The organism is Amycolatopsis sp. NPDC051045 (genome assembly GCF_040682955.1).
Taxonomy (GTDB): domain Bacteria; phylum Actinomycetota; class Actinomycetes; order Mycobacteriales; family Pseudonocardiaceae; genus Amycolatopsis.
Window position 1 is genome coordinate 1 of the sequence record NZ_JBFBCC010000024.1, and the last position, 113386, is coordinate 113386.

Genomic DNA, 113386 nt, shown 5'->3' on the forward strand with positions numbered 1-113386 from the left:
CTGGACCCGGACCTGCAGGCGGCGCTCGACGAGCTGCCCCCGGAGTTCCGCGCCGCCGTGGTGCTGTGCGACGTCGAAGGGCTGTCGTACGAGGACCGGGGCCGCGGCACGGCCCATGTCCGGCCCGTTTCCGACCGAGGGGTTCGCCATGCCTGACGACGTCCGCCCGCAGCTGACCGGGATCGAGCTCCACGACCTCGAGCCCGAGCTGTGCCTGCTCATCACGCCGAACGGCGGCCAGTTCTCGATCACCGCCCCGGTGCGGGAGTTCCGGGCGTGGCTCGGCCGGTGCGACGGCACCCGCACCCGTGAGGAGCTGCTGGCCGGGATGAACCCCGACTACGCGGAGGTGCTCGACGTCCTCGAGGCGGACGGCTGCCTGCGCGCGGGCCGGGACGAGGAGGCCGGCGCCCGGCGCCTCGCCGCGACCAGCGTGCTGCTCACCGGGGCGCCCGAGCTGACCGGCCCGCTCGCGGACCTCCTCGCGCCGTCCGGCTACGCGCGGATCGCCCCGCTCGCCGGCCTCGACCAGCCCTTCCCGGCGGATCCGGCGGACACCGTCGTCGTCGCCGCGTTCGCCCATCCGGCCTATGCCGAACTCACCGCGCTGGATGCGTTCTGCGCCGACCGCGGGGTGCGCTTCCTCCCCTTCCGCTGTGAACGCGGCCAGGGGATCGCCGGGCCCGCGGTCACCCCCGGCACCGGCCCCGACTTCGCCGACGTGCTGGCCCGCCGCCGATCCGCCGCGCTCGACCCGCGCGTGCTCGACGCCTTCGCCGCGGCCGGCGCCCCGCCCGGCCCGCGGTTCCGGCCCGGGGAAACCCGCTGGCTGCTCACCGCGCTCGCCGTCCAGCTCGAGCGCTGGGCCGGCGGCGCGCCCGCCGAGACCACGACCGGCGAACTCGAGCTCGATCCCGTCCGGCTGACCGTGCTCCCCCGGCCCGTGCTGCCCGTGCCCGACCGGCCCCGGCCGGTGGTGGCGCACGGGCCACGGCCCGACCTGCTCGTCGACGACCGCACCGGAATCGTGACCGCGGTCCACGAACTGCCCGCCGCCCCGGGCATGCCCGCCCGGCTGCGGGTGTGCGCGGTCGACGTCGCCGACATGCGGCGGGTGGCCGACTGGCCCAACGACCGCCAGGCGTTCGGCACGTCGTGGCACGACTTCGAGCTCGCCCGCGACTCCGCGATCGGCGAGGCCGTGGAACGCTACTGCGGCAGCTGGCTCCCGCCGGAGCGCCGGATCCGCCACGCCAGCTACGACCGGCTGCGCCGCGACGGCGTCCCGGCGCTCGACCCGCGCCGCCTGAACCTCTACTCGCCACGCCAGTACCGGACCGCGGGCTTCCCGTTCGCGCCGCTGACCACCGACGTCGAATGCGCGTGGGTGGAAGGCTTTTCGCACACGACGAAGGAGCCGATCTGGGTGCCGGCCTGCCTCGTCTCGGCCGACGCCGAACCCGGCGGCGCCCGGTTCACCGACCCGCTGATCGCCGGGCTCGCCGGCGGCACCAGCGTGGAGCACGCCGTCACCTCCGGCCTCGAAGAGGTGCTGGAGCGCGACACGACCATGCTCTGGTGGGCCAACACGCCCCGGCTCCGCCGGCTGGCGGTCCCCGCCGAGATCCAGGCACTGGTCGCCGACACGGCCGACACCTACGACATCACGCTCATCCCCCTGGACAACGAGTTCGCCGTCCCGATCGTCGCCGCCGCGGTCTTCGACCGCACCCGGCGCTGGCTGTCGATCGGGTTCGCGACCCGGCCCGACGCGTTCGAAGCGGCCAAGAAGGCGCTGGCGGAAGGGTTCACGCTCCAGCACACCTGCCTCGCCCTCGACGACGAGCGCGAGCTGGGCGCGATGCAGGCCGACCTGCCGCACCTGGGCAACCTCAAGCCGTACCGCGCCGACCGGCGCTACCTCGATTCCTACCGCGAGGACTTCGCCGACGTCGTGGACCTGGTGTGCCAGCAGCAGATCTACCTCGACCCACGGGCCGCGGCGCGGGTGGCGCCCTGGGTGCGCGACCTGCCGGTGCGGGCCTGGGAGGGGCTGCCGGCGCTGGGCGAGCGGCGGCTCAAGGCCTACCAGGAGCGCGTCGAAGCCCGCGGGTTCGAGGTGCTCAGCGTCGACCTCACCACCCGGGACGTCGAAGCCGCCGGGTTCCACGCCGCGCACACCCTCGTGCCGGGGCTGGTGTCGAACTTCCCGGCGGGGTTCCCGTACTGGGGCGACGGCCGGATCCGCCGCGCCGCGGTCGACCTCGGCTGGCGGGCCGAGCCCCTGCCCGAAGAGCGGCTGAACGTCTTCCCGCTCCCCCACGCCTGAGGAGCCCGGAATGGCCGTCACCGAACTGCTCGGGCTACCCCGGACCCGGGGCCGCCTGCCACTGGTCGCCGCGCAGGGTGTCGACGCGCTCGGCACGGGCCTCTTCCTGCCGTTCGCCGTCGTGTACTTCCACGCGGCCAAGGGAATCCCGCTGACCGCGGTCGGCGCCGCGCTCTCCGCCGCGGCCCTGCTCGCACTGCCGGCCGGGCCGTTCGCCGGCCCGCTGGTGGACCGCTTCGGCCCGCGGCGGATCGTGCTCGCCGCGAACCTGCTGCGGGTGGCGACCTTCACCGGGTACGTCTTCGCCGGGTCGTTGTGGCAGCTGGTGGTGCTGGCCGCACTGACGTTCTGGGGCGAAGGGCTGTTCTGGCCGGCGTCCGGGGCGCTGGTCGCGCAGGTGGCCGACGACGGGCAGCGCGCCCGCTGGTACGCGATGGAGCGGACGCTGCGCAACGTCGGCATCGGCCTCGGCGGGCTGGCGGGCAGCGCGCTCGTCATCGCCGGCGGCTACACCACGATCGTGGTGCTGAACGCGGCCAGCTTCCTCCTCGCGGCGATCCTCGTCGCGGCCTGGCGGGGTGGGCGAGCCGGCCCGCCGCGGGCCGCCCGCGAGCCCGCGCGTCGCCGGGGGTACCGGGCCGTGCTCGCCGACCGCGCGTTCCGGCGGGTGCTCGTGACGGTGTTCGTCTTCGCCCTGTGCGACCTCGCCTTGACGGTCCTGCTGAGCGCGTACGTGCTCGACACGCTGCGGTTGCCCGCGTGGCAGCCCGGGGTGCTGTTCGCCCTCAACACGGTCCTCGTGGTGCTCGCACAGACCGTCGTGGCCCGGCGCGTGGAGCGCTTCGCCAAGGCCCGGACGTTGCAGGTCGCGGCGGGGGTGTGGGCGGCGGCCTTCCTGCTGTTCGCGGCGGGGCCGCTCGCCGCGCCGCTGCCGGTCTTCGCCGTGCTGACCGTCGCCACCGCCGTGTTCACCGCGGCCGAGCTGCTGCAGGCCCCGACCAGCAGCGCGCTCACCGTCGCACTGGCGCCGCCCCACCTGCGCGGCCGGTACCTCGGGCTGGAGGAACTGCTGTGGGGCGCAGCCCGGGTCCTGGCGCCGGTGACGTTCACCGCACTGCTGGCCGCCAGCCCGCAGCTGCCCTGGCTGGTGCTGGCCGGGTCCTGCATGCTGGCGGTGGTCGTGCTCGCGGGGCTGAAGGCGGTTCCGGAGCCGGCCGCGACCCGGGAGACCGCGGATGCCTGACTGGGCCGAGCTCGGCGACCTCTACCTCGACGTCTACCGCGAACCACCGTACGGCGAAGGCGAAGCCGAGGCGGCCGAGTTCCGCGAGACGGTGTCGCGGCACGCCCTCCTCCCGGGGTTCGCGGTGACCACCGTCCACAGTGGAGAAGGCTTGGCCGGCTTCGCCTACGGCGTCGGCCGCGAGGCGGGCTGGTGGCACCCACGAGCCGCCGCGGCCGCACCGCCGTGGCTGGCCCGCAACCCGGTGTTCTACGTGTACGAACTCGCGGTCCGGCCAGGGCTGCGCGGGCGCGGCCACGGACGTGACCTGCTCGACCGGCTGCTCGACGCGCGGCCCGAGCCGTTCGCCGTGCTGGCCGCATCGACGGCCGCCCCGGCGCACGCCATGTACCGCCGGTGGGGCTGGCAACCGGTCGGCTCCCTCACGCCGGGCCGCTCCGAGTTGCTGGCGCTACTCCTTCACCGGGACAGGATCGTCGCCGCGTCGAGTTCGCCCCAGCCGTAGCGGGGGTTCCGGACCGGGCCCGTCGCCGCGTCCCGGCGGGCCGTCGTGCCGAGCTCGGTCAGCCGGTCCGGCTCCGGTGCCACGGTTCCGCGCCCGCCGTCCGGTGCGCAGCTCATCCCTTGAGCCGGCGGGTCCCGCGTGCCGCGTAACGCGGATTCACCCTGGTGCGCGAGCCATTTTCCGGGCAACGGGAAATCACCGGGCGGACGCCGATCCCGAAATCGGGAAACGGCACCGTTTCGGGTTTCGCCGAGGCGTAACGCGGCACCGGGTGCGTGCGACTCACGAGGGTCCGGACCGGGGAGGAAGCATGGCGAAACGTCTGGTGATCTGCTGCGACGGGACCTGGAACACCCTCCGCCAGCCGGCTCCGACCAACGTGGGCCAGCTCAAGAAGCTCGTCGCGCCGGCCGATCCGGCCGGCACGCGACAGCGGGTGTACTACCGCGAAGGCGTCGGCACCGGAAAGCTGTGGGACCACCTCACCGGCGGCGCTTTCGGCATGGGACTTTCGGCGAAGGTGAAGCACGCCTACCGCTTCGTCGCCGAAAACTACGAACCCGGCGACGAACTGTTCTTCTTCGGCTTCAGCCGCGGTGCCTACACCGCGCGCAGCACCGTCGGCTTCATCCGCAACTGCGGCGTCCTGCGCCCCGGCGAGCTCGGCCGGCTCGAGGAGGCCTACCGGCTCTACCGCGATCGCGACCGGGCCGGCTCCGGCCCGGACAGCCCGCGGGCCCGCGAGTTCCGCGCGAAGTACGCCCGCGAGGATCGGACGCCCATCCGGTTCGTCGGTGTCTGGGACACCGTCGGCGCACTCGGCATCCCCCTCAGCGGCGGCCGGCTGATCCACCTGCTGAACAAGCGCTGGCAGTTCCACGACATGGAGCTGACGTCGATCGTCCGGGCGGCGTTCCAGGCACTGGCGGTGGACGAGCACCGCAAGTCGTTCAGCCCGGCCGTGTGGGCACCGTCGAAGGCGGCGAACGGCCAGATCCGCGAACAGGTCTGGTTCGCCGGCGCCCATTCCGACGTCGGCGGCGGATACCCGCAGCCGGCCCTGTCGGACCTCGCCCTCCGGTGGATGGCCGACCGCGCCGAGCAGTGCGGCCTCGCCTTCAAGGAGAACGCCTTCGGGTACTTGGCGGCGCGCAACGAACTCGGCGACTTGCACAGTTCGCTCAACGCGTTCTTCCGGTGGTTCGGCTCGGCGAACCGCGTCATCGGCCGGTCGGATCCGGCGACGGAGTTCGCGGGGTCGTGCGCGCTGCACCGCAGTGAGCAGATGCAGCCGCCGTACCGGCCCGGGAACCTGCTGACGTACCTGGCGGATCCGGCGCACCGGATCATGAAGGTCTGACTGTCCGAACCGGACTGTCCCGGCACGCGAACGGGCCCCTGTCCGGGGACAGGGGCCCGTGCACGATCAGGGTGTCAGTGGTTCACCTTGAACCACGGCTGCGACCAGCCGAGGTAGGTCTGGCCCCACTTGTTCTTGATCTGCGCGATCGTCGTCTCGGTGTAGCTGCCGTAGCCGTTGATGTCGTTCGACAGGAACTTGCCGTCGCCGATCGAGATCATCGTGTGCCCGGCGCCGCTGCTCTTGAAGAAGGCGAGGCCACCGGCCGGGACCTGGTAGTCACCCGCGTGCTTGAACGAGGCCGGGATCTGGGTCCAGTGGATGTAGGCCGTCTCCGAGCCGGAGGCGGTCCAGCCGTAGTTCTGGGCGTTGATCCGGTCGCACCAGCCCTCGTAGGAGTCGAGGTCGTTGGTGTGGATGCGGGTCTTGGCGTAGGCCACCGCCTGCGCGCAGGTCTTCGGGTCGCCGGTGCCCGCGGTCGAGCAGGTCAGCGTCGAGCCGGCGCAGTCCGGCGCGACCCGGCCGTCGGAGCCGGTGTAGACGTAGGCGTCGCTGACGTAGCCGTCGCCCACCTTGTCCCAGATGTCCGAGGTGCCGTACTTGCCGTCGACGGTCGACCCGTTGGTCTGACAGGTGATGGTCACTGCGGTGCCGTCGACGATGCTGCCGACCGAGCCCGCCGTGGCGCTCGGGCTGGACCGCACGGTCAGCGCCGCACCGGAGTCGGTGTGCACAGTGCCCGTGGCCGCGAAGGCCGGGCTCGCCCCGACGACCGCAATCGCCGCGGCGATACCGGCCACCCCCGCCATCCGCTTCAGGATCCCCATGTTCATTCTTCCGTCCTCCAGTTGTCCGGTGTGCGGACAGAATGGAGGCCGCCGGTACAAGCCTCGTACAAACCGCGGGCGAATTCCCGAAGATGCGGCAAAGCGGACGAAACCGCGGTCAGGCCAGGTATTCGGCCGCGGCGCGCAGGCTGACGTACGAGCCGCTGAACGTGTCGATCCGCGGGCCGTCGCCGCCGCCGGGGCCGGGCACGCCGGTCTCCACGCGGATGAAGTCCAGCGCAGCCAGGGCGGCGAGCAGCGCACGCACCCGCGGGTGCCGGTGGGCTTCCCGGGTGACCACGACGACGCTGCGGAACCCTCGTGCCGCTTCGAGCACCGCGTCGGCGTCGTCGGGGGTCGCGGTCAGCGCCCGGGTGCCCGGCACGAGCTCGGCCAGGTGCGCGCCCAGGCCCCACGGCATCGGCCCGGCCGCGATGGTCGGCTCGGTCTGGACGTCGACCACCAGCGGCGGGCCGTCCAGCCGGGGCGCACCGGACACCCGCAGCGCCTTGCGGGCCGCCTCGAGACCGAGCCGCCGGTCGACCGGGCCCACCTTCGCCGGCGCGGGGTCGGTGCCCAGCGCCGCCGTCCGCCCGGCCGCCTCGGCCAGCCGCTCCGGGGGCAGCTCCCCCGCCTCGACCGCCGCCACGATCGCCGCGACGCACGCGTCCAGGTGCTCGGCCTCGAACGCCGCGCCGCCGAGGCACAACGCGTCCGCCCCCGCGGTCAGGGCCCGCACGGCCGACCGGCCGAGGCCGTCGTGCCGTCCGTACGCGCCGGACACCGCGCCCATCTCCAGGGCGTCGGTGATCACCGCGCCGGTGAAGCCGAGCTCGCCGCGCAGGACGTCGGTGAGCGCCGTCCGGTTCAGCGTGGCGGGCTCGTCGCCCCACGCCCGGACGACCAGGTGGCCCGACATCACCGAGCGCACCCCGGCCCGGATCGCCGCGGCGAACGGGACCAGCTCGATTTCGCGCAGTTCGTCCGGTGTGCGCGGCAGCACCGGCAGGGCCACGTGCGAGTCCTCGGTCGCCGCGCCGTGGCCGGGGAAGTGCTTCGCGCAGGCCGCGACGCCGTACTTCTGCAGGCCGGTCACGTACGCCGCGACGTGCGGCGACGCCTTCGCCGGGTCGGACCCGAACGCCCGGACGCCGATGATCGGGTCTTCGGCCGCGAGGGTCAGGTCCGCGCAGGGCGCGAGGTTCAGCGTGACGCCACAGGCGGCCAGCCGTTCGCCGAGCGCGGCGGCCACGGCGGTGGTCAGCTCCGGGTCGTCCGCCGCGCCGAGGGCCAGTGGCCCCGGCACGAACGACCCGGTGCCGACGTCGAGGCGGGTGACGTCGCCGCCCTCCTCGTCGATCCCGACGACAACACCACTGTCGCCGTCCCGCTCGCTTCGCAGCTGCGCGGTCAACGCGGCGACCTGCTCGTCGTCGACGACGTTGCGGCCGAACAGGACCACCCCGCCGAGGCCGCCGGCGATCCGGCGGCGCAGCCAGTCCGGGGCGGTCGTCCCGGCGAACCCGGGCAGGAGGACGGCTTCGGCGAGCTTTGCGGTGTCCGAGGACAACGGCTACCCCTTCACGGCGCCGGCGGTCGCGCCGGACACGAGCTTGCGTTGGACGAGCAGGAAGAAGACCAGCGCCGGGATGGCGTAGATGACCGACGCGGCCATCACCCCGCCCCAGTCCGTGGCGAACGCGGTGCGGAACGACGCCAGCCACACCGGCAGCGTCTCTTTCGGCTTGTCCTGGATGAACACCAGCGCGAACAGGTACTCGTTCCACGCCGTGATGAAGCTGAACACCGACGTCGTGACCAGGCCCGGGCCGAGCAGCGGCAGCGTCACCCGGCGGAACGCGCCGGTCTGGCTGCAGCCGTCGATCATCGCGGCCTCTTCCAGCTCGTACGGGATCCCGTTGACGAACCCGTAGAGCATCCAGACCGTGAACGGCAGCGTGGTCGCGAAGTAGATCAGCAGCAGCGACGGCAGCGTGTTCAGCAGCCCGGCGTCCCGCATCAGCAGGAACAGCGGGATGAACAGGGCCGACACCGGCGCCAGCTGCGCCACCATGACCAGCACCAGGAAGCCCTTGCGGCCGGTGAAGCGCAGCCGCGCCAGCGGGATGGCCGCCAGGGTGCCGGCGACCAGCGCGCACAGCACCGACCCGACCGTGACGATCAGGCTGTTCATCAGGTAGGTCGGGAAGTTGTCCTTGCTCAGCGCCGTGGCGAAGTTGCCGAACGAGAACGACGTCGGGATCAGGTCGTACTTCGGCGAGAGGATCTCGCCGGGTGTCCGCAGCGACGTGACGAACATCCAGTACGTCGGGAAGACGATCGCCAGCGCGACGAGCACGCCGACCACCGAGAGCACGATCCGCTGCGACAGCGGTTTCCTCACGACAGATCACCTTCCCGGGTCCGGGTCAGCAGCTGGATGTACCGGCCCGTGATGAGCGCGAGCACGATGAGCATCAGGGTCGCGATGGCGCCCGCCGCGCCGAAGTGGTTGCCGGCGATGCCCTTGAGGTAGAGCACGACGGCCAGGGTGGTGCTCTCGCCGTCGGGGCCGCCTTCGCGGATCGCCCAGATCTGGGCGAAGGCGTTGAAGTCCCACAGCACCGACAGGAACGTCACCATCGTGGTGATCGGCCGGATGGCGGGCCAGGTGACCGCGCGGAACGTCTGCCACGCGCCGGCGCCGTCGATGCCGGCGGCTTCGTACTGCTCGCGCGGCACGCCGATGATGCCCGCGTACAGGGAGAACGTCACGAACGGGACGGCCTGCCACACGATGAGCAGCCCGATCACGGTGAGCGTGCTGGCGCCGCTGGAGAACCAGGAGAAGCCGATGAAGCCGGGGAACCCGAGCCGGTCCAGTGTCTTGTTGAGGATGCCGTACTGCTCGTCGAAGATCCACTGGAAGACCGTGGTCGTGGCGATCACCGGGGTGGCCCAGGCCAGCACCAGCGTCACCTGCACGATGATCCGCACGACCGGGTCGAGGTGGCGCATGAGCACCGCCAGCAGCAGGCCGCCGAGGATGGTGGCGGCCACGATGGCGGCCGTGAAGACCAGCGTCCGGAAGGTGATCGTCCAGAACTCCGGGTCGGACAGCGTGTTCGTGTAGTTGTCGAACCCGATCCAGACGGTCTTGCCGGAGACGAGCTGGCCGATGTCGAGCTTGCGGAAGCTGATCGCGAGCACCTGGACCAGCGGCCAGGCGAGCAGTATCAAGATGGCCGCTAACGCGGGAAGCAGCAGCAGGTACGGGAGCACCCGGTCGCCGAACCGGCCCCGCCTGCGCTTCTTGGCCCGCGTGTCGCGCGGCGATGCCGGCGGGGTCGCCCCCGCCGGCATCGTCACATTGGCGGTCGCTGTCATCCGCCGATGAGCTTGTTCAGCGCTGCGTTGGCGTCGGCGGTCGCCTGGTCGAGCGTCTTCTTGCCGGTCAGGTACGCGGTCAGCATGTCCTTGACCGGGTTCTGGCCGGACTCCACGTCACCCCACTTCGGGCTGGCCGGCACGGCCTTGCCGTTGGCGGAGGCCTTCGCCATGACGCTGCCCAGCGGGTCCTTGTCCAGGCCGGTGAGGTCGGTCGACGTGCCGGGCACGACGCCGGCGGCGGCGAGCTGGCTCTGGTACTTCGCGCTGGAGAGCAGCTTGATGTACTCCTTGGCCGCGGCCACGTTCTTGCTGTTCGCCGGGATGGCCAGGTTCGAGCCGCCCAGGAAGACCGGGGCGCTCTGGCCGGCGGTCTTGCTCGGGATCGCGAAGGCACCGGTCTTGCCGGTCAGGCTCGCGTCGGTCTTCGCCGCCGTCGCCAGCTCCCAGGGGAGGCCGATCATCATGGCCACCTTGCCGGCGCCGTAGACGGTCGCCTGCTGCGGCTTGGCCTCGTCGGCGTCCTTCGGCGCCTTGGTGCCGGAGGTGTCGACGAGCTTCTTGTAGAAGTCCAGGCCGGCCTTGGCCTCGGGGGTGTCCAGGCTCGCCTTGTAGTTCTTGCCGTCGGCCTTGGCGATGTCGCCGCCGTTGTCCCAGATGAACGACAGCAGCGCGTACCAGTTCTGGCCCGGCATGTACAGCGCCTGGAAGTCGGGGTCCGAGCCGAACTTCGCCTTCAGCTTGCCGATGGCGTCGATCCACTCGTCGTTCGACGCCGGCGGCTTGGCGATGCCGGCCTGTTCGAACATGTCCTTGCGGTAGATGACCTCACGGTTGGCCGCGTAGAACGGGACGCCGAAGGTCTTGCCGTCGTAGCTGCCGGAGTCCGCGAGACCCTTCAGCCACTGTGCGCCGTTGAAGCTGTCCTTGTCGGCGGACAGGTCGGTCAGGACGCCGTCCTGCGAGGCGAACGCCGCGGTCTGGGTGTTGCCGACCTCGATCACGTCCGGCGGCGCGCCGCTGGCCAGCGCGGTGGTCAGCTTCTGCTGGATGCCGTCCCACTGCTGGATTTCGTACTTGACCTTGACCCCGGGGTGCGCGGCCTCGAACTCCTTGTTCAGCGCGTCGGTCAGGGTGGTCGGCGCGGACCCGGTCATCAGCCAGACCGTGACGTTCCCGCTCAGCGGTGCATTGCCGCTCGACGAGGCCGCGGTGTCCGAGCCGCTGGAGCCCGCGCAACCTGCTGTCGCGAGCGTGAATGCGGCGGCGCCCGCCGCCAGCTTGAGCCAGCGTTTCACTCGATGCCGTCCTTTCCATGCCCGGCCACCGTGACCAGGCGCCCCAAATGGTGTAGACCAATGTTGGGGTTAGAGTGGTACGTACCACAGGCCCTGTCAAGGCGGTTGCCGGAACGTTGTAAACGCATGCGGCGAGTAGCCGGCCGGTTACCCGCGACCGGAACGACGTGCCAGAAGTCGTCCGAATAGGAAGGTGCCTCGGACGTTTTTCACCGCCGGGGCACCGGAATCCCCCGCGCCCGCGGTGCCCGGCCACGACGAAAACCACCCCGGGAAAGACTTCCCGGGGCGGTAGAGGCGATCAGGCCGGCGTTTCACCGGTGGGACCGCGTGTCGCCGGGCGCGGTGGGCGGCCATCCGCACCGGCGCGTTGGCCACGCCGATCCGCTGCACCACCTCGAAGAACACCCGCGCCCCGGCCAGCGCGGTGTAGAGGTGCAGGAACTCGCCTTCCTCGTCCCGGTCGTAGAGCCCCGAGCGCTCCCGCAGCGCGGCCAGCCGCGAGAGCGGCAGGTCCAGCCGGGCTTCCAGGTCGTCGTAGTAGTTACCGGGGATTTCCGGCAGCGGTGCGCCCGCCGCCCGCATCGCCGCGGCCGCGGCCAGTGCGGTGCCGGACAGGCAGACGGTGGCGATGGCGGTGCGCGGTTCAGGCGGCCCGGGCGGCCTCCTCTTCCCGTGCGTCGAAGTGGCGCAACATCCGCGCCGGGTCCGGGTCGGCGCCGGTGAACAGCCGGAACGATTCGGCGGCCTGCAGTACGACCATGCCGCCGCCGTGCAGCACCCGGCAGCCGCGGGCGCGGGCGGCGGCCAGCAGCGCGGTCTCCAGGGGCCGGTAGACGATGTCGGCGACCCACAGCTGCGGACGCAGCAGCTCGGGCGGGAGGGGTGCGCCGGGGTGGGCGGCCATCCCGGTCGGCGTGGCGTGCACCAGGCCGTCGGCGCGTTCCACCGCCGCCAGGTCACCGGTCTCCGCACGGCCGTCGCCGAACCTCCGCCGCAGCGCGTCGACGAGCCTCGCGCTGCGGTGGCGGTCGACGTCGTGGACGGTGAGGCGCCCGGTGCCCAGCGACAGCAGCGCGTGCGCGACCGCCGCGCCCGCTCCCCCGGCGCCGAGCAGGACGACGTCGTCCATCCGGACGTCCGGCAGGCCGCGGGCGAACCCGGTCGCGTCGGTGTTGTGGCCGATGGCGCGACCCTGCTCGAAGACGACGGTGTTGACCGCGCCGAGCGCGGCGGCCTCGGGCGAGAGCTCGTCGAGGTGGGGCAGCACCGCCTGCTTGGCCGGGTGGGTGATGTTCAGGCCGTCGAACCCCGCGAGGCGCGCCGCCGTGAGGACGTCGGCGACCGGCCTCCGCCCCGGCGAAAGGACTCGGCCAGGGTGGGCCCGTCCACCTGCAGCGGAGGGAACCCGCGAGTTCGCGGGCAAGGGCTACATCGCCGTGCTCGAGAAGGCGTACTCCGGGGTCAACGGGGTCTGGCCGGCCCTGTACGGCGAGATGTTCAGCGCCCGGGTCCGCCTGTCCGGCACGGCGATCGGCACCCAGATCGGCTTCGCGGTGGCCAACTTCGCTCCCAGCGTCGTGGCGGCCATCGGCTCGGGCAAGCAGGATTGGCTGGGCGTCGCGATCTTCACCGCGGCGGTGTGCGTGGTGGCGGCGATCGCCGCGTCGACAGCCCGGGAGACCCACCGGGTGCCGACCGCGCAGCTGGGCGGCAAGCCACCCCTGGCACCGTCCACTGTGGTCGCGTCCACTGTGGTCGCGTCCACTGTGGTGGTTAGAACGGAACTCCGACCGAGGCGGCAAGGGCCCGCACGGCGGTCCACAGCCCGGCGCCGGCGGTCGCGAGACCGCCGGCGTCCCGGAGCAGGTCCCGGGCCCGGCGCACCTTCGCGCCCGCGCCGGTTCCGCCGTGCACGACGTCCCGGTCGACCTCGTCGAGGGCGTCGTGCACGGCGTCCTTCGTGGCCGGCGGTAGCCGGGCCGCGTCGAGTTCGCCGCGGACCGCCCGCACCAGCGAAGCGACCTGCCGTGCGTCGAACCCTCGGTGGATCTCCTGGTGTCCACCGTGGACGGTGTTGATGTCGCCGTGGACGGCGTTGTTGACCGTCCCCGCGCGAACGTCGCCGTGGAAGTGGATGCCGTCCATCTAACGCCTCTCGTTCCGGCGGCGCCGTTCGTGCGCCGCCTTGGCCATCACCAGCCCGATCGACGACACCACGCCGCCCAGCACGAACAACGCGAAACCGACCGCGACCAGCGGCACGCCGCCGAAGACCTCCGGGCCGAACGGCGACGGCGACGCGGTGAACGAACCCCTCGACATCACCTCCGAATCCGCCTTCATGGCCCGGAAGATCACGGACCCGAACAGCCCGAACCCGACCAGGCTCATGAGCATCCCGAGGAACATGATCGGCCGGCCGAGCCCCTTCCCGGTCGCCATGAGGGAGAGCGCCTCACCTTCCGGCGTGGTGAGCTCGTAGTTGTGGTGCTGACGGTTGTCGTAGCTGTGGTTGACGTCGCGCCCGGCGTTGTTGATCGTCCCGGCCGAAACATCGCCGAACGAGACGCCGCCGGACGAAGAACGCTGCCAGTTCCGGGTCTGCTGCGTGCCGCCCTCACCGTCGGAGTAGACGGCGGCGACCGGGCCGAACTCGAGCCGGTCGCCGTTGCGCAGCGGGTGGTCCTGCCCGGACGCCAGCCGCCGCCCGTTGACCCAGGTCCCGTTGCGCGATCCGGCGTCGGCCACCCAGGTGCCGCGCGCGTCCTGGCGGACCCAGGCGTGCCGCAGCGACACCTGGTCGGAGGGCAGCCGCAGGTCCGCGTCCGGCCCGCGCCCCACCAGCCACGAGCCCCAGCGCACCGCCAGGCGCGCGCCGGACCCGCCGAGCGTCTCGATCCTCGCCCCGGCCATCGGTACCCTCCCGCCGCACGGCTCTGTGCTCCTTCAAGGAAGAGCCGTGCGGCGGCCGGAGGATATAGAGCGAACGGGTGAACCCGTTCAGACCTTCGGGGCCGAGGTGTCCGCAGCCTTCACCCGCTCCAGCAGCAGCTGGGCGACATCACGCACGTCCACGTTCTCCGCCTTCTGCTCGCTCTGGCGCTGGACCAGGCCGTCGGTCAGCATCACGCGGCAGAACGGGCAGCCCGTCACGATCGTTTCCGCGTCGGTGGCGATCGCCTCGTCGACGCGTTCCAGGTTGATGCGCTTGCCGATCTGCTCCTCCATCCACATGCGGGCGCCGCCGGCGCCGCAGCACAGGGCCCGGTCCGCGTGCCGGGGCATCTCCGCCAGCGAAGCGCCCGTCGCGCCGACCAGCTCGCGCGGCGGTGTGTAGACCTTGTTGTGGCGCCCCAGGTAGCAGGGGTCGTGGTAGGTGACACGGGGGCCGTCCTCGACCGGCTTCACCGGCGTCAGCTGGCCGCCCCGGACCAGCCGGTTGAGCAGCTGCGTGTGGTGGACGACCTCGTAGTGCCCGTCCAGCTGCGGGTATTCGCGGCCGAGGGTGTTCAGGCAGTGCGGGCAGGTCGTGACGATCTTGCGCAGCCGCGGCTCGCGGCCCTCGAACACGGCGTTGAGCGTCTCGGCGGTCTGCTGCGCCATCATCTGGAACAGGAACTCGTTGCCCGCGCGGCGCGCCGGGTCGCCGGTGCACGACTCTTCCTTGCCGAGCACCACGTACTTCACCCCGGCGATGTGCAGCAGCTCGGCCGTGGCGCGGACGGTCTTGCGGGCCTGGTCGTCGAACGCGCCGGCGCAGCCGACCCAGTAGACGTACTCGACGTCTTCCGCGAGCTCGCCGTCGAACACCGGGACGTCGAAGTCCAGGTCCTTCGCCCAGGCGAGCCGCTCGGAGTTGTTCTGGCCCCAGGGATTGCCCTTGGTCTCCAGGTTCTTGAACAGCCCGCCCAGCTCGGTCGGGAACGCGGACTCGATCATCACCTGGTAGCGGCGCATGTCGACGATGTGGTCGACGTGCTCGATGTCCACCGGGCACTGCTCGACGCACGCGCCGCAGGTGGTGCACGACCAGAGGACGTCCGGGTCGATGACCGCGCCGTCGTCCTCCGGCCCGACGAGCGGGCGCGCGCCCTCGTGCTCGGTGCCCGCGAGGATGTAGGGCGCCTCCTCGAACAGGTTGTCCCGCAGGTTCATGATGACGAGCTTCGGTGACAACGGCTTCCCGGTGTTCCACGCCGGGCACTGCGACTGGCAGCGGCCGCACTCGGTGCACGTGGTGAAGTCCAGCATGCCCTTCCACGTGAAGTCGCCGATCTTGCCGCGGCCGAACGTGTCGTCCTCGCCCGGGTCCTCGAAGTCGATCGGCTTGCCGGCCGACTCCATCGGCAGCAGCGGGCCGAGTGCGTCCGGGAGCCGCTTCGCCGAGACGTTGATCGGCGCCACGAAGATGTGCAGGTGCTTGGAGTACAGCACGATCGACAGGAACACCAGCATGACGCCGATGTGCAGCAGCAGGCCGACGGTCTCGAGCACCTCGGTCGTCGAGTGCCCGAGCGGCTCCAGCAGGTTCCCCACGCCGAGCGAGACGTACGCGCCCGAGTCGTACGGGAAGTTGCCGGACGCCGAAGACGCGCCGCGGAAGAAGAACATCGTCCAGACGACGTTGAAGATCATGGCCAGGATCAGCCACGCGCCACCGGTGTGCGAGCCGTAGAACCGCGACGCGCGCTGCTTGCGCTCGGGCGCCTGCCGGATCCGGATCACCGCGAAGACGCCGAGCGAGACGGCCACGGCGACGGCGATGAAGTCCTGCAGGAAGCCCAGCACCGCCCAGTGGCCGATCCACGGGATCGCGAACTTCTCGTCGAACAGCGCGCCGTACGCCTCCAGGTACACCGAAGCGAGGATCACGAAGCCCCAGAACGTGAAGAAGTGCGCCAGGCCGGGCACCGACCACTTGAGGAGCTTGCGCTGGCCGAACACCTCGCGCACCTGCGCGAAGACCCGGGCGCCCAGGTCGTCGGACCGCTTGGTGTCGGGCTGGCCCGCCTTGATCAGCCGGTACAGGAAGGCCACGCGCTTGCCGGCGACGGCGAGGCCGACGACGGTCATGAGCAGGCCGAGGATGAGACGAACGAGCACGAGTCCTCCGCGTCGTGATGGAAGGACCGGCTCAGTGCGAGCCGGTGTAGTACCGGCACGCCTTGCACGCGTACCGCATCTTCGCGATCCGCCAGCGTTTCCGGTACAGATCGGGATCGGGCGACCGCCGGACGCCGAGGCGCTGGTAGCGCCCGGGCCGCCGGCCGGTTTCGTACTGCTCGGTCGCGCGGCCGAGGTGGGCGCGCCGCAGCACGCACCCCCGCGTCCGGCTGCGGCCGAGCGCGCTGCGGCAGAACCGGTGCAGCAGCACCAGTTCGCCGGTCACTTCGTCGACGACGCCGTAACCGGGGTGGTCGCCCGGCCCGGCCAGCCGCACCGGCAGCGCGCAGTACGCGCACTTGAGCGTGCAGGTGAGGCAGCCGGAGAGGTGCCGCAGCCGCAGTTCGCGCCGGTCTTCGGAGCCGGCTCCCCGGACGCGCGACGCCATGAGGCCTCCCGAAGCGACTGTGATCGGCACCACTGTCTGCTACTGGAGGGTAATGAGGAGATCACTTCCCGCGACAGGACCGAACGGTGCAGTTTCACTGCTCCGTTCGACGCAAATCCCGAAGCCGGAGCTCAGCAGTACGGCAAGCCGCCCGGCAGCTCGGGGAACGCCGGACCCGACAGCAGGTCCGCACCCCGGTCCTGCCACCACACGGCCTGCTCCGCGCTCGCCACCCCCGCGACCGACACGGAAGCCCCGGCCGCGTGCGCCGCGTCGATCAGCGCCGACAGGGTCCCCGTCACCAGCGGGTGCTCCCGCCTGGCCACCAGGTTCGCCGCGATCCGGACCGCGTGCACCGGGAACTCCGCAAGCCGCGTGACGTCGCCGAAGCCGTGGATCTCCGCCCGGACGCCGATCTCCGCCAGCACCTTCAAGTTGTCCGCCGCGTCGCCGATCTCCCCCGTCGACGCCGTCGCCGTCAACGCGGGAGCCGGGAAGCCGGGGCGCAGCCGGTCCGGCGCCAGGCCGGTGTCGCCGAGGACACCGCGGATTTCGCCGACCAGCTCCGGGTCCGCCGCCTGCTGCGCCGTCAGCTCGACGACCAGGGGCACGCCGATCCCCGACGCCGCCAGCCGTTCGGCCGCCGTGCGCAGGAGCCACGTGCCCAGCGGCAGCGCCAGCCCGGTCTCCGCGGCCAGCCGCACGCACGTCTCGTGCGACAGCACGCCCTCGGCCGGATGCGCCCAGCGCAGCCGCGCCTCGACGCCCTCGAGCGCACCGCCGGTCGCGGAAACCAGCGCGCGGAAGCCGACTTCGACCTCGCCGTTCTCCCACGCGCCCGCCATCGACGCGGCCAGGCCGAAGTCGTGCCGGTCGCGCCGGTCCAGCTCGCGGTCGAACAGGCCCCACTGGTGGCCCGTCCGCTGGGCACGGCGCAGGGTCAGGTCCGACGCGCGCAGCAGCTCCGCGGGCGTGATGTCGCGCGGCGGCCGGTGGACGACGCCGATGCCGGCCGACACCGCGACCCCGCGCTGCCCGTCGACGTACTCCGGCTCGGCGAGCTCGCGGGTGATCCGGCGCACGAGCGTCACCACGCCCGGGGTGTCCGCCGTGTTCTGCACCAGCACACCGAATTCGTCGCCGCCGAGGCGGGCCACGAGCGCTTTCTCCGCTTCGAAGACCGTCTTCAGCTTCGCCGCGACTCCGCGCAGCACCCGGTCGCCGAGCTCCTGGCCGAGCCCGCCGTTGATCTGCGAGAAGCCGTCGAGGTCGAGGTGGAAGAGCGTGACACCGCGGGCCGGGTCCGCGTCGCGCAGCAGGGTTTCCAGCCGGGTGCCGAAGAACTGCCGGTTCGGCAGCCCGGTGAGCACGTCGTGCAGGGCCTGGTGACTCAGCCGCCGCTGCAGCAGCGAGACCTCGGTGTCGTCGTCGACGATCGTGAGCAGCTGCCGGGGTGTGCCGGCCGCGTCGCGGATCACCGACGCGGCGAACGTCGCCCACATCGGCTCGCCGTCCTTGCCGACCAGGCGGCGGCCGGCGCGCAACCGGTGCAGCCGGCCGGCCACCAGCTCGTGGTAGCTCTCCCGCAGCTGCTCGACGTCCTCGGGGTGGACCAGGTCGAACAGGGTCATCGCGGCGATCTCCGCCGGCGTGCGGTTGAGTGTCTTGGCGAGTGCGGCGTTGGCCCGCAGCACCCGGCCGTCCAGCTCGGTGAGCGCGACGCCGCTGGCCGAGCCGGCGAACACCTCCTCGAACTGCGCGCGCGTGATGATTTGCTTCTGCCGCGTCTCCTGCTCGACGTTCAGCAGCGCGCGGCTCAGCCCCTCCTGCCGCTTCTCGATGTCCTCGCGCAGCATCTCGCCGTAGCCGGAGCTGAGGGCACCGAGCACCAGCACGACCCGCTCGGCGAGCCCGTCGACCCCGCGCAGCTCCGGCTCGCGCAGCAGCCCCTTGGCCAGCACCTCCAGGCTGCGGCGCAGGCTTTCCCCGCCGACGCACCGCAGCTCGACGAGCCGGCCGCCCGCCGCCGCGGCCGCGCCGAGGTCCGGCGGATCGCTGACGACCGCGTCGAACAGCCGCCCGGCCAGGGCCGCCAGTTCGCGCTCGATCTCGTCGGGGGTGTGCGGCAGGTAGGCGGTGGTGCTGATGAGGTAACTCCACTTGCGCGCGAGCGTGCCGAGCCGTCGCGCCGCGCGCTCGGCGGACGGCTTCTTCCGCGGACCGTCGCCGCGGGCTTGGGGAGCAGTCACCTCAGGCTGTCCAAGGGTTCGGTGTACCCACCGGTTCGGGGTAACCGATGCATCTTGGCCCGGAATTGTGGCGCGCGCACGGGTTCAGTTTCGTCCGATCGAGTGATGACACTGCGGCTTGAGCGGCCGTCTCACACCGCACTCCCTTTCGGCTACCGGCGAGCTGAAGACCCCGGAAACACTACACCTGGTAGCCACACCGGCACCGTCAGGTCCGGCGGGGCACCACCGTCATCGGCAGTCGCCGGCTGCGCGATGACGGCACCCCGAGGGGCCGCCGACGTGTCGGCGGCCCCTCGGTCAACTCCTGGCCCTACGCCGGCGTGGGTCGCAAACCCCAGGTCACCGCAGCGAGAACGTCGCCAGGTTCACCGGGCCGTCGAACGTCAGGTACACGTCGTGCCGTCCGGCCGCCTTCGCCAGTGCCGCGGTCACCGTCGCGTACGCGTACCGGTCGCCGGTGGAGGTCACCGGAACCGTGCCCAGCACCCGCCCCGAGGGCGAGTCGAGGCGGACCGTGATCCGCGTCGTCCCGGCCTCCGCCTTGGCGACCGAGGCGGTGAACTTCTGCGGGCCGCCCAGTGCGACGTCCTTGAACGCCAGCCAGCTGCCGGCGGTGGCCGCGACGGAGGTGCCCGCGGTCTTCGCCGTGTCCGTCAGGGTCGTCTTCTGGTAGGCGTCGAAGTTCTCCGCCGGCGTCGAGCGGGTGAGGTCGCGGGCGGGGATCCGCTCCCCCGCGACGTACACCGGCTGCGAGCCGGCCACGTCCGTGGCGTTGCGGCCGACCGCGAAGTCGTAGACCCCGCTCTCCACCACGGACTTCCCGCGCGTGACGTCCCAGAAGGCCAGGTCCGCCACGGGGACCTCGAACCGCACCGTGCGGGTTTCCTTCGGGGCCAGGGTCACCTTCGAGAAGTCACGCAGCTGCTTCACCGGCTGCTGGACACGGGACTGCCGCGCGCTCGAGTAGAGCTGGACGACGTCGCTGCCGCTGCGGGCCCCGGTGTTCGTCACGTCGACGCTCACCTGGACCTTCCCACCGGACTGGGACGTGCGCACGCGGTCGTAGCGGAAGCTGGTGTAGCTCAGCCCGTAGCCGAACGGGAACAGCGGCTTCCCGCGGTAGTACTGGTAGGTCAGCCCGGTCTTGGCGATGTCGTAGTCCAGGATGCTCGGCAGCCCGGCGTCGGAGGCGTACCAGGTCTGGGTCAGCCGCCCGCCCGGGTCCTTGTCGCCGAAGAGCACGTCGGCGACCGCGTGCCCGGTTTCCTGCCCGGCGTGGCTGGTCCACAGGATGCCGGGCACGGACAAGGTGTCCCAGCCGGTCGTCGGGTAGCTGTTCTCGACCACGACGACGGTGTGCGGGTTCGCCTTCTGCACCGCCTCGATCAGCGCGCGCTGCGCCGGGGCGAGCTCGGTGCTCGTGCGGTCGTTGGCCTCGCGGCCGTTGATGAACGGCATGCTGCCGACCACGACGACGGCGGTGTCCGCGTCCTTGGCGGCGGCGACGGCGCTGCCGACACCGCTGGTCAGCACGTCACGGCCGAACTTGGTCGCGTGCGCGGCGTCCGGGGCGGAGATCGTCAGCACCCCGTCGGCGCCGACGACGGCGAACTTGTTCGGGCCGAACCACGGCTCGTTCACTTCGTTGCCCGCGTACTCGAGCACGTAGCTGCCGTCGGGCTGGGCGTCGAGCTTCAGCTGCTGCTGCACGAACCAGCCGGCCGGCTGGTCGACGTCGTTCACCAGCGCCCCGCCGGAGTAGCTGAGGAACTTGCCGTTCGCGGCCGCGCGCAGCGTGTTCTTGCCCGCGCCCCAGTCGTAGACGTCGAAGGACTCGGCGGTGCCCGCGACGGTCCCGCCCGCGGTGACCTTGCCGGTGGTCGCCGGCGCCGTCAGGTAGCGGCCGGTGGACAGGTCCTTCAGCGCGATCCGGTCGACGCCTTCCGACGACGCGACCGTGCCCGCCGAGCCGAGCCGCTCCTTGATGCCCTGCACCGGGGTGACCTTGTACTGCATCGCGCCGGCGTACCAGTCTTCGTACAGCGTGTCGGAGAGCGGGCCGACGACCGCGATCTTCTTGTTCTTCGCGGCGTCCAGCGGCAGCGCGTTGCCGTTGTTGCGCAGCAGCACCATCTGCTCGTCGGCGGTCTTGCGCGCCAGTGCCTGGTGCTCCGGTGAGTTGATGACGGCGGGGGTGATCTTCGCGTACGGGTTGCGGCCCGCCGGGTCGAACTCGCCGAGCCGGAACCGCAGCGACAGCAGGTGCCGGTCGGCGTTCTCGACGTCGGCCATCGTCAGCAGGCCCTTGCTCAGCGCCTCCTTGACCGCGGTGGTCGTGATCGAGCCGTCGGTGTCGTTGTCGGTGAAGCTGTCCAGCCCCGCCTTGATCGCCGCCGCGTCCCCCTCGGCCTTGGTGGCGTAGTACTTCTCCGAGTTGACCAGGTTGGACGGCGCGCCGGCGTCGCTGACGACGGCGATGTCCTTCGGCGCCCACTTCCGCAGCGCGCCGTCGAGGTCCGGGCTCACGTGGTTGGGCCGGCCGTTGACCAGGTTGTACGACGGCATGACGGCGTTGGCCGCGCCGGCCTGCAGCGGGATCTTGAACGCCTGTTCGTCGTAGTCGTGCAGGATCTTCGGCGGCACCGAGGAGTTGCTGGTGTCGCGGTTGACCTCGTTGTTGTAGGCGAGGAAGTGCTTCAGCGTCGGGGCGGCCTGCAGGTACCGCGGGTCGTCGCCCTGCATGCCGCGGCCGTAGGCGGTCGCGAGTTCGCCGGTGAGGTGCGGATCCTCGGAGTAGCCCTCTTCGTTGCGGCCCCACCGCGGGTCGCGCAGCAGGTTCACCACCGGCGCCCACAGGTTGAGGCCCCACAGCGTCGGGTTCCGCGCGTTGAAGCCGCGGGCCTCCTGCCCGACGGCCGCGCCGACCTGCTTCACCAGCGCCGGGTCCCAGGTGGTGGCCAGGCCGATGGCCTGCGGGAACACCGTGCCGTCGGCCTTGACGACGGCGCCTTTGTTGTCGTAGTCGGTCGACCACGCGACGCCGTGCAGGGCTTCGGTGCCGGTCTTGAACACGCCGATGCCCAGCCGCGGGATGGCGGGCTGGTACTGGTGCAGCAGCGAGATCTTCTCGTCGGCGGTCAACCGGGAGAGCAGGTCGTCGATCCGCGCGGCCAGCGGCAGCGACGGATCGCGGAACGGCGGTGGGGGCTCGGCCAGCGCCGGCGCCGGGGCCAGCAGCAGGGTCGCCGCCACCATCGGAACGAGGGCACGGCGGAACAGGGACTTGCGCACGGACAGCCTCCGGAATCGTCGAATCGTTTCGACGGCGCGGCGCGGGACATTCGCGTCGAAGGTGGGGATGGGTGACGACTATTACAGCCGCGTCAGCACGAGGTCAAGAGTTCCTGTGAACGCCCCCAGAGGTCCGGGGACAGCCGCCCGGAACCCGGTCTGAGCTGGGAGAAGATCCGCAACCAGCAATATTCGACACATTCGATCCGAGTGGCCGTTGTCGAATGGGAATCGAATGCGGGCGAACGCCGAATGATGCTTGTGTTTCCGGCAGGTGTCGCTTACGTTCGTGCCATCGTCGATGCGCTTCGACACTGACCGACCCCACCGCCCCCGCTCCCCGTCCCCAGGAGGCCGCCCGTGGTCACGATCAACGACGTCGCCCACGCCGCCGGCGTGGCCCCCAGCACGGTGTCGTACGTGATCAGCGGCAAACGCTCGATCTCGCCGAAGACCCGGCGGCTGGTCGAGGACAGCATCCGCAAGCTCGGCTACCACCCGCACGCCGGGGCGCGGGCGCTGGCCAGCAGCAAGACCAACGTGCTCGCGCTGGTCGTGCCGCTGCGCACCGACCTCAACGTCGCCGTCGTCATGGAGTTCGTCGCCTCGGCGGTGACCGCGGCCCGCGCTTACGACCACGATCTGCTGCTGCTCACCAAGGACGAAGGACCCGCCGCGCTGCAGCGGGTGGCGTCGTCGGCGATCGCCGACGCACTGATGGTGATGGACGTCGAAACCGCCGACCCGCGGGTGCCGATGCTCTTGGCCCTCGACCTGCCGGTGGTGCTCATCGGCGTGCCCGACCACCCGGCCGGGCTGAGCTGCGTCGACCTCGACTTCACCGCGGCCGGCTCGGCGTGCGTCGCGCACCTGGCCGAGCTCGGCCACCGCTCGATCGCGCTGATCGGCCCGTCCCCGGCCGTCTACCGGCGCGGCACGAGCTACGCGACCCGGTTCCTGCGCGGCTTCGACGAAGCCACGAAGAGCCGGGACGTGCGGGCGGAGTCCCGGCCGTGCGCGCACTCCTACGAAGCGGTGAGCGCCTGCCTGGACGACCTGCTCGCCGCCGACCCCGACCTGACCGGCCTGGTCGTGCACAACGAAGCCGTGCTGCCCGGGCTGCTGTCGGACCTGCGCCACCGCGGCCTGCGGGTGCCCGAGGACATCTCGGTCATCGCCGTGTGCCCGGACAGCATGGCCGAACAGCACGTGGTCGCGCTGACCAACGTGGCCATCCCGGCCGAGGAGGTCGGCACCCAGGCCGTCGACATGACCATGCGCCGGCTCGCCGGCCACACCACCCCGGAGGTCCGGCTGCTCGGGCCCCGCCTCACCCGGCGCGACAGCACCGCCTCGCCGCGCGCCTAAACCGGTTCTGCTCCGCCGCCGAAGGAGAATCACCATGTCCGTAGTTCGTCGCGCCCTGATCATGGCCACGAGTGCCGCGCTGCTGGCCGCCTGCAGCCCCAGCCCGGCGCCGTCCGCGCCGGGCGGCTCCGCCGCGCCGGCCGCCACGTCGATCACCGAACTCGACTACTACTCCGACGAGCAAGGTTCCGCCGCCTGGCAGAAGATCCTCGACACCTGCGCCACGCAGACCGGGATCAAGATCGACCGCCAGAAGGTGCCGACCAGCCAGATGCTGCCGAAGGTCCTGCAGGGTGCCAGCTCGAAGACCCTGCCGAACCTGCTCTTCACCGACAACCCGACCTTGCAGCAGGTCGCCGCCACCGGCGCGCTGACCCCGCTGTCCGACTACGGCGTCACCACCGACGGCTTCTACCCGAGCATCGTCAAGGCCGGGACCTACCAGGACAAGGTGTACGGCGTCGCCCCCGGCGTCAACGGCCTGGCCCTGATCTACAACAAGGACCTCCTGCAGGCCGCCGGGGTCGAGCCGCCGAAGACGTGGGACGAGCTGAAGGCCGCCGCGGCGAAGCTGACCAAGGACGGCAAGTACGGCCTCGCCTTCTCCGCCGTCCCGTCCGAAGAGGGCACCTGGCAGTTCCTGCCGTTCTTCTGGAGCAACGGCGCCGAACTGTCCCAGTTGGACTCCCCGCAGTCCGCGCAGGCCCTGCAGTACGTCACCGACCTGGTGACGTCGGGTTCGGCGTCGAAGTCGGTGGTGACCTGGAACCAGAACGACGTCGCCGACCAGTTCGTCGGCGGCAACGCCGCGATGATGATCAACGGTTCGTGGAACATCGCCCGGCTCGACGAGCAGAAGGCACTGCACTACGGCGTCGTGCCGATCCCGGTGCCGCAGGCCGGCGGCAAGCCGGTGGTCGCCCTCGGCGGCGAGGTCGGCGCCGTGCCGGTCACCAGCGGGCCCGCCCAGCAGGCCGCCGGCAAGGTGCTCTCCTGCATCCTGTCCGAGCCGACCATGCTCGAGTGGAGCAAGGCGCACGCGTACATCCCGTCCAAGACCGACACGGCGCAGAAGTTCGGCTCCCAGCAGCCGGCGATGCAGGCGTTCGTCGACGAGGTCGGCACGGCCCGCTCCCGCACCGCCGAGCTCGGCGAGAAGTACCCGAAGGTCTCGCAGGCGCTGGCCGACGCGCTCCAGGCGGCGCTGACCGGGAAGACGCCGGTCGACCAGGCGCTCAAGGCCGCGCAGCAGGCGAGCGGCTCGTGACGCTCGCCGCCCCGGCCGTCGCCGCGCCACCCCGCTCGAGCCGCCGCACCCGCCGGGACAACCGGTTCGCGGCGTGGGCGTTCCTGCTGCCCGCCGTGGCCTACGTCGTCGTGTTCTTCGGCTATCCCCTGGCCGCGAACCTGGTGATGAGCACGCAGAACTACACGGTGAAGTCGTTCTACACCGGCGAGGCGCCGTTCGTCGGCATCGCGAACTACTCCGCCGTGCTGAGCAGCCCGCTGTTCTCGACGGCGGCGCTCAACACGGTGCTGTTCACCGCCGGGTCGATCGTCTTCCAGTTCGGCATCGGCCTGGCGCTCGCGGTGTTCTTCAACGGCCGCTTCCTCGGCAGCGCGCTGCTGCGGTCGCTGCTCCTGCTGCCGTGGCTGCTGCCGCTGGTGGTCAGCGGCGCGGTCTGGCGGTGGATGTTCGACCAGGACCACGGCGTGCTCAACGCGGGCCTGCGCGCGGTGGGCCTCGACGCGGTGCCGTGGTTGAGCAGCACCGGCTGGGCGCTGCCGGCGGTGATCATCACCAACATCTGGATCGGCATCCCGTTCAACCTGGTCATCCTGCACGGTGGGCTGCGCGCGATCCCGGCGTCGCTCTACGAAGCCGCGGAACTCGACGGCGCGGGCGCGTGGCAGCGATTCCGGCACGTGACCTGGCCTCTGCTTCGGCCGGTCACCGGGATCGTGCTGATGCTCGGGCTGGTCTACACGATCAAGGTGTTCGACGTGATCATGGTCGTCACCGGCGGCGGGCCGGCCAACGCGACGCAGACGCTCACCACGTGGTCCTACCGGCTGTCCTTCCAGGACTTCGCGTTCGGGCAGGGCGCCGCGGTCGGCAACGTCCTCATCGTGGTGGCGACGGTGTTCGGGCTGCTGTACCTCCGCTCGGCGAAGGCGACCCTGGCGGAGGCGGCGGCATGAGGACGTCGAACTGGCCGCGGACCGCCCTCGGCGTGCTGATCGTCGCGGTGCTGCTGTTCCCGCTGTACTGGATGGTCAACGCGTCGCTGCAGCCGAGCGGCGCGCTGCTGAGCCCGGACCCGGCGTTCTTCCCCGTCGGCGGCACCCTGGACGGGTACCGGAAGGCCGTCGCGACGCAGGGCCCGAACCTGCTTTCCAGCGTCGTCGTCGCGCTCGGCACGGTGCTCGTGTCGCTGCTGGTCGCGGCGCCCGCGTCCTACGCGCTGGCCCAGCTCAAGGTGCGCGGCGGCCCGGCGCTGGTGTTCGTGCTGCTCATCGTGCAGATGATCCCCGGCATCGTGATGGCCAACGCGCTCTACACCGTGTTCAGCAACCTCGGCCTGATCGACAACTACCTCGGGCTGGTGCTCGCCGACTCCACCGCGACCATCCCGTTCGCCATCCTCCTGTTGCGGGCGTTCATGATCTCCGTGCCGAAGGAGCTCACCGAAGCGTCCCGGGTGGACGGTGCCGGGTACTGGCGCACGTTCTTCTCGATCATCCTGCCGGTCAGCCGCAACGCGCTGGTCACCGCCGGGTTGTTCTCGTTCCTGTTCGCCTGGGCGGACTTCCTGTTCGCCGTGACCCTCACCACCGGGCAGTCGTTCGAGCCCATCACCGTGGGCATCTACCGGTTCGTCGGCAACCAGTCCGCCGACTGGAACGGGATCATGGCCACCGCCGTCCTCGCCGCGATCCCCGCGGCCGTCCTGCTCGTCGTCGCCCAGCGCTACGTCGTCGCCGGGCTGACCAGCGGCGCCGTCAAAGACTGAATTCTGGCAAGGAGACACCGCGTGATCACGACCGAAGACGGCCGCTCGCTCGAAGTCAGCGTGCGGCACGAGGTGCTGCGCATCGAGCCGTGGGGCGCCGACAGCCTGCGCGTGCGCGCCGGCCGGCACCGCATCCTCGACGACGTCCCGGGCGCGCTGCTGCCCGCGAAGCCGTCCGCCGCCACCGCGGAGGCCGACGGGCGCCACGGCCGGGTGGTCAACGGCGCGCTCACCGCGATCGTCGAGATCGCCGACACCGACACCGGGATCGACGCGCAGCTGCGGTTCGTCCGCACGGACACCGGCGAGGAGCTGCTTTCCGAGCAGCGCGCGCACTTCTGGTGGCCCGGCGCACGGCTGTTCATGCCGTCGCGCAACGGCTACGGCCGCCTCGAACAGCGCTTCGCCGCCTACGACGACGAGCGGATCTACGGGCTCGGGCAGCACACGCACGGCCGGCTCGACCAGAAGGGCCTCGTGCTCGACCTGGTGCAGCGCAACGCCGAGGTGTCGGTGCCGTTCCTGCTGTCCAGCCGCGGCTACGGGTTCCTGTGGAACAGCCCCGCGGTCGGGCGGGTCGAGCTGGCCGCCAACGGCACCCGCTGGGTCGCCGACGACGCGCGCCAGCTCGACTACTGGATCACCACCGGCGACGGCCCGCGCCAGATCCTCGGCCACTACGCCGACGCGACCGGGCACGCGCCGATGCTGCCGGACTGGGCGGCCGGGTTCTGGCAGTCGAAGCTGCGCTACCGCACGCAGGAGGAGCTGCTTTCCGTCGCGCGGGAGTACCACGAACGCGGGTTGCCGCTGTCGGTGATCGTGGCGGACTTCTTCCATTGGACGCACCTCGGCGACTGGAAGTTCGACCCGGCCGAGTGGCCCGACCCGGCCGGGCTGGTGCGTGAGCTTTCCGGCATGGGCGTCAAGCTCATGGTCTCGGTGTGGCCGTCGGTGAACCCGCTGTCGGAGAACTACCGGGAGCTGCACGAGAAGGGGCTGCTGGTCGCCGCCGAGAACGGCGTCCCGGCGCACGCGCCCTGGAAGGACAAGGGCTTCGGCGTCGAGATGCCGGTGGCGTTCTACGACGCGACCAACCCGGAGGCCAGGAAGTTCGTCTGGAGCAAGGTCAAGGAGAACTACTACGACCTGGGCGTGCGCGCGTGGTGGCTGGACGGCGACGAGCCGGAGATCCAGCCCGGTCACCCGCACAACCTCGGCTTCCACGCCGGTCCGGGCGCGGAGGTGTTCAACCTCTACCCGCAGGCGAACGCGCAGACGTTCCACGACGGCATCCGCGGCGAGGGCGACGACGAAGTGGTGCTGCTCAGCCGGTCGGCGTGGGCGGGCAGCCAGCGGTTCGGGGCCGCGCTCTGGTCGGGTGACGTCGGCGCGACGTGGGCGTCGCTGCGGGCGCAGGTGCGGGCCGGGCTGAACGTCGCGATCGCCGGGATCCCCTGGTGGACCACGGACATCGGCGGCTTCCACGGTGGCGATCCGGACTCGCCCGAGTACCGGGAGCTGATGGTCCGCTGGTTCTCCTACGGCGTGTTCTGCCCGCTGTTCCGCCTGCACGGTTTCCGCGACCCGCGGCCGTCGTTCGGGCCGGAGATGACCGGCGGCCCCAACGAGGTCTGGTCGTTCGGCGAGCCCGCGTACGAGGCGATCACGGCGTCGCTGCGGCTGCGGGAACGGCTGCGGCCGTATCTCATGGAGCAGATGCGGGTGGCGCACGAACAGGGCGTCCCGCCGATGCGGCCGCTGTTCGTCGACTTCCCCGCGGACCCCGGGGCCTGGGACGTCGACGACCAGTTCCTGCTCGGCCCGGACTTGCTGGTGGCGCCGGTGCTCGAACCCGGGGTCACCACGCGGCGGGTGTACCTGCCCGCGGGAGCGACGTGGACGGACGCGGTGACCGGCGCACGGCACGAGGGCGGCGATTGGGTCGAGGCGCCGGCCCCGGCGGAGCGGATCCCGGTGTTCCTCCGCGACGACGCCGAGCTGCCGATCAGGCCGGAGTAGTGACCTCCGCCCACCAGCCCGGCCGACGGCGCCGGGGCTCTCCCGGTGCCCAGGCCGGCGGCCAGGTGCGGAGCACGCGCACGTCCGTCCGGGCGCGCGCCCCGGTGAAGTCGAAGACCGCGGCCGTCGCCGCCGTGAAGTCGGCGTGGCCGCTGAAGCGGGCCCGGGTGAACAGCGCGTCGGCGGCGAACCGGGTGCCGCGGAACGATGTCCGGCCCGCGAAGCCCGCCGCGTCGAACGAGACGTCGTCGCCGAACCCGGTCGCGGCGAAGTCGGTGTGAGCCGAGAACCGGGCGGCGTCGAACCACACCTGGCCGTGCGCGGTGCTCCGGTCGAAGGCCGCGGTACCGGTGAAAACGGCGTCCTCGAAGTCGGCACCCGTCTCGAACGACGCGCCGCCGAAGAAGGCGTGGCGCGCGAAGCGGGCCCCCTCGAAGGACACCGACCCGGTGAAGACCGCCTCGTCGAACCGGGCGTCGCCGCCGAACCGCACCTCGCGGAAGACCGCGTCGCGGACTTCGCAGCCCCGCAGGTCCACGCAGAAGAGCGTCAGGTTCTCCACGTGGAGGTCGATCCCCGGCCAGAACGTCGACGACGTGGGGTTCAGGTGCGGAAGCAGGAACTCCCACACCTGCGCCTGCCACGCCGGCCAGTCGGACCAATAGTGGCTGAGGTGGGCGACGATCTCGTCGGCGCAGTCCTGGCGCAGTTCCGGGTCGGCGTCCGCTGCCTCGGCGAACCGGCCGAGCGCGGCCAGCCGCTCGGCGCGCTCGTCGGCCAGCAGCTGTGCGGCGACCTCCGGGGGCACCCGCTCCGGCGGTGCCGAGGGGGTGAGCACCTGCACGGGCCGGTCACGGCGGAGGAGCAACCACGCCGTGACCGACCCGGAGACGGCGCCGATCAGCGCCAGGACCGGGAAGGGCGTGACGGTGGACATACCGCGAGTGTCCCGTGCCGGCGGGTGTTCGCGACAGCGGTTTAAGGGGACCGGTGAGCCGGGAACCGGCGCTCACGCCGGTCCCCCCTCCCGGGATCAGGCGGACTTGATCGCGGAGATCTCGAACTCCAGCGTGACCTTGTCGCTCACCAGCACGCCGCCGGTCTCCAGCGCGGCGTTCCAGGTGATGCCGTAGTCCTTGCGGCTGATCGTGGTGGAGCCCTCGAAGCCGATCCGGTCGTTGCCGAACGGGTCCTTCGCGGCGCCCTCGAACTCGAACGGGACGGTCACCGAACGGGTGACGCCCTTGATCGTCAGGTCGCCGGTGACGTCGAAGCCGGTGTCACCCGTCTGCTTGATCTCGGTCGAGGTGAAGGTGATCTGGGGGTACTCGTCCATCGACAGGAAGTCGTTGCCCTTCAGGTGCCCGTCGCGGTCGGCGTTGCGGGTGTCGATGCTGTGGGCCTGGATGGTCACCTGGACGCTGGACTTCTCCGGCACGTCGCCGTCGATGGTCGCGGCGCCGGTGAACTCGTTGAAGCTGCCGCGCACCTTGGTCACCATGGCGTGGCGGGCGACGAACCCGATCCGCGAGTGGGCGGCGTCGAGGGTGTACTCGCCGGTCAGCTGGGGGTAGGTGGTCGCGCTGGTCATCGCTGTTCTTCTCTCCTCGTGGTGGCGCCCCCTGGTGATTGAGGGTTCAACAAGACTGTACCGCATTTTGCTGGTTGCGCAAGCAAGCTTTCGGTAGACTGCCGGTATGGGTGATTTGGCCGGGCTCGACGCCGACGAAGCCGCGTTCTGGCGGCCGCTGATCCGCATTGCCACCGTGCTGCCTCGCGCACTGGAAGACCAGTTCCTGCCCGAGACCGGCCTCACGATCACCGACTACGGGGTGCTCGTCGCGCTGTCCGAGGCGCCGGAGCACCTGCTGCGCATCTCGGCGCTGGCGGCGACGACCGCGTTGTCGCTCAGCCGGATCAGCCGGGTGGTCGACGACCTCACCCGCCGCGGCCTGGTCGAGAAGCGCCGGTGCGCCGCGGACGGGCGCGCGTCCAACGCCGTGCTGACCGAGGCGGGATTGGCCAGACTGGAGGCGGCCTACCCGAGCCACCTGGCCCGCGTCCGGGCTTCGGTGTTCGACCACCTGAGCGCCGAAGAGATCCGGACGGCCGGGCCGGTGCTGGCCCGGCTGGCCGCGGCGCTGGACGCCGCTCCCCCGACCGACGACTGCTGAGGACGCCGATGAGCGACAAGGGCGAGTACGAGCGCGACCTGAACTACCTCCCGGACCGCATCACCGCCGACGGCCGCGACGGCTGGCCGGTCGAGCCCGGCCGCTACCGGCTGATCGTCGCGCGGGCGTGCCCGTGGGCGAACCGCGCGGTGATCGTGCGCCGGCTGCTCGGCCTCGAGCCGGTGCTGTCGATGGGCATCGCCGGCCCGGTGCACGACGAGCGGAGCTGGAGCTTCGACCTCGACCCGGACGGACGCGACCCGGTGCTCGGCATCGAGCGGCTGCAGGAGGCGTTCTTCAAGCGCGACCCGGAGTACCCGCGCGGCATCACGGTGCCGGCGTTCGTCGACGTCCCGAGCGGCCAGGTCGTCACCAACGACTTCGCGCAGATGACGCTCGACATGTCGACCGAGTGGACGGCGTGGCATCGCGACGGCGCACCCGAGCTGTACCCGGAGAAGCTCCGGGACGAAATCGACGACGTGGCGCAGAAGGTGTTCACCGACGTCAACAACGCGGTGTACCAGTGCGGGTTCGCGCGCTCCCAGGAGGCGTACGAGCACGCCTACCACAAGCTGTTCACCCGGCTGGACTGGTTGTCGGAGCGGCTCGAGGATCAGCGTTACCTGGTCGGCGATACGATCACCGAAGCCGACATCCGCCTGTTCACCACGCTGGTGCGGTTCGACGCGGTGTACCACGGCCACTTCAAGTGCAACCGCGCAAAGCTGGCCGAGCTGCCGGTGCTGTGGGCCTACACCCGCGACCTGTTCCAGACGCCCGGCTTCGGCGACACGATCGACTTCGCCCAGATCAAGGAGCACTACTACGTGGTGCACAAGGACGTGAACCCGAGCGGCATCGTGCCGCTGGGCCCGGAGGTCTCGGGCTGGCTGACCCCGCACCACCGCGAGCAACTGGGCGGCCGCCCGTTCGGCGACGGAACACCGCCGGGCCCGCCGCCCGCCGGTGAGAGGGTGCCCGAGCTGCTCTGACGGGCGACGGCTGCTGGGCAGGCATCCGTGGGAGTGGGCCCGTAGCCGGGTGGCTGCGGGCCTTTCCCCTCCTCAAGCCGCGAACGGCAGCGGCTCGTGGAGGTGCGTCTGAGTTTCGTTCGGCTCATTCCGCCGGATACCGATCAGACAATGAACCAAGCCTCACAACCCGCGCGAACCGACCCGACGAGCCCGGTCGATATCCGGCCCCCGGTAAAGCCGCTCGGGAATCCGGGCCAACGTCGAAGGATGCACCTGCTCCCCCAACCCGTAAAGCTTCTGAAAGCTCATGATGAGCGGCCGCCAGGCATCCGGGTCGATGTGATCGTCGCTCCCGGCCGCGCGGATGTCCTCGTGCACGAAAACCCGCTGCACCCGCACCTCGATGGCGAGCACACCCCCATCGTCGCCGACCGGGTGCACCGCCTCGACGACCGCCTCCATGGCTACGGGACACTCGGCGACGCGCGGCGGTGCCACCGTCTCCGACGGCACCGGTGTGAGCCCCGCCCGGCTGAACTTGTCCGCGACGTGGACGTAGCCGCGCTGCTGCTTGCCGGCCGGTACCGGATCCGAGCCCGTCGTCAACGCCAGCCGGTCGACCGCCGGGGCGAGGGTGCCCGAAGGCAGGTTGAGGACGCATTCGCGGGTGCGCAGCACATTCCGGGCCGTCTTCGAACGGGCCCCGAGCCCCAGCATCGCCCGCCAGCCGAGCCAGAACGCCGACGACATCGGGGCCAGGTTGGGGGAACCGTCTTCGTTGGTGCTGGAAATGAGGACCACCGGGGTCCCGAAGTAGAGGATGCCGGGCTCGATGGCCGTGTGCGCAACAGTTTTCACGCCACCGATCCTGCCGTCCACACGGGACTCGCGCTGGCGGGAATCGGCCATCGCGACCCCGGTTCCGGCACGGCGAACGGGCGGCACTTCGCGCGAAGTGCCGCCCGTTCGGTCAGGTTCGCGAAGCCGCCTGCGTCAACGCGCGCCGGGTCAGCACCCTCGCCAGGTGGCGCCGGTACTCCGCCGTCGCGTGGGGTTCGTCCGGGGGGTTCGTCCCCTCCGCCGCCAGGGCCGCCGCGTCCTCGATCGATGCCCCCGCCGCCAAGGCCTGCTCCGTGGCCGTCGCCCGGAGCGGGACGCCGCCCATGTTCACCAGGCCGACGCGGCCGCCGGTGACCGTCACCCCGACCATCGCCCAGTCGATCGCGCGGCGGGTGAACTTCTCGAAACCCCAGCCCTGACCGGTCTGAGCCGGCAGGCGGATCTCCGTCAGCAGTTCGGACGGCTCCAGCGGCGTCGTGAACGGGCCGAGGAAGAACTCCGCCGCCGGGATGCGGCGCTCCCCCGCGGGGCCACGGGCCACCAGGACCGCGTCCGACGCCAGGACCGCCGCCGGCAGGTCCGCTGCCGCGTCCGCGTGCACCAGGGATCCGCCGATCGTGCCGCGGTGGCGGACCTGGCGGTCGCCGACCTCGCCGGACACGTGGGCCAGCAGCGGCGCGTGCTCCAGCAGGACCGGGTCGCGGGTCAGGTCGCTGTAGCGGGACAGCGCCCCGATCACGACGTCGGCCCCCTCGAGCCGGACGTACCGCAGCTCGTCGAGCGGGCCGATGTCCACCAGGTACTCCGGCGCGGCCAGCCGCAGCTTCATCAGCGGCAGCAGGGAATGCCCGCCCGCCAGCACCTTCGCCTCCTCACCGTGCGAAGCGAGCAACGCCAGCGCGTCATCCACAGTGGACGCGCGCAGATACTCGAACGAAGCGGGGATCACCGGTCCACCTCCTGTCCCGAAGCGTCGATCACGGCGCTGACGATGTTGTGGTAACCCGTGCAGCGGCACAGGTTGCCCTCGAGCCCGGCGCGGACCTCGTCGCGGGTCGGCTCGGGGTTGTCGGCCAGCAGCGACACCGACGCCATGATCATCCCCGGCGTGCAGAACCCGCACTGCAGGCCGTGTTGCTCGCGGAACGCCCGCTGCACCGGGTGGAGCGCACCGTCGGCACCGGACAGTCCTTCGACGGTGGTGACGGCGTGGCCGTCGGCCTGCGCGGCCAGCACCGTGCAGGACTTGACCGACTCGCCGTCGAGCAGCACCGTGCAGGCGCCGCAGGACGTCGTGTCGCAGCCGATGTTCGTGGCGGTGAGCCCGGCGGTGTCGCGCAGGAAGTGCACCAGCAGCGTCCGGTCCGGCACCTCCTCGGTCACCGGCCGCCCGTTGACCTCGATCGAAACCTTCACCGCGCGCTTCCCTTCCCAGCTGTGACATTCGGGGCTTCGCCCCGAGCCGGGGGCTCCGCCACCCGGACCCCCCGAAATGCGGCTTCTTCAAGTGCGGCCCAGACCCGGATCGGAGTCGTGGGCATGTCCAGGTGCTGGACGCCGCGCGCGGCCAGCGCGTCGATCACGGCGTTGTGCACCGCCGGGGTCGAACCGATCGTGGCCGCCTCGCCGATCCCCTTGACCCCCAGCAGGTTGCGGTCGGTCGGGGTGACCATGTCGACCAGCTCGAAGTCCGGCAGCTCGGCCGCGGTGACGAACGAGTAGTCCGCCAGCGTCGCGGTCGTCGGGTTGCCGTCGTCGTCGTAGGTCACGACCTCCATCAGGGCCTGCGCCGCGCCCTGCCCGAGCCCGCCGTGGCGCTGCCCGCGGAAGGTGAGCGGGTTGACGATCGGGCCGGCGTCGTCGACGGCGACGATGCGGCGCAGCTCGACCTTGCCGGTTTCGGTGTCGACCTCGACCACCGCGAGGTGCGCGCCGAACGGGAAGGTCGGTTTGCCCGCCCCGAACCAGACGTCGGCGGAAAGCTTGCCCTCGGCCGCCCGCCCGGCGACCTGCGCCCAGCTGAGCACGGAGCTCGCCGGAGCGCCGCGGACCTGCCAGACCCCGCGTTCGACGTCCAGTTCGAGGTCGTCCGGCGCGGCTTCCAGCAGGTCCGCGGCCAGCTCGCGGGCCCGGGCGATCACCTCGTCGGCCGCCTGCCGGATCGCCGAGCCGCCCAGCTGCAGCGACCGGGAGCCGAACGTGCCGACCGCCTTCGGCACCTCGTCGGTGTCGCCGTGGCGGACGGTGATCTGGTCCAGCGGCACGCCGAGCCGGTCGGACAGGAGCATGGCCAGGGACGTGCCGAGCCCTTGGCCGTGCGGCGAACTGCCGGTCCACGCGACGACCGAGCCGTCCGGGTGGATGTCGACGCGGCCGCTTTCGCCGGCGCCGTCGCCGCCGGTGATCTCGACGTAAGCGGCGATGCCCAGGCCCAGTTCGACCGGGTCGCCCGCGGCCCGCCGTCGCTGCTGCTCGGCCCGCAGTTCCGCGTACCCGGCGGCGTCCAGGGCCTTGTCCAGCGCCGCCGCGTACTCGCCCGTGTCGTAGGACGCGCCGGTCGGCGACTGGTAGGGGAACTCTTCGGGCCGGATGAAGTTGACCCGGCGGACCTCGGCCGGGTCCATCCCGATCTCGGCGGCGAAGCGGTCCATCGCCCGTTCGACCGCGGCGGTCGCCTCCGGGCGGCCGGCGCCGCGGTACGCCCCGATCGGCGTGGTGGTGGTGACGACCGCGCGGCTGCGCGTCTCGACCCTGGGGAACCGGTAGACGCCGACGGCCATCAGCTCGGTCAGCGTCGGCAGCAGCAACATCCGCGGATACGCGCCCGAGTCCTGGATGACGTCGAGGCGGTACGCGAGGACGGTGCCGTCACGCTTCCCGCCGATGGTCACCGTGTTCTGCTGCGCGCGGCCGTGCGTCATGGCCGTGAGGTTCTCGCTGCGCGACTCGACCCAGCGCACTGCCCGCCCGAGCTGCTTGGCGGCCCAGCCGAGCACGGTCGCCTCGGGGTCCGCGCCGATCTTCGCGCCGAACCCGCCGCCGACGTCCGGCGCGATCACCCGCACCGATTCCTCGCCGACGCCGAGGCTCGCGGCCAGCTGCCCCCGGGCCATCTGGGCGTTCTGCGTGGACAGCCAGGCCGTCAGCCTGCCGTCTTCGCCCCACACGCAGGCAGCGCCGCGCACTTCGAGCGGTGCGGGTGCGACGCGCTGGTTGAGGATGGTCTGGGTGACGACGACTTCGCAGCCGTCGAAGATCGCGTCGTCGAACTCCGCCGCACCCTTGACCTGCACGATGTTGCTGCCGTGCTCGGGGAACAACAGCGTCTCGCCCGCCAGGGCGGCGTCGACGGTCGCGACGGCTTCCAGCGGCTCGTAGTCGATGTCGACCAGCTCGGCCGCGTCGGCCAGCTGGTAGCGCTCTTCGGTGACGACGAGCGCTACGGGTTCGCCGACGTAGCGCACCACCTCGCCGGCCAGCCACGGTTCCGGCACCGGTCCCGCCGGGTGCGGCGGGAGCCCGAGGTCGGCGGCGGTGAACACGCCGAGCACCCCCGGTGCCTCCTTCGCCGCGCTCACGTCGATGCCGCCGATCCGCGCGTGCGCGATCGGACTTCGCACGAAAACCGCGTGCGCGGCCCCGGAAAGCGCTTCCGCCCGCAGATCGTCCACGTAGGTGCCGCCCGCGGTGATCAGATTGCGATCCTCCTGGCGGACCACCCTGGTCCCGACAATGCTCATCTGGTCTCCTGCTCGCCGATACCCCGCCGATCATGCCCGCAGGCCGAGGACGACCGCCAGACCCAGTCCGCCGATGCCGATCCCGATCCGCAACGGCGTCGCCGGCAGCCGTCGCACGAGGGCGGACCCCAGCCACGAGCCGGCGAGCGATCCGAGGCAGACGGCGAGCGCGGCCGGCCACACGACCTTGCCGGTCACCGAGAACACGATCGCGGCGAGGAAGTTCGCCGAGCCGGTGACCAGGTTCTTCGCCGCGTTCGTCCGCGCGAGCGGCTGGCTCCAGGCGGTGACCAGCAGCGCGAGCATGAGCACGCCCGCGGCGGCGCCGAAGTAGCCGCCGTAGACGCCGATCAAGAAGGCGAGGATTCCGGTGGCCGGCCTGAGGCCGTGGTGCTCCGCCCCTTCGGCCAGCCGGCGCAGGCGGGGGCCCGCCAGCAGCACCAGCGACGCGCCGCCGATCAGCCACGGCACGAGGACGGTGAACGCGCCGGACGGCGTCACCAGCAGCACGAGCCCGCCGCACGCGCCGCCGACGGTGGTGATGGCGCAGAGCGGGACGAGCCGGCCCCGCTGCCCGGCCAGCTCGGGCCGCGCCCCGGCGGCGGCGCCCACGGTGGTGCCCAGCATCGCGACGGTGTTGGTGATGTTGGCGGTCACCGGCGGCAGCCCGGCGGCGAGCAGTGCGGGGTAGGACACCAGCGACGCGAGTCCCGCGGTCGCCCCGGTCAGGCCGGCGCCGACGCCGGCCAGCACGAGCAGGAGCAGCACCCACGGGTCGATGATCACGTTGTCATCTCACCACGGCCGGGATGCGGTGTGGTCGCGGCTGTCGATCCGGCCGTGGCCCAGCCGGAGGTCCGGCCGGAACCTGTCCGTCATCGGCAGTCCCTCGCCGACGCGGAACCTGCATGGGCCGAGTGAGGCACTGCGACCGCCGAGGTATAGACCGTTATACGCATCACCGGGCGCCTGTGCGAAACCGGACGGGATCCGGCGCCGGGCTTGCCCGGCGCGGTGGCGGGGTCCCAGAATCCGCGCTGACAAGGTTGTCAGCGAACGGAGGCGGACCCATGGGCGAGCTGGACCGGCGGCGGGCGCTCCGCCTCCTGGGCGCGGGCGGAACGGCGGCGGCACTGGCCTCGGGCCTGTTCCCGGGCCTCGCCGGGGCGGCGGGCGAGCAGTCCACCGGCGCCCGGCGGGCCGCCCGATCCGGTCGCCGCGACCTACCTGCGCGTGCTGCTGCGGCACACGCGCTGGGCCGAGCAGCAGTTCGATCCGGTCGCCGGCACCTACCCGGCTCGCGACTTCACCTTCGCGGTGGTGCTCGGCAACGCCGTGCTGCTCACCCGCGACGGCTACGACGCCACGATCGCCGGCGTCGAGCGGCCGACCCTCGGCGCGCACACCCTCGCCACGATCCGGCGCTTCGCCGCGTCGAACCGGCTCGCCGGCGGGACCGAGTGGGGCCGCAAGCTGTTCTTCGACACCACCTTCCAGTCGTACTTCCTGCTCGCGGCCCGTCTCCTGTGGACAGAGCTCGACGACGCCACCCGGCGCAACGTCGAGCGCATCACCACCGGACAGGCCGCCTGCACCACCGCGCTGGGCACCGGCGACGACCCGGACTCGGGTGGCTGGACGCCCCACGGCCTGCGCGGCGGGTACCTCGGCGACACCAAGCTCGAAGAGATGGGCGTCTACGCCCAGTCGCTGGCCCCCGCGCTCGCCTGGGCGCCGGCCGACGCGCAGGCCCAGGACTGGCGGGCGGCCTTCGGCGCGTGGAGCCGCAACGAGGCCGGGCTGCCGGCCCGATGGTCGCCGACCGCGAGCACCTCTACGGCCGGGACGTCATCCCGCTGGCCTTCCGCGCCCAGGTCCTCGGCGACCGCCACGCCGCCCACGCCGAAGCGCGGCTGGCCGCCCGGCTCGAGCCCTACCAGGCCTACGCGCCCGCCGACCGGATCACGAAGTTCTCCGGCGAACCGAAGTACGAACCGGAGGCCCGCGCCGAACTCGCCATCAGCTACCTGCTGCACGAGTGGCGCGCCGCGCACGGCGGCCCGGTGGTCCCCGTGAGCGAGCGCGAGTTCGACGCCCACGCGGCCGGGGTCGCCGACTTCGGCGCCGGGCCGGGTCTGCTGGCCCACCGCTCCCCCGCGGCCTGGGCCGGGACGGTCAGCAAGCCCGGTTTCGTGAAGTTCGCCTGGCAGCCGCACCACGACGACTGGCTGTTCGTGCTCGGCGGCGCCCACCCCATGCTGCTGTCGGCCACGAACCTCGTCGTGCAGGAACGGCACGCCACGACCTTCACGAAGGTCCGCGACGGCTTCGACGGCACGGTCGGCGTCCTGCGCTTCGACAGCGGGTATGCCGCGCTCGCCACCCTCCCGACCGGCGCCGCCGTCTACGCCAGCACCGGCGTCGCCGCGGGTGAAGGCGTGCTGAACGTCCACAACCTCACCATGCCCGGCGTGCCCGGCCTCGACGGCGACCGCACCTACACGACCGCCGAAGGGACCGTGACGAGCAAAGCGCCGGCGATCGGCCCGCGGACCGACGAACTCACTTCGGCCGGGTCTCCGCGCGGCACGTCCGCATGCTGGGCGTCGAGCCGGACCCGCAGTACGGCTACTCGCTCTGGGCGCTCGAGGTCCACGACGGCGACGGACCGGGCCTCGCGCTCGCCGGGACCGCGTCGGCTTCTTCGGCGACGCCGGGCAAAGAGGCGACGTACGCCACCGACGGCAGCGCGGCGACGCGCTGGGCGGTGTCCACATCGGACCGGTCACGCACGGATAACCGGCTTGCCGTCGACCTGGGCGCGCCCCGGTCCTTCGACCGCGTCCGGCTGAGCTGGGAAGCGGCCGCCGGGCGGAAGTACCGGATCGAGACGTCGCCGGACGGCACGGCCTGGACGCCGGTGGCGGACCACCCGGTGGCCGCGCTGCGCAGCACCGGTGGCCGGCTGGACGTCGACGGCCGGGCCGGGATCGTCGTCGCCGGCCCCCACCCGCTCACGGTCACCGGAGACCGCATCACCCTCTCGGACGGCCCGGCCGCGCCGCTGCTCGCCGAGCTGTACCCCGGACCGGTCGGCGCCCGGCCGTCCGGGCGCGTCGCCACCACCTCGCCCGCGGTGCACGCCAGCGTCACCGACGGCTTCCTCGTGCTGGTCAACCTTTCCGCGGCCCCGGCCGCGGGCACGGCGGAACTGCCGCAGGAGCGCCGGGCGGTGCGGCTCTACCGCGGCGAACAGGAGGTCACCGCGACCGGAACCACCTTCACGCTGGACCTGGCGGCCGCCGAAGGCCGGATCGAGCCGCCGCGATTCACCCTCCGCGGGCCGGTACCCGGGGTGAAGGCGGCGGTCGACGACGATCCCGCGACGGCGTGGCGGCCGGGCCCGGGCGGCAGGATGGTCGTCGACCTCGGGACGGTGGCGACGGTTTCCGCGGTGGAGCTGACCTGGACACCCGGGCGCGTGCCCGCGGCGGTCGTCGAAACGAGCGTCGACGGCATCACCTACGGGGTGGGATCCACCGGCCGGGCCAGGTACGTGGCCGTCCGCACGCAGTGGCGGACCGGCCACGCGGGCCTCACGCGGGTGTCCGTGCGGACTTGATCGATCTCGGACCGGCCGCAGCGGCCCCGCGGGCGAGTACCTTGGCACCACAAGGCTTGCCACCCCCCGATCGGGAGGACGGATGCGCGTCACGATCGCCGAGGTCGCCCGCCGTGCGCGGGTGAGCAAGACGACCGTGTCGCGGGTGCTCAACAACAAGGCCGACGTGGACGCGGCGACCGCGATCCGGGTGCGCGAGGTGATCGCCGCGACCGGGTACATCCCCAGCGCCGGCGCGGTGGGGCTGGCCCGCGGGGTGACCCGCACGGTCGGGATGCTGGTGCCGGGGCTGACCTGGCCGTGGATGGGCGAGGTGCTGCAGGGCGTCGCCGACGTCGTGGAGTCGAAGGGCTACGGCCTGCTGCTGTCCACCGCCAACCGCGGCGCCGATTCACTCGGCGAGTTCTCGCGCCAGGTGTCGGCGAAAGCGTTCGACGGCCTCCTGCTGGTGGAACCGCCGGACGCGGTGCGGCACCTGCGCGTGCTGCACGACTCGGGCCTGCCGGTGGTGGTGATCGACGACCGCGGCCGCCGTCCCGCGTTCCCGTCGGTGGGCACGGACAACCGGCAGGGCGGCGCGGCCGCGGCCCGGCACCTCCTGGACACCGGCCGCACCCGGCTCGCCACCGTCACCGGACCCCGCGACTTCGGCTGCACCGCCGACCGCCTCCACGGCTTCGCCGACGTCGTCCGTGACGCGGGCCTGGCCCTCGACCCACGGCTGATCATCGAAGGCGACTTCACGAGCGAAAGCGGCGAGGCGGCGATCCTCCAGCTCCTCGAAACGGGTCCGGAGTTCGACGCGGTTTTCGCGCACAACGACCTCACGGCGGCGGGTGTGCTGGCCGGGCTGCGCAAGGCCGGTCGCGCGGTACCGGGGGACGTCGCCGTGGTCGGCTTCGACGACATCCCCCTCGCCGCGCACACCCAGCCGCCGCTCACCACGATCCGCCAGCCGTTGCGGCGGATGGGTGAGACGGCGGCCGGGCTGCTGCTGGACCGGCTGGCCGGGATCCCGTCCCCGGCCACCCCGCTGATCGTCCCGACGTCGCTGGTGGTCCGCGAGTCGACTCAGGAGCCGGTCAGCGCTCCCGCGAGCGGGACGTTGCGCGAGGAATCACCGACGTAGCCGCGGTACTGGCCCACGTTCGTCGTCCACGACCGCCGTCACTGGTAGACCCGCACGTAGTCGACGACCATGTCCTGCGGGAGGACAGTCCCCGCTCCCGGCGGGCCGGGGAAGTCGCCACCGATGGCGTTGTTGAGGATCAGGAAGAACGGGTGGTCGTAGACCCACGGTCCGCGCGTGCTTTCCACGGTGGCGCGGTTGATCGTCTCGAACGCGTTGCCGTCGACGTAAAAGGTCATGTGCGACGCGTCCCAGTCCAGGCCGAACTTGTGGAACCCGGCGGAGACGTCCTGCCCGAGGTCGAGGGGTGCGCCGATGCCGCCCGCGCCGTTGTAGGCCGGGGCGTGGATGGTCGAGTAGGCCAGGTTCGGCGACTTCCCGACGTGCTCCATGATGTCGATCTCACCGCAGTGGGGCCACGGTGTGCCGCTGAAGAAGTTCGCGCCCAGCAACCAGAACGCGGGCCACAGCCCCTGCGTGCCGGACACCTTGATGTTGGCTTCGACGTGGCCGTAGGTGAAGCTGAACTTGCCCGCGGTGTTGATCCGGCCCGAGGTGTACTGGCAGGTCGTGCTGCCGCTGATCGGGTCCGGCGGGCAGGCGCTGCCCGGGGTGGCCTCGCGGCGGAGCTGGATGACGAGGTTGCCACGGCCGTCCTGCTTGGTGTTGTTGTTGTTCGTGTAGTACTCGAGCTCGTTGTTGACGCCCGGACCGGTTTCGGCGGTCCACTTGCTCGCGTCCGGGTTCGTCCCCGCGGCGCCGTTGAACTCGTCGCTCCACACGAGCGTGCCCGGGAAGTGCGGGGCCGGTGGGGCGGGCGGCGGCTGCGTCGGGTTGCCGCCGGTGCCGTAGACGTCGAAGCCCCACAGCGAGTAGCCGTAGCCGTTGGACCGCGCGGTGCCGTACATCCGGACATAGCGGCCACTGCCGTTGACGGTCAGCGTCTCCTTGAAGCCCTTGCCCGTGGTGGTCGAGTAGAGCGAGGTCCAGTTCGCGCCGTCGTTCGACACCTGGAGCTGGTAGGCGACCGCGTAGGCCGGGTCCCACTGCAGGACGACCTGGTGCACGGCCGCGACGGCGCCGAGGTCGACCTGGAGCCAGCCGGGGTCCACCCAGCCGGTGGTCGCGCTGGTCGCCCAGCGGGTGGCCGGATCGTGGTCGAACGCCTTCGCCGGGAGACAGCCGGGGCAGTTGCCGTCGTCCTGGTACGACGAGGCCGTGCCGGACTTGCCGTAGGACAGCAGGACGTCGCCGGGCTGGGTCGTGCCCCCGCCGTAGACCTGGAACTCCCACAGCGAGTAGCCGTACTGCGTGGCCCGCTGGGTGCCGGTCAGCCGGACGTACCGGCCGCTGCCGGTCACGTTCAGCGTCTGCGTGCCGCCGGTCGCGGTGGTGGTCGAGTACAGCGACGTCCAGGTGGCGCCGTCGGCGGACGCCTGGATCGTGAAGGCCTTGGCGTAGGCGGCTTCCCAGTTCAGCACGACCTGGGACAGCTGCTGGGTGGAGCCGAGGTCGACCTGGAGGTACTGCGGATCGCTGAAGCCGCTGGACCAGCGGGTGCCGGCGTCGCCGTCGACCGCGGCGGAAGCCGGGAAGGCGGCGGACTCGGCCGAGGACGCCGTCACCGGACGGCCTTGGGAGAGCAGGACGGGTGCGGCCTGGGCGACCGGCGCGGTGAGCAGGGCGGCCAGGGTCAGGGCGAGGACGGCGAGCGCGCTCCAGCGCGCCCGGGTCCCCGGCATGCGGCGTTGCATGGGCACCTCCACGGCGAACCGGCGCCGGACGGCTTGCCCGGCGCGGATCGGCTCACGTGGTCCACGGCGCGGGTGTGGGCCCGTCCGTCGGCACGCTCTTACTTCAATACATAAATAAAGAGCCGTAAAATGTCAACGCCGCTGCGCCGGACGGTCGCGGACCACGCGGCGGACTGGTCCGGGAGAACGAATCCGGGCCAGATCCTTGACTCCGCCGAGGCGCGCGCTGTTAACTGCGAGCCGCCGGTCGGAACCGGTTCCGTGACCGCCACCCGGGATCGTTCCGCCGCGACACGCACCTCTTTCGGGCTGACCGGTTCGCGCCGTCGCACCCGCCTCGGCACCGCTCCTCCGGCTCACGGCGCCGAGCGCGGTGAGGCGGCCGCGAACCCGCCGCACCACCCGACACCGGCGCGAGCTGTGGGGCTCGCCCGGTCCGCCGCCGCCCGGCGCCGCCGCGCGGCCTCCTCCTCGACGTCCCTTCCGAATCAGCAGGCAGGCAGATGAGATCAACGACGTTCTCCCCGGTACACCGCCTCCTCGTCCTCGCGACCTCCCTCGTCACCGCACTGACCACCGCCGTGGTGGTCGGCTCCGCGCCGGCCCAAGCCGCCGCGTGCGGCTCGGCGAACCTCGCGCAGGGCCGCACCGCGACCGCGTCGTCCACCGAAAACGGCGGGACCCCCGCGTCCGCCGCGGTCGACGGCAACTCCGGGACGCGCTGGGCCAGCGCGTTCAGCGACCCGCAGTGGCTGCAGGTCGACCTGGGCTCCGCACAGCAGCTCTGCGACGTGGTCCTCAACTGGGAAGCCGCCTACGCCCGCGCGTTCACCGTGCAGCTGTCGAGCGACGCGAACAGCTGGAGCACGGCGTACTCGACCACCGCCGGCGCCGGCGGGACGCAGACCGTGCCCCTCACCGGCACCGCGCGCTACCTCCGGCTCACCGGCACCCAGCGGGCCACGCAGTACGGCTACTCCCTCTGGGAGGTCACCGTGCACGGCACCGGCGACGGGACGACCATCCCGCCGACCGACCCGCGCAACCCGGACCTCGGCCCGAACGTGTCGGTGTTCGACCCGTCGACCCCGGCCGCGACGATCCAGAACCGGCTGACGCAGCTGGCGAACCAGCAGCACACCAACCAGTTCGGCAACGAGCGCTACGCCGTGCTGTTCAAGCCGGGCACGTACAACGCCGACGTCAACCTCGGCTTCTACGAGCAGGTCGCGGGGCTCGGCCTCTCCCCCGACGACGTCACCCTCAACGGCCACGTCCGCGTCGAGGCGGACTGGCTGCAGCAGGGCGACAACCCGAACAACAAGGGCAACGCGACGCAGAACTTCTGGCGTTCCGCGGAGAACCTTTCGGTGACGCTGCCGGCCGGTCAGGTCGAACGCTGGGCCGTCGCGCAGGCCGCGCCCTACCGCCGGATGCACCTCAAGGGCAGCCAGATCCAGCTGTGGAACGGCGGCGACGGCTGGGCCAGCGGTGGCCTGATCGCCGACAGCAAGATCGACGGCGTCGCCGTTTCCGGTTCGCAGCAGCAGTTCCTCACCCGCAACAGCGAGCTCGGCGGCTGGCAGGGCGGCGTGTGGAACATGGTGTTCGTCGGGTCGACCGGCACCCCGCCGGCGTCGTTCCCGAACCCGCCCGAGACGGTCGTCGGCCAGACGCCCGTCATCCGCGAAAAGCCGTTCCTCTACGTCGACGGCTCGGGCAGCTACAACGTGTTCGTCCCGGCGTTGCGGCAGAACTCCGCCGGCACCAGCTGGGGCCACGGCGCCCCGGCCGGGCAGTCGATCTCGCTCAGCGAGTTCTACGTGGCGAAGCCGTCCGACTCGGCCGCGACGCTCAACGCCGCCCTGGCCGCGGGCAAGCACCTCCTGGTCACCCCGGGTGTCTACCACCTCGACCAGGCGCTGAACGTCACGCGCCCGGACACCGTGGTGCTCGGCCTCGGGCTGGCGACGCTGATGCCCACCAACGGCACCGCGGCGATCACGACGTCCGATGTGGACGGCGTGAAGATCGCCGGGCTGCTGATCGACGCCGGCGCGGTGAACTCGCCGGTGCTCGTGCAGGTCGGCCCGCCGGGCTCGGGCGCGAACCACGGGGCCGACCCGACGTCGCTGCACGACGTGTTCTTCCGGATCGGCGGCGCGGCCGTCGGGAAGGCCACGCAGACGCTGGTGGTGAACTCGAACAACGTCATCGGCGACCACATGTGGCTGTGGCGGGGCGACCACTCGAACGGCGTCGGCTGGAACGTCAACACGGCGGCGAACGGCTTGGTCGTCAACGGCGCGGGAGTGACGATGTACGGCCTGTTCGTCGAGCACTACCAGCAGTACGAGGTGCTGTGGAACGGCAACGGCGGGCGGACGTACTTCTTCCAGAACGAGATGCCGTACGACCCGCCGGACCAGGCGTCCTGGTCCAGCGGCGGTGGCCGGCAGGGCTGGGCGGCGTACAAGGTGGCGGACTCGGTGACCAGCCACGAGGGCTGGGGATTGGGCAGCTACTGCTTCTTCAACACCAATCCGTCCATTGTGGCCGGTCATTCCTTCGAGGTGCCGAACAACGGCGGCGTCCGGTTCCACAACCTGGTGTCGGTGTCGCTCGGCGGCGTGGGCACGATCGCCCACGTCGTCAACGACACGGGTGACCCGGCGAACACGGCCCACCAGGTGAGCCCGCTGGTCAGCTACCCGTAGCCCGCGCCCACGCCCGGCCGATCTCCGCCGGGTCCTGCAGCACCGCGGCGACGTACGCGTCCGGGCGAACCAGCCAGGCTTCGCCCGGGCGCGCACCCAGCGCCCCGCCCACCGGGATCTCCACCGACCGCATCCCGGCGGGGTCCACTCCCGGGGTCGTCAGCAGCACGAACCCCCGCCGGGCCAGGTCGCGCAGCCGGCCACCGGGGACAGTCACGTCCGGCAGCAGGATCCCGGGGCCCGGCGGGGGCAGTGTCCCGCGCGGCGGACGGCCGCCGAACGGGCGCCGCGGGTCCGGCGTGGTCAGCGGCGACCCGGGGTACCAGAACGGCTCGGCCAGCCGTCCCGAGTCGACGTCCGGGTACGCGGCCGGGTCGTGGGCGGCCCGGGCCAGCACCTCGGTCCGGTGCCGCCGCTGCTGCTCGTCCCGCGGCACCAGGAAGTCCATCGTCGCCGTGGTCACCTCGGCGTTCTCGACGGCCGCCGCGTGCCGCTCGGCGTGGTAGCTGTCCAGGAGCCCGTCGCCGGCTTCGCCGCGCAGCACGCACGCGACCTTCCACGCGGCGTTCTCCGCGTCGGCGACTCCCGAGTTCAGCCCGCGCGCCCCGAACGGCGCGACCAGGTGCGCGCAGTCGCCGGCCAGCAGCACGCGGCCGGCGCGCATGCGGCGGACGAGCCGGGTGTGGAAGCGGTAGACCGACCGCCACACCACCTCGTACGGCCGGTCGCCGATGATCGCCCGGATCCGGCGGTCCAGGGCACCACCGGTTTCCTCGGCGGTGAGGTCGTAGGCGTCGGGCACCTGCCAGTCGATCCGGAAGTGCGAGCCGGGGCACGGGTGGATCAGCACCTGGCGGCCGGGGTTCCAGGGCGGGTCGAAGTGGAACCGCCGTTCGGCCGCCCAGCCGGCGAGGTCGGCGCGGATGTCGCAGATGAGGAACAGATCGGCGAACGAGACACCGGCCAGCTGCTCCCCCACCGCCCGCCGCACCGCGTCGCCACGCGCGCCGGTGCAGGCGATCGCGTAGTCGGCCTCGATCCGGCGCGGCCCGCCGCCGGTCTCGCAGTGGACCTCGACGCAGCCCGGCTGGGTCAGGCCGGTGACGCGGTGGCCGCGCCGGACGTCGATCAGCGGCTCACGCGCGATCAGCTCGTCCAGGACCTCCTCGACCCGGGCCTGGGACAGGTTGACGAACGGCGGGAGCGCGGACCCCGCGTCCGGCAGCCGGTAGGAGAACAGCTCCCGGTCGCGGTGGAACGTCCGGGCGGTCGTCCAGGTCAGGCCCTCCTCGGCCAAGCACCCCGCACCGAGCGACGCCCAGATGTCCAGGGTGTCCCGTTGGTGGCAGATGGCCTTGGACCCCACGGGATCGCGCCGCTCGTGCTCGTCGACGAGCACCACCGGCACGCCCCAGCGGGCGAGCAGCAGCGCGGCCGTCCGGCCGACCGGGCCGCTGCCGAGGACCGCCACTTTCATCGATCTAGCCTTGGAGCCGGTCCCAGACTTCGCGGTCGCGTTCGGCCGTCCACACCACCGGCCGCTCGATGCCGGACAGCTCGTCCCACAGCCGGGAGACGTCGAAGGGCAGGCAGTGCTCGAAGATCGGCCAGTGCCCGTACCGGTCCGCCAGTGCCGCGTGCGTGCGCTCGAACGCGTCCTTGAGCGTGCCGCCGGCGTCGTGGACCGCGCCGACCTCGCGCAGCATCGTGTCCAGGAAGTGCCGGGTCTGCGCGATCGCGGCTTCGACTGCTTCGCGGCCGCGGCTCACTCCGCCGCGGCCGCCGATCAGCACCTCGGCCCCGAACGCGGCGACCTGGTCCAAAGTGGACGAAGCCCAGTCGCGGTGGAACGCGTCGCCGGTGTACAGCGCGGCTTCGGCTTCCACGAGGTCACCGGCGTAGAGGATCTTCTCGCGGGGCAGCCAGGCGACGATGTCGCCCTCGGTGTGGCCGCGCCCGCAGTACTGCAGCACGAGGTCGCCGCGGTCGCCGCCGAGGTCGAGGGTGAGCCGGTCGGAGAAGGTGAGCGTCGGCCAGGTCAGCCCGGGCACCGACTCCGCGCCCTTCGCCAGCCGCGGCATCCGGCCGAATTCGCTCGCCCAGTCCTCCTTGCCGCGCTCGGCGACCAGGGCGCGGGTGTTCTCGTGCGCGACGATCACGTCGGCGTCGAACGCGGACGCGCCGAGCACCCGCACGGCGTGGTAGTGGCTCAGCACCAGATACCGCACGGGCTTGTCGGTGTGCTCCCCCAGTTTCGCGAGCCACTCTCCGGCCGCGACGGGCGTGGCCAGCGCTTCGAAGCAGACGAGGAAGTCTTCGCCTTCGATCGCGCCGATGTTCGGGTCGCCCTCGGCGGTCAAGGCGTACACGCCGTGCGCGAGCACCTCGAGGGTCTGCGCTTTCTCCGCCAGGTCGGCCGAAGAGGCGAAGGCTTTCTTCGTCACGGCGAGCGCTCCTTGATCGTCAAAGGCTTGACTACCTGGGGGTCAGGCTAGCCCGCCGGCCCTCCGCGGGGAACCCATCGTCGCCTAACCTGGGCCGCATGACCGACCGACCGGCCGACCTCGACTACCTCTCGTTCGTCGACTACGCGATCGGGAAGACCCAGGCCGAGCTGCCCGCGACCGACCCGGTGGCGATGCGCCTCGGCCTGACGCTGCACCGGCTGGCCGGCGCCCTGGTCTACGACTGGGAGTCGACGGTCCACCGGCCGCGCGGCTGGAGCTGGAGCGGCTTCCGGGTGCTGTTCGTCCTGTGGCTGGCCGGCCCGCTGGAGTCCCGCCACGTGGCCCGGCTCGCCGGGATGAGCCGCGCGGCGGTGTCGGCGCTGGTGAAGACCCTGGAGCGGGACGGCCTGGTGACGCGCGCCGCGGTCGCCCACGACCGCCGCGCGGTCGAGCTGGCGCTGACGGAAGCGGGCCACGCGGCGGTCACCGACGCCTACCAGGCGCACAACGCGCGCGAACAGGCCTGGTCGGCGTCCCTGTCGCCTGCGGAACGGACGGTCCTGATCGGACTGCTGGAGAAGTTGACCACGAGCCCCGCGGCCGCCGCGGCTCAGCGCCTGACCTGAGTCGCCCGGCCCCGGGAGTCAGCTGGCGATGCCGGGCAGGGTGAGCGTGTGCCCGGTCTGCTCGGCCTTCGCCCGCAGGTACCGGACGTTGTTCTCGGTCGCGAACACCCCCGTCGGGACCTGGTCGCGCACCGCGATCCCGGCCGCCCGCAGCTGCCCCGCCTTGTCCGGGTTGTTCGACAGCAGGTCGACCCGGTCCACCCCGAGCGCGCCCAGCATCTGCGCGGCGACCGTGTAGTCGCGGGCGTCCTCGGGCAGGCCGAGCGCGGCGTTGGCGGCGTAGGTGTCGAGGCCGCCGTCCTGCAGGGCGTAGGCGTCGAGCTTGTTGTACAGCCCGATCCCCCGCCCCTCCTGGCGCAGGTACAGCAGGTAGCCGCCGGTCTCGGAGATCCGCGAGACGGCCTCGGCGAGCTGCGGGCCGCAGTCGCACCGCGCCGACCCGAAGACGTCACCGGTGAGGCACTCCGAGTGCGGCCGCACCAGCGGCACCTCACCGGGCGTACCCAAGACGAACGCCAGGTGCTCCCCGTCATCGGCCAAGCCGCGGAAGGTGACGGCTTCGGCGTCGACCGCGACGCCGCCGTCGAGCCGCAGCGGGATCCGCACCCGCGTCCGCACCTCAGCCGTCATGCCGTCGCCCCTGGAATCACCCACAAGATCGACCCTACACGAGGTTCAAATTCAAACAGACCGGTCTTCGTGGCCCTTCAGCCACGAAGACCGGCACTGCTCAGGCTTCGACCTGAGGGGGTTGCCCGTCCGATTCCAAGGTCCGCGCCAGTGCGAGGACCGTCGAGAGGATCTGGCTCACGTTCTTCGTCAGCTTCTTGAGCCCGAGCTGCGCCAGAACAGCCCGGAACAGCGCTTCTTCGTCGTCCCAGCCCTCCCGATCGGCCAGTTCCCGCATGACTGTGGCCAGCTCGCGCGGAGGAACGTCACTCAGGTCACGGGGCCCCAGCTCGCGCACCCGGACCAGCGGCTGGTCCGGCAGCCGGTAGGTGCGGGGCCGGACGCCCGACCGCCCGAGCGGATCGTCGGCGAGAAGCACACCTCGGCGGACCGCGAGACTCACGGCGGAGTTCAGCAGCCGAGCCAGCTGGGGGCCTACCCTGAGTCCGCCGGAGGACTGCACGTAAAGGCGGTGGATCCGGTCACCCGACACGGGTCCTTCGGCGGCCACGATCGCCTGGATACCCTCGATCAGCTCATCGCGCGTGGCGTCGGACGCCGGCGTCAGCCGGCCGGAGAAGACCCCGTAGGCCTCCAGGGTCACCTGCGCACCGCCGGCCGACGGCTGTTCGACGCCGGTGACCTGCGGTCGGGCAGCCGAGCACTCCTCGGGCGAGGCTGCCGGCTCCACCTGCACCGCACCCTCGTCGACGGCGCCTTCAGCCGGCCACTCCCAGGCTTGCTCGGCCGGCGGGGTCGGCGCATTCGAGGCGATCGCCGGCTCCGGCTCGGCTTCCTCGATCACCTCAGGCAGCAGCTCGACGACTTCACGCGATTCCGCCACCTCGGCGGCAGGTGACCAGCCCGAGGGATGGATGTCCTCCTCCTGGAGCATCTCCCACAGTCCGGCGAGCGCTTCCGTCCGGTCCACGTCGAACGCCGACCCGGCGATCCGGAAGAAACGCCAGCCACACCGTTCGAGGTCACGTTGCCGGGCGAGATCACGTTCGTACGCCTCGGGGCCGTGCCACTGGTCACCGTCGCACTCGACCGCCAGGCGTCCGTGGGCTCCCACGACCACGAGGTCGATCCGATAGCCCAGCGACGGGTACTGCGCAAGCACGGTGTAGCCGCGGTCGACGATGCGGTTGTACACGCGCTGCTCGAAGAGTGAGTCGAACGGCTCGACCCGGCGGTCCTCCGGCACCACTTCGCTGGATGCCCCGGTTTCCGTGTTCCGACCTCGCGTGATCACCCCGTAGCTGTAATCGAGCAGCTGGAACCGCATGCACTCCCGGTTCGGCAACTCGTCCGGGCGCACCGAGTGAAAGATCCAGACCTGGTCCTTCGCGCGCGAAACCGCGACGTTGTAGCGCTGGACGTACTGCTCCTGCGTCAGCGCCACCATCCGTTTGTCGGGTGCCGGAGCCGCCACCATCGAAAGGAACATCACGTCCCGCTCGGATCCCTGGAAGTCCGCGGCATCCCCGCACCGGAAATCGCGGCTCGTCCAGTCCTCCTTCGAGATGCGCCCCAAGAGCTTGTTTTGGATTTCCTTCGCCTGGGTCGGACCGAGGAGGGAGACGACACCGAAGGTCTTGCCGTCGTAGGCCGGGTCGGCGAGGCACTTCTCGATCTGCTCGACGATCGCTTCGACCTCGACGGGGTTGCTCTTGTTCGTCACGCCCCGCTCGTAACCGTCCTCCAGGTAAACCGCCTTGATCGGCTCGAGGCGGTCGGCGCCGTACTGGCGGACCGGGACGAGCCGGATACCGTCCGGCTCGTAGGCGATCCGGTTGGAGAATCCGATGATCTCCGGGACGCACCGACGGTGCTCGATCAACGTGATCAGCTTCCCGTACCGCATTTTGGCTTCGTCGAAGAGACTGCGGCGCGGATCGTGCCAGGTGTCACGGTATCGATCACCGGCCAGGTACTGCCGCGCGAGGTCTCGCAGCTGCTGCTGGTCGACACCGACCGCCGAGGGCGACACCTGCCGGTCGTCCCCGATGACCACGATCTTCTTGGCCAGGTACTGCAGGAAGACCGCTTCCGTCCCGGCCTGCGATGCCTCGTCCACCACGACGACGTCGAACATGTCCGGCCGCACGCGGAGCTGCTCGGCAATCCGGTAGATCGGCATGATCCACACGGGCACCGACGGACGACAACGGTCCATCGCCTTGCGGATCTCGGCGCGGCGCTGGTTGCGATAGATCCCCGTGTTCTTACCCGCCCGCTGGACGAGCTGGGCGTACTGGGTCAGGTCGGCGCGTGCGGCGCCACTGAGGCGTTCCGGCGACGCAGCATGATCCCAAGCACGCCCCGCGGCGATCGTTTCCACCTCGCGCCTGATGGCTTGTTCGATCCTCGTGATGTCCGACTGAAGGTCGTTCACGTCGATCGATTCCTGCTGCGTGATCCACGCCCGAGCCGCGCTCCAGTTCCACGCTTCCGAAAAGGTCGCGAGGCGTTCCGCCCAGTCCGGGTGGCCCGGGTCGGAAACGACTCCCTCGTACAACCGCGGCGCGACGGCTTGGAGAACGCCGCCGAGCTGATCACGGCGACCGGCCTGACTGCGTACTTCCCAAAGGCGCGTGAGCGTCCGGCGTGCGGCGGCGAAGCGCTCGCTGTCACGGTTCTTGACGGCATCCAGCAGGTCGGCGCCGCACTGGGCGGAATCGGACCACTGGGCGGTTTCACCGACGAACTGCTCGAGCGCGACCAGCGGTGCGGCCGCCGCCACCTTCGCCTCTTCCGCCGCGGCGGCGTCCGTCAAGCTCGCGTACCGCCGGACGCCAGCGAGGTCGTTCCAGTCCGGGGAGGGCAGCTCGAGCCGGCGCAAGCGCTGCTCTTCCGCGACCAGCTCATCGGCGAGAGCGAGTACCCGGTGCAGTTGCTTGAGTTCCGTGCTGTGCCACTGAAGCCGTTCCTGAAGTGTGTCCTCGGGTGGGATCACCATGCTCTCCGGCCAAGCTCGATCGAGCGCGACCAGTACCTTGCTTCCCCCGGCCCAGGCGATGAACGCCTGCAACCGGGGCACGGATGTCGGCGCCAGGCCGTCGACCAGGACATTCTCGAACAGCGGCTGGGCCTGTTTGAGGATCTTGGGAGCGAAAGCGCCGATTTTGGGGCTGCCGTCGGCCATCGTCTTGACGACGCCACCTCCCGAAAGGAACCGCACGAGCTCGCCGGCGAGCGCGACCAGCGCACCGAGATCCCCACCACGCACCACGACGTCAGTGAGCGGCCCGAGTTGCCTCACCCAGCCCGTAGCCGTGGTGATCAGGCCGTGGATCGTCGCACCCCGGGCACGCCACTGGTCGGCTCGTCCGGTCCGGACATCCCGCAGGGCGTCGTCGAGCCACTGCTCCCGGCGACCGAGCAGGAAATCAGCCTCGCCGGCGAGGCGGTGCAACCGGCTCTGCAGTTCGCTCCGCTGTTCGGGCGCAAGCCGCCGGACCGCGGAGAAGGCCGTGTGCTCTTTGAGCATCGCGTTCTCTCGGTCCGCCGCCGTTGCCCCGTTTTCGGCGGCGACCAGCCGGGCGAACTGATCGGCGTCCACCAGCTGGGATACCGCCGGCAGGCGCTGCCGGGATCGGGGTTCGTCGGCACGCAGGCTTTCGTCGAGCAGATAGCCGTGCCATTCCTGGGCCTCACGACTGCTCAGCGGCGCTTCCTGGTCCGGGCCGACCGCGTCCGAGCCGAGCAGCCACCCCAGCCGGTCCTGCTCGGCGTTCAGCTGCCGGACGATCCCCGAGAGGGTGCCTCGATAGCCCCGGTGTTCCCACTCCAGGACTTCACGTTCACGCGCCTGGAGGAGCTTGCTGTGTGCGGCGGAGCGTTCGCGCCTGAGCCGGTCGACGGTCTCGAAGTGCGCTTGGATCGCACGAGCGTTCTCTTTGCCGTCGTGTTCACTCGCCGCAGCCGCGATCTCCTGGACCGCCAGTTTCAGGTCGGCCATGTCCTCCCGGGAGGATCCGACGACCGCCACTGCCAAGGGTTTGATCTCCTCCGGGAGCTTGTCCCGCACCTCTCGCAACGCCCGGTCGGTGTGGGCGGTGACGAGAACCCGCTTGCCCTGCGCGAGCAAGTGGGAGATCAACGCCGCGGCCGTGTGGGTCTTGCCGGTGCCCGGCGGGCCCTGTACCAGGGTCTGGGACGCCGAGTCGACCCGCCTGATCACGTCGAGCTGGCGTTCGTTCACCGGAAGGGGCAGGAACGGCTCGTCGTCGACCATCAAGATCGCACCGTCACCCGCTGCTGCCGGCGCTGCCGGCACGTGGTCGGGATCGATCAACGGGATCAGCCCGTCCGGCACCTCCCCGGTTTCGTCCAGCTGGTGCAGGATCGTGTCGAAGATTTCGATCAGCCCTTGCTGGCTGCGCCTTCGCAGGACCAGGGCCGGAGCGAAGGCCACTACTCCGTGCTTGCCGGGAACCGCGGGCTCGTCTTGGTCGCGGTACTCGCCATCGGAGTCGAGGCTGTGCACGAGCCGGCGCGCGAGGTCACCCGTGACGACAGGATCCAGAGCCGGCCCCTCGTACGCCTTGATGTCCGCTCGGATCTCCTCGAGCTTGTCCGGGGCGGTGACCAGCCCGGGCTCGACCATGTCGAGCTCCAGCTGCACCGGCTCGGCCGACTCGACGGCGCGCACCACCAGGCGACCGGTCCGATCGTCGAAGTCCACCGATGCGGCGCTGGTCAGCAGGTGCCGTTTGATCCGATACCCGTCGACGGGCTGCCAGCTGAGGCAGCCGGTTCCGGCGACCAGCTCGACCTCCTCGGGGCTTTCCGTGGCGGAGACGTAGATCGTGTAGAGCCGCGCGTACAGGTCTCGCGCCGGACGATCGATTCGTTCCTGTTCAGCCCATTCGAGCCAACGCGGCAGCCACGTGTCGTACTGCCGCTGAACGGCGGGGAAGCGATCCAAGGTGAGCACACGGGCGTCCGGTCGGTAGCCGGTTTTGTCTCCACCTCCACCTCCACCTCCGGCTCCGCTTCGGTGATCTGCTGCCGAAGGGCGGGCGTCTGCTCGGGGTCGTCGATCGGTTCCGTCAGCCATCGCCCGAGCTCCGCGTCAGCTTCGGGCGGCGCGACCACCGGAACCCGAGCGATCGACAACAGCGGCGCGTCCCCGGCCGGGACGTCTCTCTGCAGCCGGGCGATCGCGGGGTGGGCCGGGAGATCCGCCAGCCAGATCACGTCACCTTCGCGCTGGTAGACCTCGACCGACCGGACCGGGTTGGCCTTCAATTGCTGCGCCCCGCGGAGAAATTCGAACAACCGACGCGCGCGGTCCACCAACGACGTACTCATTCCACCTACCCAGTTCCACCAAGCCGTGTACGTGGATTCGAGAGCACCACGCTTGAGCACAGTCGCAGTCACGGTCAGAATGTCACTGACAGTTATCAAATCGTGAACCGCGGATCCGTCGGCGGCGACTGCGAGGGCGTGGACGGCGCGAAAACCGGTGGTGCCCGGCCCGTATTCTCGGGGCCATGATCCCCGGTGCCACCGCCGTCTCGTTCCTGCTGGTCGTCGTGCTGGGGGCGATGTCGCCCGGGCCGGACTTCGTCGTCGTGACGCGCTCGGCGCTCGCCGGTGGCCGGCGGGCCGGGATGGCCGCCGGCACCGGTATCGCGCTCGGGGTGTTCGCCTGGGTGGTCGCGATCGCTCTCGGGGTCGCCGCCGTGCTCACCGCGTCGGCGGTCGCGTTCACGGTCGTCAAGCTGGCCGGAGCGGCCTACCTGGTGGTCCTCGGCGTCAAGGCGTGGCTGGCCGTGCGCCGCGGCGAGTACCGGAACCTCGGGGAAGCCACCGGGACCCAGCCGCTCGAGGCCGGGGCCGCCTTCCGCCAGGGCCTGGTCACCAACCTGCTCAACCCCAAGGTGGCGGTCTACTTCCTGGCCCTGCTCCCCCAGTTCCTGCCCGCGGACGGCTCCACCCTGCAAACCCTCGAACTGGCCGCCATCGCCACGGCCGGCACGGTCGTCTGGTTCGTCACCCTCGCCGTCGTGGTCGGGGCGCTGAAGAAGTTCTTCGGCAACGGCCGCGTCCGCCGGGGCCTCGACGCCGTCCTGGGCACCGTGCTCGTCGCGCTCGGGCTGAAGGTCGCCGCCGAAACGGCGTGAGCCCGGGCGGCCCCGGGCCCACGCCGCTGTCAGCCGAGCTTCTCGGACGCCAGGCGCGTGCCGTCGACCCGGGCCTGGATCTTCGCGAACGCGACGTCCCGCGAGGTGGACGTGTCGTCGGCGAACGGCGAGAACCCGCAGTCGTCGCAGGTGCCGAGCCGGTCGGCCGGCAGGTGCTTCGCCGCGGTGAGCACGCGGTCACGGACCTCTTCCGGGGTCTCCACCCGCGGGTCGATCGGGTCGGTGACGCCGACGAAGATCCGCTGGTCCGCCTTGAGGTGGTCGGCGATCACCCGCAGCGCGCGCTCCGGGTCGGCTTCACTGGCCAGCTGGACGAAGAAGCGGCCCGCCTTGAGGTCGAACAACGCCGGCAGCAGGCCGGCGTAGTCGACGTCGAGGCTGTGCACGGAGTCCTGGTCGCCACCCGGGCAGGTGTGGACGCCGATCCTCGCGCGTTCCTCCGCGGTGAACCGGTCGAGCACGGCGTTGTTGAGCTCGACGAACTGCCGCAGCAGCCCGCCGGACGGGTCGAGCTTCAGCGAGAGCCGGCCTTCGGTGAAGTCGATCTGCACGCTGTCCGCGCCCGCGGCGAAGCTGCCCCGGATGTCCGCCTCGGCCTCGTTCACCAGGTCGGCGACGAACTGCTCCTGCGAGTACCCCTCGATGCCGTCGCCCGGGTAGATCAGCGAGAGCGCGGACGCGGCGATCACCGCTTGCTTGACGGGCCGGTCGGTAAGCGCTTTCGCCCGCGTCAGGTACGAGTCCGCGTGGGTCGCGTAGCGGAACGGGCCCGCGGTGAGCCTCGGCAGCTGCCGGGTGTGCCCGTCGGCGAACGGGATGACGACGCCGTCGGGCGCCAGCGCCGCCAGCCCGGCCAGCGAGTACGTCGCGAAGCTCGGCTTGCCCTGCTCCCCGTCGGTCAGCACCGGTGAGCCGGTCGCCTCGAACCGCCGGATCGTGTCGGCCAGCGCCCGGCTCTCGAGCTCGGCCAGCGCGGCGGCGTCGATCCGGCCGGCCGCGAACTCGCCGAGGCCTTCGAGGAGGTAGCCGGGCCGCGGGATGCTGCCGATCGGTTCGGTGGGCAGGGTCATCGAGTCCTCCGGCTGCTTGAAGGGCTGACCGCGCAGCCCGGCACGCAGGGAGGACGTGGCCACGCCGGCCCCCAACGGCCGCCCGCGCGGGCGTCCCCCTCCGTCGTCCGGGCCACGACCGGCCACGTTCACGGGACAACTTAACGTGGCCAAGCCCGGTCACGGAGCGCAGATCACCCGGTCGGCGCAGAGAAAAGTCCGAAAAAGGCGGGCGTTCGGCGGTTCGCCGGGAGGACGATTGGGTATTCGCTCAGGCGATACGGCGGGTCCGGCGCCGAAGGAGTGCCCGATGCTCAGTCACCACGATCGCACCGAACTCGAGAAGATCGAGCGCAGCCTGGAACTCAGCGACCCGGATCTGGCTGCCACGCTTCGCGACGGCAAGCGCCCGAAGTCGCGCGCGCTCCGCGGAGCCTTGCTGATCGTCTTCGACCTCACCGCCGTGGCCCTGCTGGTCCTGGGCTTGGTGCTGCCCGATCCCGGCGTGACGCTGTGCGGCATCCTCGCCCTCACCGGCACCGTCTGGACCCACGTGGCGCGGCACCGGATCTGAGGCAGACTGGGCGGCGTGAAGTGGGTCCTGCACGTCGACCTCGACCAGTTCATCGCCGCGGTCGAGATCGCCCGCCACCCGGAGCTGGGTGGGAAGCCCGTGGTGGTCGGCGGCAACGGCGACCCGGCCGAACGCGCCGTCGTCGCGACGGCGTCCTACGAGGCCCGCGAGTTCGGGATCCAGTCCGGCATGCCGCTGCGGATCGCCGCCAAGCGCTGCCCGGACGCCGTCTTCCTGCCCAGCGACCCGGACGCCTACCTCGAGGTGTCGGCGCGCGTGATGGCCGCGGTGCGGGAGCTGCCGGTCGTGGTCGAGGTGCTGGGCTGGGACGAGGCCTTCGTCGGCGCGGAGACCGGCGACCCGGAGGCGCTGGCCGGCTCGATCAAGGAGGCGGTGGCGCGCGAGACGGGGTTGTCGTGCGCGGTCGGGATCGGTGACAACAAGCTGCGGGCCAAGCTCGCCACCGGGTTCGGCAAGCCGGGCGGCATCTTCCGGCTGACGCAGGAGAACTGGTGGGACGTGATGGCCGCCCGCCCGACCGACGCGCTGTGGGGCATCGGCGGCAAGACGGCGAAGAAGCTCGCCGAAACGGGCATTCGGACAGTGCTGGATCTGGCCGGCGCGGACCCGGCGGCACTGGCCGCGCGGTTCGGCCCGAAGACGGGCCCCTGGCTGCGGCTGCTCGGCGGCGGCATCAGCGACGCCGAAGTGAGCGCGACGCCGTACGTGGCTCGCTCGCGCAGCCGCGAGACGACGTTCCAGCGCGACCTGACGGACCGGGCGGAGATGGCGGCGGAGGTCTCGGCGCTGGCGAAGCGCGTCGCCCAGGACGTCATCGAAGAAGGCCGCCCGGCCGCGCGGGTGGCGGTCAAGGTGCGGTTCGTGCCGTTCCTGACCCACACGCACAGCGTCACGCTGCCGGAGCCGACGTCGGACGCCGCCGAGATCGACCGCGCCGCCCAGGAGGTGCTCGGCATGTTCACCCTGACCCGGGCGGTCCGGCTGCTGGGCGTGCGGGCCGAGTTCCCGCGCGCGGACTAGATCCCTTCCGGCAGCGGCAACGGCCGGTCCGGGTCCAGTTCCACCCCGCCCGCGCGCAGCGTGTGGTCCAGCATCGCCCAGATCGTGCCGGTGAGCTGGCCGGTCAGCTGGGCCAGGCTGAGCGTGCCCGGGTGGTCGAGCCAGCGGGTCGTCGCCGACTCGACGTAACCGACCAGGCCGAACGCGATCGTGTCCGCCGGCGCCGGGTCGAGGCCGAACGCCGTCAGGTAGCCGGTGAACAGCCGGCTGAGGTGCCGGGCGATCGCGCCGCGGACGTCCGGCCGGTCCTCCGGGCCGCCCGGCAGCGCGCGGGCGAGGTAGCGGTGCAGGTGGGCGTGCTCGGTCAGCCAGCGCAGGTGCGTCGAGATCACCGTGGAGATCATCTCGTTCGGGGAGCCCTCGGGGTGCCAGAGCGGCGCCAGGTCGGCCGTCACCAGCTCGGCCGCCCGCTGGGCGATCGCCCGGCGGAGGTCGGCCGCGCCGTCGAAGTGCCGGTACAGGCGGGTGCGGGCGACGCCGGCGCGGTCGGCGATCTGCTCGGTCGAGACGTCCGGGCCGTGCTCGGCGATGGCGGCCAGTGCGGCGTCGACGAACTCGGCGCGCCGCCGCTCCTGCTGGCCCGCCCAGCGCGTCGCCCGTCCGTCGACCTTGGTCACGGCGGAAGCCTACTCAGGACCGGCCGGGCCGTGTACGCTCCCGGAAGTAACTAGTACAACGTGTACCCCCTACTTTCCGGAGGCCGCCATGGGCGTCGAGGCCCAGGACCGGGACGTCACCGCGGCTCGACTGCTCAAGAGCTCCGCGAAGAACTCCTACGACCCGTACGTCGACATCGACTGGGACGCGCCGCTCGCCGAAGGCAAGGCGTACATGCCGCTCGAACGCGTCTCCCTCTACGGCACGGACCTGTGGGCCCGGCTCACGCCGGAGCAGCGCATCGAGCTGTCCAAGCACGAGATCGCCAGCATCATGAGCGTCGGCCTGTGGTTCGAGATCGTCCTGATGCACCTGCTCGCCCGGTACGTCTTCGACCTCGACGCGCGGACCGAGCACGCGCAGTACGCGCTCACCGAGATCGGCGACGAGACGCGGCACTCGGTGATGTTCGCCCGCACCGCCGAGCGGCTCGGCGTCCCGCGCTACGGCGTCCCGAAGGTGGTGCACCGCGCCGCGAAGGTGTTCGGCGCGACCGCCGCCGGGCCGTCGATGTTCGCCAGCGTGCTGGTCGCGGAGGAGAGCACCGACCGGCTGCAGCGGTCGATGATGGACGACGACGGCATCCAGCCGCTGATCCGCTCGGTCAACCGCATCCACGTCGTCGAGGAGGCCCGGCACGTCCGGTTCGCCAAGGAGGAGGTGCTGCGGGAGACGCCGAAGCTGTCGAAGGCGGCGCTGCAGCGCCACCGGCTGCGGACCGCACTGGTCGCGTTCGGCGTCATCGACAGCATGGTCGACCCGCGGATCTACCGCAGCGTCGGGATCGACCCCCGCGAGGGCCGCGCCGCCGCGCTGGCGAACCCGCACTTCCACGAAACCCGCCGCTGGATGGCGGAGAAGATCGTGCCGTTCCTGCGCGACGCGGGGCTGATCGGCGGCCGCTCCGAAGGCATCTGGCGGCACGCGCACCTGGTCTGACCCGCTGACCGCAAAATTCCCTTTCCGCGGCGTTGCGGACTGCGCCACGATGGCCTGGTGACCGCCGACCCCCCGCCGGGCTTCTCACCGGACGTCCCGCCCGGACCCGCGCCCGGGCAACCGGCACAGATCCCGGCGCCTCGCCGCTCGCTCCTCTCCCGGCCGGCCGTGACGGGCCTGCTCGGCGTCCTGATCGGCGCACTCCTGGTCGGCGTGCCCTGGCTGGTGCTGACACTGCTCGTCGACGCGCCGAGCGGGCGGGCGCTCTCCGCGCCACCCCAGCTCGGCGGCTTGAGCCGGGCCCAGGAGGCGATCGCGAAGCTCGACAAGGTCAAGGGGCAGCCCATGATCGCCCGCATCGCAAAGACCGACCGGGAGACCGCGGCCCGCGTATCGGTGGCCTACGGCGGGGCGGGCGCGATCGCCCAGCAGTACCAGGACGCCCGGCTGCAACGCGCGTTCCAGCTGGTCGCCGTGCGCGCGTCCTCCCCCGAGCTCGTCGCGCCGTACGAGGACACCGAGGCACTCGGGCTGGCCGCGCCGAGCACCGAACTCGTGCGCGTCGGCGCCGTGCAGTGCCTGCGGTACAACGGTTCCACGCCCGCCGGGTCGGCGCCGGACCCCGAGCGGTCCTTCGTCACGAACTGCCAGCGCACCGGCCCGGCCCTGACCGTCACCCTGCGGAGCATCAGCTCCGAAGGCAACCGGGACCCGCGGGAGCTCGCCGGGATCGTCGAACAGGCCTGGCGGGAGCTCGCGTGACGATCACCATCAGGACGGCCCGCGCCGAGGACGAAGCCGCGCTCGCCAAGATCGACGAGCGCACCTGGACCTCCGTGGTGTCCCCCGCTCCCCCGCCTTCGCCCGGCACGCCGTTCTTCGACGACGACACGCGGCCCGAGGACTTCCTCGTCGCGGAGCACGACGGCGTGGTCGCCGGGTACGTGCGGCTCGCCGAGGGGTTCGGCATCCCCGCCCACCGGCACGTGCGGGTGATCGGCGGCCTCGCGGTGGACCCGGACCGGCAGCGGCTCGGCATCGCGCAGCGGCTCGTCGACGCCGCCGTGGCCGAGGCGCGGCAGCGCGGCGCCCGCAAGGTGACGCTGCGCGTGCTGGGGCACAACACCGGCGCCCGCCGGGTCTACGAGCGCTGCGGGTTCGTCGTGGAAGGCGTGCTGCGGGGCGAATTCCGCATCGACGGCGCGGACGTCGACGACGTTCTCATGGCCCACCCGCTCGCTTGACAGCGTCGCGCCGGCTTTGCCATCCTGGTCCCGGGCCGAGAGGCGCTGCGACGGAGATCTTTTCCGCCACGCTCGGCCCGGACCACGACTCCAAGGGCGCCTCCCGCGAGGGAGGTGCCTTTCTCTGTCCGCACGGACTTCTGCCTCCCGAGCGCATCCCGACGAACTCCGGAGTGCACCGAAGCATGAGTGAGAAACTGCAGACCCGCAATGGCCTCGACTTCGCCGTCGCCGACCTCGCGCTGGCCGAAGCCGGCCGCACCCAGCTGCGGCTGGCCGAGCACGAGATGCCCGGCCTGATGGCGACCCGCCGCGAGTACGCCGCCGCGCAGCCGCTGAAGGGCGCCCGCATCGCCGGGTCGCTGCACATGACGGTGCAGACGGCCGTGCTCATCGAGACCCTGGTGGCGCTCGGCGCGCAGGTGCGCTGGGTGTCCTGCAACATCTTCTCCACCCAGGACGAAGCCGCCGCCGCGGTCGTCGTCGGCCCGGAGGGCTCGGTGGACGCCCCGGCGGGCACCTCGGTGTTCGCGTGGAAGGGCGAGACGCTCGAAGAGTACTGGTGGTGCACCGACCGGCTCTTCGCCTTCCCCGGCGGCCAGGCCCCGAACATGATCCTCGACGACGGGGGCGACGCCACGCTGCTCGTCCACAACGGAGTCCGGTTCGAGGCGGCGGGCGCGGTGCCGCAACCGTCCGAAGAGGACCCGGAAGAATACCGGATCGTCCTGGAGACCCTGCGCGCGAGCGTGGCGGCCGACGGCGACCGCTTCACCCGGATGGCCAAGGAGATCCGCGGCGTCACCGAGGAGACGACCAACGGCGTCAAGCGGCTCTACAAGCTCGCCAAGGACGGCGAGCTGCTCTTCCCCGCGATGAACGTCAACGACTCGGTGACGAAGTCCAAGTTCGACAACAAGTACGGCATCCGGCACTCCCTTGTGGACGGCCTGAACCGGGCCACCGACGTGATGATCGGCGGCAAGCGCGTGGTCGTCTGCGGCTACGGCGACGTCGGCAAGGGCGCGGTGGAGGCGCTGCGCGGCCAGGGCGCCCGGGTTTCGGTCACCGAGATCGACCCGATCTGCGCGCTGCAGGCGGCGATGGACGGGCTCGACGTCGTCGAACTCGACGACATGGTCGCCGTCGCCGACATCTTCATCACCACCACCGGGAACTTCGGCATCATCTCCGCCGCCCAGATGAGCCGCATGAAGCACAACGCGATCGTGGCCAACGTCGGTCACTTCGACAACGAGAGCGACATCGCCGGGCTGGCGAAACTCCCCGGGGTCACGAAGAACGAGATCAAGCCGCAGGTGCACGAGTGGACGTTCCCGGACGGCCACGCGATCATCGTGCTGTCCGAAGGGCGGCTGATGAACCTGGGCAACGCGACCGGGCACCCGTCGTTCGTGATGTCGAACTCCTTCACCAACCAGGCGATCGCGCAGATCGAGCTGTTCACCAAGCCCGGCGAGTACGCCACCGAGGTTCACCGGCTGCCGAAGCACCTGGACGAGAAGGTGGCCCACCTGCACCTCGACGCCCTCGGTGTGAAACTCACCAAGCTCACGAAGGAGCAGGCGGAGTACATCGGGGTCGACGTCGAAGGCCCGTACAAGCTCGATCACTACCGGTACTGATCCAAGATTGCTCCATTCGCCGTAGTTTGGTTTATCGGCAAACTGGCCATCCTCCGGTCGAGAGCGCATCCGCCCGGACGGCACGGAGCCGGGCCGGGTCTCATGCGAAGGAGTGTGTCAAGTGATCATTCTCGGTGTGATTTTGCTCGTCATCGGGTTCATCGTGGGCATCCCGGTGCTGTACACCATCGGTATCATTCTCGCGGTGGCCGGCGTGGCACTGGCCATCTTGGGCGGCACCGGCCGCCGGATCGGTGGCCGCGCGCACTGGTACTGATCCCGGGACTCCGCCGCGGCCTGGCGCGCGTCAGCAGCAATGCTGGCCGCGCCAGGCCGTTCGGCCTTCTTTCACCGCCACCCCGGCGATCGCGAGCGCGACGGCCGGGTCGGCCCACCACCAGCCGAACAGGGTGTTGAGCAGCAACCCCGCCAGCAGGACCGCGGAAAGGTAAGTGCAGAGCAAAGTCTGCCGCGAATCCGCGACGGCGCTGGCGGAACCCAGCTCCCGCCCCGCCCGGCGCTGCGCCGCGGACAGCGCGGGCATCACCGCGAGGGAAACGGCCGCGAGCACGATTCCGGTCTTCGAACTTTCCGGCGCCGCGGCGGTAAAAAACGTACTGACCGCTTCCCCCGTCACGTAAATCGCGAGCGCGAAGAAGGAAATTGCGATCGCTTTCAGCGCCTGCCGTTCCCGGGTTTCCGGATCGCGGCCGGAGAACTGCCACGCGACCGCGACGGCCGAAGCGACCTCGATCACCGAATCCAGCCCGAAACCGATCAGCGCCCCCGACGATGCCGCGGCACCGGCGGTCAGGGCGACCACGGCTTCGACGACGTTGTAGGTGATGGTCGCCGCCACGAGCAGCCGGACCCGGCGCACCAGCACCACCCGGCGATCCGGCCCCACCGCGGGTGGCGCGCAGCAGCCGTCGGTGCAGGTCCGGGCCGCAGGTTCCGGCTTCACCGCGCCACCACCGGCTCGTCCTCGCAGGCGTCCCGCGGTTCCACCGCCAGGACGACCTGGACGAGCTCCCGCAGCGCGCGGGCCAGGTGCGCGTCGGCGATCTCGTAGCGCACCTGACGGCCCTCGTAGCCGGCCACGACGAGTCCGCAGCCGCGCAGGCAGGACAGGTGGTTCGACACGTTCGACCGGCTCAGCCCGAGCTCGGCGGCCAGCCGCCCGGGATAGGCGGGGCCGTCGAGCAGTGCGGTCAGGATCCGGCAACGGGTCGGGTCGGACAGGGCCCGCCCGATGCGGGCCAGCGCCGACTCACGCGTCTCACAGGTCACCATGCAGTGAACTGTACACCCAGCGCTGAAGTATCCACAGCGGACGTATCCACAGCGGACACTGCCGGAACGAAAGGGGTCCTCCGGCTCCGAGGGGGAGGGAGAGCCGAAGGACCTCGTTAGTGTTAGCACATCGCCAAGCCCGTGTACACAGCTGCATACACGATCGGGTTACCCCGGGACAGCGGCCTCAGGCGGACTTCGGCGCCCGCTTGCGGGCGGCGGGCTTCTTCTTCGCCGGTTTGGCGTCCTCATCGGACGCCTCCGAAGAGGACTGGCGCGACTTCTTGGCAGCGTCCACACTGGCCTGAAGCGCCGCCATCAGGTCGACGACGTCGGCCTTGGCCGTGACCGCCGCGGGCTTGGTCGTCTCGTCCCCCGCGACCTTGGCCTCGATCATCTCCTCGAGCGCCTCGCGGTAGTGGTCGCGGTACTTGTCCGGCTCGAACACCGGCTCGGCCAGCGAGTCGATCAGCGACCCGGCCATGGTCAGCTCCTGCGGCCGGATCTGCGGCGGGTCGTCGCGCAGGAACGGGAAGTCCGGTTCGCGGACCTCATCCGGCCACAGCATCGTCGTCATCACCAGCACGTCGGCGTGCACGCGCAGCACCGCCATGCTCTCCCGCTGCCGGACCGCGACCTTCGCGACGGCCACCTGGTTCGACTTGTGCAGCGCGTCCCGCAGCACGAGGTACGGCTTCACCGCGTTCTTCTGCGGCTCCAGGTAGTACGTCCGGTCGTACTGGATCGGGTCGATCGACTCGAGCGGCACGAACTCCAGCACGTCGATCGTGCGCTGGGTGGTCAGCGGCAGTTCGGCCATCTCCGCGTCGGTGATCACCACCATCTCGCCGTCGGGCAGCTCGTAGCCCTTGGCGATCTCGGCGTAGGGCACTTCCTGGCCGTCGATCGTGCAGAACCGCTTGTACTGGATGCGGCCGCCGTCGGCCTCGTGCACCTGCCGGAGGGAGACGTTCTTGTTCTCGGTGGCCGCGTACAGCTGGATCGGGATGCTGACCAGCCCGAACGACACCGAGCCCTTCCACATCGCCCGCATGCCACGCACCTCCGATGTGCCACCCTGTCGCCTTCACGCTACGTGACAACCGTAGCCCGAATCGTCCCTCCGCGACAGTGCAGCGCCTCCGGCGATCTAGACCTCTGCCAGGTACTTCTCCCAAAGTGCGGGGTCCATGAACCAGTGCCGGAAGTCGGTGGGGTCGGCGAATCCGTTCACGAACCGCTTCGCCACCGTGGGATTCCGGCTCGCCACCCCGAGGATCTGGAGCACGTGCGGGGGCGGCGGCAGGAGCAGGGCGTTCGTCCAATCGGTCACGTGCCGGGCGTACTCCCAGTAGCGCTCGAACGTCGCTTCCATCCACGCCGCGTCGAACGGCCGGTCACCGCGGGACAGGATGGCGTCCAGGTAGGTCGCCGCGCAGTGGCTCGCGTTGTTCGAACCCTGCCCGGTGATCGGGTCGTTCGCCACGACGACGTCGGCCATGCCCAGCACGGTCGCCCCGCCCGGCAGGGTGCCCACCGGGTGGCGGACCACCGGCGGGTACCCGCCGGCCAGGGTCGCCTTCGCGTCGGTCAGCTCCGCGTCGCGGCAGCGGTCGTACTCCCACGGCACGAACTGCCGCATCAGGTCGAGCACGCGCTTGAAGTGCTCGTCCGGGCCCGGGTGGTCGTCGAAGCAGTCCAGCGGCCCGCCCGGCACCCCTTCGAAGAAGAGGATGTCGCAATTGCCGCTCAACGTGTACGCCGGGATCATGAACAGCTCGCCGACGCCGGGGACGATGTTGAACCGCACCCCCACCTTCTCCGGGTGCTCCGGCCGCCGGCCCACCCCGTGGGCGTAGACCAGCGAAAGCGCGCGCATCGGCCGCGTGTACGGTGACCGCTCCGGCACGCGGTCGAACAGCTGGACCAGCTCGCCCTTGCCGGCCGAGATGATCACCAGGTCGTACAGCCGGGCCAGCGCGTCCAGTTCGGACGTCATCACGCCGTGGATGACGAGCTTGCCACCGCGGTCTTCGAACAGCTCCAGCCAACCGGCCATCTTCACCCGCTGGTCGACCGACTGCGCTGGGTGGTCGAGCTCGGCGAACCAGTCGAGCGCGCGGCCGCCGTCCGGCGCGGCCACCGACACGCCGAGGCCTTCGACGTCGACGGTCTCGGTCTCCCACAGGTTCAGTCCGAGGTCCCGCTCGTGCTGCAGCGCGTCGTGGAACATGCACTGCGTCGACATCACCCGCCCGGTCCGGATCTCCTCCGGCGTCCGCGCCGACATCACCGTGACGTCGTAGTCCTTCGCCTGCAGCCCGAGGGCCAGTTGCAGGCCGGACTGCCCGGCGCCGACGATCAGGACCTTGCGCATGGAGCTCTTCACCTTCCGGGGACTCAGGCGTGCGGGGTGCTGCCGGCGAGTTCGCGGCCCGCCGGGCCGGAGAGCACCGCCAGCGACAGCGTGTGGCCGACCAGCTCGGTCAGGGTGGCGATCGTCGACGCGCGGTCCCGGGCGTCGCAGGTCACCAGCGGGACGGCCGGGTCGAGCGCCAGTGCGTCGCGCACCTCGTCGAGGTCGTGCTCCGGCTTGCCCTCGAACTGGTTGACCGCCACCACGAACGGCAGCTCCGAGTCGTTCTCGAAGTAGTTGATCGCCGCGAACGACTCGTCGATCCGGCTGGTGTCGACCAGCACGACCGCGCCGAGCGCGCCGCGGCTGAGGTCGTCCCACAGGAACCAGAACCGCGCCTGCCCCGGTGTGCCGAACAGGTACAGCAGCAGGTCCGGGCGCAGCGTGATCCGCCCGAAGTCCATCGCCACGGTGGTGGTCGACTTGTTGCCGGGCGGGAGGTCGTCGACGCCTTCCCCGGCCTCGGTCATCCACGCTTCGTTGCTCATCGGCGGCACTTCCGACACCGCACCGACGAAGGTGGTCTTGCCGACACCGAATCCCCCGGCGACGACGATCTTCGCGGAGATCGTCAGCAGATCGCCCTCAGGCGGGGAGCCGCTTGAGCCCATCAAGGATCCTCTCGAGCACGTTGGTGTCGTGGTGGTAGGCGTGCGCGGTGGGGTGGACGAACACCGCCCCCTCGGAGGCGAGGTCGCCGAGCAGCACCCGCACCACACCCAGCGGCAGGTCCAGCCCGACCGACAGCTCGGCGACCGAGCACCGCACCCGGGCCCGTTCGTAGAGCGAGCGCGACTCGGGCATGAGCGTGTCGCTCAGCGCGGGGTCGTACTGCGGCACCGAGATCAGGGTCTCCACCAGCAGCTGGTGGCGGGTGCCGGTACGGCCGCCGGTCAGCGCGTACGCGCGGATCCGGCGGCTCCGGCGGGGCAAGGGGGTGTCCTGTCTGGACACGGGCATCACTTCCTCGTCCGGCACGGGCGTCACATCCGGGGCCGGCGCGCGGTCAGCACCTGCCGCAGCTCCGCGCGCACCTCGGGGGTGAGCGCGTGGCCGGCGTTGGTGATGAACTGGGTCATCTCGTAGGCGACCACCTTCATGTCCGCCTCGCCCGAGGTCAGCACCGCGAGCCCGGCACCCGATCCGATGCCCATGAACAGGAAGTAGCCGTGGGTGAGCCGGATGATGATCTGCTCGCAGGCGCCCTTCCCGAACAGGGCCGCGCTGTTGCCGGCCAGGGAGAGCAGGCCGCTGGCGATCGCGGCGAGCTGCTCGGCCTCGGCCTCGCCGACCGAGTCCGACGCGGTGAGCGGGAAGCCGTCCACGCTCATGATCAGCGCGTGGCTCACGCCGTGGACCTTGCGCACGAAGTCGTCGAGCAGCCAGGCGAAGTTCGCCGTGGCCGGGTGGGGGGCGCTCACCGGGCGGTTCCTCCGGGCGTCTCGTCCTGCCGGGTGCGGTTCTCCGCGAGCGCGGCCTGCTCGCCGTCGGCGAACGCGCCGAGGTCGGCGAGCAGCCGTTCGTGCCCGGACGCGGCGGTGTCCCGGGCCGGTGGCGGCGGCGGTGGCGGCGGTTCCGGTGCGGCACCGCGGATGCTGCCGGGCACGCGGCGCGGCAGGCCGTTCGCCGTGGTCCCGCCGACGGCCCGCTCGACCGGGCGCGGCCGGGGGCTCGGCTTGCGCGGCGGTGGCTCCTGCTGCTCCCGCGGGCGGGTGCCGGAGCGGCGGCGCGGCAACCCGCCGACGGCGGCCGGCTCGCGACCGGCCCCGGCCTTGACCGGTTCGATGGTGACGGTCCGGGTGCCCGACCACGCGTGCTCGGCGAGCTCGGTCACCACGCCGGTGGGCAGCAGCACGGTGGCCACCGTGCCGTTGGGGCTGCGCCGGTCGAGCCGCACGGTGACGCCGTGCCGGGCGGCCAGGCGGGCGACCACGGCGAGCCCCATGTGCCGCGCCGCGGCGTCGTCGAGGTCACCGCCCGCGGCCAAGCGCACGTTGAGGTCCCCGATGCGGTCGGCCGGGATGCCGATGCCCTCGTCCTCGATCCGGACGAGCACGCTGCCCTGTTCGGTCAGGTGCGCGCTGACGTGCACCGGCGAGCTCGGCGAGGACTGGTTGGCCGCGTTGTCGAACAGCTCCGCCAGCACCCGCCCCAGGTCTTCCGCGGCGAAGCCGACGACGCCGAGGTTGACCACGCGGCCGATGGTGATCCGGGCGTAGTGGTTGATCGAGGACATCGCCTCGCGCATGAGGTCGAGCACCGAGGTCGCGCGGGCGGCGTCGTCGGCGGTGTCCTGCCCGGCCAGCACGCGCAGGTTCTCGGCGTTGCGCCGCAGCCGCGTGGCGAGGTGGTCGAGCTGGTAGAGCTCGGCGAGGCGGTGGTGGTCCTCCTCCCCCGCCTCCAGTTCCTCCAGCCGCGCGAGGAGCTGGTCGAGCAGGTTCAGGTCACGCAGGGCGACGCTGGCGCAGATTTCGGCCAGCACGCCCTCGCCCGCCGGCGCCGTGGCCGGGACCGGCCGCGACAGCTCCGTGATCGCCGGTCCCGCCGCGGGCGCGGCCGGGTACGCAGGGTGCTTCGGGGGCGCGGTGAGGAACTGCGCGGCGGCGACCCGCGAGCGGTCCAGCAGGACGCGTGATCGATCCAGGAGTTCCCGGGCCCGGCTCGCCATGTGGTCCCACTTCTTCCTTGCTCAAGGGCGGAAACGACTGTGCTGCGGAGATGACCGTGCTGTGAAAATGACTGTGCTGTGAACGACTGCGGTACGCCGACCCCGGCGGCGATGCGGGACATGCAAGCAGAAAGGTTCGTGGGATGTCCACAGCGGGTCCCCATGTGATCGCGGTGAGTAAGCGGAATTTCGCCACGTCGCTGCTGGTGAGCGCAGGGGATTAGGCCATTTGGTTCATTTTTGCAAGTTGCGGGTCGCAACACTGCGCACACGGCCGTCGCTCCGCCCGCCGAATCGGGATGCGGCCGCGAAATCGCCGGTCGTGTCCGATTCGTCCCAAACTTGCGTGGCGCGCACTTTTTTGCGTGACCCGCAAGTTTTTCGCTACACTCTGTTCATGCCGCCGGACGAACCACCGAAGCTGACCCTGCGGGAGCGGAAGAAGCGCGAAGCGCGCCGGGCCCTCGCGCAGGCCGCGCTGCGGCTCACGCTGGAGCGCGGCCTGGAGAACGTCCGGGTGGAGGACATCGCCACCGAAGTGGGCGTCTCCCCCCGCACGTTCAACAACTACTTCTCCAGCAAGGAGCAGGCGGTCTGCTCGGTGGTCGTCGACCGCCACGAGGGGATGCGCGAAGCCCTGCTCGCCCGGCCGGAGGGCGAGCCGCTCTGGGAGTCCGTCAAGCAGGCGGTGCTCGAGCAATATTCACGTGAAGGCGAGCCGGATCGCGCGTATGTTGCGCGTATCCGGGAGCTGATGGGCCGGCTCATGCTGCGTGGCGAATTCCTGAACGCCCACGCGGCGGTCGAGCGGGTCCTCGCCGAAACGATCGCGAAACGGGTGGGCGGTGTGGACCACCTGCTGTGCCGGCTGATGGCCTCCTCGGTGGAAAGCGCCGTCCGCGTCGCCTTCGTCAACTGGTTCACCGAAGGCGAACCGCTCCTGCCGACCCTGGAGCGGCTGCTCGACGAGCTGGCCACCGGGATGCCGACCCTGACCGGCGGCACCGCACCGAAACCCGAACCGAACGCCACCACCGCACTGGGGGAACCGTTGTGCTAATCAAGCTCCTGCGCAGCCACCTGCGCCCGTACCGGGGCACGCTGTGGGTGATCGTCGTCCTGCAGCTCGTGCAGACGATCGCCATGCTCTACCTGCCGACGCTGAACGCCGACATCGTCGACAACGGCCTGATCAAGGGCGACATGCCCTACATCATGCGGATCGGCGCGATCATGCTCGCCGTCACGCTGGCCCAGATCGCCGGCTCGATCGGCGCGGTGTACTTCGGCGCGCGCACGGCGATGGCGATCGGCCGGGACATCCGCGCCGGCGTCTTCCACCGGGTGCAGGACTTCTCGGCCCGCGAGGTCGGCCAGTTCGGCACGCCGTCGCTGATCACCCGGACCACCAACGACGTCCAGCAGATCCAGATGCTGGTGCTGATGACGCTGACGCTGATGGTGTCCGCGCCGATCATGTGCGTCGGCGGCATCATCCTGGCGCTGAACCTCGACGTGCCGCTGTCGTCGCTGCTGCTGGTCATCGTGCCGGTGCTGGCCGTCGCGGTCGGGACGATCATCGCCAAGATGCGGCCCGCGTTCCGGCTGATGCAGGTCCGGATCGACCGGATCAACCAGATCCTGCGCGAGCAGATCATGGGTATCCGCGTGATCCGCGCGTTCGTCCGCGACGCCCGCGAACGCGCGCGCTTCGACGTCGCCAACGACGAGCTGCTCACCGTGTCGCTGCGGGTCGGGCGGCTGATGGCGCTGATGTTCCCGATCGTGATGCTGGTGATGAACGCCTCCAGCGTCGCGGTGCTGTGGTTCGGCGGGCAGCGCATCGACTCCGGCAGCATGCAGATCGGCGCCATGACGGCGTTCCTGTCCTACCTGCTGCAGATCCTGATGGCCGTCATGATGGCCACGTTCATGTTCATGATGGTGCCGCGCGCGGAGGTCAGCGCCGAGCGGATCAGCGAGGTCCTCGACACCGAGTCGAGCGTCCGCCCGCCCGTGTCGCCGATCCGGCTGGGCACGGTGCGGGGGCACCTGGAGCTCTCGGGCGTCGAATTCCGCTACCCCGGCGCGGAAAAGCCGGTGCTGCAGGACATTTCCCTGATCGGGCGGCCGGGTGAGACCACCGCCGTGATCGGCTCGACCGGCACCGGGAAGACCACCCTGCTCAACCTGATCCCCCGGTTGATGGACGCCACCCGCGGCACGGTGAAGGTCGACGGTGTCGACGTGCGCGACCTCGACCCGGCGGTGCTCGCCCGCGCGGTCGGGCTCGTGCCGCAGAAGCCGTACCTGTTCGCCGGCACGGTGGCGAGCAACCTGCGGTACGGCAACCCGGACGCGACCGACGAAGAGCTGTGGCACGCGCTGGAAGTGGCCCAGGGCAAGGACTTCGTCGAAGCGATGGCCGAGGGCCTCGACGCGCCGATCGCCCAGGGCGGCACGAACGTCTCGGGCGGCCAGCGGCAGCGGCTCGCGATCGCCCGGATGCTGGTGCACAAGCCGGAGATCTACCTGTTCGACGACTCGTTCTCGGCGCTCGACTACGCGACCGACGCGGCCCTGCGCCGCGCGCTGGTGTCGGAGACGAAGGACGCGACGGTGGTCATCGTCGCGCAGCGGGTCAGCACCATCCGGGGCGCCGACCGCATCATCGTCCTCGACGAAGGCCGCGTCGTCGGCACCGGCACCCACCACGAACTCATGGACGGCAACGAAACCTACCGGGAGATCGTGCTGTCCCAGCTCACCGAACAGGAGGCGGCGTGAGCACCACGGAATCGCCCGAGGCCGCCGTCACCGACGCCGGCGAACGGCCGACCGCCCAGCGGCACCGGAACACCGGGGCCGCGGCCGCCGGACCGGGTGCCCGCTTCATGGGCGGCGGCGCACCACCCGAGAAAGCCCTGGACTTCAGGGGATCCCTCAAGCGGCTGCTGCGGCTGCTCAGACCGCAGCGGGCCGCGCTCATCGGCGTCCTCGTGCTCGGCGCGGCCAGCGTCACGCTGACCGTGATCGGGCCGAAGATCCTCGGCCAGGCCACCGACGCCATCCTCGCCGGCGTGCTCGGCAAGCAGGTGCCACCGGGCGTCACCAAGGAACAGGTCGTCGCCGGCCTGCGCGCCCGCGGCGACAGCACGCTCGCCGACATCTACAGCCGCGTCGACCTCGTGCCCGGCGTCGGCATCGACTTCGACAAGGTCGGCCAGATCCTGCTGACCGTGCTGGCGCTGTTCGTCATCTCGTCGTTCTTCGGGCTCATCCAGGCCCGGCTGACCACGACCCTGGTCCAGCAGGCGGTGTACCGGCTGCGCCAGGAGGTCGAGGACAAGTTCGCGCGGCTGCCGCTGAAGTACTTCGACCGCCAGCCGCGCGGCGAAGTGCTCAGCCGCGTCACCAACGACATCGACAACCTCGCGCAGTCGCTGCAGCAGACGCTGTCGCAGATCGTTTCGTCGCTGCTGACGGTCGTCGGCGTGCTGATCATGATGTTCCTGATCTCGCCGCTGCTGGCGCTGATCGCGCTGCTGACCGTGCCACTGTCGGCGGTCGTGGCCGCGAAGGTCGGGAAGCGGGCCCAGCCGAACTTCATCAAGCAGTGGTCGACGACCGGGAAGCTCAACGCCCACGTCGAGGAGATGTACACCGGGCACGCGCTGGTCAAGGTGTTCGGCCGCCGCGACGAGTCCGCCGCGATCTTCGACAAGCAGAACGAAACGCTCTACCAGGCGAGCTTCCGGGCGCAGTTCATCTCCGGGATGATCCAGCCGGCGATGATGTTCATCGGCAACCTGAGCTACGTGCTGGTCGCGGTGATCGGCGCGCTGCGCGTCGCGTCGGGCAGCCTCACGCTCGGCGAGGTGCAGGCGTTCATCCAGTACTCGCGCCAGTTCAGCCAGCCGGTGACGCAGATCGCCAGCATGGCGAACCTGCTGCAGTCCGGCGTCGCTTCGGCCGAGCGGGTGTTCGCGCTGCTCGACGCCGAGGAGCAGGGCCCGGAGCCGGCGGACCCGCAGCGGCCGTCCGTGGTCCGCGGGCGCGTCGAATTCCAGGACGTCTCCTTCCGCTACCTGCCGGACAAGCCGCTGATCGAAGACCTTTCGCTGACCGTCGAACCCGGTCAGACGGTGGCGATCGTCGGCCCGACCGGCGCGGGGAAGACGACGCTGGTCAACCTGCTCATGCGGTTCTACGAGCTCGACAGCGGGCGGATCACGCTCGACGGCGTCGACATCGCGCAGATGAACCGCGAGGAGCTGCGCGACCAGACCGGCATGGTGCTGCAGGACGCGTGGCTGTTCGGCGGCACGATCGCCGAGAACATCGCCTACGGCGCGGACGACCCGAGCCGCGAAGAGATCATCGACGCGGCGAAGGCGACGCACGTGGACCGCTTCGTGCGGACCTTGCCGGACGGCTACGAGACGGTGCTCGACGACGAGGGCGGCACGGTCAGCGCCGGTGAGAAGCAGCTCATCACGGTGGCGCGGGCGTTCCTGGCCCAGCCGGTGATCCTCATCCTGGACGAGGCGACGAGCTCGGTCGACACCCGCACCGAGGTGCTCATCCAGCGGGCGATGAACTCGCTGCGCAGCGGCCGCACGAGCTTCGTGATCGCGCACCGCCTGTCGACCATCCGCGACGCGGACGTGATCCTGGTGATGGAACAGGGCCGCATCGTCGAGCAGGGCGACCACGAAACCCTGCTGCACAGCGGTGGTGCCTACGCCCGGCTGTACGCGGCGCAGTTCGCCGAAGCGATGGCGGAGACGGAGTGACGTCGTCGCCCCGGTACCCTGGACGCTCGCGAGCGGAAGGGGGACCGGGGCGGCGATGGCGGACAAACTCGAGGAATACCGCGGCAAGCGGGCCCGTGACCGTACCTCCGAGCCCTGGCCGGACGGCCCGCCGGCCCCCGGGGACAACGACCTCTTCGTCATCCAGGAACACCACGCCACCCGGCTGCACTGGGACTTCCGGCTCGAACGCGACGGCGTGCTCGTGTCGTGGGCGGTGCCGAAGGGGCTGCCGCTCTCCCCCGGCGTGCCCCGGCTCGCCGTGCACACCGAAGACCACCCCATGGAATACCTCACCTTTTCCGGCGAGATCCCCGCGGGCGAGTACGGCGGTGGCCGGATGACCGTGTGGGACACCGGGAAGTACGAAACCCTGCACTGGAACGACCACAAGGTCGAGGTCGTCTTCCACGGCGAACGCGCGCGCGGCAAGTACCTGTTCCTCAACCGGCACGACGAGGACGGCCGCGACTGGACCCTGCGGCGCCTCGACCCCGCCGAACCCGGCCACGAAGACGCACCCGAATTCCTGGAGCCGATGACGGCGGTCCCCGGCGCGCTGCCCGCGGACGACGACGAGTGGGCCTACGAATTCGCCTGGGGCGGCCTGCGCACGATGCTGCTGGTCTGCGGCGGCCGCGTCACCGCGCACGACGACACCGGCGCCGACGTCACCGGCCGCTACCCCGAGCTGCACAAGCTGGGCGAGCAGCTCGGGTCCACGGAAGTGCTGCTGGACGGCGAAGTCGTCGTGGTGAAGGACGGCAAGCCCTACCCGGCGGGCCTCGACGAACGCCGCCGGGCCGACGGCGCGGCCGCCAAACGGCTCAAAACCAGCTGCCCGGTCTTCTACTTCGCCGCCGACGTCCTGCACCTCGACGGCCGGGCGACGCTCGAGCTGCCCTACACGAAACGCCGGGAACTGCTGGACGGCTTGGCGGTCGAGGATCGGCACTGGCAGGTTCCGCGGTACTACCTGGGCGGCGGCGAGGCCGTCACCGGGGCCAGCCGTCAGCACGGCCTCCCCGGCGTCGTCGCGAAGCGGGCCGACAGCCCGTACCGGCCGGGCGGCGGCGCGGGCGACTGGCTGCTCATCGAAAACTGAGCCCGCTGCTCAGCGCGGCCGGCACGCGCCATCACCGGCGCCGGCGGCCTCTGCCGCGCGAACGCCCGCTCAGTCGCGCCGGACCAGCGCAGCCACCCCGGCCACCACGACCACCACACCCGCCACCACGTTGCCGATGAGCGCGGCCGTCGACGGCGGTGTCTCTCCCGCGTGGCGCAGCAGCCACGGCGAAAGCGCCACCCAGGCACCGAGGACCGGAACCACCCAGCCCAGCAGGCGAACCCGCCGCGTGGCCGCGCGGGCGATCGCCAGCGCGATCAGCACCAGGCCGACGATGGTGTCGCTGAGGGCCAGCACGCCCGCGCCGCCGAAGCCGGCGATCCAGGGGGCGAGCACGAGGTAGAGCCCGGCCAGCAGGACGAGTCCGGCCGCCACGCCGATCACCGCCGTGCGGTGCCGCGGTGCCGGGGTACTGGGGGATGTCATCTCCTCACCTCCACCCGGAGAGGTACCCCGTCGTCGCCGTGGGTAACCGGGGCCTGCCCGCAGCCCTCGATGCCGGCAGGCCCCGGTGCCGGCTCAGCAGCCGCAGGTGTAGTACGTGATGTCCCAGTGGTTGCCCTCGTCGCAGTAGAGGTTGCCGGAGCCCGCCTTCCACTGCGGGTAGCCGTCGCCGCGCAGGCCGATGTAGCCGAAGCTGTTCTTGATGTAGGCGTCGATGCAGCTGTTGTGCGCGATGTCCACCTTGTAGCCGTTCCAGTGGCTGTAGGTGCCGGACGCGTGCCCGGTCTCGGTGCCGCCGGTGATGTTGACGGCGCAGCCGCTGGCCCGCTTCAGCGTGATGACCCCGCTGACCGTGCTCTGGTTGATCTGCTCGTAGGACGTGCAGGTCGAGACGTTCCGGTTGGTGCAACCGCCGCTCGACGAGTGCGTCACCCCGGCCGCCGACAGCTGCGACGCGGCCTGCGCCTGGGTGAGCTTGGTGACCTCGACGCTCGCCGACGCGGTGCCGATGGTGGCGAACACCGCCGTCGCGGCCGAAGCGGCCAGCCCCAGTGCCACCCGCGCCAGCATCCGTTGTCCCGGCATGACTTGCCTCCTCGCCCTGCGATGATCCGAACGCCGGTGAGCCAAAACGGGACGGCCATAACTTCGCCAAACGCCGCGGGTGCGCGCCGGGCGTGGCCGGGCTCAGGTCCTGATCTTCGTCAAGACTTCACGGGTCCGGTCCCGGTCCGGAGAGGCACTGGTGACGGCGTTGAGCTCCCGCAGGGCCCGCAGCTCCCACAGCGGGAACCCGAGCTCGCGGAACAAGCCGGCCGAGGTGCGCAGCAGCCGGGCCGCCTCGCCGCCGTCGCCGTCCTCGGCCTGCGTCCGCCCGAGGCTGAGCAGGGCGTACCCGGCGCCGCGGCGGTCGCGCAGCTCCCGGAACACCCCCATCGCCGCCAGCAGGTGCTGCCGTGCGCCCGCCGGGTCGCCGGCGCGGCGACGGGCCTCGGCGAGGCTGCGGTGGGTGTAGGCGGCGGCGTGCCGGTGCCCGATCTGCTCGAACAGCGCCAGCGACCGCGTCAGGCAGCGCTGCCCGTCGGCGAGTTCCCCGGCGTCGGTGTGCAGGTCGCCGAGGCTGCGCAGGACGTGCGCCTCCCAGTGCCGCTCGCGGGTGCGGACAGCGCCACCGAGCGCACCGGTGAGCAGGTCGGCCGCCTGGTCGAGGCCCCCGTGCCGGCGCAGGACGTCGGCGTAGCGCTTCGCGGCCTGGTCGTGCCGGCGGCCGTCGTCGCATTCCCGGGCGAGCAGCATGCTCACTTCGAAGCTCTCGACCGCGCGCCGCACGTCACCGATGTCCTCGGTCAACGAACCCAGCTGCGCCGCGGCGGCCGCTTGCCCGCGGCGGTCCCCGCAGTCGCGCAGCAGGCCGAGGGCTTCCCGCAATTCGGCTTCGGCGGCCCGCGGATCACCGCCGTCGAGGTGGATGTCGGCGAGCGCGGCCAGCACCGCGCCGGTGCCCTGCGGGTCGTCGAGGGCGCGGAAGCGGTGCTCGGCCATGACGAAGTAGTTCTGCGCCCGGCGCCAGTGGCCGTGCTGGCAGTACACCGTCCCGAGGTTGTAGAGCTGCTCGGCCTCCGCGCGCGGGTCACGGCGGCGGCGGGCCGCGACCAGCCCGAGCACCGAGACGGCGCGGGCGGCGTGGCCGAGCCAGGGGGTGCCCGCCAGCGCCGTGCAGGCTTCCGCGAGCCGTCCGGTCAGCTCGTGCCAGCCGTGCGCGCCCGCCAGGCGGACGGCGGCGGCGAGGTGGCCGGTCTCCTCGGCCGCCCAGCCCGCCGGGTCGGCCGCGATCCGCCGGGCGAGCGCCGGATCCGGCTTCGGCAAGCCGGGTGCCGGGCGGCCCCGGGCGTGCTCGGCGAGCGCCAGCGCGGCCTCGCACGCACGGCGCAGCGCGGCCTGGCCGGTGTCCGCCGGGCCTTCGGCCAGCACCAGCCGCACGAACGGGGACACCGCCCACCGCGTTCCGGCGGGGTCCAGCAGGTGGGCGGCGGCCAGCGCGTCGAGCCGGTCGCGGGCCTCGGCCGGTGGCCGGTCGAGCAGCGCCGCGGCGCACCAGTCCGGGACCGGGCCACCGAAGGCGGCGAGCAGCCGCAGCAGCGAGACCTCGGCGGCGGACCGCTCCCGCAGCGCCGAGGTCACCACGGTGCGGACGCCGAGGTCGCCGGCGGTCAGCTCGTCGAGCCGGCGGCGGTCGTCGGCCAGCCGCGCGGCGAGGTCGGCGACGCGCTGGTTCGGCCGCGTCGCGAGCTTCACCCCGGCGATCCGGACGGCGAGCGCGAGCCCGGCGCAGTGGCCGAGAAGCCGTTGCACCGCTTCGGGTTCTTCCCGCAGCCGCGCCTCCCCCGCGATCGCCGCCAGCAGGGCCCAAGAATCCTCTGTGGACAGTTGCGGCACCGGGATCGCCCGTGCCCCGCACAGTCCCGGCAGCTCCCGGCGCGCGGTGACCAGCGTGGCGCAGCCCGGCCCGCTCGGCAGCAGGGCGCGCACCTGGGCTTCCGATGCGGCGTCTTCGAGCAGCACCAGCAGCCGCCGGTCGGCGGTGTAACCGCGCCACAGCCCGGCCAGTCCCGCGCGGTCGGCCAGTTCCGCGGGTGTCGCGCCGAGCCGGCGCAGGAACCCGGTCAGCACGGCCGCCGGCTCGGCGGGTGTCCCGTCCGGTGCGCGCAGCGAGGCGGTCAGCTGGCCGTCGGGGAACCGGCGGCGGGCCCGCCAGGCGGCCTGGACCGCCAGCGCGGACTTGCCGGCCCCGGCGGCCCCGTGCAGCACCACCGGAGCCGGGCCCCGCAGCGCGCGGGCGACGTCGGCGAGCTCGGCCGCGCGCCCGGTGAAGTCGGGCACCGCGGGCGGGAGCTGGGCGGGCGGGCCCGGCGTCGTCCACTCCGTGCCGGCGATCCGCCGGTACACCGCGACGAGGTCGGCGCCCGGCCACACGCCCGCCTCGTCCCACAGCGCCCGCCGGGTCCGGCGGAGCACCTCCAGGGCCGATTCCCGGCGGCCGACGGCGCCGAGCGCGGCGGCCAGGCGGGCGGCGAACCGCTCGTCGGCGGGCCGCGCCGCGACCACCGGGTCGAGCCGCTCGACCACCGACCGGCCGTCGCCGTCGGCGAGCTCCAGCTCGACCAGCTGCAGCAGTGCCGCCGACCGCCGGTCCTCCAGCCACAGCTTGTGCGCCTCCAGCAGCGGCCCGCCCGCGACGTCGGCGAACGCGTCGCCCCGCCAGCACGCCAAGGCCCGTTCGAGCGCGCGGCGCCGCTGCGCCCGGTCGTCGGCGCCCGAGGACAGCAGCGTCAGGAACTCGTCCGCATCCAGCTCCCCCGGTTCGACGGCCAGCGCGTAGCCCCGCGACCCGGACCGCAGGCGCTGCCCGGCCTCGGCGGCGCCGAGACCGGGCGAGAGCGTCTTGCGCAGCTTCGACACGGTGACCTGCACGATCGCCGCGGCGCTCGACGGCGCGCCGTCCGGCCACAGCTCGTCGACCAGGGTGTCGCGGCCGACGAACTGGCCGGCCCGGGTGAGGAGGACGGCGAGCAGCCGCCGCGGCTGGGCCGCCGACGGCAGCGGGACGGTGGCCGTCAACGGGCCGAGGACCTGGAACCGCACGGCTACAACACCCCACCCGCGAGATCACCTGATCGAGCGAGCTGAATCTAACCGTCCGAGGCGTCCGGGGAACCCCGATCACCCGGATGGCCGACGACGTTCGCCTCAGGCGTGCGCGAGCAGCTTCGCCAGCAGCACCGGGTTCCCCGCCAGCCCTTCGCGCAGCGTGTGCTCACGCAATGGCTTCAGGTCGCCGTACGGTGGGTTCGCCCAGTCCAGGCCGCCCTGCGGCGGTTCGGGGTCGTACTCGATGGCGAACTGGATGTTCGTCGCGACCTGCCGTCCGGCCAGCCGTTCCGCCAGGTGCAGCGCCAGGTCGATGCCCGCCGAGACGCCCGCCGCGGTGATCACCGGGCCGTCCTCGACCCACCGCCGCGCGACCGGGGTCGCCCCGAGGCCGGCGAGCAGGTCGCGGAACATCCAGTGCGTCGTGGCCTGCCGGCCCTCGAGCAGCCCGGCCGCGCCGAGGATGAGCGAGCCGGTGCAGACCGACGTCACCAGCTCGGCGCTCTCGGCCGCGGTGCGCAGCCAGGCGAGGAGGTTTTCGTCCGACATCGCGTGCAACGTCGGCACCGTGCCGCCGGGCACCAGGACCGCGAAGGGGGACGGCACTTCGTCGAACGTGTGGCTCGGGGCGATCCGCAGCGGCGTGTCCGTGCCGGTGGTGTCCTTCGTGGCACCGACCACGACGGTCCGGAAATCGGGGTTCATCTGGGCCAGCACGCTCAGCACCTGCAGCGGGCCGACGAGGTCGAGGGGCGTCAGCCCCGGGTACACGACGAAGGCGATGGTTTTCTGCTCAGCGGTCATGCCGTCACCGTGGCGGGACCGCGGGCCCCGCGTGGCGCGGATGTCCGAATTCCTGCGAACCACGTCCGAGCGCCGGTCCGGCTGCTAGCGTTCGATCATGCCAGGCTCACCCAGACGGGTCACGATCGTCGGTTACGCCGACGCGGAGCTGCTGGACATCGCCTGCCCCGCCGATGTGTTCGACGCCGCCAACCGGCTCGGCGCACGGCCGCCGTACGACCTTCAGCTGGCTTCGGTCGACGGGCACAGCATCCGCACCGGCTCCGGGCTGACGCTGCAGCCGCACCTGCGGCTCGACCAGGTCGCCGGCGATCTGGACACGCTGGTCGTCGCCGGTGGCTGGGGCAGCACGGCCGCGGCGGCCGACGAGCGCGTCCTGGCCCACGTCCGGCGGCTCGCGCGGACCAGCCGCCGGGTCGCGTCGGTGTGCACGGGCGCGGAGGTGCTCGCGGCGGCGGGGCTGCTCAACGGCCGCCGGGCGACGACGCACTGGCGGTACGCCGCGCGGCTGGCCAGGGACTACCCGTCGGTGACGGTGGACCCGGTGCCGCTGTTCGTCCGGCACGGCAACGTGTACACGGCGGCCGGCGTGACGAGCGGGCTCGACCTGACGCTGTCGCTGGTGGAGGCCGACCACGGCCCGTCGCTGGCGCGCGAGGCCGCCCGCGCGCTGGTCACCTACCTGCAGCGGCCGGGGAACCAGGCCCAGGTCAGCCTCTTCCTGGCCGGGCCGCCGCCGGAGCACCGCGAGGTCCGCGACCTGACCGCGTACATCGCCGAGCACCTCGACGACGACCTCGGCACCCCGGCGCTCGCCGTCCGCGCGGGCCTCAGCACCCGCCAGCTGACCCGGCTGTTCGACGCCCACCTCGGCACCACACCCGGCCGGTACGTCCGCACGATCCGCACCGAGCACGCGGCACGCCTGCTGTCGGGCACCGACCTCCCGCTGGCCACGATCGCCCGCCGCTGCGGCTTCGGCTCGACGGAAACGCTGCGCCAAGCCTTCCTCGACCACTTCGACACCCCGCCGTCGGCCTACCGCCGCGTCCACGTCCGCCAGGCCTACGGCTAAGCCCCGTGTCGTCCATCGGCGTACGCGTGTCGTCCACCCGAGTACGCGTGTCGTCCGTTGCGGTACCGGACCGCGCGGGACGACACGCGTGCCTGGATGGACGACACGCGTACTTGGCTGGACGACACGGCGCACCGGGACGAACCGGGCCGTCGGCGGCCCCTCGCGTGGGGTGCGGAATCCCGCTGTCAGGATGTGCGGGTGGACCGCCCTGACCTCGACGACGACGAAACCGGCCCGATTCGCCGGATCACGGACGAGGTGTCCCCTTCGCCGGGCCACGGGACGTCCGGAACGCCGGGTACACCCCGGAAACCGGTCCGTCGGACGCCGCCCGAGGGCACCCGTCGCGCGGCCGATCCCGCCCGCCGCCGGACCGACACCGGGCCCCAGCGGGTTCCGGCCGGTTCCACCGGCGCCCGGCGAATTCCCCCCGCGGCCAAGCGAGCCGATTCCGGACCTCAGCGCGCTGCGCGCCCCGCCGACACCGGGCCGCACCAGGTCCCCGAACCCGGCGCCCGGCCCCGGCGCAAAGCCGCGGCAGAGACCGGAACCCCGGAACCCGCGCACACCGGACACGGACACGGACACGGGCACGGCCACGGACCCGCCGCCCCGGCGTCGCGGCGCGTGCGGCTGCTGCTGATCTGGCTGCTCGCCCCGCTCGCCCTGGCCACCGTCGTCGGGATGATCGTGCTGTACCCCTGGGGGAAGCCGTCGCCGACGAGCGTCGTTCCCCAGGGCGCTCCCGTGCACGCCGCCGTCAGCGCCACCAACACCGGCCCGTGCCTCGCCCAGGGCCAGGTGCAGGTCGGCGATCAGACGGACCCGAACGCGAAACCGTGCCTGACCGTCGAGCTCACCATGACCGACGGGCCGGCGGTCGGGAAGCCGTTGCGGCTGACCGTGCCGATCGAGCCCAGTACCCCGCGCTTCGCCGCCGGTGACGCCGTCGTGCTCGCCTACAACGGCGGGAACGCCGCCGATCCGGCGAGCTTCCAGCTGGTCGACTTCCAGCGCGGTACCCCGCTGCTGGTGCTGGCCGCGCTCTTCGCCGTCGCCGTGCTGGTGCTCGGCCGCTGGCAGGGCATCGCCGCGCTCGTCGCGCTCGGCCTGTCCTTCGTCGTCATCGCGCTGTTCATCCTCCCGGCCATCCTCGCCGGGGAAAACCCGCTGGTGGTGGCCATCGCCGGCGCGGGCGCGATCATGTTCATCGCGCTGTACCTGACCCACGGGCTGTCCGCCCGGACGTCCGCGGCCGTGCTCGGCACGCTCGTCAGCCTCGCCCTCATCGGTGTCCTGTCGGCGATCTTCTCCGCCGCGGCCTCGCTGACCGGGCTCGACGACTCCACGTCGACGCTGATCGGCTCGCTCGGCCACGGCATCGACGCGCGCGGGCTGCTGCTCGCCGGCGTCGTGATCGGCGCTCTCGGCGTGCTCGACGACGTCACCGTCACCCAGACCAGCGCGGTGTGGGAGCTCCGCCGCGCCAACCCCGACCTGACGTGGCGCGAGCTGTACAGCGCGGGCCTGCGGATCGGCCGGGACCACGTCGGTTCGGCGGTCAACACCCTCGTGATGGCCTACGCCGGAGCCGCGCTTCCCGTGCTGCTGTACTCGTCGATCTCGGGGGTCGGGCTCGGCGCCCTGCTCGGCAGCGAGGACATCGCGCAGGAGATCGTCCGCACGCTCGCCGGCAGCGTCGGCATCGTCGCGGCCGTCCCGGTCACCACCGTGCTGGCCGCGCTGATCGCCGCACGCGAGCCGGCCGGGCACCTCGCCGGCACCACGAAGGCCGTGACGGCCCCGTCGTGACTCAATCCAGCGTCGCCACGAACCGGCTGACGGCCTCCATCGTGAAGCGCTGCACGTACTTGCCCGACGGCGCCACCGACGCCAGCCGGTAGAGCGGCCGTTCCGCCAGGCCGGAACCACGCGCCTCCGCCTTCAGCTCGGCGACCAGCAGCTCGCCGAACACCAGGCCGTTCGCCTCGGTGTTGTTCATCAGCGCGTTCCCGACCTTGCGCAGCTGCAGGATGCCCAGCTCGCGCCCGCCGGTCCCGGAGAACACGGCCAGGTCCACCTTGGCCACCTTCCCCCGCTGTCCGGCGTTGACCAGCAGGCTCACCGTGCGGTTGCCCCGGACGTCGCCGACGACGAGGTCGAGGCGGGTCGCGGTGACCAGGTCGACCCGGCGCAGCCCCCACGTCCGCACGAGCAGCGTCGAGCCCTCCAGCCAGACGCGGCGCCGGATGCTGACCGCCATCACGTACAGCAGCGGCAGGGCGATCACCAGCGCGACGACCAGGCCGGCCACCGTGCCGCCGATCAGGCCGGCGATCCCGCCGAACGCCGCGGCGACGATCACCACGCCGATCAGGCCCGAAATCCCGCGGCGACGGCGTCCGCGCGGGTCCTCCTCGAACAGCGCCAGCCGCTCGGTCGGCTCCTGCGCCATGCTCACGCCCCCGTCCCGGCGAGGAACGGGTTGCCCACGCGTTCCCGGCCGATCGTCGTCGCCGGGCCGTGGCCCGGCAGCACCACCGTGTCGTCCGGGAACACCGCCAGCAGGTCCCGCACCGCCTCCGCCACGTCCCCGCGGCCGATCGACCCGGCGAACAACGTGTCGCCGGTCAGCGCGAGCCGGCCGCCCTCGGCCGTCTCCACCGCGAGGACCACCGATCCCGGGGTGTGGCCCGGCACGTGCCGGACGTCGACGTCCAGCCCCGCGAAGGACCCCGGCTCGAGCGGCACGCTGTCGCCGCCGTAGAGCGGGGCGTCGGCCGGGTGCAGGTGCAGCGGGACGCCGTGGGCCTCGGACAGCTCCGCGGCCGAAGCGACGTGGTCCGGGTGCCCGTGGGTGGCCAGCGGCGCGGCCGCCTCCTCCCCCGGATCCACGACCACGCACGGCCCGCCGGCCGCCTTCGCCAGCAGGTAGCAGTTGGCCTGCAGCGGGCCGCTGCCGAACCCGACGACGAGCACCGAACGCCTCCAGGACCTCCGCGCCGGATGGCGCCGATCACGATCGGGTTGAGACTAGCGGGCCCTGTACATGGTCCTCACAGGCTGTGCCCATACACTGCCGCTACCTCAGACGTGTGACACGAGCGGAAACCTGGGAGGGTACGGGGTGGCGACCAACCAGCAGCGCCGTGAAGCTGCGAAGCGCAAGCTCGAGCGGCAACTCGAGCGCCGATTGGAGCAGCAGAAGCGACGCCGGATGATCGGGGCTGGTGTGGTCGGGGTGGCCGTCCTCGTCGTCGCCGGTGTCGTGGTGTGGATTGTGAGCGCGAACAGCGGCGACAGCACCACCGCCGCAGCGTCGTCGTCCTCGGCCGCCCCGCCGCCGACCGACCTCCAGATCCCCACGCAGCGCACCGCGCTGCCGAAGCGGGCGACGCCGTTGCCGAACCCGACGACGTGCGACTTCAAGGCCGACGCGACGGGCAAGGCGCCGAAGAAGGTGAACGTGCCCGACGGCAAGAACGTCCCGTCGACCGGCACGGTGAACGTGACGCTGAAGAGCACCGCGGGCGACATCCCGCTGACGCTCGACCGCGCGCTCGCCCCCTGCGCGGTGCAGAGCTTCATCAGCCTCGCGAAGCAGAACTTCTACAACGACACCATGTGCCACCGGCTCGGCACCGAGGGCCTGCAGATGCTGCAGTGCGGTGACCCGGCGGCCACCGGCGACCCGTCGGCCGACGGCCAGGGCGGCCCCGGCTACACGATGCCGGACGAGGCGTTCCCGGAGATCAAGTACGGCCGCGGCATCCTCGCCATGGCGAAGACGCAGGCCCCGAACTCCGGCGGCAGCCAGTTCTTCATGGTCTACGGCAGCGCCGACGGCCTGCCCGCGGACTACTCGGTGTTCGGCAGCATCAGCGACGAGGGCCTGAAGGTGCTCGACGCGGTGGCGAAGGCGGGCATCGCGAACCCGAACCCGCAGGACGGCACCGGGGCGCCGACCAAGCAGGTCAAGTTCACCGGCGTCACCGTCCAGTAGCGGCGCCGCCGAGAACGTCTCGAATGGCTCGTTCCCGTCGCGCGCGACGGGAACGAGCCATTCGTGTCGGTACACCGCCCGGACAAGATCTGAACCACGTCCGCGCCGGCCCCGTGTACCAGGGCAACACCGTCCGACCCGCCGGGGTCGCCGGGGAGAGGTGCCGACGATGGCCGAAAACGGGATCCGGGCGGTGCGCCGCGTCCTCGGGCGGGCCGGCCAGGCCGGCTGCGCCGGGGTTCTGTTCGCCGTGCTCGCCGGCGGCCCGGCGCTCGCGCAAACCGCTCCGCCACCTCCGCCGTCGGTCAAGTACTTCGTCGTGCCGCACGCGGACAACCCGGCGGACATCACGCTGTTCAAGATCGCCGAACGCGCACTCGGCGACGGGCAGCGCTTCCCGGAGATCTTCCGGCTCAACCAGGGCCGCCCGCGGCCCGACGGCACGCCGTTCACCGATCCCACGCAGATCGAGCCCGGCCAGGTGCTCCAGCTGCCCGAGGACGCCCGGGATCCCGCGGTGCGGTTCGGCCCGCTGCCCGCGCCACCGCCGGCCGCCCCCGCGGCGAACCCGGCGCCCGCCGAAGAACCGTCCGGTCTCGGCGCCGGGCCGGCTTCGATCGTCAGCGGCTCCGGTGGCTTGCTGACCGGCCTGCTCGCCGGGCTCTGGTGGCGCCGCCGTCCGCAGCTGCTCCCGCCGCCGCCGTTCGGACCGCCGCCCGCGCGCGAGGAGGACGACGACGGCTCCGGCTCGGTCAGCGGGACCCTGCCGCTCCCGATCGTGGTGCCCGAGCCGCGTGCGGACGTCGTGTCCCACCCGGAGCCGATCACCGCCGAGCACGCGATCATCGTGCTCGACACGGCCGAAACGCAGGTCATCGCCGCGATCCGGCCGGGCTCGCGGTTGCACTTCCGGATCGGCCAGGAACCGGACTTCGCGGACAGCTCCACCGTCCTCGTGGTCGACGGCGAGGGAGACGCCTCCTGACCGCGTGGCGTGCGGGCGGGAGCACTCTGCGCTGAACGGATCAACCGGCGCGGGAACACTGGCCAGCGGGCGCCCGGGCCCGCGATAGTCGTCTCATGACCTGGGATCCGTTCGGCACCCTCGGCAAGGCGCTGTGGATCGGCGGCGCACCGTGGACCGGGAAGTCCACCGTCGCGCGGCTGCTGGCCGAGCGGCACGGCCTGACGACCTACCACCACGACGACCGGGCCCGGCCCGGCACACCGCTGCCGGACGACCTCCCGGTCGGCGACCAGCTGACCGCGATGATGGCCGAGTTCGGGCACCGCTTCCGCTGCGCCCTCGACGACTTGCGCGCGCTGACCTCGCCGCGGCCGATCGTCGCCGAAGGCCGGGGGCTGCGGCCGGAGCTCGTCGCCCCGCTCGTGGACTCGCCGGGCCGCATGGTGGTGCTGGTGCCCACCGAGCTGTTCCGGCAGCACCAGCTCCGGCACCGGCCGGGCGAACCGGCGATTCCCGTGCAGCGCACCCGGCTGACGCGCGACCGGATGCTCGCCGCCCACGCCGTGCGGGCGGCGAGGGACCTGGGTATCCGCGTCATCGAGATCGACGGCAAGCTCGATCCCGCCGGCGTCACCGACGTCGTCGCCGAGCACTTCCGCGAATACCTGGACGCCTGAGCGCGGCTCAGCGGAAGGTGAAGCGCGGCGGGCGCCGCTCCAGGAACGCGGCGACGCCCTCCGCGTAGTCCTCGCCGTGCAGGGCTTCGGAGCGGATCTCCCCGACCTCGGCGTCCGGGGTCTCCTGCCCGGCGACGATCTTCTCGATGATCCGGTTCATCCCGCGGATCGAGGCCTGGGAGCGCGAGCACAACGTCGAGACGAACGCCAACGTCGAGGACTCGAGGTCCTCGCCCGGGAAGACGTCGTTGAGCAGGCCGATTTCGCGGGCGCGCCCGGCGCTGATCAGCTCGCCGGACAGGAGGAAGTACTTGGCGTGCGCCGGGCCGACGAGCGACACCAGCTGCCGCGTCGAATCGAAGTGGTAGACGATGCCGAGCTTGGCCGGGGTGATGCCGAACCGCGCGTCCTCGGCGGCGAACCGGAAGTCGCAGGCGACCGAGACCTGGCAACCACCGCCGATGCAGTTGCCCTGGATCATCGCGACCGACGGCTTCCGCATCGCGGTGAGGGCGGCGACCGCGCCCTCGACGGCCTTGTCGTAGCTCGCCGCGCCTTCCGCCGTGGTGCGCAGCTCCCCGAACTCGCTGATGTCGGCGCCCGCGGAGAAGTGCCGGCCGGCACCCGCGATCACCAGCACCTTCAGCGCCGGATCGGCCTCCACCTCGGCCACGACGTCCGGGATCGCCGACCACATGCCGTAGGTGATCGCGTTCATCTTCTCCGGCCGGGTCAGCGTCAGGCGCGCCACCTCGCCGTCGCGGGTCAGGTCGAATCCGTCGGTCATGAACCGCACCTTAACCGCTCGCCCTCAGCGAAAAGTGCGGTGTGTGACGCGGTCGGGTGGCTAGTTTGGGGCCATGGCGACGATCGAAGTGAACGGAACCGCATTCGGCTACGACGAGGCGGGCGAGGGGCCCGCGGTCGTCCTGCTGCACACCGCGATCGGCGACCGCCGGATGTGGGACGCGCAGTTCACCGAGCTCGCCGCCACCCACCGGGTGATCCGCTACGACCGCCGCGGCTTCGGGGAGACCGGCGGCGAAACCGGCGAGCACGCCCACTACGAGGACCTGCTGGCCCTGCTCGATGCCCGGGGGATCGAGCAGGCCGCGCTGGTCGGGGCGTCGATGGGCGGGGCGTGCGCGCTGGACGCCGCGCTCGCCGCGCCGGAGCGGGTCACCCGGCTCGTGCTGCTCGGCTCGGGTCTCACCGGGCACACCTGGCCGGACCACATGCAGGCGGACATGGCGAAGGCCGCCGCGGCCGTCCCCGCCGACCGGCTCGCCCGCTACCAAGCGCGGGAAGGCGACGTCGATCCGGCGGACGTGCGGGTCATGGCGGAGGCCAACATCCGTTACCTGGTCGCGGGGCCCGACCGGGACGTGTCGGTGCTGCCGGTGGAGATGCTCGCGCTGGTGAAGGAAATGTGCGAGCAGGTGTACCGGCACGGCTGGACCGCTCCACAGTGGACGGAACGGATCCCGGACACCCGGCACCGGCTGGCGGAGATCACCACGCCCGCCCTGGTGGTGATCGGGACGTCCGACGCGCCGGGGCTGGTGGAGCTGTCCGCGCACCTGGCGGAATCCTTGCCCGCGGCCGAACTCGTCGAGCTGGCCGGCACCGGGCACCTGCCGTCGATGGAACGGCCGGAGGAGGTCAACGCCCTGCTGCGGAAGTTCCTCTAGCTGAAGATCTTCTGCACCTGGTCGGAGATCTTGGCGACCAGTTCGGAGAACTGCACCACCCCGCCCAGCAGGCCCTTGACCTTCTCCCAGCGGCTGCGGACCACCGCCGGCTCTGCGGCGTCACCCGCGCGTAGGTCGGCCGCCAGGTCGGTCAGCGTGTCCTCCAGCACTTCCTGCTTGGCGAGGTCCCGGCCGCGCACCTCGGTGGTCAGCCGCTCGACCAGCTCGAGCAACGACGAGACGGCGGTTTCGGCACCGCCGCCTTCGATGCCGGTCTGGGTGATCGGGCCGGAGTTGTCCCGGCCGATGCTCACCTTGTTCGTGATCCGGTGTTCCATCAGGTCTCCGTTCTGGTCGGACGGCCGGGTGCCGCGGGCGGACGCGGGCCGCGCAGCCCGGCCTGGGTGATCGGGGCGCGGTTGTCGCCGCCGATGCTGATGTCGTTGTTGATCACGACCGCCGCCTGCTCTTCGAACTTCGCCGTCGAGAACCCGGCGTCGCCGAGGAGCTTGCCGATCGCCGGCAGGAGCCGGCTTTCGAGGATCTTCTCGTACCGTTCGATGTCGACGAGCTGGAAGTAGTCGGTGAACAGGTTCACCGACGCGAGCTCCCGCAGGGTGCTCCCGGCGCCGTAGCGGTCCGGGTCGAGGACGCCGAGCTCGCGCTTCGGCTGCCGGATCCACGACGCGAGGTTCGCGATCCGGCCCGGCAGGCTCGCCGGCATCTCCAGCCAGGCCAGCAATCCCTGGCCGAGCGGGCGCAGCGAGTCCGGCCGCATCTTGTCGACCACGCGGTAGTCGGCCCGGATCGGCGGCAGCATGAACGGCGTCCACTCGACGTACAGCGTCGTGTCGTCCACCGCGACGTGCAGGAACGTCGTGAGCACGAGATCCCGGTCCCAGGTTTCCACCTGGAAGCACAGGTAGTAGCGCGCCCATTCCTTCGGTTCGGTGCGGAGCCGGGCGACATCGTCGGCGGTGAGCCGGGTGTGCGGCGGCCGCTCGACGTCCGGCAGGTAGGCCGCGGCTTCCGGCTCCCCCAGGTGGTCGACGAGCTCGGCGGCCGGGGTGAACACCGCCTCGGTCACGGTCAGCCCGCCGAGCCGGTGGTCCGGGGACAACGTGTGCGCGTGGCGGAGGTTCGCGACCGCCGCGCGGATCCCGTCGTACAACGCCTCGGTGGTCAGCTTCGGCCGGCCTTCGCTGTCTTCGAGCCGCTCCAGCGGGATGGCCATCGACCAGGCGTCACGCCGGAAACCGGCGCCCACGAACGGGTTGTAGCCGCGGTACACCACCAGGGGCGCACCGGCGAACTCGTCTTCCTGGCGGTAGCGGGCGAGCTGGGCACGGAAGTCTTCGGTGAACAGGCCGGCGAGGCTCCCGCCGCCGTCCGCGGTCCCGCCGAACCGCCGGAAGCGCGTCGTGAGCAGGTTCCACAGGGACCACCGCTCGATCGTGGCGACCACGAGCACGACGACCGCGAGCACGATGCCGATGACGGTCCGGGCGGTGTCGCCGCCCGACGAGTCGTCGACGTAAACGTCTTCGTGGTAGTAGCGGGAGGAGTACGAGCTCCCGGAGCTGAAGAGTTCGTCCGAATAGGACAGCAGCAGCCAGGCGACGACGACCGCGACGGCGAGCAGGATCATCGTCCTCGGGTTCACCGGCTTCCCCGGCGCGTACGCGATCTTCCCCGCCCGCGCGACGACGAGCACCAGCGACACCACGATCCAGCCGTAGAGCAGCGGGTTGTCCCACAACAGTCCGATGACGACGGCCATGAGCAGCACCAGCAGCCCGTCGTAGTTCTTCCGGCGCGCCCGCGCCCGCACCGCCTCGGTGAGCACGCGGCCCGCGTCGAGCCCCGTCGACGGCGGGACCGGCCGGGTCGGCTCGACGAGGAACTCGGTGATCGCCCGTCTGCCGTAGGCGGGGTCGAGGTAGGAGGCGGCGCACAGGTAGCGCGTGGTGTCGTCGGCCATGCCGCCCCCTTGTCAGGCCGGGGGCGCCGATCGCCGGACAGCTCGCTCCCCCGCAATTTGCAGAAGGTAGCATGCAGCCACGGAAAGCGTGACGGTAATTCCGGCAGCAACACGACATTTTCCCGGCACCGGAATCGTCAGGACGACAGCTTGGCGGTCAGTTCCCCGCGGCTGCGGACGCCGACCTTGCCGAACACCGACTTGAGGTGGTCCTGCACCGTGTGCGCCGAGATGGCCAGCCGGGCCGCCATGTCCGTTGTGGACCGTCCGGCCAGCACCTCGCGGCAGACGTCGCGCTCGCGGGCGGTCAGGCCGTAGGCCGCGAGCAGCACGCCCAGCAGGTCGGCGCCCGAGGCGCGGTCGACGGTCACCACCGTCTCGCCGTCGCCGTCCTCGCCCACCAACCTGCTGGCGTGCAGGACGATCCACCCGCCGCGGGCGTCGCGCACCCGGGCGCGGAACGTCCCCGTCGCCGCCGCGCGGGCCCCGGTCACCACCGCGCGCAGCAGGACCGTGAACCGGCCCGGGGCGATCTCGTCCAGTTCGGACCGCCACGCCGCGGCCGCCGCGGTGGCCGCCCGCTGCCTGCCGTCCGGGCCGAGGACCACGATCGCCGGTTCCGCTCGCTCCCCCGCGCCGCGGATGCGTGCGGCCACCCGCGTCGCCGCCGCCAGTGCCGGAGCGACCGCCGTCAGGAACTCCACCTCGCGGTCGCTGAACTCGCCGCGCCGCACCAGGCCGGCCGCGCCCCACGCCGTGCCGTCGACCCGGAACACGGCGCGCAGTTCGTGGCCGAGCCCCAGCGGGCGCCAGACCTCGGCGAACCGGCCGCTGCGCTCGACGGCCCGGCGCGGCAGGTCGGACAGGCGGGCCACCGGCACCGGGCGCCGGGCCAGCTCGGCGAAGGTGTGGGGCTGGGCGCCGTCGTACTCGTAGGTCGCGAGCAGCGGCTCGTATTCGCCGGGGATGCGGGCCCGGCCGCTGGTCATCGAGCTGATCACCGCGGTGTCCGGATCCAGCGAAGCCCAGCACGTGAGCTCGGCCGGCACCACGCGGCCGACCAGCTCGATGGCCGCGGCGTGCAGCTCGGCGACGCCGAGGCCCGCCGTCGCGAGCGCGGCGACGTCCCGCCGCACTCCCTGCGCCCGGCCTTCCCACATGGACCCTTCCCGCATGGACGCAGTATGCGCCGCCCGCGGCAAGCCGGGGTATCCCACTTTTCCGGGATGGTCCCTCGCTCCGCCGGTTCCTAGCGTGGTCGCCATGACCCACTTCAGCGCACCGGGCGAGGGCCCGGAACTCGACTCCAAGGACGCGCGGATCACCGTCAAGGTCGGCGCGGAACACACCGGCGGCGCTTACGAGGTGTTCGAGGTCGACGCGCCGCGCGGGCCGTCCGTCCCGCCGCACACCGAGCCCTGGGCGAAGACTTTCTACGTGCTGCACGGGCGTATCACGGTCTACGTCGACGGCGAACTCCACGACCTCGGGCCCGGCGCGTCGATCAGCATCCCGGCGGGCGCGGTCAACACCTTCACGGTGCACACGCCCTCGGCGCAGTTCCTCACGCTGTGCCTGACGGACGGGATGGGCCGGTTCTTCCGCGACGTCGACCAGGCTCCGGCGGACCGGATCCCGGAGATCGCCGGGCGCCACGGCATCGAGCTGACGTCGTGAACGCCGTCGCGCAGAGCTGCGCCGGGCTGGCGGTGCTGGTGCACCTGCTGGCGTTCACCTGGGAAGTGGTGCTGTTCGAACGGACGGGCGTGCACGAGGGCATTTTCCGGATCCCGGCGGCGAATCTGCCCGCCACCCGGCTCTGGTCGTTCAACGTCGGCTTCTACAACCTGTTCCTCGCCGCCGGTCCGGTGCTCGGGCTGGTCCTGCTGCACACCGGCCACGTCGAGGCGGGCCGGGCGCTGGTGCTCTACTGCTGCGGGTTCATGCTGCTGGCCGGGATCGCCCTGGGCGTGTCGGACCTGCTCGCGCTCAGCCGCCCGCGCGGTGCCGGCCGCGGCGGGGCGCTCGCCCAGGCGCTCCCGCCGCTGGCCGCGCTGATCGCCGCCCTCTTCTAGGACGGCTCGACGCGCGCGATCAGCGCCTCGCTCCAGGACCGGATGGCCGCGGCCTGCTCGGGCGTCAGCGAGTCGAGGACGTGCCGCCGGATGTTGGCGCCGTGCACGCGGGTCGCGCTGCCGGCGAGGCGGCGGCCTTCCCCGGTCAGCTCGATCCCCGTGCGCCGGCCGCCCGCGCCGTCCTCGGTCCGCGCCACGAGCCCGCGCTTCTCCATGCGCGTCAGCAGGTGCGCGACGCGGCTCTTCTCCCAGCCGAGGGCGTCGGCGAGCTCGCCGACGCGCATCGGGCGCCGCAAGGTCACCAGCACGCTGAATTCGGCCTTCGAGATGCCGCAGTCGCGTTGCAGGCCCCGGTCGAGCTCACGGACGAGCAGGCGCTGCGCGCGCATCCAGGTGTCCCAGAACGCCCAGTCCTCGGAGCTCATGTTCGCCATGACGGACAGTCTAGGCTAGAGTTGACACATCAACTCTTGGGGAAAGGGCACCCATGAACACCCTCGTTCGCGGCGGCATGGTGGTCAGCATGGATCCGGCGGCCGGGGATCTCCCGCGCGGTGACGTGCTCATCGAGGACGGCCGGATCGCCGCGGTCGCCCCGGGCATCGACGCTCCCGGGGCCGAGGTCGTCGACGCCTCGGGCAAGATCGTGCTGCCGGGCTTCGTGGACACCCACCGGCACACCTGGCAGACCGCGTTCCGCGGCCTCGGCGCCGGCTGGACGTTCGGCCAGTACCGCGTCGCCATGCACGGGACGCTCCGGCCGCACTACCGGCCGGAAGACGTGTACCTCGGCAACCTGCTCGGCCGGATCGAGGCACTCGCCTCCGGCGTCACGACCATGCTGGACTGGTTCCACTGCGCCGACCGCCCGGAGAACGCCGACGCCGCGATCCAGGCACTGCGCGAGGCCCCCGGCCGCTCGATCTTCTGCTACGGCGCCGCGGGCCCGGACATCGCGCCGGAGATCCGGCGGGTGCGGGCCGTGCTGCCGGGCGACGACATGGCACTGGGCCTGCGTGGCCCGTTTCTGTCCACAATGGACGAGACGGCAGCGGATGTCGCACTGGCACGGGAACTGGGGCTCGCGGTGAGCGTGCACGTCCACGGCACCGGTGGCTGGCCGCGGGGCGACCGGCCGATCGCGGAGATGCACGAGCGCGGGCTGCTCGACGACCGCACGACCGTCGTGCACGGCAACGGCCTCTCCGACGACCAGCTGGCGATGCTGGCCGACGCGGGCGGCTCGGTGTCGATCAGCCCGGACGTCGAGCTGAAGATGGGCTTCGCGCCGCCCATCACCGGCCGGGCGCTGGCGGCCGGGATCCGCCCGTCGCTGTCGGTCGACGACTGCCCGTCCGCCGGCGGCGACATGTTCGGCGCCATGCGCACGGCGATCGCGGTGGAGCGCGGCCTCACGACGCGGGACATCCTCGGGTTCGCGACCATCGACGGCGCCCGGACCTGCGGGCTCGCCGCCCGGACGGGCAGCATCACCGTCGGCAAGGACGCCGACCTGGTCCTGCTCGACGCCGAAGACCCCTCGGTCTTCCCGGTCGGCGACCCGGCCGGCACGATCGTCACCGCCGGCCATCCCGGTCTCGTCGACAGCGTCTTCGTCGCCGGCCGCGCGGTCAAGCGCCACGGCCGGCTGCTCGGCCTGGACCTCCCGGCCCTCCGCGCGCGGCTGCTCGAATCCCGCGACCGGATCGCCGCGGCCGCCGGCATCGCGGTCGACGGGTCGTGGCAGCCTCAGGAAGCCGACGTCACGCGGTAGACGTCGTAGACGCCTTCCACGCCGCGGACCACCTTCAGGACGTGGCCGAGGTGCTTCGTGTCGCCCATCTCGAACGAGAACCGGCTGACCGCGACCCGGTCCCGGGACGTGGTCACCGACGCCGAGAGGATGTTGACCTTCTCGTCGGCCAGTACCTTGGTGACGTCCGAGAGCAGACGGTGCCGGTCGAGCGCCTCGACCTGGATGGCCACCAGGAACACCGACGACGCCGAGGGCGCCCACTCGACCTCGACCAGCCGCTCGGGCTGGGAGTGCAGGTCACCGGCGTTCGTGCAGTCGGTGCGGTGCACCGAAACGCCACCGCCGCGGGTCACGAAGCCGAGGATCTCGTCACCCGGCACCGGGGTGCAGCAGCGGGCGAGCTTCGCCCAGACGTCGCTGGCGCCCTTGACCACCACGCCGACGTCGTTGGAACCACGACGCCGGGTGACCGTGGACGGCGTCGCCCGCTCGGCGAGCTCCTCCTCGGCCGCGTCGACCCCGCCGATCAGCGCCACCAGCCGCTGCACGACGTGCTTCGCGCTGGTGTGGCTTTCGCCGACCGCCGCGTACAGCGACGAGATGTCGGCGTGGCGCAGCTCGGTGGCCACCGCACCCATGGACTCCGCGGAGACCAGCCGCTGGATCGGCAGGCCGACCTTGCGGATCTCCTTGGTGATGGCTTCCTTGCCGCCTTCGATCGCCTCGTCGCGGCGTTCCTTGGCGAACCACTGCCGGATCTTGGCCCGCGCCTTCGGCGACCCGGCGAACTGCAGCCAGTCCCGCGACGGCCCGGCGTTCTCCGCCTTCGAAGTGAAGATCTCGACGACTTCGCCGTTCTCCAGCTTGCGTTCGAGAGCGACCAGCCGGCCGTTGACGCGGGCACCGATGCACCGGTGCCCGACCTCGGTGTGCACGGCGTAGGCGAAGTCGACCGGCGTGGATTCCACCGGCAGCGTGATCACGTCACCCTTCGGCGTGAACACGAAGATCTCGCGCGAGGCCAGCTCGTAGCGCAACGACTCGAGGAAGTCGCCCGGGTCCGCCGCTTCCCGCTGCCAGTCGAGGAGCTGCCGCATCCACGCCATCTCGTCGACGTCCATGGCGTTGCCGGCGTGGGTGCCCTTGGTCTCCTTGTACCGCCAGTGCGCGGCGATGCCGTACTCGGCGGTGCGGTGCATCTCGTAGGTGCGGATCTGCACCTCGAGGGGCTTGCCGTCGGGACCGATCACCGTGGTGTGCAGCGACTGGTAAACGCCGAACCGCGGCTGCGCGATGTAGTCCTTGAACCGGCCGGGTACCGGCTGCCACAGCGCGTGCACCACACCCATCGCCGCGTAGCAGTCGCGGACGTCCTCGACCAGGATCCGCACGCCGACCAGGTCGTGGATGTCGTCCAGGTCGCGCCCGCGGACGATCATCTTCTGGTGGATCGAGTAGTAGTGCTTCGGGCGGCCCTCGACCTTCGCGGTGATCCGCGAGGAGACCAGGTTGCTGGTCAGGTCCGTGATCACCGTCCGCAGGTAGATGTCCCGCGAAGGCGCGCGATCGGCGACCAGCCGCACGATCTCGTCGTACTTCTTGGGCTGCAGGATGGCGAACGCGAGGTCCTCCAGCTCCCACTTCACCGTGGCCATGCCGAGCCGGTGGGCCAGCGGCGCGAGGACCTCGAGGGTCTCGCGGGCCTTGCGGGCCTGCTTCTCCGGCGGCAGGAAGCGCATGGTACGCATGTTGTGCAGCCGGTCGGCGAGCTTGATGACCAGCACCCGGGGGTCCTTGGCCATCGCGATGACCATCTTGCGGATGGTCTCGGCCTCGGCCGACGAGCCGAGCTGCACCTTGTCCAGCTTCGTGACGCCGTCGACCAGCTCGGCGACCTTCTCGCCGAAGTCGGCTTTCAGGCTCTCGACGGCGTAACCGGTGTCCTCGACCGTGTCGTGCAGCAGCGCCGCGACCAGGGTCGTGGTGTCCATGCCCAGCTCGGCGAGGATGGTGGCGACGGCGAGCGGGTGGGTGATGTACGGGTCGCCGGACTTGCGCCGCTGGTTGCGGTGCAGTTCCTCGGCGACGTCGTAGGCGCGCTGGAGCAGCCCGAGGTCGGCGTTCGGGTGGAGCTCGCGGTGGATGACGGCCAGGGGTTCGAGGACCTGCTTGACCGGGGCGGCGCGCTGCGCGGTGATCCGCCGGGCGAGGCGCGCCCGGACGCGCCGGGTCGCGGACGGGTTCGGCGCCGCGCCGTTCGGCTTGGGCGGCGCGGGCTGTGCCACCGCCTGCCCGTTCTGCTGGGGGCCCTGCTTCGCGGGCACCGCGGCGTCGAGCTCCTGGCTCACCCGCACCTCCTGCTGCTCGTGCGGCCTTCGGACCACCAGGGTAGCCGTTGCGCCTCGTAACCCTGTCGGGTGCGCCCGTTCAGGGGGATACCGAGGCCCCGACCAGCCGGTTCACCGGATTCCGGCGTGATCCAGGCCGTAACTCGCGTGATTCGGCCCGTCACTGACGTGATTGAAGCCGGAACTCGCGAGTTCCGGCTTCAATCACGTGAGTTCCGGCGGGAATCACGCGGGTGACGAGTTCAGCAGACCTGCAGGGCGTGGATCTTGCGGTCGCCCAGGACCTGGCGGCCGCCGAGGGCGGCCAGTTCCAGGACCACCGACACGCTGTCGACCACCGCACCCGCGTCCTCCAGGAGCTTGCCCGTGGCCGCGACCGTGCCGCCCGTGGCCAGGACGTCGTCGAGGATCGCGATCCGCCGGCCCGGCTGCACCACGCCGGCCGGCAGCTCCACCGTCGCCGTGCCGTACTCCAGGGCGTAGTCGACGCGGCCCGCCACCTGCGGCAGCTTGCCGGGCTTGCGGATCAGCACCACGCCGAGGCCGCGGGCGTACCCGACGGCCGCGGCGAGGAGGAACCCGCGGGCCTCCACGCCGGCGAGCGCCTCGACTCCCGGGTCGAGGGTGCCCGCCAGCGCGTCGATCACCGCTTTGAACGCACCCGCGTCCGCGAAGAGCGGGCTCAGGTCGCGGAACAGCACGCCGGGCTCGGGGAAGTCCGGCACCTCGGCGATCAGGCCGAGGGCGTCGTCGAGGTGCACGTCAGCGCTTCCGCTTCCCGGCCGGGCGCTGCTTCTGGATCCGGGCCGGGACGCTGGCCGCGGCCGCGTACGCCTTCTCCTTGCGCAGTTCCTTCGCGAGGGCGTCGTCGTCCGAGGCGTCGAAGTCCCCGCCCGCCGCCTTGCGTTCCTGGCTGACGCGGCGCTGGTGGACCCGATCGGCCTGCTGCCGGTACTTCGGGTCGCGCATCTTGAGGTCGACCAGCAGCGGCGTCGCCAGCGCGACCGACGACAGCACGCCGACCAGGGTGCCGGTCAGCTGCACCAGCGCCAGGTCCTGCAGCGTGCCGGAGCCGAGCAGCACGTACCCGACGACCAGCAGGCCGAGGATCGGCAGCAGCGCGATGAACGCCGTGTTGAACGATCGCATCAGCGTCTGGTTCAGCGCGAGGTTCGCGGCCTCGCCGTACGTGCGGCGGGTCAGCCCGAGCAGCCCGCGCGTGTTCTCGCGGACCTTGTCGAACACCACCACCGTGTCGTACAGCGAGAACCCGAGGATGGTCAGCAGGCCGATCACGGTCGCCGGGGTGACCTCGAAGCCGACCAGCGAGTACACGCCCGCGGTGACCAGGATGTCGTGCAGCAGCGAGATCAACGCCGCCACGGCCATCCGCGCGTCGAAGTAGATCGCCAGGAAGATGACCACCGCGACGAGGAACACCGCGAGCGCGAGCAGTGCCTTCTGCGAGATCTCGCCGCCCCAGGACGCGCTCACCGCGCTGTCGCTGATGGCCTGGACGCCGGGCTGGCCGTTCGTGCCCTTCGGGCCCAGGTCCTCGAACAGGCCCTGCTTGAGCTTGGCGACGTCGGCCGCGTTCAGCGTTTCGGTGCGGATCTGGATGGTCGACGCGGCGCCCGAGCCGACCTTCTGCGCCTCCGCGGCCGGGTGGCCGAGGGCCTTCTGGAACGACTCCTTGGCCTGCTCCTCGGTGATCACGCCGTGGATGCCGTTGGCCGGCATCTGGAGCTGCGTGCCGCCCTCGAACTCGATGCCGAGGTTGAAGCCGCGGATGATCATCGAGCCGAGGCACACCAGCACCAGTGCCCCGAAGAAGATGTACCAGCGCTTGCGCTTGCCGACGACGTCGAACGCGCCGGTACCCACGTACAGCCGGTGGAAGACGCTTTCCTTCTTGCCGGGCTTCGCCGCCACCTTGGCGTTGCCTTCGGCGTCCCTGCCCAGTTCTTCGACCCCCACGTCAGGCCTCCTTCACGTTCGCGCGGCCGACCGAAGCCGCCTTCTTCCGCTGCGAACCCAGTTGCTGCACGGCGCCGAGGCCCAGATGCCTCGGATTGGACAGGAACGCGTTCTTGGACGTGGACACCATGGCCACCAGCGGGTGCGTCACCAGGTACACGACCACCAGGTCGAGCACCGTGGACATGCCGAGGGTGAACGCGAAGCCCTGGACGTCGCCGACCGCGATGACGTACAGGATCGCCGCGGCCAAGAAGCTCACGCCGTCCGAGGCCAGGATGGTGCGCCGGGCGCGGACCCAGCCGCGTGGCACCGCGGACCGGAACGTCCTGCCTTCCCGGATCTCGTCTTTCAGTCGTTCGAAGTAGATGACGAACGAGTCCGCCGTGATGCCGATGGCGATGATCAGGCCGGCGATGCCCGCGAGGTCCAGCGTGTAGCCGATCCAGCGGCCGAGCAGCACCAGCACCGCGAACACCAGCGAGCCGGACAGGGCCAGCGAGAGGATGGTCAGCACGCCGAGCAGCCGGTAGTAGAACAGGCAGTAGACGAAGACCACCAGCAGGCCGATGCCGCCGGCGATCAGACCGGCCTCCAGCGACGCCAGGCCGAGGGTGGCCGACACCGTGGTCGCGTCCGAGGACGCGAACGACAGCGGCAGCGAGCCGTACTTGAGGACGTCCGAGAGGTTCTTCGCTTCGGCCTGGGTGAACTTGCCGGTGATCTGGGTGTTGCCGTCGAGGATGGCCACCTGGATGTTCGGCGCGGACACGACCTGCGTGTCGAGCACGAACGCGGCCTGCTGGCCGGTGTTCTTCGAGGTGAAGTCCGCCCAGGTCTTGGTGCCCGCGCTCTTGAAGCTGAGGTTCACCACCCACTGGCCGCGCTGCTGGTCGTAGCCCGAGGTCGAGTCGGCGATCTCGGTGCCCGGCAGGAACTCCGGCTCCAGCAGGTACTTGTACGTGTCGTGGTCACCGCAGGCGACCAGCGGCAGCTTCGGGTCGTCGTTGCCCTCGAGGGGGTCCTTGGCGTTCGGCGCGCAGGTCAGCGTGGCCATCGCCTTGGCGACGAGCTCCTGGTTCGGCTGGCCGTCGGCGCCGATCAGCTTCGGGTCCTGCCGGACCGCCTTGGCGGCCTGGATCTGCTGCGCGGTCTGCGCGTCGACCGAGCCGTCGGACGGGGCCGGCGCCGGGGTGGACGCGGGCGGCGGCGGGGTGCTGCTGCTCGGCGGGGCCGGCGTGGTGCTCTGCTGCTGCGCGGGCGCGGCACCCGGCGCGCCGCCACCGGCCGCCTTGCTCGTCGGGGCACCCGAAGACGCAGGCGCGCTCGGCGCGCCCGAGCTCGGGGCGCCGGAAGTCGGCGGGGTCGCGGTGGGCGGGGTCGAAGTCTGCGGCGGCACCACCGGCTGGGTGGCGTTCGCGACGACCTTCCGGAAGCCCAGCTTCGCGGTCTTGCCCAGGTTCTTCGCCTGGTCACCCTGCTCACCGGGAACGGTGATCACGACGTTGTTGCCGTCGAGGAGGACCTCGGTGCCACTGACGCCGATCCCGTTGACGCGCCGTTCGATGATCTGGCGGGCCTGGTTCAGGGACTCCCGGGTCGGCTGGCCGCCGTCGGGGGTGCGGGCGGTGAGCGTGACCCGGGTACCGCCCTGCAGGTCGATGCCCAGCTTCGGGGTCGGCTTGTGGTTGCCGGTGAGGAACACCAGCGCGTACAAGACGATCACGATCAGGGCGAACAGGGCGAGATAGCGTCCCGGGCGGAGATGCCCGGCTGAAGCTGCCACGGTGCTTCGGTCTCCTCGGACGGGGTGGACCCCAACGTTGCGGTGCCCGCCCGGAGGGTTACCGGGAGGGACTGTGTGCATTCACCGACCGTGTGCGATTCACTCCCGGGCGCGGGTATGACGGCGGACACGCACGCAGCACCGAGACACTACTCGGTGCTGCGTGAGCCCGGCGTGCGAGGCCGTACCGACTTTCGTCGGGTTTCCCGGCCCGCCCAGGGGTGCCGCGGAGGGCTTACTTCTTGCCGTGCTCCAGCGGCGGCGCCACCTGTGCGGTGGTCGGCGGCTCCTCGGTCTTGATGCCGGAGGTCGACTCGATGATCGCCGGCTCCTCGGTGGCGGTCTCCACCTCGTCGGCGGAGTCCTCCTCGGTCTCCACGACCGGCTCGACCTTCTCGCGGACCGCCAGCCGCAGCCAGGTGGTGACGACACCCGGTGCGATCTCGATGTCGATCGTGTTGTCGCCGGAGGTGTCGGCGACGGTGCCGTACAGACCGGACGTGGTCATCACGCGGTCACCGGGCGCCAGGCTGCTCTGCAGTTCCTGCTGCGCGGCCTGCTGCTTCTTCTGCTTGCGCGTGCTCATCACCAGCGGTACAGCGAGGACGAGCACGAGCAGCAGGGGCAGCAATAGCTGTTGCATGATTCTCCGTTCGACGGACACCCGGGCCCAGCCGAAATGTCCGGTTTTTGGGTATGTGCTCTGGTCGAGTGTGCCAGGTACCAGCGCGGACGCCAGCACCCACCCGCTGTTACCGGCCGCTCAGTCGTGCGCGAAGAGCGTCGGTCCGCCCTGCTCGGGGCGCCCCGGGAGGTCGGCGGGCGGCACCATGCCGAGGTGTTCCCACGCCGCCGCGGTGGCGACCCGGCCACGCGGGGTGCGGGCGAGCATACCGGCGCGGACGAGGTACGGCTCACACACCTCTTCCACGGTGGTCGACTCCTCCCCCACGGCCACCGCCAGCGTCGAGATGCCCACCGGCCCGCCGCCGAAGGACCTGGTCAGCGCCGTGAGCACGGCCCGGTCGAGCCGGTCCAGGCCCAGCTCGTCGACGTCGTAGACGGCCAGCGCGGCGCGCGCGACCTCGCGGGTCACCTTGCCGTCGGCGCGAACCTCGGCGTAGTCGCGGACGCGCCGCAGCAGCCGGTTCGCGATCCGGGGCGTGCCCCGCGAACGGCCCGCGATCTCCGCGCAGCCGTCGCGGTCGATCGGGACGTCCAGGATCGTCGCGGCCCGGCGGACGACCAGCTCCAGCTCGGCGTCGGTGTAGAACTCCATCTGGCCGGTGAAGCCGAAGCGGTCGCGCAGGGGGCCGGTCAGCGAGCCGGACCGGGTGGTCGCCCCGACCAGCGTGAACGGCGCGATCTCCAGCGGGATGCTGGTGGCGCCCGGACCCTTGCCGACCACGACGTCGACCCGGAAGTCCTCCATCGCCAGGTAGAGCATCTCCTCGGCGGGGCGGGCGATCCGGTGGATCTCGTCGATGAACAGGACGTCGCCGGGCGTGAGGTTGGACAGCATCGCGGCGAGGTCGCCGGCGCGCTCGAGCGCCGGGCCGGAGGTGATCCGGATGGCCGCGCCCAGCTCGGCCGCGACGATCATCGCCATCGACGTCTTGCCGAGCCCGGGCGGGCCGGACAGCAGGACGTGGTCGGGCGGCACGCCGCGGCGGCGCGCGCTCTCCAGCACCAGCTCCAGCTGTTCGCGCACGCGCGGCTGGCCGACGAACTCGTCGAGCTTGCGGGGCCGCAGCGTGCCCTCGACGTTCTCCTCGCCGGTCTGGGACCACGCCGAGAGGGCGTCGTCCTCTTCGTCGCTCACGGCCTCATACTCCATGCCCGCGCCTACCGCTTGCGGCCGAGGGTGGCCAGCGCGGCGCGCAGCACGCCGGCGGTGGTGTGGCCGTCGCCGTCGGCGAGGACCTTGTCCACGGCCTGCTCGGCCTGCTTGGCCGGGAACCCGAGCCCCGCCAGCGCTTCGACGACCTCGGCGCGCAGGGCACCGGGGGCGGCGACGGCGGGTGCGTCACCCGCACCGCCGAGGGCGGTGACCTTGTCGCGCAGTTCGAGGGTGAGCCGTTCGGCGCCCTTGCGGCCGATGCCGGGCACCGAGGTGAGCACGGTGATGTTGCCTTCCACCAGCGCGGCCCGCAGCTTGCCGGGGTCGAGCACGGCGAGGGTGGCCAGCGCCAGCCGCGGGCCGATCCCGGACACGGTCTGCAGCAGCCCGAACAGCTCCCGCGCGTCGGCGTCGGCGAAGCCGAACAACGTCAGCGAGTCCTCGCGCACGACCAGCGCGGTGTGCAGCCGGACCTCTTCGCCGCGGCGCAGGGTCGCCAGCGTCGCCGGAGTGGCCTGCACGGCGAGGCCGACCCCGCCGACCTCGACCACGACGTGGTCCAGGCCGACCGAGAGGACTTCTCCGCGTACCGACGAGATCATCGTGCTGCTCCTGGGTTCTTGGCTTGTTTCGCGGCGGCGGCGAGGCGGGCCTTGTGGGTGCGGGCCAGTTCCGCCGCGCGGGCCTCGGCCTCGGCGAGCCGGGCCCGCATCGGCTCCCGCCAGAGGTGGCAGATGGCCAGCGCGAGCGCGTCGGCGGCGTCGGCGGGGTGCGGCGCGACTTCGAGGTTGAGCAGGCGCATCACCATGGCGGTAACCTGCGCCTTGTCCGCCCGGCCCGATCCGCTGACGGCGGCTTTGACCTCGCTGGGGGTGTGGAACACGACGGGCAGTCCCCGGCGCGCGGCGGCGAGCGCGACCACGCCACCGGCCTGCGCGGTGCCCATCGCCGTCCGGACGTTGTGCTGGGCGAAGACGCGCTCGACCGCCACCGCGGCCGGCTTGTACTTGTCCAGCCACCGCTCGACCTCGTCGGAGATGCCGAGCAGGCGGTGTGCCAGATCGGCGTCCGCCGGCGTCCGCACGACGTCGACGGCGACGCAGCGGACGGCCCGGCCCTTGCCGCCGTCGACCACCCCCAGGCCGCACCTGGTCAGACCGGGGTCGACCCCGAGCACCCGCACCCGCATTCCTCCCGCCGCGAACATCAGTTCGAGCTTGCAGGCTACTGGGCGCGTCTGCGGCAGGATGGGTGACATGCCGGAGCCGTCGGATTTCGTCACCCACCTGGGACTTCAGCCGTTGCCCGTCGAAGGGGGGCGGTGGGCGCAGAGCTGGCGGTCCGGGACCGGCTCGGCGATCTACTACCTGCTCGTCGCGCCGGAGTTCTCCGCGCCGCACCGCCTCGACCGGGTCGAGGTCTACGCCCACCACGCGGGTGCGCCCGCGGCCATGCTCCTGCTGCACCCGGACGGCTCGGTCGAGCGGCCGGTGCTGGGCACCGACGTCGCCGCCGGCGAACGCCCGCAGGTCGTCGTGCCCGCGGGCACCTGGCAGGCCACTGTCACGCGCGGCGCGTGGAGCCTGCTGGGGACCGTCGTCATCCCGCCGTACACGGACGGTTGCGTGGAGTTCGCGGCCGCTTCGGAACTGGCTTTACGCTATCCGGAAGCGGCCGCCGACCTGCGGAAGTTCTAGGGGCCGTCGACGCCGGGGGTCCAGCTTTCGGGGTGGCCGCTGCCGGTCAGCACCGGCTGCCACTGCGCGAAGCCCTCGGGCGCGTCCGGGTGCCAGGGGAACTTGCCCTCGGGCGTGGCGACGATCAGCTGCAGGGCCGGGAAGTCGCCGTCCGGGTAGATGAGGAACGCCGTGCCGAAGTACTCGGGGTAGTGCCCCTTGTCGACCCGCTCGAGCACCACCGGAACGCCCTCGAAGAAGTCGTCGTAGCGCTGGCCGACCTCGAAGATCTCGCCGTTGGCGGCCCGGTCGACGTAGGCGTCGAGCAGGACGGGCCCCATCTGTTCGGGCAGGCCCACCACGACGGCCTCCGGCACGTGGTGCAGCGCCCACGCACAGGCGGTGAAGCAGTAGCCGGCGCCTTCGTCGTCAGCGGCGACGTTGATGACGGCGTTGCCGCGTTCCTTGGCCTGCCCCTCGATCCATTCGATCAGGCGCAGTTCTTCCGCGGACAGTTCGGCGGTGATGTCGGCGGAGGCGGCGGCGGGGGTCGTCGAGGTCACGGCGCACATTCTGCCTGACGAGCGCGCCGGAGCCCAGGGCCCGGGCCGGTGAATTTTCCGGCCCGGGCGGGAAAGCCTTGCGAGACAGGGAAAAACTCAGCCTACTTCGGCGAGCACCTCGTCGGAAATATCGAAATTCGCGTAGACGTTCTGGACGTCGTCACAATCTTCGAGGGCGTCGATCAGCTTGAAGACCTTCTTCGCGCCGTCGGCGTCGAGCGGGACGCTCACCGAGGGCAGGAACGTCAGGTCGGCCGACTCGTATTCGAAGCCGGCGTCCTGCAGGGCCTTGCGGACCGGGACCAGGTCCGTCGCCTCGGACACGATTTCGAAGTTCTCGCCGAGGTCGTTGACCTCTTCGGCGCCCGCGTCGAGGACCGCCGTCAGGACGTCGTCTTCCGCGGCGGCGTCTTTGGGCATCAGGACGACGCCCTTGCGGTTGAACAGGTAGGCCACCGAGCCCGGGTCGGCGAGCGAGCCGCCGTTGCGGGTCAGCGCGGTGCGGACCTCCGACGCCGCGCGGTTGCGGTTGTCGGTGAGGCATTCGATCAGGACGGCGACGCCGTTCGGGCCGTAGCCTTCGTAGGTGATGGTCTGCCAGTCGGCGCCACCGGCCTCTTCACCGGCGCCGCGCTTGCGGGCGCGTTCGATGTTGTCCTGCGGGACCGAGTTCTTCTTCGCCTTCTGGATGGCGTCGTAGAGCGTGGGGTTGCCATCCGGGTCGCCACCACCGGTGCCGGTCCGCGCGGCCACCTCGATGTTCTTGATCAACCGCGCGAAGAGCTTGCCGCGCTTCGCGTCGAGGTTGGCCTTCTTGTGTTTCGTGGTGGCCCACTTGGAGTGGCCGCTCATCTCTCCTCCATCTGTTCCGTACCCCGGCCGGGCACCGCGTCTCAGGCAGCCTTGCGCACCAGGTCGACGAACAGCCGGTGCACCCGCACGTCGGGCGTGAGTTCCGGGTGGAACGCGGTCGCCAGCACCGCCCCTTGCCGGACCGCGACGATCCTAGCGGTTTCCTCGTCCACGCCGGGCACGCCGCTGACCGTGGCCAGCACTTCGACGCCGGCACCGGCCTTCTCGACCCACGGCGCCCGGATGAAGACCGCGCGCACGTTGCCGCTGTCGACGCCGGCGAAGTCGAGGTCCGCCTCGAACGAGTCGACCTGCCTGCCGAAGGCGTTGCGCCGGACCACGACGTCGAGCCCGTCGAGCTGCTGCTGGTCCGGCCGCCCGTCGAGGGTCTGCCGCGCCAGCAGGATCATCCCGGCGCACGAGCCGAAGGCGGGCATGCCGTCGGCGATCCGCGCGCGCAGCGGCTCGAGCAGCTCGAAGCTCTCCAGCAGCCGCGACATCGTGGTCGACTCGCCGCCGGGGAGCACCAGACCGTCCACTTCGGACAGCTCGGCGGCGCGGCGCACGGGCACGGCCCGCGCGCCCGCTTCGGCCAGCATCGCGACGTGCTCGCGCACGGCACCCTGCATGGCGAGCACACCGATCACCGGCTCCGACGACACCCGACCTCCCGAAAGACCTTCCCACCAGCCTAGACGCCCCGGGTCCCCGCCTTCCCGGCAGGTCAGCCCGGCTCCGCAGCGCCGTGGTTGCTCTTCCCGTGCCCCCACCACCGGACCGGGACTCAGGGGACGCCGGCCAGCCTCAGCAGGGCCGCCGTCGCCGCGGCCGCCACGACCACCAGCGCGAACGGCGCCTTCCGCCAGGCCAGCACCCCGGCGACCAGCACCCCGGCCGGCCGGGCGATCCCCGCGAAGCCGTGCCCTTCGGTCAACGCGCTGACCGCGACCAGCGCCGCCAGCAGCACGACCGCCGCCAGCGCCATCAGCCGTTCCGCCTTCGGCGACAGCTTCACCCGGCTGCGCAGCACCGGCCCGGCGAACCGGAAGGCGAACGTGCCGCCCGCCAGCACCGCGGTCGCGATCAGCAGTTCCATGCCGTCCATCAGCGCGCCTCCTGCGGTTCGGGTTCCTTCGCGGCGACGCCGGCGAGCACCCCGGCCAGGGCGAGCAGCACCGGCAGCCCGGCCGGCAGGAACGGCGTCGCGGCCAGCGCGACCAGCACCCCGATCAGCACCGGAAGCCGGGCCGCCTTGTCGCGCAGGGAGGGCAGCACCAGCGCCAGCAGCACCGCGGGGAAGGCGGCGTCCAGGCCGAACGCGTCCGTGTCACTGATCGCCGTCCCGGCGTACGCGCCGACCAGCACGCCGGTGTTCCAGAAGACGAAGATCCCCAGCCCGCAGGCCCAGTAGGCCGCGCGGCGGCGCGGGGCTTCGTCCTGGGCCATCGCGAACGCCACCGTCTCGTCGCTCATCAGGTGGCTGCCGAACAGCCGGGCACCCCAGCGCCGTCCCACGGCGTCGCCGACCGCGAAGCCGAACGGCAGGTGCCGCGCGTTGGCCAGCAACCCGGCCAGCACGGCGGCGAACGGGTTGCCGCCCGCGGCCACAATCCCGAGGAACATGAACTGCGACGCGCCGGCGAAGACGAGCAGCGACATCAGCATCGGCAGCCACAGCGGGAAGCCGGAGCTCACCGCGATGGCGCCGTAGGAAACCCCCACGAGACAATCGGCGAGACAGACCAGGCCGATGTCACGGGCGAGACCCCGATCGAGTGTTCGCCATATCGAACGCATGTGTTTTATAGTGAACGCCAGACCCTGCGTTCGTCAAGGCGAACAAACAGACCGATGGAGCGAACAGTATGGCTCAGGAAGGCACCGGGGCGCCGCTGGAGATCATCGCGGCCTCGCTGCGCCGCGAACGGACCCGGGCGGGGCTGTCGCTGACCGAGGTAGCGCGGCGCGCCGGCCTGGCCAAGTCGACGCTGTCGCAGCTGGAGTCGGGCACCGGCAACCCGAGCGTCGAGACGCTGTGGGCGCTCGGCGTCGCCCTCGACGTGCCGTTCTCCCGGCTGGTCGAGCCGGATCGGCCGAAGGTCCGGGTGGTCCGCGCGGGCAAGGGGCCGACGGTGTTCGCCGAACACGCGGACTACGCGTGCACGCTGCTGTCGGCCTGTCCCACCGGTGCCCGTCGCGACATCTACGTCGTCCGCGGCGAGCCGGGCACGCCCCGGCGCTCCGACCCGCACATGACCGGGGTGGTCGAGCACATCGTGCTGTGCGCGGGCCGGGCCCGCATCGGCGTCATGGACGACCCGCAGGAGCTCCTGCCCGGGGACTACATCTGCTACCCCGGCGACGTGCCGCACCTCTTCGAGGCGCTGGAGCCGGGCACCTACGGCGTAGAGATCTCCGAATACGTCTGACGCCGCAACGCCCGCCGGCAGGCGCCCACCCGCTCGCGGAAGCGGCGGCGCAGGTTGACCGCCGAGGCGAGACCGACGCGGGCCGCGACGGCCTCGACCGGGCGGTCCGTCCCCTCCAGCAGCGTGCGGGCCGCCGCCACCCGGCGGGCCGGCAGCCAGGCGCCCGGGCTCGTCCCCAGCCGGTCGGCGAAGCGCCGGGCCAAGGTGCGCGGGGAAACGTTCAGGTGCGCGGCCAGCTCCCCCACCGTCAACGACGTGCCGGGGCGGGTGCCGACGAGTCCGATGGTGCTGGGTGGCGGCCCGCCGACCTCAGGTCCGAGCTGAACCCGCCACCGGCGGGCGTTCCGGAGCTGTGTCGACGGATTGTCGACCGGTTGTCGACGGCGGGCCGGACGATACGCGGGAGGCCGGCGGGAGGCCGCCACCGCCTCGCTCTGGTGTCGACCGGGAAGAGGGAGCAAAGTGAAAATTCGCAGCAAAGTGGTCGCGGTGATGTCGGCGGGCCTGCTGGCCGTCGGCATGAGCGTGCTGGGCGCGGGAGTCGCGCACGCCGCCGACCCGCATCCGATCAGGAACGCCGGCAACGGCTTCTGCCTGCAACCCGAGGGAGGCTCCCTCGACCTGTTCGCGCCGATCGTGCAGGTGCCGTGCAACGGGAGTGCCGTGCAGCGCTGGTTCCCCCAAGGGTTCGGGGGAACCAACCGGTGGCAGTTCGCGAACGAGGCGAGCCACCTGTGCTTCGACGCCTTCGACGGCGCTTTCAACGGCGCGCGCCTCCTGCAGAACCAGTGCGCGGCGATCAGCAACGACCAGTGGAAGAGCAGCAGATCGCTGCCCGACCTCGTAACGCTGATGTCGAGAGTGGGGTTCCGGGACACCAACTTCTGCATCGACGTGCCGAACAACCAGCCGACGCCGGGCCTGGCCATGCAGCTGTGGCAGTGCAACACCACCGACGCGCAGAAATGGCTGGTCGGCTTCGCGTGACGAAGAATCGCGCGCGCCACCGAGGGGCTCGGTGCCGAACCGACCCCGTCAGTTCCGGAAGAGGATCCAGCGTCCGGTGATGGGATTTCACCGCTCGCGGTCCAAGACCCCGCGTGAACAAGAGAAGACCGCTTCCGTCGGCGGCGAGGACGGTTCGTTCTCGCCGCCGACGGGTCCAGCGCTTGGTCGCCGACGGCGAGACCGTGCTCGATGTGCCGGCGAAACTCTCGGTGCGGGTGCGGGTGTTCGCCACCGGCCAGGGCCGTAAGACCGACCCGGTCGACGCCCACCCAGTCACCGTGGTCGCCCTGCGCACCGGGTCGCGGGACGTCACTGCCAGCGAGACAGCCACCACCAACACCACAAATACCACTTCTCGAACCGCGCCCGGGACTTCTCCATCCTCCGGCCGTGGTGCCACATGAACAGCAGGACGGTGGCGCCCGCGCCGAGCAGGGTCAGCAGGCTGCCATACACGATCGGCACGGTGTGCTTGTCCCCACCGTCGAGTTCCGCGCGCCGTTCGTCCGGCCACACCCGGACCTGCACCCGGCGCCCCGGGACGATCACACGCCCCTGGTGGTGCTCGAAGGTCTCCGTCCTCCTCACCCCGTCGGGTCCGGTGTACTCGACGTCCGCGGTCTGGTGCCCCCGCGCCCCGGTCGTGACGACCCGCCCCGGGAAGAGCCCCGCCGACCGGTTCACATCCGCGGCCATGGAAACGCCGGTCCACACCACCGCGATCCCACCGACCAGCACCAATAGGGGAAGCCACAACAAGGCCGCCTCGGGCAGCCAGGACCTCGACGACGTCATGCCTCCAGCACGCCAGGAAGGCCCCCGCGGTTGCCCGGCGGTCCGGAAAGGCTTGCACCGGTTCAGCCGGTTGTCATCGGCCTTGCCGAAGGTCTCCACGCAGTACGCGGAGAGCGTGGCGGCAATGGGGCTTCGACCCGGTGTTCGTCTGGGCCCCTTCACCGTTCACGGGGCCTCTCGATCGACCGAGGTAGCTCTACCAGCCGCGATCGGCGAGCCGGTGCGGCTCCGGGAGTTCCTCGACGTTCGTGGCCGCGCTGGGCCACCCGGTGCTGGACGGCTTCGGCGCAGTCGGCGACGGCGCACACGTCCGGCACGAGCACATCAGCGTCGACGGGATGCTGGAACGTACGGCGCTGGCCGCCGCCCTCCTGCACCGGCTGGACGGCTGACCGCTCCCGGTTTACCACCGGCCGTTCCGGGGTAATACTGCTCTCGTAACGCAACCAGTTTCGAGGTGAGAGCGGTGAAGGAAGCCCGGTCGCAGTGTCCGATCAACCTGTCGCTGGAGGTCTTCGGCGACCGGTGGACGCTGCTCGTCCTGCGTGACGTCGTTTTCGGCGGGGCGCGGCACTTCCGGGAGCTGCTCGGCGGTGAGGAACGGATCTCGTCGAACGTGCTGGCCGACCGGCTGGCCACGCTCGTCGAGCACGGGCTGCTCACCCGGGCCGGGGACGCGTCGCACAAGCAGAAGGTCACCTACAGCCTGACCGAACGTGCGATCGACCTCGTCCCGGTGCTCGTGCAGCTCAGCGCCTGGGGGGTGCGGCACCTGCCCGTGGCCGACGCCTACGCGGCCCGCGCGGAAGTGCTCACCGCCGGTGGTCCGCCGCTGTGGGAAGCCTTCATGGACGAACTGCGCGAGACTCACCTCGGCACCCGCCGCGGGGAGGCGCCGGACGGCCCGACCGTCGCCGAGCGCCTCGACGCCGCCTACGCGGCATCCGGGGCCGACCGAACGGAGTGACGATGGAAACCCGGCTCGACGAACGGTTCAGCGATCCCGGCACCGAGGCCACCGGCTGGGCCGAAACCACGCGGGCGCTGGAAGAGGCCCAGATCAGCTGGCTCACGACCGTCCGTGCCGACGGCCGGCCGCACGTGACACCGCTGGTCGCGGTGTGGCTGGACGGGGCGGTCCACTTCAGCACCGGCGCCACCGAACAGAAGTACCTCAACCTCACGGCGAACCCGAACGTCGTGCTGACCACGGGTCGCAACGCCTGGGACGACGCCCTCGACGTGGTCGTCGAGGGCGTGGCCCGCCGCGTCACGGACCGCCCGACGCTCGACCGGCTCGCCGCGGCGTGGCTGCGGAAGTGGGACGGCAGCTGGGTTTACGAGGCGACCGACAACGGGTTCCGGCAGGGCGGCCACGACGACGTCGCTGTCTTCGCCGTCGAACCGGCGAAGGTCCTGGTCTTCGGCCGGCAGCGGACGACCCCCTCGGAGACGTCGATGCTGTCCGCTGTGGAGTTCACCCACACCAGCCACCGGCTCTGACGGGTCAAGCGCGGCCGAACAGCTTCGCCCGCCCCGCGCCGCGGTGCGCGGGCCCGCAACCGGCCGGCGACGGCGTCCTCGAGCAACGCCCCGACCGTCTCACAGGCACACGCCTTCTTTCGCGCCGATCCCACCGCTCGGGCCGCGCTTGATCCACCCGGCCACGTAGGTGCCCGGCTCGACCCGGCCGGCCGTGTTCGGGACCGTCCGGGCAACGTCTACCCGGCGACAGCGAACGAACCCCCGGACCACCACGACAAACGCCGCACCCTGCTGCGCGAAACCGTGCGGCGCGCAGTGATGCGCTGATCAAGCCTCCGTGCCGGCGATCGACGGGACAGCCGCAAGCTCAGATACTGGGAGTCAAGGGGTCGCAGGTTCGAATCCTGTCAGCCCGACGGACAGACTTGCAGGGCCCGTGAGCAGCATAACCGCAGCTCACGGGCCCTTGTCGCATCTGACTCGCACTCCCCCTGTTGATCAACGCCCGCCCCGCGGCGTGGACCACCCGTGGACCCGTTCGGGGCAGACGAGGTGCGCGCTCAGAAAGTCGTCGGCACCTCGGCTTGAAGAGGCTCCGGGTGGGCTTCGCACTGCATGGCGCTGAGCGAACCGTGACGCACCATCGTCCGGCACACCTGAACCGGGTACGCCCGCCTGCCCTTCAGATCGTGCATCCATCATGCGTCGACCAGTCCCCGTAGCATGACACCTCAAGCTAGGTACGGGGAGGTTCACAAGAGTGATCGACAACGTGGCGGATCCAGTATTCGACAACATGGCCGGCACCTTTTGGCTTGACGAGGAATCGCCCATTGCTGGCACCATCTCGTCCGCCGACGGCGTTTTCCGAGTCACCCTGGCCGGTATCGCGCGTCAACCGCAGTCGTTTCCCACGCGCATGGGCGCAGATTGGATAGCGATAGATATTAGCGGAAATCCCCGCGATATTGTGGCAGATTACAACCCCGTCCCACTACTCGGAACATTATCCGACGGACGGATCATCACGCTGCTAGACGCAAGACTCGCCGACGTCTTCCCCGAACCTGACAGGCAGACCCTCGAAGCAACACGGGCACTCGTCGGAGCGCGCGTCCCCACGGCAGAAACAAAATTTCGATCGGCACGCGTAACCGTCCCCATGCCCCATCAATGGGGCGGCATCTTCGCTTACACCGAACCAATCGAGGTAGATCTACATGAACTAAAAGGTGAGCTGACAAGCAAACTTGATGGCAACTTCGGATGGGTTAAACTGTCAACTATTGACCATCCCGGACTCGTAACCGAGGACTGGGATCGGCGATTTTGGAACAGGATTCTAACCCTACTTCGATTGTGGACCGATCAAAACGTCTCCGACGGCAGGCGTATTCAGCTCTCTCTCGAACCAGGGGGGCCATGGGCCGAACTTATCAACTCCAGAAGCAGTAGATCACACTTCGCACCCCATCAGACACTCCTCAAACCACATCGCCTCACCCTTCCCCTTGCAGCGGAGGCGCTGGTCGCATTCGAGTCCCTTGCTCCAGTTTCGGACATTGCCAGCAAGCACAAACTCGACAAGATGACACTCGAATCTGCACTACTAGCAAACGCAAGCTCCCTCGAAGGACTACACCGTCGCCGCGGGAAAACAAAGCCATTCCCCACCCTCAGCAACGGACAGACCGAGAAGATAGCGAAACATGCTGCTGTCGCCGCCGCTTCGAAAGCAATTAAATTAGGCGCACTCAGCAATGAACACATCGAGTCCTTTACAAAGCGCATGCGTGCAAGTTTTGAACATCTCAACGAGCCGACATTCAATGAACGCCTCAATGAACTGCTTCCACCAATCGAATCCATAGCCCCGGGACTAATTGGTCACGATCGAGCCAAGTGGATCAGCGAGGTGGTTTCGGCCCGCAATCTTGAGGCGCACCGATTCGACAAAGAAATTCCGAATCACCTGGAGCGAAACGACAACTACTATCAGCTAGCCGTTTCAACTGAGTGGGTGTTGTGGATTGCCGTTTTGCTCCGGCTCGGGGTCGATCAAGAAGAGCTTCGCGCGGGCCTACTCCAACACCAGCAGTTTTTGTTCGCACTAGCGAACATGGACAATTGCCAGTTTAGTTGGCCTGGATCCCGTCTCAAGGAATTCAAGAAGCACCCAGATCAGTAGCCTGCCGAGAGCGGAACCCTCTTACACGACGCGCAGCCGCGGACCGTTCTTCGACCGCGGCGCGGACAACTGTGCGCTCAGTAGGTCGCCGGCGTTCGCGGATCGAGGCGAGGTTCGGGTGGAGATACCGCTGGGTCGTGCTGAGCGACCCGTGGCCGGCAATCACCCGGAGCACGTGGACCGGCACCCTGAATCGGCCGACCAGAGCAGGCGCGGTTTACGTTCAGCTTGGACACGATGGCGCCTTCACGTTCGGAGTGAACGTCAGCACTAGGACCTTGGACGAGCCGTCCGACCACGACCACGTGGTCAACGCCGAGGTCGTGGACATCGCGGCTGGTGAGGCCATCAGTCTGGCCCATGCATTGGCCCACCATCTGCACCACGATTCGCCGATCGGCGTCCATGCGGGGATCGGCGCGCGTCCGAACTCCGAAGAGCGATACGTGTGCGCCGATCGCGACGACATCGGTCGTCTTGCGATCCGTTCGACATCACGCGCGCCG

Annotated in this window: 106 protein-coding genes, 6 pseudogenes and 1 riboswitch (1 of these 113 cut by a window edge); of the genes and pseudogenes, 48 read left to right on the plus strand and 64 right to left on the minus strand. The window is 71.4% G+C overall.

The window, feature by feature from the left end; genetic code table 11:
• The 4 genes and pseudogenes from AB0M80_RS36690 to AB0M80_RS36705 form a co-directional block, all read left to right on the plus strand.
• A pseudogene (locus AB0M80_RS36690) lies at positions 1 to 102 on the plus strand (sigma factor-like helix-turn-helix DNA-binding protein); the annotation flags it as partial.
• A 46-nt stretch (positions 103 to 148) separates the two neighbouring features.
• Entirely contained in the window at positions 149 to 2329 is a 2181-nt protein-coding gene (locus AB0M80_RS36695) for a YcaO-like family protein (protein ID WP_364574147.1), read from the plus strand.
• Between the two features lie 10 nt (positions 2330 to 2339).
• Positions 2340 to 3572 (plus strand): MFS transporter, encoded by a 1233-nt coding sequence (locus AB0M80_RS36700; protein ID WP_364574149.1) that lies wholly within the window; start codon positions 2340 to 2342, stop codon positions 3570 to 3572.
• Positions 3565 to 4077, plus strand: a complete 513-nt coding sequence (locus AB0M80_RS36705) for a GNAT family N-acetyltransferase (protein ID WP_364574151.1) — start codon at positions 3565 to 3567, stop codon at positions 4075 to 4077. Before AB0M80_RS36700 ends, AB0M80_RS36705 begins: the two co-directional genes overlap by 8 nt.
• Here the strand turns inward: AB0M80_RS36705 and AB0M80_RS36710 are convergent.
• Positions 4032 to 4193, minus strand: a complete 162-nt coding sequence (locus AB0M80_RS36710) for a hypothetical protein (protein WP_364574153.1) — start codon at positions 4191 to 4193, stop codon at positions 4032 to 4034. The two genes, AB0M80_RS36705 and AB0M80_RS36710, sit on opposite strands and share 46 nt — an antisense overlap.
• Before the next feature lie 194 nt (positions 4194 to 4387).
• Between AB0M80_RS36710 and AB0M80_RS36715 the strand changes: the two genes are divergently transcribed.
• Positions 4388 to 5437: a DUF2235 domain-containing protein gene (locus tag AB0M80_RS36715; RefSeq protein WP_364574155.1), complete on the plus strand. Its 1050-nt coding sequence runs from the start codon at positions 4388 to 4390 to the stop codon at positions 5435 to 5437.
• 74 nt (positions 5438 to 5511) lie between these two features.
• Here the strand turns inward: AB0M80_RS36715 and AB0M80_RS36720 are convergent, their stop codons facing one another.
• The 7 genes and pseudogenes from AB0M80_RS36720 to AB0M80_RS36750 form a co-directional block, all read right to left on the minus strand.
• A complete protein-coding gene (locus AB0M80_RS36720; RefSeq protein WP_364574157.1) occupies positions 5512 to 6270 on the minus strand; it encodes a hypothetical protein in 759 nt (252 codons plus the stop codon).
• 112 nt (positions 6271 to 6382) lie between these two features.
• Complete coding sequence (locus AB0M80_RS36725; RefSeq protein ID WP_364574159.1) at positions 6383 to 7834, minus strand: glycoside hydrolase family 3 N-terminal domain-containing protein; 1452 nt, start codon at positions 7832 to 7834, stop codon at positions 6383 to 6385.
• A gap of 3 nt (positions 7835 to 7837) precedes the next feature.
• Positions 7838 to 8668, minus strand: a complete 831-nt coding sequence (locus AB0M80_RS36730; RefSeq protein ID WP_364574161.1) for a carbohydrate ABC transporter permease — start codon at positions 8666 to 8668, stop codon at positions 7838 to 7840.
• Positions 8665 to 9651, minus strand: coding sequence for a sugar ABC transporter permease (locus AB0M80_RS36735; RefSeq protein ID WP_364574163.1), 987 nt, complete (start codon positions 9649 to 9651; stop codon positions 8665 to 8667). Before AB0M80_RS36735 ends, AB0M80_RS36730 begins: the two co-directional genes overlap by 4 nt.
• Complete coding sequence (locus tag AB0M80_RS36740) at positions 9648 to 10949, minus strand: sugar ABC transporter substrate-binding protein (protein ID WP_364574165.1); 1302 nt, start codon at positions 10947 to 10949, stop codon at positions 9648 to 9650. Before AB0M80_RS36740 ends, AB0M80_RS36735 begins: the two co-directional genes overlap by 4 nt.
• 312 nt (positions 10950 to 11261) lie before the next feature.
• Positions 11262 to 11555, minus strand: a pseudogene (locus AB0M80_RS36745) (sugar phosphate isomerase/epimerase and 4-hydroxyphenylpyruvate domain-containing protein); the annotation flags it as partial.
• 40 nt (positions 11556 to 11595) lie between these two features.
• Positions 11596 to 12375 (minus strand): shikimate dehydrogenase, encoded by a 780-nt coding sequence (locus AB0M80_RS36750; RefSeq protein WP_364574167.1) that lies wholly within the window; start codon positions 12373 to 12375, stop codon positions 11596 to 11598.
• Between the two features lie 25 nt (positions 12376 to 12400).
• On the opposite strand from AB0M80_RS36750, the pseudogene AB0M80_RS36755 reads away from it, so the two are divergent.
• A pseudogene (locus AB0M80_RS36755) lies at positions 12401 to 12673 on the plus strand (MFS transporter); the annotation flags it as partial.
• Between the two features lie 52 nt (positions 12674 to 12725).
• On the opposite strand, the gene AB0M80_RS36760 reads toward AB0M80_RS36755, so the two are convergent.
• From AB0M80_RS36760 to AB0M80_RS36785, 6 genes are all read right to left on the minus strand, one after another.
• Positions 12726 to 13097: a hypothetical protein gene (locus tag AB0M80_RS36760; RefSeq protein WP_364574169.1), complete on the minus strand. Its 372-nt coding sequence runs from the start codon at positions 13095 to 13097 to the stop codon at positions 12726 to 12728.
• Positions 13098 to 13865 (minus strand): FHA domain-containing protein, encoded by a 768-nt coding sequence (locus AB0M80_RS36765; protein ID WP_364574171.1) that lies wholly within the window; start codon positions 13863 to 13865, stop codon positions 13098 to 13100.
• Positions 13866 to 13952: 87 nt separating this feature from the next.
• Positions 13953 to 16055 carry a (Fe-S)-binding protein gene (locus AB0M80_RS36770; protein ID WP_364574173.1) on the minus strand — a complete coding sequence of 701 codons (2103 nt, stop codon included), beginning with the start codon at positions 16053 to 16055 and terminating at the stop codon, positions 13953 to 13955.
• 31 nt (positions 16056 to 16086) lie between these two features.
• On the minus strand, positions 16087 to 16503 hold the full coding sequence (locus AB0M80_RS36775) for a hypothetical protein (RefSeq protein ID WP_364574175.1): 417 nt from the start codon (positions 16501 to 16503) through the stop codon (positions 16087 to 16089).
• A gap of 131 nt (positions 16504 to 16634) precedes the next feature.
• Positions 16635 to 18752: a diguanylate cyclase gene (locus AB0M80_RS36780; protein WP_364574177.1), complete on the minus strand. Its 2118-nt coding sequence runs from the start codon at positions 18750 to 18752 to the stop codon at positions 16635 to 16637.
• Between the two features lie 342 nt (positions 18753 to 19094).
• Positions 19095 to 22046: a glycoside hydrolase family 3 C-terminal domain-containing protein gene (locus AB0M80_RS36785; protein WP_364574179.1), complete on the minus strand. Its 2952-nt coding sequence runs from the start codon at positions 22044 to 22046 to the stop codon at positions 19095 to 19097.
• A gap of 360 nt (positions 22047 to 22406) precedes the next feature.
• Between AB0M80_RS36785 and AB0M80_RS36790 the strand changes: the two genes are divergently transcribed.
• Genes AB0M80_RS36790 through AB0M80_RS36810 form a run of 5 tightly spaced genes read left to right on the plus strand, consistent with a single transcriptional unit; the run spans position 22407 to position 28450 of the window.
• The gene (locus tag AB0M80_RS36790) at positions 22407 to 23414 is read left to right on the plus strand and encodes a LacI family DNA-binding transcriptional regulator (protein WP_364574181.1); all 1008 of its coding nucleotides are present in this window, start codon (positions 22407 to 22409) and stop codon (positions 23412 to 23414) included.
• Between the two features lie 34 nt (positions 23415 to 23448).
• Positions 23449 to 24681 (plus strand): sugar ABC transporter substrate-binding protein, encoded by a 1233-nt coding sequence (locus AB0M80_RS36795; protein WP_364574183.1) that lies wholly within the window; start codon positions 23449 to 23451, stop codon positions 24679 to 24681.
• The gene (locus AB0M80_RS36800; protein WP_364574185.1) at positions 24678 to 25616 is read left to right on the plus strand and encodes a sugar ABC transporter permease; all 939 of its coding nucleotides are present in this window, start codon (positions 24678 to 24680) and stop codon (positions 25614 to 25616) included. The genes AB0M80_RS36795 and AB0M80_RS36800 overlap by 4 nt, the downstream gene beginning before the upstream one ends.
• Positions 25613 to 26428, plus strand: coding sequence for a carbohydrate ABC transporter permease (locus AB0M80_RS36805; protein ID WP_364574187.1), 816 nt, complete (start codon positions 25613 to 25615; stop codon positions 26426 to 26428). Before AB0M80_RS36800 ends, AB0M80_RS36805 begins: the two co-directional genes overlap by 4 nt.
• A gap of 21 nt (positions 26429 to 26449) precedes the next feature.
• The gene (locus tag AB0M80_RS36810) at positions 26450 to 28450 is read left to right on the plus strand and encodes a TIM-barrel domain-containing protein (protein ID WP_364574189.1); all 2001 of its coding nucleotides are present in this window, start codon (positions 26450 to 26452) and stop codon (positions 28448 to 28450) included.
• Here AB0M80_RS36810 and AB0M80_RS36815 read toward each other — a convergent pair.
• A complete protein-coding gene (locus tag AB0M80_RS36815) occupies positions 28437 to 29387 on the minus strand; it encodes a pentapeptide repeat-containing protein (protein ID WP_364574191.1) in 951 nt (316 codons plus the stop codon). The genes AB0M80_RS36810 and AB0M80_RS36815 overlap by 14 nt on opposite strands.
• Before the next feature lie 96 nt (positions 29388 to 29483).
• A complete protein-coding gene (locus AB0M80_RS36820) occupies positions 29484 to 30041 on the minus strand; it encodes a YceI family protein (RefSeq protein ID WP_364574193.1) in 558 nt (185 codons plus the stop codon).
• 106 nt (positions 30042 to 30147) lie between these two features.
• Between AB0M80_RS36820 and AB0M80_RS36825 the strand changes: the two genes are divergently transcribed.
• Together AB0M80_RS36825 and AB0M80_RS36830 are read left to right on the plus strand one after the other, a co-directional pair.
• The gene (locus AB0M80_RS36825) at positions 30148 to 30624 is read left to right on the plus strand and encodes a MarR family winged helix-turn-helix transcriptional regulator (protein ID WP_364574195.1); all 477 of its coding nucleotides are present in this window, start codon (positions 30148 to 30150) and stop codon (positions 30622 to 30624) included.
• Between the two features lie 8 nt (positions 30625 to 30632).
• Positions 30633 to 31619, plus strand: coding sequence for a glutathione S-transferase C-terminal domain-containing protein (locus AB0M80_RS36830; protein ID WP_364574197.1), 987 nt, complete (start codon positions 30633 to 30635; stop codon positions 31617 to 31619).
• Between the two features lie 162 nt (positions 31620 to 31781).
• On the opposite strand, the gene AB0M80_RS36835 is transcribed toward AB0M80_RS36830, so the two are convergent.
• From AB0M80_RS36835 to AB0M80_RS36855, 5 genes are all read right to left on the minus strand, one after another.
• Positions 31782 to 32459, minus strand: a complete 678-nt coding sequence (locus tag AB0M80_RS36835; protein ID WP_364574343.1) for a flavin reductase family protein — start codon at positions 32457 to 32459, stop codon at positions 31782 to 31784.
• Between the two features lie 112 nt (positions 32460 to 32571).
• Positions 32572 to 33390, minus strand: coding sequence for a xanthine dehydrogenase family protein subunit M (locus AB0M80_RS36840; protein ID WP_364574198.1), 819 nt, complete (start codon positions 33388 to 33390; stop codon positions 32572 to 32574).
• Positions 33387 to 33857, minus strand: a complete 471-nt coding sequence (locus AB0M80_RS36845; RefSeq protein ID WP_364574200.1) for a (2Fe-2S)-binding protein — start codon at positions 33855 to 33857, stop codon at positions 33387 to 33389. The genes AB0M80_RS36840 and AB0M80_RS36845 overlap by 4 nt, the downstream gene beginning before the upstream one ends.
• Positions 33854 to 36181, minus strand: a complete 2328-nt coding sequence (locus AB0M80_RS36850) for a xanthine dehydrogenase family protein molybdopterin-binding subunit (RefSeq protein ID WP_364574202.1) — start codon at positions 36179 to 36181, stop codon at positions 33854 to 33856. The genes AB0M80_RS36845 and AB0M80_RS36850 overlap by 4 nt, the downstream gene beginning before the upstream one ends.
• 30 nt (positions 36182 to 36211) lie before the next feature.
• Positions 36212 to 36967 (minus strand): sulfite exporter TauE/SafE family protein, encoded by a 756-nt coding sequence (locus AB0M80_RS36855; RefSeq protein ID WP_364574204.1) that lies wholly within the window; start codon positions 36965 to 36967, stop codon positions 36212 to 36214.
• 447 nt (positions 36968 to 37414) lie between these two features.
• On the opposite strand from AB0M80_RS36855, the gene AB0M80_RS36860 reads away from it, so the two are divergent.
• Positions 37415 to 38257: a hypothetical protein gene (locus tag AB0M80_RS36860; RefSeq protein WP_364574206.1), complete on the plus strand. Its 843-nt coding sequence runs from the start codon at positions 37415 to 37417 to the stop codon at positions 38255 to 38257.
• Here AB0M80_RS36860 and AB0M80_RS36865 read toward each other — a convergent pair.
• On the minus strand, positions 38205 to 38564 hold the full coding sequence (locus AB0M80_RS36865; protein WP_364574208.1) for a hypothetical protein: 360 nt from the start codon (positions 38562 to 38564) through the stop codon (positions 38205 to 38207). The two genes, AB0M80_RS36860 and AB0M80_RS36865, sit on opposite strands and share 53 nt — an antisense overlap.
• 213 nt (positions 38565 to 38777) lie before the next feature.
• Between AB0M80_RS36865 and AB0M80_RS36870 the strand changes: the two genes are divergently transcribed.
• Together AB0M80_RS36870 and AB0M80_RS36875 are read left to right on the plus strand one after the other, a co-directional pair.
• The gene (locus AB0M80_RS36870) at positions 38778 to 39803 is read left to right on the plus strand and encodes a discoidin domain-containing protein (protein ID WP_364574210.1); all 1026 of its coding nucleotides are present in this window, start codon (positions 38778 to 38780) and stop codon (positions 39801 to 39803) included.
• An 82-nt stretch (positions 39804 to 39885) separates the two neighbouring features.
• Positions 39886 to 40932, plus strand: a complete 1047-nt coding sequence (locus tag AB0M80_RS36875; protein ID WP_364574211.1) for a LacI family DNA-binding transcriptional regulator — start codon at positions 39886 to 39888, stop codon at positions 40930 to 40932.
• Positions 40933 to 40970: 38 nt separating this feature from the next.
• On the opposite strand, the gene AB0M80_RS36880 is transcribed toward AB0M80_RS36875, so the two are convergent.
• Positions 40971 to 42686 carry a discoidin domain-containing protein gene (locus AB0M80_RS36880; RefSeq protein WP_364574213.1) on the minus strand — a complete coding sequence of 572 codons (1716 nt, stop codon included), beginning with the start codon at positions 42684 to 42686 and terminating at the stop codon, positions 40971 to 40973.
• Between the two features lie 503 nt (positions 42687 to 43189).
• On the opposite strand from AB0M80_RS36880, the gene AB0M80_RS36885 reads away from it, so the two are divergent.
• Entirely contained in the window at positions 43190 to 45403 is a 2214-nt protein-coding gene (locus tag AB0M80_RS36885; RefSeq protein WP_364574215.1) for a discoidin domain-containing protein, read from the plus strand.
• Here the strand turns inward: AB0M80_RS36885 and AB0M80_RS36890 are convergent.
• Complete coding sequence (locus tag AB0M80_RS36890) at positions 45390 to 46880, minus strand: FAD-dependent monooxygenase (RefSeq protein WP_364574217.1); 1491 nt, start codon at positions 46878 to 46880, stop codon at positions 45390 to 45392. The two genes, AB0M80_RS36885 and AB0M80_RS36890, sit on opposite strands and share 14 nt — an antisense overlap.
• Before the next feature lie 4 nt (positions 46881 to 46884).
• A complete protein-coding gene (locus tag AB0M80_RS36895) occupies positions 46885 to 47847 on the minus strand; it encodes an MBL fold metallo-hydrolase (protein WP_364574219.1) in 963 nt (320 codons plus the stop codon).
• A gap of 98 nt (positions 47848 to 47945) precedes the next feature.
• Here AB0M80_RS36895 and AB0M80_RS36900 point away from each other — a divergent pair, with 98 nt between their 5' ends.
• Positions 47946 to 48476: a MarR family transcriptional regulator gene (locus tag AB0M80_RS36900; RefSeq protein ID WP_364574221.1), complete on the plus strand. Its 531-nt coding sequence runs from the start codon at positions 47946 to 47948 to the stop codon at positions 48474 to 48476.
• Positions 48477 to 48494: 18 nt separating this feature from the next.
• Here AB0M80_RS36900 and ribA read toward each other — a convergent pair whose 3' ends face one another.
• Together ribA and AB0M80_RS36910 are read right to left on the minus strand one after the other, a co-directional pair.
• Positions 48495 to 49106 (minus strand): GTP cyclohydrolase II, encoded by a 612-nt coding sequence (gene ribA / locus AB0M80_RS36905; protein WP_364574223.1) that lies wholly within the window; start codon positions 49104 to 49106, stop codon positions 48495 to 48497.
• A gap of 100 nt (positions 49107 to 49206) precedes the next feature.
• Positions 49207 to 53466 (minus strand): AAA domain-containing protein, encoded by a 4260-nt coding sequence (locus AB0M80_RS36910; RefSeq protein ID WP_364574224.1) that lies wholly within the window; start codon positions 53464 to 53466, stop codon positions 49207 to 49209.
• Between the two features lie 21 nt (positions 53467 to 53487).
• Between AB0M80_RS36910 and AB0M80_RS36915 the strand changes: the two genes are divergently transcribed.
• On the plus strand, positions 53488 to 54369 hold the full coding sequence (locus AB0M80_RS36915; protein ID WP_364574226.1) for a hypothetical protein: 882 nt from the start codon (positions 53488 to 53490) through the stop codon (positions 54367 to 54369).
• 280 nt (positions 54370 to 54649) lie between these two features.
• Positions 54650 to 55282, plus strand: a complete 633-nt coding sequence (locus AB0M80_RS36920; RefSeq protein ID WP_364574228.1) for a LysE family translocator — start codon at positions 54650 to 54652, stop codon at positions 55280 to 55282.
• 29 nt (positions 55283 to 55311) lie between these two features.
• Here AB0M80_RS36920 and AB0M80_RS36925 read toward each other — a convergent pair whose 3' ends face one another.
• A complete protein-coding gene (locus AB0M80_RS36925; RefSeq protein ID WP_364574345.1) occupies positions 55312 to 56373 on the minus strand; it encodes a cobalamin-independent methionine synthase II family protein in 1062 nt (353 codons plus the stop codon).
• A 289-nt stretch (positions 56374 to 56662) separates the two neighbouring features.
• Here AB0M80_RS36925 and AB0M80_RS36930 point away from each other — a divergent pair, with 289 nt between their 5' ends.
• Both AB0M80_RS36930 and AB0M80_RS36935 read left to right on the plus strand, forming a co-directional pair.
• Entirely contained in the window at positions 56663 to 56926 is a 264-nt protein-coding gene (locus tag AB0M80_RS36930; protein ID WP_364574230.1) for a DUF3040 domain-containing protein, read from the plus strand.
• Positions 56927 to 56941: 15 nt separating this feature from the next.
• Entirely contained in the window at positions 56942 to 57967 is a 1026-nt protein-coding gene (locus AB0M80_RS36935; RefSeq protein ID WP_364574232.1) for a DNA polymerase IV, read from the plus strand.
• On the opposite strand, the gene AB0M80_RS36940 is transcribed toward AB0M80_RS36935, so the two are convergent.
• A complete protein-coding gene (locus AB0M80_RS36940) occupies positions 57964 to 58623 on the minus strand; it encodes a TetR/AcrR family transcriptional regulator (RefSeq protein ID WP_364574234.1) in 660 nt (219 codons plus the stop codon). The two genes, AB0M80_RS36935 and AB0M80_RS36940, sit on opposite strands and share 4 nt — an antisense overlap.
• Positions 58624 to 58711: 88 nt before the next feature.
• Here AB0M80_RS36940 and AB0M80_RS36945 point away from each other — a divergent pair, with 88 nt between their 5' ends.
• The 5 genes from AB0M80_RS36945 (at position 58712) to AB0M80_RS36965 (ending at position 62769) form a co-directional block, all read left to right on the plus strand.
• Positions 58712 to 59602: a diiron oxygenase gene (locus AB0M80_RS36945; RefSeq protein ID WP_364574236.1), complete on the plus strand. Its 891-nt coding sequence runs from the start codon at positions 58712 to 58714 to the stop codon at positions 59600 to 59602.
• Between the two features lie 57 nt (positions 59603 to 59659).
• A complete protein-coding gene (locus AB0M80_RS36950) occupies positions 59660 to 60364 on the plus strand; it encodes a hypothetical protein (protein WP_364574238.1) in 705 nt (234 codons plus the stop codon).
• Positions 60361 to 60846, plus strand: coding sequence for a GNAT family N-acetyltransferase (locus AB0M80_RS36955; protein ID WP_364574240.1), 486 nt, complete (start codon positions 60361 to 60363; stop codon positions 60844 to 60846). The genes AB0M80_RS36950 and AB0M80_RS36955 overlap by 4 nt, the downstream gene beginning before the upstream one ends.
• A gap of 31 nt (positions 60847 to 60877) precedes the next feature.
• Positions 60878 to 60955, plus strand: a riboswitch (S-adenosyl-L-homocysteine riboswitch).
• Between the two features lie 76 nt (positions 60956 to 61031).
• Positions 61032 to 62492, plus strand: coding sequence for an adenosylhomocysteinase (gene ahcY, locus AB0M80_RS36960; RefSeq protein WP_364574242.1), 1461 nt, complete (start codon positions 61032 to 61034; stop codon positions 62490 to 62492).
• A gap of 121 nt (positions 62493 to 62613) precedes the next feature.
• Positions 62614 to 62769 carry a hypothetical protein gene (locus tag AB0M80_RS36965; RefSeq protein ID WP_004559113.1) on the plus strand — a complete coding sequence of 52 codons (156 nt, stop codon included), beginning with the start codon at positions 62614 to 62616 and terminating at the stop codon, positions 62767 to 62769.
• Between the two features lie 30 nt (positions 62770 to 62799).
• Here AB0M80_RS36965 and AB0M80_RS36970 read toward each other — a convergent pair whose 3' ends face one another.
• The 8 genes from AB0M80_RS36970 to AB0M80_RS37005 all read right to left on the minus strand — a co-directional run bounded on the left by AB0M80_RS36970 (position 62800) and on the right by AB0M80_RS37005 (position 68869).
• A complete protein-coding gene (locus AB0M80_RS36970; RefSeq protein ID WP_364574244.1) occupies positions 62800 to 63381 on the minus strand; it encodes a cation transporter in 582 nt (193 codons plus the stop codon).
• Positions 63382 to 63452: 71 nt separating this feature from the next.
• Positions 63453 to 63785, minus strand: coding sequence for a metalloregulator ArsR/SmtB family transcription factor (locus tag AB0M80_RS36975; RefSeq protein ID WP_364574246.1), 333 nt, complete (start codon positions 63783 to 63785; stop codon positions 63453 to 63455).
• 187 nt (positions 63786 to 63972) lie between these two features.
• Entirely contained in the window at positions 63973 to 64839 is an 867-nt protein-coding gene (locus tag AB0M80_RS36980; RefSeq protein ID WP_364574248.1) for a Ku protein, read from the minus strand.
• A gap of 96 nt (positions 64840 to 64935) precedes the next feature.
• On the minus strand, positions 64936 to 66162 hold the full coding sequence (locus AB0M80_RS36985; protein WP_364574249.1) for a styrene monooxygenase/indole monooxygenase family protein: 1227 nt from the start codon (positions 66160 to 66162) through the stop codon (positions 64936 to 64938).
• Positions 66163 to 66185: 23 nt separating this feature from the next.
• Complete coding sequence (locus tag AB0M80_RS36990; protein ID WP_364574251.1) at positions 66186 to 66812, minus strand: ATP/GTP-binding protein; 627 nt, start codon at positions 66810 to 66812, stop codon at positions 66186 to 66188.
• Positions 66787 to 67161, minus strand: coding sequence for a DUF742 domain-containing protein (locus tag AB0M80_RS36995; protein WP_364574253.1), 375 nt, complete (start codon positions 67159 to 67161; stop codon positions 66787 to 66789). Before AB0M80_RS36995 ends, AB0M80_RS36990 begins: the two co-directional genes overlap by 26 nt.
• Before the next feature lie 23 nt (positions 67162 to 67184).
• Positions 67185 to 67622: a roadblock/LC7 domain-containing protein gene (locus AB0M80_RS37000; protein ID WP_013227092.1), complete on the minus strand. Its 438-nt coding sequence runs from the start codon at positions 67620 to 67622 to the stop codon at positions 67185 to 67187.
• Positions 67619 to 68869 carry an ATP-binding protein gene (locus tag AB0M80_RS37005; protein ID WP_364574255.1) on the minus strand — a complete coding sequence of 417 codons (1251 nt, stop codon included), beginning with the start codon at positions 68867 to 68869 and terminating at the stop codon, positions 67619 to 67621. Before AB0M80_RS37005 ends, AB0M80_RS37000 begins: the two co-directional genes overlap by 4 nt.
• A gap of 397 nt (positions 68870 to 69266) precedes the next feature.
• On the opposite strand from AB0M80_RS37005, the gene AB0M80_RS37010 reads away from it, so the two are divergent.
• Genes AB0M80_RS37010 through AB0M80_RS37025 form a run of 4 tightly spaced genes read left to right on the plus strand, consistent with a single transcriptional unit; the run spans position 69267 to position 74788 of the window.
• Positions 69267 to 69929 (plus strand): TetR/AcrR family transcriptional regulator, encoded by a 663-nt coding sequence (locus AB0M80_RS37010; RefSeq protein WP_364574257.1) that lies wholly within the window; start codon positions 69267 to 69269, stop codon positions 69927 to 69929.
• Positions 69923 to 71656, plus strand: coding sequence for an ABC transporter ATP-binding protein (locus AB0M80_RS37015; RefSeq protein ID WP_364574259.1), 1734 nt, complete (start codon positions 69923 to 69925; stop codon positions 71654 to 71656). Before AB0M80_RS37010 ends, AB0M80_RS37015 begins: the two co-directional genes overlap by 7 nt.
• On the plus strand, positions 71653 to 73665 hold the full coding sequence (locus AB0M80_RS37020; RefSeq protein ID WP_364574261.1) for an ABC transporter ATP-binding protein: 2013 nt from the start codon (positions 71653 to 71655) through the stop codon (positions 73663 to 73665). The genes AB0M80_RS37015 and AB0M80_RS37020 overlap by 4 nt, the downstream gene beginning before the upstream one ends.
• 55 nt (positions 73666 to 73720) lie before the next feature.
• Positions 73721 to 74788 carry a DNA polymerase ligase N-terminal domain-containing protein gene (locus tag AB0M80_RS37025; protein WP_364574262.1) on the plus strand — a complete coding sequence of 356 codons (1068 nt, stop codon included), beginning with the start codon at positions 73721 to 73723 and terminating at the stop codon, positions 74786 to 74788.
• Positions 74789 to 74857: 69 nt separating this feature from the next.
• On the opposite strand, the gene AB0M80_RS37030 is transcribed toward AB0M80_RS37025, so the two are convergent.
• From AB0M80_RS37030 to AB0M80_RS37045, 4 genes are all read right to left on the minus strand, one after another.
• Positions 74858 to 75235 (minus strand): SPW repeat protein, encoded by a 378-nt coding sequence (locus AB0M80_RS37030; protein WP_364574264.1) that lies wholly within the window; start codon positions 75233 to 75235, stop codon positions 74858 to 74860.
• A gap of 93 nt (positions 75236 to 75328) precedes the next feature.
• Positions 75329 to 75838 carry a hypothetical protein gene (locus AB0M80_RS37035; protein ID WP_364574266.1) on the minus strand — a complete coding sequence of 170 codons (510 nt, stop codon included), beginning with the start codon at positions 75836 to 75838 and terminating at the stop codon, positions 75329 to 75331.
• Between the two features lie 102 nt (positions 75839 to 75940).
• Entirely contained in the window at positions 75941 to 78895 is a 2955-nt protein-coding gene (locus AB0M80_RS37040; protein WP_364574268.1) for a BTAD domain-containing putative transcriptional regulator, read from the minus strand.
• A 105-nt stretch (positions 78896 to 79000) separates the two neighbouring features.
• On the minus strand, positions 79001 to 79705 hold the full coding sequence (locus AB0M80_RS37045; protein WP_364574270.1) for a DJ-1/PfpI family protein: 705 nt from the start codon (positions 79703 to 79705) through the stop codon (positions 79001 to 79003).
• Between the two features lie 97 nt (positions 79706 to 79802).
• Here AB0M80_RS37045 and AB0M80_RS37050 point away from each other — a divergent pair, with 97 nt between their 5' ends.
• The gene (locus AB0M80_RS37050; protein WP_364574271.1) at positions 79803 to 80780 is read left to right on the plus strand and encodes a GlxA family transcriptional regulator; all 978 of its coding nucleotides are present in this window, start codon (positions 79803 to 79805) and stop codon (positions 80778 to 80780) included.
• Positions 80781 to 80981: 201 nt separating this feature from the next.
• Positions 80982 to 82595 carry a YibE/F family protein gene (locus tag AB0M80_RS37055; RefSeq protein WP_364574273.1) on the plus strand — a complete coding sequence of 538 codons (1614 nt, stop codon included), beginning with the start codon at positions 80982 to 80984 and terminating at the stop codon, positions 82593 to 82595.
• A 1-nt stretch (position 82596) separates the two neighbouring features.
• Here AB0M80_RS37055 and AB0M80_RS37060 read toward each other — a convergent pair whose 3' ends face one another.
• On the minus strand, positions 82597 to 83238 hold the full coding sequence (locus AB0M80_RS37060; protein ID WP_364574347.1) for a hypothetical protein: 642 nt from the start codon (positions 83236 to 83238) through the stop codon (positions 82597 to 82599).
• Positions 83239 to 83240: 2 nt separating this feature from the next.
• Positions 83241 to 83762: an MBL fold metallo-hydrolase gene (locus tag AB0M80_RS37065; RefSeq protein WP_364574275.1), complete on the minus strand. Its 522-nt coding sequence runs from the start codon at positions 83760 to 83762 to the stop codon at positions 83241 to 83243.
• A 148-nt stretch (positions 83763 to 83910) separates the two neighbouring features.
• On the opposite strand from AB0M80_RS37065, the gene AB0M80_RS37070 reads away from it, so the two are divergent.
• The 3 genes from AB0M80_RS37070 to AB0M80_RS37080 all read left to right on the plus strand — a co-directional run bounded on the left by AB0M80_RS37070 (position 83911) and on the right by AB0M80_RS37080 (position 86430).
• Entirely contained in the window at positions 83911 to 84786 is an 876-nt protein-coding gene (locus AB0M80_RS37070) for a peptidylprolyl isomerase (protein ID WP_364574277.1), read from the plus strand.
• 169 nt (positions 84787 to 84955) lie between these two features.
• Complete coding sequence (locus tag AB0M80_RS37075; protein ID WP_364574279.1) at positions 84956 to 85771, plus strand: hypothetical protein; 816 nt, start codon at positions 84956 to 84958, stop codon at positions 85769 to 85771.
• Between the two features lie 95 nt (positions 85772 to 85866).
• The gene (locus AB0M80_RS37080) at positions 85867 to 86430 is read left to right on the plus strand and encodes a hypothetical protein (protein WP_364574281.1); all 564 of its coding nucleotides are present in this window, start codon (positions 85867 to 85869) and stop codon (positions 86428 to 86430) included.
• A gap of 7 nt (positions 86431 to 86437) precedes the next feature.
• On the opposite strand, the gene AB0M80_RS37085 is transcribed toward AB0M80_RS37080, so the two are convergent.
• Complete coding sequence (locus AB0M80_RS37085) at positions 86438 to 87217, minus strand: enoyl-CoA hydratase-related protein (protein ID WP_364574283.1); 780 nt, start codon at positions 87215 to 87217, stop codon at positions 86438 to 86440.
• A gap of 73 nt (positions 87218 to 87290) precedes the next feature.
• Between AB0M80_RS37085 and AB0M80_RS37090 the strand changes: the two genes are divergently transcribed.
• On the plus strand, positions 87291 to 88121 hold the full coding sequence (locus AB0M80_RS37090) for an alpha/beta hydrolase (protein WP_364574285.1): 831 nt from the start codon (positions 87291 to 87293) through the stop codon (positions 88119 to 88121).
• Here AB0M80_RS37090 and AB0M80_RS37095 read toward each other — a convergent pair.
• The 3 genes from AB0M80_RS37095 to AB0M80_RS37105 form a co-directional block, all read right to left on the minus strand.
• Positions 88118 to 88459 carry a hypothetical protein gene (locus tag AB0M80_RS37095; RefSeq protein WP_364574287.1) on the minus strand — a complete coding sequence of 114 codons (342 nt, stop codon included), beginning with the start codon at positions 88457 to 88459 and terminating at the stop codon, positions 88118 to 88120. The genes AB0M80_RS37090 and AB0M80_RS37095 overlap by 4 nt on opposite strands.
• A complete protein-coding gene (locus AB0M80_RS37100) occupies positions 88459 to 90102 on the minus strand; it encodes a hypothetical protein (protein ID WP_364574289.1) in 1644 nt (547 codons plus the stop codon). Before AB0M80_RS37100 ends, AB0M80_RS37095 begins: the two co-directional genes overlap by 1 nt.
• Positions 90103 to 90239: 137 nt before the next feature.
• Positions 90240 to 91277 (minus strand): helix-turn-helix transcriptional regulator, encoded by a 1038-nt coding sequence (locus AB0M80_RS37105; RefSeq protein WP_364574291.1) that lies wholly within the window; start codon positions 91275 to 91277, stop codon positions 90240 to 90242.
• Positions 91278 to 91365: 88 nt separating this feature from the next.
• Between AB0M80_RS37105 and AB0M80_RS37110 the strand changes: the two genes are divergently transcribed.
• Together AB0M80_RS37110 and AB0M80_RS37115 are read left to right on the plus strand one after the other, a co-directional pair.
• On the plus strand, positions 91366 to 91779 hold the full coding sequence (locus tag AB0M80_RS37110) for a cupin domain-containing protein (RefSeq protein WP_364574293.1): 414 nt from the start codon (positions 91366 to 91368) through the stop codon (positions 91777 to 91779).
• A complete protein-coding gene (locus AB0M80_RS37115; RefSeq protein WP_364574295.1) occupies positions 91776 to 92177 on the plus strand; it encodes a DUF1304 domain-containing protein in 402 nt (133 codons plus the stop codon). The genes AB0M80_RS37110 and AB0M80_RS37115 overlap by 4 nt, the downstream gene beginning before the upstream one ends.
• Here AB0M80_RS37115 and AB0M80_RS37120 read toward each other — a convergent pair.
• Positions 92174 to 92611, minus strand: a complete 438-nt coding sequence (locus tag AB0M80_RS37120; protein ID WP_364574296.1) for a MarR family transcriptional regulator — start codon at positions 92609 to 92611, stop codon at positions 92174 to 92176. The genes AB0M80_RS37115 and AB0M80_RS37120 overlap by 4 nt on opposite strands.
• A gap of 53 nt (positions 92612 to 92664) precedes the next feature.
• Here AB0M80_RS37120 and AB0M80_RS37125 point away from each other — a divergent pair, with 53 nt between their 5' ends.
• On the plus strand, positions 92665 to 93951 hold the full coding sequence (locus AB0M80_RS37125) for an amidohydrolase family protein (RefSeq protein WP_364574298.1): 1287 nt from the start codon (positions 92665 to 92667) through the stop codon (positions 93949 to 93951).
• Here AB0M80_RS37125 and AB0M80_RS37130 read toward each other — a convergent pair.
• The 8 genes from AB0M80_RS37130 to ruvC form a co-directional block, all read right to left on the minus strand.
• A complete protein-coding gene (locus tag AB0M80_RS37130) occupies positions 93927 to 96218 on the minus strand; it encodes a bifunctional (p)ppGpp synthetase/guanosine-3',5'-bis(diphosphate) 3'-pyrophosphohydrolase (RefSeq protein WP_364574349.1) in 2292 nt (763 codons plus the stop codon). The genes AB0M80_RS37125 and AB0M80_RS37130 overlap by 25 nt on opposite strands.
• A 305-nt stretch (positions 96219 to 96523) precedes the next feature.
• On the minus strand, positions 96524 to 97042 hold the full coding sequence (locus AB0M80_RS37135; protein WP_364574300.1) for an adenine phosphoribosyltransferase: 519 nt from the start codon (positions 97040 to 97042) through the stop codon (positions 96524 to 96526).
• A gap of 1 nt (position 97043) precedes the next feature.
• Positions 97044 to 98258, minus strand: a complete 1215-nt coding sequence (secF, locus tag AB0M80_RS37140) for a protein translocase subunit SecF (protein WP_364574302.1) — start codon at positions 98256 to 98258, stop codon at positions 97044 to 97046.
• Position 98259: 1 nt separating this feature from the next.
• Positions 98260 to 100044 (minus strand): protein translocase subunit SecD, encoded by a 1785-nt coding sequence (gene secD, locus AB0M80_RS37145; protein WP_364574304.1) that lies wholly within the window; start codon positions 100042 to 100044, stop codon positions 98260 to 98262.
• Positions 100045 to 100279: 235 nt separating this feature from the next.
• Positions 100280 to 100687: a preprotein translocase subunit YajC gene (gene yajC, locus AB0M80_RS37150; protein WP_364574306.1), complete on the minus strand. Its 408-nt coding sequence runs from the start codon at positions 100685 to 100687 to the stop codon at positions 100280 to 100282.
• A 120-nt stretch (positions 100688 to 100807) separates the two neighbouring features.
• On the minus strand, positions 100808 to 101881 hold the full coding sequence (ruvB, locus tag AB0M80_RS37155; RefSeq protein WP_364574308.1) for a Holliday junction branch migration DNA helicase RuvB: 1074 nt from the start codon (positions 101879 to 101881) through the stop codon (positions 100808 to 100810).
• 8 nt (positions 101882 to 101889) lie between these two features.
• The gene (gene ruvA / locus AB0M80_RS37160; protein WP_364574310.1) at positions 101890 to 102486 is read right to left on the minus strand and encodes a Holliday junction branch migration protein RuvA; all 597 of its coding nucleotides are present in this window, start codon (positions 102484 to 102486) and stop codon (positions 101890 to 101892) included.
• Positions 102483 to 103067 carry a crossover junction endodeoxyribonuclease RuvC gene (ruvC, locus tag AB0M80_RS37165; RefSeq protein ID WP_364574351.1) on the minus strand — a complete coding sequence of 195 codons (585 nt, stop codon included), beginning with the start codon at positions 103065 to 103067 and terminating at the stop codon, positions 102483 to 102485. The genes ruvA and ruvC overlap by 4 nt, the downstream gene beginning before the upstream one ends.
• A gap of 73 nt (positions 103068 to 103140) precedes the next feature.
• Between ruvC and AB0M80_RS37170 the strand changes: the two genes are divergently transcribed.
• Complete coding sequence (locus tag AB0M80_RS37170) at positions 103141 to 103581, plus strand: cupin domain-containing protein (RefSeq protein ID WP_364574312.1); 441 nt, start codon at positions 103141 to 103143, stop codon at positions 103579 to 103581.
• Here AB0M80_RS37170 and AB0M80_RS37175 read toward each other — a convergent pair.
• The 5 genes from AB0M80_RS37175 to AB0M80_RS37195 form a co-directional block, all read right to left on the minus strand.
• Positions 103578 to 104132: a DUF4262 domain-containing protein gene (locus tag AB0M80_RS37175; protein ID WP_364574314.1), complete on the minus strand. Its 555-nt coding sequence runs from the start codon at positions 104130 to 104132 to the stop codon at positions 103578 to 103580. The genes AB0M80_RS37170 and AB0M80_RS37175 overlap by 4 nt on opposite strands.
• Before the next feature lie 87 nt (positions 104133 to 104219).
• Positions 104220 to 104975 carry a YebC/PmpR family DNA-binding transcriptional regulator gene (locus tag AB0M80_RS37180; protein ID WP_364574316.1) on the minus strand — a complete coding sequence of 252 codons (756 nt, stop codon included), beginning with the start codon at positions 104973 to 104975 and terminating at the stop codon, positions 104220 to 104222.
• A gap of 41 nt (positions 104976 to 105016) precedes the next feature.
• The gene (gene pdxT, locus AB0M80_RS37185) at positions 105017 to 105637 is read right to left on the minus strand and encodes a pyridoxal 5'-phosphate synthase glutaminase subunit PdxT (RefSeq protein WP_364574318.1); all 621 of its coding nucleotides are present in this window, start codon (positions 105635 to 105637) and stop codon (positions 105017 to 105019) included.
• A gap of 122 nt (positions 105638 to 105759) precedes the next feature.
• Complete coding sequence (locus AB0M80_RS37190; RefSeq protein WP_364574319.1) at positions 105760 to 106080, minus strand: AzlD domain-containing protein; 321 nt, start codon at positions 106078 to 106080, stop codon at positions 105760 to 105762.
• Positions 106080 to 106772 carry an AzlC family ABC transporter permease gene (locus AB0M80_RS37195; RefSeq protein ID WP_364574320.1) on the minus strand — a complete coding sequence of 231 codons (693 nt, stop codon included), beginning with the start codon at positions 106770 to 106772 and terminating at the stop codon, positions 106080 to 106082. The genes AB0M80_RS37190 and AB0M80_RS37195 overlap by 1 nt, the downstream gene beginning before the upstream one ends.
• A 68-nt stretch (positions 106773 to 106840) precedes the next feature.
• On the opposite strand from AB0M80_RS37195, the gene AB0M80_RS37200 reads away from it, so the two are divergent.
• Entirely contained in the window at positions 106841 to 107404 is a 564-nt protein-coding gene (locus tag AB0M80_RS37200) for an XRE family transcriptional regulator (protein WP_364574321.1), read from the plus strand.
• On the opposite strand, the pseudogene AB0M80_RS37205 reads toward AB0M80_RS37200, so the two are convergent.
• Positions 107374 to 107676, minus strand: a pseudogene (locus AB0M80_RS37205) (helix-turn-helix domain-containing protein); the annotation flags it as partial. The gene AB0M80_RS37200 and the pseudogene AB0M80_RS37205 sit on opposite strands and share 31 nt — an antisense overlap.
• 190 nt (positions 107677 to 107866) lie before the next feature.
• Here AB0M80_RS37205 and AB0M80_RS37210 point away from each other — a divergent pair.
• Positions 107867 to 108391 (plus strand): RICIN domain-containing protein, encoded by a 525-nt coding sequence (locus tag AB0M80_RS37210; protein WP_364574323.1) that lies wholly within the window; start codon positions 107867 to 107869, stop codon positions 108389 to 108391.
• 330 nt (positions 108392 to 108721) lie between these two features.
• Here the strand turns inward: AB0M80_RS37210 and AB0M80_RS37215 are convergent, their stop codons facing one another.
• Positions 108722 to 109207, minus strand: coding sequence for a hypothetical protein (locus AB0M80_RS37215; protein WP_364574325.1), 486 nt, complete (start codon positions 109205 to 109207; stop codon positions 108722 to 108724).
• A gap of 245 nt (positions 109208 to 109452) precedes the next feature.
• Here AB0M80_RS37215 and AB0M80_RS37220 point away from each other — a divergent pair.
• From AB0M80_RS37220 to AB0M80_RS37230, 3 genes and pseudogenes are all read left to right on the plus strand, one after another.
• Positions 109453 to 109599, plus strand: a pseudogene (locus AB0M80_RS37220) (M20 family peptidase); the annotation flags it as partial.
• Positions 109600 to 109673: 74 nt separating this feature from the next.
• Positions 109674 to 110174, plus strand: coding sequence for a helix-turn-helix domain-containing protein (locus AB0M80_RS37225; RefSeq protein WP_364574327.1), 501 nt, complete (start codon positions 109674 to 109676; stop codon positions 110172 to 110174).
• Between the two features lie 2 nt (positions 110175 to 110176).
• Positions 110177 to 110710, plus strand: a complete 534-nt coding sequence (locus tag AB0M80_RS37230; RefSeq protein WP_364574329.1) for a pyridoxamine 5'-phosphate oxidase family protein — start codon at positions 110177 to 110179, stop codon at positions 110708 to 110710.
• 32 nt (positions 110711 to 110742) lie between these two features.
• On the opposite strand, the pseudogene AB0M80_RS37235 reads toward AB0M80_RS37230, so the two are convergent.
• A pseudogene (locus AB0M80_RS37235) lies at positions 110743 to 110917 on the minus strand (ferredoxin-NADP reductase); the annotation flags it as partial.
• A 535-nt stretch (positions 110918 to 111452) separates the two neighbouring features.
• Here AB0M80_RS37235 and AB0M80_RS37240 point away from each other — a divergent pair.
• Positions 111453 to 112880 carry a HEPN domain-containing protein gene (locus AB0M80_RS37240; protein ID WP_364574331.1) on the plus strand — a complete coding sequence of 476 codons (1428 nt, stop codon included), beginning with the start codon at positions 111453 to 111455 and terminating at the stop codon, positions 112878 to 112880.
• A gap of 278 nt (positions 112881 to 113158) precedes the next feature.
• Positions 113159 to 113386: the 5' portion of a hypothetical protein gene (locus AB0M80_RS37245; protein WP_364574333.1), read on the plus strand. Its footprint extends 27 nt past the window's final position; the window shows 228 of its 255 coding nt (coding positions 1-228); it begins with the start codon at positions 113159 to 113161; its stop codon lies off the right edge, out of view.

Coding starts and splice junctions, on each gene's coding strand:
- AB0M80_RS36695 (WP_364574147.1), top strand. CDS start 149: ATGCCTGACGACGTCCGCCCGCAGCTGACCGGGATCGAGCTCCACGAC.
- AB0M80_RS36700 (WP_364574149.1), top strand. CDS start 2,340: ATGGCCGTCACCGAACTGCTCGGGCTACCCCGGACCCGGGGCCGCCTG.
- AB0M80_RS36705 (WP_364574151.1), top strand. CDS start 3,565: ATGCCTGACTGGGCCGAGCTCGGCGACCTCTACCTCGACGTCTACCGC.
- AB0M80_RS36710 (WP_364574153.1), bottom strand. CDS start 4,193: ATGAGCTGCGCACCGGACGGCGGGCGCGGAACCGTGGCACCGGAGCCG.
- AB0M80_RS36715 (WP_364574155.1), top strand. CDS start 4,388: ATGGCGAAACGTCTGGTGATCTGCTGCGACGGGACCTGGAACACCCTC.
- AB0M80_RS36720 (WP_364574157.1), bottom strand. CDS start 6,270: ATGAACATGGGGATCCTGAAGCGGATGGCGGGGGTGGCCGGTATCGCC.
- AB0M80_RS36735 (WP_364574163.1), bottom strand. CDS start 9,651: ATGACAGCGACCGCCAATGTGACGATGCCGGCGGGGGCGACCCCGCCG.
- AB0M80_RS36760 (WP_364574169.1), bottom strand. CDS start 13,097: ATGGACGGCATCCACTTCCACGGCGACGTTCGCGCGGGGACGGTCAAC.
- AB0M80_RS36765 (WP_364574171.1), bottom strand. CDS start 13,865: ATGGCCGGGGCGAGGATCGAGACGCTCGGCGGGTCCGGCGCGCGCCTG.
- AB0M80_RS36775 (WP_364574175.1), bottom strand. CDS start 16,503: ATGGCGTCGCGCGTCCGGGGAGCCGGCTCCGAAGACCGGCGCGAACTG.
- AB0M80_RS36795 (WP_364574183.1), top strand. CDS start 23,449: ATGTCCGTAGTTCGTCGCGCCCTGATCATGGCCACGAGTGCCGCGCTG.
- AB0M80_RS36805 (WP_364574187.1), top strand. CDS start 25,613: ATGAGGACGTCGAACTGGCCGCGGACCGCCCTCGGCGTGCTGATCGTC.
- AB0M80_RS36815 (WP_364574191.1), bottom strand. CDS start 29,387: ATGTCCACCGTCACGCCCTTCCCGGTCCTGGCGCTGATCGGCGCCGTC.
- AB0M80_RS36820 (WP_364574193.1), bottom strand. CDS start 30,041: ATGACCAGCGCGACCACCTACCCCCAGCTGACCGGCGAGTACACCCTC.
- AB0M80_RS36825 (WP_364574195.1), top strand. CDS start 30,148: ATGGGTGATTTGGCCGGGCTCGACGCCGACGAAGCCGCGTTCTGGCGG.
- AB0M80_RS36830 (WP_364574197.1), top strand. CDS start 30,633: ATGAGCGACAAGGGCGAGTACGAGCGCGACCTGAACTACCTCCCGGAC.
- AB0M80_RS36850 (WP_364574202.1), bottom strand. CDS start 36,181: ATGAGCATTGTCGGGACCAGGGTGGTCCGCCAGGAGGATCGCAATCTG.
- AB0M80_RS36870 (WP_364574210.1), top strand. CDS start 38,778: ATGCTGGGCGTCGAGCCGGACCCGCAGTACGGCTACTCGCTCTGGGCG.
- AB0M80_RS36875 (WP_364574211.1), top strand. CDS start 39,886: ATGCGCGTCACGATCGCCGAGGTCGCCCGCCGTGCGCGGGTGAGCAAG.
- AB0M80_RS36880 (WP_364574213.1), bottom strand. CDS start 42,686: ATGCAACGCCGCATGCCGGGGACCCGGGCGCGCTGGAGCGCGCTCGCC.
- AB0M80_RS36885 (WP_364574215.1), top strand. CDS start 43,190: ATGAGATCAACGACGTTCTCCCCGGTACACCGCCTCCTCGTCCTCGCG.
- AB0M80_RS36890 (WP_364574217.1), bottom strand. CDS start 46,880: ATGAAAGTGGCGGTCCTCGGCAGCGGCCCGGTCGGCCGGACGGCCGCG.
- AB0M80_RS36900 (WP_364574221.1), top strand. CDS start 47,946: ATGACCGACCGACCGGCCGACCTCGACTACCTCTCGTTCGTCGACTAC.
- ribA (WP_364574223.1), bottom strand. CDS start 49,106: ATGACGGCTGAGGTGCGGACGCGGGTGCGGATCCCGCTGCGGCTCGAC.
- AB0M80_RS36920 (WP_364574228.1), top strand. CDS start 54,650: ATGATCCCCGGTGCCACCGCCGTCTCGTTCCTGCTGGTCGTCGTGCTG.
- AB0M80_RS36925 (WP_364574345.1), bottom strand. CDS start 56,373: ATGACCCTGCCCACCGAACCGATCGGCAGCATCCCGCGGCCCGGCTAC.
- AB0M80_RS36930 (WP_364574230.1), top strand. CDS start 56,663: ATGCTCAGTCACCACGATCGCACCGAACTCGAGAAGATCGAGCGCAGC.
- AB0M80_RS36945 (WP_364574236.1), top strand. CDS start 58,712: ATGGGCGTCGAGGCCCAGGACCGGGACGTCACCGCGGCTCGACTGCTC.
- ahcY (WP_364574242.1), top strand. CDS start 61,032: ATGAGTGAGAAACTGCAGACCCGCAATGGCCTCGACTTCGCCGTCGCC.
- AB0M80_RS36975 (WP_364574246.1), bottom strand. CDS start 63,785: ATGGTGACCTGTGAGACGCGTGAGTCGGCGCTGGCCCGCATCGGGCGG.
- AB0M80_RS36980 (WP_364574248.1), bottom strand. CDS start 64,839: ATGCGGGCGATGTGGAAGGGCTCGGTGTCGTTCGGGCTGGTCAGCATC.
- AB0M80_RS36985 (WP_364574249.1), bottom strand. CDS start 66,162: ATGCGCAAGGTCCTGATCGTCGGCGCCGGGCAGTCCGGCCTGCAACTG.
- AB0M80_RS36990 (WP_364574251.1), bottom strand. CDS start 66,812: ATGGGCTCAAGCGGCTCCCCGCCTGAGGGCGATCTGCTGACGATCTCC.
- AB0M80_RS36995 (WP_364574253.1), bottom strand. CDS start 67,161: ATGCCCGTGTCCAGACAGGACACCCCCTTGCCCCGCCGGAGCCGCCGG.
- AB0M80_RS37005 (WP_364574255.1), bottom strand. CDS start 68,869: ATGGCGAGCCGGGCCCGGGAACTCCTGGATCGATCACGCGTCCTGCTG.
- AB0M80_RS37010 (WP_364574257.1), top strand. CDS start 69,267: ATGCCGCCGGACGAACCACCGAAGCTGACCCTGCGGGAGCGGAAGAAG.
- AB0M80_RS37025 (WP_364574262.1), top strand. CDS start 73,721: ATGGCGGACAAACTCGAGGAATACCGCGGCAAGCGGGCCCGTGACCGT.
- AB0M80_RS37030 (WP_364574264.1), bottom strand. CDS start 75,235: ATGACATCCCCCAGTACCCCGGCACCGCGGCACCGCACGGCGGTGATC.
- AB0M80_RS37035 (WP_364574266.1), bottom strand. CDS start 75,838: ATGCCGGGACAACGGATGCTGGCGCGGGTGGCACTGGGGCTGGCCGCT.
- AB0M80_RS37045 (WP_364574270.1), bottom strand. CDS start 79,705: ATGACCGCTGAGCAGAAAACCATCGCCTTCGTCGTGTACCCGGGGCTG.
- AB0M80_RS37050 (WP_364574271.1), top strand. CDS start 79,803: ATGCCAGGCTCACCCAGACGGGTCACGATCGTCGGTTACGCCGACGCG.
- AB0M80_RS37060 (WP_364574347.1), bottom strand. CDS start 83,238: ATGGCGCAGGAGCCGACCGAGCGGCTGGCGCTGTTCGAGGAGGACCCG.
- AB0M80_RS37075 (WP_364574279.1), top strand. CDS start 84,956: ATGGCCGAAAACGGGATCCGGGCGGTGCGCCGCGTCCTCGGGCGGGCC.
- AB0M80_RS37080 (WP_364574281.1), top strand. CDS start 85,867: ATGACCTGGGATCCGTTCGGCACCCTCGGCAAGGCGCTGTGGATCGGC.
- AB0M80_RS37085 (WP_364574283.1), bottom strand. CDS start 87,217: ATGACCGACGGATTCGACCTGACCCGCGACGGCGAGGTGGCGCGCCTG.
- AB0M80_RS37090 (WP_364574285.1), top strand. CDS start 87,291: ATGGCGACGATCGAAGTGAACGGAACCGCATTCGGCTACGACGAGGCG.
- AB0M80_RS37095 (WP_364574287.1), bottom strand. CDS start 88,459: ATGGAACACCGGATCACGAACAAGGTGAGCATCGGCCGGGACAACTCC.
- AB0M80_RS37100 (WP_364574289.1), bottom strand. CDS start 90,102: ATGGCCGACGACACCACGCGCTACCTGTGCGCCGCCTCCTACCTCGAC.
- AB0M80_RS37105 (WP_364574291.1), bottom strand. CDS start 91,277: ATGCGGGAAGGGTCCATGTGGGAAGGCCGGGCGCAGGGAGTGCGGCGG.
- AB0M80_RS37110 (WP_364574293.1), top strand. CDS start 91,366: ATGACCCACTTCAGCGCACCGGGCGAGGGCCCGGAACTCGACTCCAAG.
- AB0M80_RS37120 (WP_364574296.1), bottom strand. CDS start 92,611: ATGGCGAACATGAGCTCCGAGGACTGGGCGTTCTGGGACACCTGGATG.
- AB0M80_RS37125 (WP_364574298.1), top strand. CDS start 92,665: ATGAACACCCTCGTTCGCGGCGGCATGGTGGTCAGCATGGATCCGGCG.
- yajC (WP_364574306.1), bottom strand. CDS start 100,687: ATGCAACAGCTATTGCTGCCCCTGCTGCTCGTGCTCGTCCTCGCTGTA.
- ruvB (WP_364574308.1), bottom strand. CDS start 101,881: ATGGAGTATGAGGCCGTGAGCGACGAAGAGGACGACGCCCTCTCGGCG.
- ruvA (WP_364574310.1), bottom strand. CDS start 102,486: ATGATCTCGTCGGTACGCGGAGAAGTCCTCTCGGTCGGCCTGGACCAC.
- AB0M80_RS37170 (WP_364574312.1), top strand. CDS start 103,141: ATGCCGGAGCCGTCGGATTTCGTCACCCACCTGGGACTTCAGCCGTTG.
- AB0M80_RS37175 (WP_364574314.1), bottom strand. CDS start 104,132: ATGTGCGCCGTGACCTCGACGACCCCCGCCGCCGCCTCCGCCGACATC.
- AB0M80_RS37180 (WP_364574316.1), bottom strand. CDS start 104,975: ATGAGCGGCCACTCCAAGTGGGCCACCACGAAACACAAGAAGGCCAAC.
- AB0M80_RS37190 (WP_364574319.1), bottom strand. CDS start 106,080: ATGGACGGCATGGAACTGCTGATCGCGACCGCGGTGCTGGCGGGCGGC.
- AB0M80_RS37195 (WP_364574320.1), bottom strand. CDS start 106,772: ATGCGTTCGATATGGCGAACACTCGATCGGGGTCTCGCCCGTGACATC.
- AB0M80_RS37200 (WP_364574321.1), top strand. CDS start 106,841: ATGGCTCAGGAAGGCACCGGGGCGCCGCTGGAGATCATCGCGGCCTCG.
- AB0M80_RS37215 (WP_364574325.1), bottom strand. CDS start 109,207: ATGACGTCGTCGAGGTCCTGGCTGCCCGAGGCGGCCTTGTTGTGGCTT.
- AB0M80_RS37230 (WP_364574329.1), top strand. CDS start 110,177: ATGGAAACCCGGCTCGACGAACGGTTCAGCGATCCCGGCACCGAGGCC.